96 protein-coding genes and 1 tRNA gene (2 of these 97 cut by a window edge) are annotated in these 115,343 nt (G+C 52.4%); 45 read left to right on the plus strand and 52 right to left on the minus strand.

Going from position 1 to position 115,343, the window contains the following annotated elements:
• The 3 genes in view from FH603_RS02695 to FH603_RS02705 are tightly spaced (at most 6 nt apart) and all read right to left on the minus strand, a layout consistent with a single transcriptional unit that may run on beyond the window.
• On the minus strand, positions 1-106 hold the beginning of the coding sequence (locus FH603_RS02695) for a DUF2304 domain-containing protein (RefSeq protein WP_186735823.1). Its footprint begins 296 nt before the window's first position; only the first 106 of its 402 coding nucleotides appear in the window; the start codon lies at positions 104-106; its stop codon lies off the left edge, out of view.
• Positions 72-839, minus strand: coding sequence for a glycosyltransferase family 2 protein (locus tag FH603_RS02700; RefSeq protein ID WP_186735825.1), 768 nt, complete (start codon positions 837-839; stop codon positions 72-74). The genes FH603_RS02695 and FH603_RS02700 overlap by 35 nt, the downstream gene beginning before the upstream one ends.
• A gap of 6 nt (positions 840-845) precedes the next feature.
• Positions 846-2,813, minus strand: a complete 1,968-nt coding sequence (locus FH603_RS02705; protein ID WP_317171180.1) for a DUF7657 domain-containing protein — start codon at positions 2,811-2,813, stop codon at positions 846-848.
• Positions 2,814-3,229: 416 nt separating this feature from the next.
• Between FH603_RS02705 and FH603_RS02710 the strand changes: the two genes are divergently transcribed.
• The gene (locus tag FH603_RS02710) at positions 3,230-4,225 is read left to right on the plus strand and encodes a lysylphosphatidylglycerol synthase transmembrane domain-containing protein (RefSeq protein ID WP_186735829.1); all 996 of its coding nucleotides are present in this window, start codon (positions 3,230-3,232) and stop codon (positions 4,223-4,225) included.
• Positions 4,226-4,334: 109 nt separating this feature from the next.
• Complete coding sequence (locus FH603_RS02715) at positions 4,335-5,930, plus strand: M28 family peptidase (RefSeq protein ID WP_186735831.1); 1,596 nt, start codon at positions 4,335-4,337, stop codon at positions 5,928-5,930.
• Positions 5,931-6,004: 74 nt separating this feature from the next.
• Here the strand turns inward: FH603_RS02715 and FH603_RS02720 are convergent, their stop codons facing one another.
• Positions 6,005-6,238 (minus strand): DUF433 domain-containing protein, encoded by a 234-nt coding sequence (locus FH603_RS02720; RefSeq protein WP_186735833.1) that lies wholly within the window; start codon positions 6,236-6,238, stop codon positions 6,005-6,007.
• 219 nt (positions 6,239-6,457) lie between these two features.
• Entirely contained in the window at positions 6,458-8,092 is a 1,635-nt protein-coding gene (locus FH603_RS02725; protein WP_186735841.1) for an amidohydrolase family protein, read from the minus strand.
• A gap of 84 nt (positions 8,093-8,176) precedes the next feature.
• On the opposite strand from FH603_RS02725, the gene FH603_RS02730 reads away from it, so the two are divergent.
• Positions 8,177-9,124: a hypothetical protein gene (locus FH603_RS02730; protein WP_186735843.1), complete on the plus strand. Its 948-nt coding sequence runs from the start codon at positions 8,177-8,179 to the stop codon at positions 9,122-9,124.
• Positions 9,125-9,164: 40 nt separating this feature from the next.
• Positions 9,165-9,929: a hypothetical protein gene (locus tag FH603_RS02735; protein WP_186735845.1), complete on the plus strand. Its 765-nt coding sequence runs from the start codon at positions 9,165-9,167 to the stop codon at positions 9,927-9,929.
• A gap of 9 nt (positions 9,930-9,938) precedes the next feature.
• On the opposite strand, the gene FH603_RS02740 is transcribed toward FH603_RS02735, so the two are convergent.
• The 4 genes from FH603_RS02740 to FH603_RS02755 are packed head-to-tail and all read right to left on the minus strand — an operon-like array spanning position 9,939 to position 13,498.
• On the minus strand, positions 9,939-10,793 hold the full coding sequence (locus FH603_RS02740; RefSeq protein ID WP_186735847.1) for a metallophosphoesterase family protein: 855 nt from the start codon (positions 10,791-10,793) through the stop codon (positions 9,939-9,941).
• A 49-nt stretch (positions 10,794-10,842) separates the two neighbouring features.
• Positions 10,843-11,478 carry a hypothetical protein gene (locus FH603_RS02745; RefSeq protein WP_186735849.1) on the minus strand — a complete coding sequence of 212 codons (636 nt, stop codon included), beginning with the start codon at positions 11,476-11,478 and terminating at the stop codon, positions 10,843-10,845.
• Between the two features lie 8 nt (positions 11,479-11,486).
• Positions 11,487-12,752, minus strand: coding sequence for a glycerophosphodiester phosphodiesterase (locus FH603_RS02750; RefSeq protein ID WP_186735851.1), 1,266 nt, complete (start codon positions 12,750-12,752; stop codon positions 11,487-11,489).
• Positions 12,749-13,498, minus strand: a complete 750-nt coding sequence (locus FH603_RS02755; RefSeq protein WP_235985229.1) for a hypothetical protein — start codon at positions 13,496-13,498, stop codon at positions 12,749-12,751. Before FH603_RS02755 ends, FH603_RS02750 begins: the two co-directional genes overlap by 4 nt.
• Positions 13,499-13,686: 188 nt before the next feature.
• On the opposite strand from FH603_RS02755, the gene FH603_RS02760 reads away from it, so the two are divergent.
• From FH603_RS02760 to FH603_RS02815, 12 genes are all read left to right on the plus strand, one after another.
• The gene (locus FH603_RS02760) at positions 13,687-14,244 is read left to right on the plus strand and encodes a YceD family protein (protein ID WP_186736099.1); all 558 of its coding nucleotides are present in this window, start codon (positions 13,687-13,689) and stop codon (positions 14,242-14,244) included.
• 90 nt (positions 14,245-14,334) lie between these two features.
• On the plus strand, positions 14,335-14,529 hold the full coding sequence (gene rpmF, locus FH603_RS02765) for a 50S ribosomal protein L32 (RefSeq protein WP_080237764.1): 195 nt from the start codon (positions 14,335-14,337) through the stop codon (positions 14,527-14,529).
• 143 nt (positions 14,530-14,672) lie between these two features.
• Positions 14,673-15,614, plus strand: a complete 942-nt coding sequence (gene plsX, locus FH603_RS02770; RefSeq protein ID WP_186735853.1) for a phosphate acyltransferase PlsX — start codon at positions 14,673-14,675, stop codon at positions 15,612-15,614.
• Between the two features lie 103 nt (positions 15,615-15,717).
• Entirely contained in the window at positions 15,718-16,701 is a 984-nt protein-coding gene (locus tag FH603_RS02775; RefSeq protein ID WP_186735855.1) for a beta-ketoacyl-ACP synthase III, read from the plus strand.
• A gap of 111 nt (positions 16,702-16,812) precedes the next feature.
• Entirely contained in the window at positions 16,813-17,376 is a 564-nt protein-coding gene (gene efp, locus FH603_RS02780; protein WP_186735857.1) for an elongation factor P, read from the plus strand.
• A gap of 106 nt (positions 17,377-17,482) precedes the next feature.
• On the plus strand, positions 17,483-17,953 hold the full coding sequence (accB, locus tag FH603_RS02785; protein ID WP_186735859.1) for an acetyl-CoA carboxylase biotin carboxyl carrier protein: 471 nt from the start codon (positions 17,483-17,485) through the stop codon (positions 17,951-17,953).
• A gap of 118 nt (positions 17,954-18,071) precedes the next feature.
• Complete coding sequence (accC, locus tag FH603_RS02790; RefSeq protein ID WP_186735861.1) at positions 18,072-19,415, plus strand: acetyl-CoA carboxylase biotin carboxylase subunit; 1,344 nt, start codon at positions 18,072-18,074, stop codon at positions 19,413-19,415.
• A 275-nt stretch (positions 19,416-19,690) separates the two neighbouring features.
• On the plus strand, positions 19,691-21,328 hold the full coding sequence (locus FH603_RS02795) for a sodium/sugar symporter (RefSeq protein WP_186735863.1): 1,638 nt from the start codon (positions 19,691-19,693) through the stop codon (positions 21,326-21,328).
• Between the two features lie 106 nt (positions 21,329-21,434).
• Complete coding sequence (locus FH603_RS02800; RefSeq protein WP_186735865.1) at positions 21,435-22,301, plus strand: inositol oxygenase family protein; 867 nt, start codon at positions 21,435-21,437, stop codon at positions 22,299-22,301.
• A 54-nt stretch (positions 22,302-22,355) separates the two neighbouring features.
• Positions 22,356-22,700, plus strand: coding sequence for a cell division protein ZapB (zapB, locus tag FH603_RS02805; protein WP_186735867.1), 345 nt, complete (start codon positions 22,356-22,358; stop codon positions 22,698-22,700).
• 94 nt (positions 22,701-22,794) lie between these two features.
• A complete protein-coding gene (locus FH603_RS02810) occupies positions 22,795-24,168 on the plus strand; it encodes a high affinity choline transporter 1 (protein WP_186735869.1) in 1,374 nt (457 codons plus the stop codon).
• 198 nt (positions 24,169-24,366) lie between these two features.
• Positions 24,367-24,795 (plus strand): 5-fold beta-flower protein, encoded by a 429-nt coding sequence (locus FH603_RS02815; RefSeq protein WP_186735871.1) that lies wholly within the window; start codon positions 24,367-24,369, stop codon positions 24,793-24,795.
• 24 nt (positions 24,796-24,819) lie between these two features.
• Here FH603_RS02815 and FH603_RS02820 read toward each other — a convergent pair whose 3' ends face one another.
• The 4 genes from FH603_RS02820 to FH603_RS02835 all read right to left on the minus strand — a co-directional run bounded on the left by FH603_RS02820 (position 24,820) and on the right by FH603_RS02835 (position 28,369).
• Positions 24,820-25,266 carry a DinB family protein gene (locus FH603_RS02820; protein WP_186735873.1) on the minus strand — a complete coding sequence of 149 codons (447 nt, stop codon included), beginning with the start codon at positions 25,264-25,266 and terminating at the stop codon, positions 24,820-24,822.
• A 62-nt stretch (positions 25,267-25,328) separates the two neighbouring features.
• On the minus strand, positions 25,329-25,781 hold the full coding sequence (locus FH603_RS02825; protein WP_186735875.1) for an NUDIX hydrolase: 453 nt from the start codon (positions 25,779-25,781) through the stop codon (positions 25,329-25,331).
• 51 nt (positions 25,782-25,832) lie between these two features.
• Positions 25,833-27,029 (minus strand): L-2-hydroxyglutarate oxidase, encoded by a 1,197-nt coding sequence (gene lhgO / locus FH603_RS02830; RefSeq protein WP_186735877.1) that lies wholly within the window; start codon positions 27,027-27,029, stop codon positions 25,833-25,835.
• Between the two features lie 53 nt (positions 27,030-27,082).
• Entirely contained in the window at positions 27,083-28,369 is a 1,287-nt protein-coding gene (locus tag FH603_RS02835) for an anthranilate phosphoribosyltransferase (protein WP_235985227.1), read from the minus strand.
• Between the two features lie 631 nt (positions 28,370-29,000).
• Here FH603_RS02835 and FH603_RS02840 point away from each other — a divergent pair.
• Genes FH603_RS02840 through FH603_RS02850 form a run of 3 tightly spaced genes read left to right on the plus strand, consistent with a single transcriptional unit; the run spans position 29,001 to position 33,244 of the window.
• Complete coding sequence (locus tag FH603_RS02840) at positions 29,001-30,533, plus strand: sensor histidine kinase (RefSeq protein ID WP_186735879.1); 1,533 nt, start codon at positions 29,001-29,003, stop codon at positions 30,531-30,533.
• A 55-nt stretch (positions 30,534-30,588) separates the two neighbouring features.
• A complete protein-coding gene (locus FH603_RS02845) occupies positions 30,589-31,389 on the plus strand; it encodes an SDR family NAD(P)-dependent oxidoreductase (RefSeq protein WP_186735881.1) in 801 nt (266 codons plus the stop codon).
• Between the two features lie 34 nt (positions 31,390-31,423).
• Positions 31,424-33,244, plus strand: coding sequence for an acyl-CoA dehydrogenase (locus FH603_RS02850; RefSeq protein WP_186735883.1), 1,821 nt, complete (start codon positions 31,424-31,426; stop codon positions 33,242-33,244).
• A gap of 30 nt (positions 33,245-33,274) precedes the next feature.
• Here the strand turns inward: FH603_RS02850 and ybeY are convergent, their stop codons facing one another.
• Complete coding sequence (gene ybeY / locus FH603_RS02855; RefSeq protein ID WP_186735891.1) at positions 33,275-33,697, minus strand: rRNA maturation RNase YbeY; 423 nt, start codon at positions 33,695-33,697, stop codon at positions 33,275-33,277.
• Positions 33,698-33,714: 17 nt separating this feature from the next.
• Here ybeY and FH603_RS02860 point away from each other — a divergent pair, with 17 nt between their 5' ends.
• From FH603_RS02860 to bioD, 3 genes are all read left to right on the plus strand, one after another.
• Positions 33,715-34,761, plus strand: a complete 1,047-nt coding sequence (locus FH603_RS02860; protein WP_186735893.1) for a quinone oxidoreductase family protein — start codon at positions 33,715-33,717, stop codon at positions 34,759-34,761.
• Between the two features lie 184 nt (positions 34,762-34,945).
• Positions 34,946-36,121, plus strand: a complete 1,176-nt coding sequence (locus tag FH603_RS02865; protein WP_186735895.1) for an aminotransferase class I/II-fold pyridoxal phosphate-dependent enzyme — start codon at positions 34,946-34,948, stop codon at positions 36,119-36,121.
• 88 nt (positions 36,122-36,209) lie between these two features.
• On the plus strand, positions 36,210-36,851 hold the full coding sequence (bioD, locus tag FH603_RS02870) for a dethiobiotin synthase (RefSeq protein ID WP_186735896.1): 642 nt from the start codon (positions 36,210-36,212) through the stop codon (positions 36,849-36,851).
• Here the strand turns inward: bioD and FH603_RS02875 are convergent.
• The 4 genes from FH603_RS02875 to FH603_RS02890 all read right to left on the minus strand — a co-directional run bounded on the left by FH603_RS02875 (position 36,826) and on the right by FH603_RS02890 (position 41,786).
• Positions 36,826-37,650 carry an aminotransferase class IV gene (locus FH603_RS02875; protein WP_186735898.1) on the minus strand — a complete coding sequence of 275 codons (825 nt, stop codon included), beginning with the start codon at positions 37,648-37,650 and terminating at the stop codon, positions 36,826-36,828. The two genes, bioD and FH603_RS02875, sit on opposite strands and share 26 nt — an antisense overlap.
• Positions 37,651-37,695: 45 nt before the next feature.
• A complete protein-coding gene (locus FH603_RS02880; protein ID WP_186735900.1) occupies positions 37,696-38,241 on the minus strand; it encodes a hypothetical protein in 546 nt (181 codons plus the stop codon).
• 58 nt (positions 38,242-38,299) lie between these two features.
• Complete coding sequence (locus FH603_RS02885) at positions 38,300-40,393, minus strand: ComEA family DNA-binding protein (RefSeq protein WP_186735902.1); 2,094 nt, start codon at positions 40,391-40,393, stop codon at positions 38,300-38,302.
• 136 nt (positions 40,394-40,529) lie between these two features.
• A complete protein-coding gene (locus FH603_RS02890) occupies positions 40,530-41,786 on the minus strand; it encodes a hypothetical protein (protein ID WP_186735904.1) in 1,257 nt (418 codons plus the stop codon).
• Positions 41,787-41,999: 213 nt separating this feature from the next.
• On the opposite strand from FH603_RS02890, the gene FH603_RS02895 reads away from it, so the two are divergent.
• The 4 genes from FH603_RS02895 to FH603_RS02910 are packed head-to-tail and all read left to right on the plus strand — an operon-like array spanning position 42,000 to position 46,931.
• Complete coding sequence (locus tag FH603_RS02895; protein ID WP_186735906.1) at positions 42,000-42,632, plus strand: thymidine kinase; 633 nt, start codon at positions 42,000-42,002, stop codon at positions 42,630-42,632.
• Positions 42,633-42,635: 3 nt separating this feature from the next.
• Positions 42,636-44,891, plus strand: coding sequence for a type IX secretion system anionic LPS delivery protein PorZ (gene porZ / locus FH603_RS02900; RefSeq protein WP_186735908.1), 2,256 nt, complete (start codon positions 42,636-42,638; stop codon positions 44,889-44,891).
• A gap of 59 nt (positions 44,892-44,950) precedes the next feature.
• Positions 44,951-45,949 carry a phosphotransferase gene (locus FH603_RS02905; protein ID WP_186735910.1) on the plus strand — a complete coding sequence of 333 codons (999 nt, stop codon included), beginning with the start codon at positions 44,951-44,953 and terminating at the stop codon, positions 45,947-45,949.
• A 34-nt stretch (positions 45,950-45,983) separates the two neighbouring features.
• Positions 45,984-46,931: a nucleoside hydrolase gene (locus FH603_RS02910; protein ID WP_186735912.1), complete on the plus strand. Its 948-nt coding sequence runs from the start codon at positions 45,984-45,986 to the stop codon at positions 46,929-46,931.
• Positions 46,932-46,945: 14 nt separating this feature from the next.
• Here FH603_RS02910 and FH603_RS02915 read toward each other — a convergent pair whose 3' ends face one another.
• Complete coding sequence (locus tag FH603_RS02915; protein ID WP_186735914.1) at positions 46,946-49,384, minus strand: TonB-dependent receptor; 2,439 nt, start codon at positions 49,382-49,384, stop codon at positions 46,946-46,948.
• Positions 49,385-49,797: 413 nt separating this feature from the next.
• Between FH603_RS02915 and FH603_RS02920 the strand changes: the two genes are divergently transcribed.
• Together FH603_RS02920 and FH603_RS02925 are read left to right on the plus strand one after the other, a co-directional pair.
• Positions 49,798-50,778: a pyruvate dehydrogenase complex E1 component subunit beta gene (locus FH603_RS02920; RefSeq protein WP_186735916.1), complete on the plus strand. Its 981-nt coding sequence runs from the start codon at positions 49,798-49,800 to the stop codon at positions 50,776-50,778.
• Between the two features lie 204 nt (positions 50,779-50,982).
• Positions 50,983-51,342, plus strand: a complete 360-nt coding sequence (locus tag FH603_RS02925) for a hypothetical protein (RefSeq protein WP_186735918.1) — start codon at positions 50,983-50,985, stop codon at positions 51,340-51,342.
• Between the two features lie 14 nt (positions 51,343-51,356).
• Here FH603_RS02925 and FH603_RS02930 read toward each other — a convergent pair whose 3' ends face one another.
• The 7 genes from FH603_RS02930 to FH603_RS02960 all read right to left on the minus strand — a co-directional run bounded on the left by FH603_RS02930 (position 51,357) and on the right by FH603_RS02960 (position 60,166).
• Positions 51,357-51,827: a DUF6691 family protein gene (locus FH603_RS02930; protein ID WP_186735920.1), complete on the minus strand. Its 471-nt coding sequence runs from the start codon at positions 51,825-51,827 to the stop codon at positions 51,357-51,359.
• 13 nt (positions 51,828-51,840) lie between these two features.
• Entirely contained in the window at positions 51,841-52,416 is a 576-nt protein-coding gene (locus tag FH603_RS02935) for a YeeE/YedE family protein (protein ID WP_186735922.1), read from the minus strand.
• A gap of 52 nt (positions 52,417-52,468) precedes the next feature.
• The gene (locus FH603_RS02940) at positions 52,469-53,869 is read right to left on the minus strand and encodes an MBL fold metallo-hydrolase (protein ID WP_186735924.1); all 1,401 of its coding nucleotides are present in this window, start codon (positions 53,867-53,869) and stop codon (positions 52,469-52,471) included.
• Positions 53,870-53,928: 59 nt separating this feature from the next.
• A complete protein-coding gene (locus FH603_RS02945) occupies positions 53,929-54,726 on the minus strand; it encodes a sulfite exporter TauE/SafE family protein (protein ID WP_186735926.1) in 798 nt (265 codons plus the stop codon).
• A gap of 160 nt (positions 54,727-54,886) precedes the next feature.
• Positions 54,887-56,398, minus strand: a complete 1,512-nt coding sequence (locus tag FH603_RS02950) for an APC family permease (protein WP_186735928.1) — start codon at positions 56,396-56,398, stop codon at positions 54,887-54,889.
• A 157-nt stretch (positions 56,399-56,555) separates the two neighbouring features.
• Positions 56,556-59,642 carry a protein translocase subunit SecDF gene (gene secDF / locus FH603_RS02955; RefSeq protein ID WP_186735930.1) on the minus strand — a complete coding sequence of 1,029 codons (3,087 nt, stop codon included), beginning with the start codon at positions 59,640-59,642 and terminating at the stop codon, positions 56,556-56,558.
• 128 nt (positions 59,643-59,770) lie between these two features.
• On the minus strand, positions 59,771-60,166 hold the full coding sequence (locus FH603_RS02960) for a hypothetical protein (RefSeq protein ID WP_186735932.1): 396 nt from the start codon (positions 60,164-60,166) through the stop codon (positions 59,771-59,773).
• Positions 60,167-60,373: 207 nt separating this feature from the next.
• On the opposite strand from FH603_RS02960, the gene nadC reads away from it, so the two are divergent.
• Positions 60,374-61,207, plus strand: a complete 834-nt coding sequence (gene nadC, locus FH603_RS02965) for a carboxylating nicotinate-nucleotide diphosphorylase (RefSeq protein ID WP_186735934.1) — start codon at positions 60,374-60,376, stop codon at positions 61,205-61,207.
• Positions 61,208-61,335: 128 nt separating this feature from the next.
• On the opposite strand, the gene FH603_RS02970 is transcribed toward nadC, so the two are convergent.
• The 7 genes from FH603_RS02970 to FH603_RS03000 all read right to left on the minus strand — a co-directional run bounded on the left by FH603_RS02970 (position 61,336) and on the right by FH603_RS03000 (position 69,224).
• Positions 61,336-62,625 carry a serine hydrolase gene (locus FH603_RS02970; RefSeq protein WP_186735936.1) on the minus strand — a complete coding sequence of 430 codons (1,290 nt, stop codon included), beginning with the start codon at positions 62,623-62,625 and terminating at the stop codon, positions 61,336-61,338.
• 15 nt (positions 62,626-62,640) lie between these two features.
• Positions 62,641-63,024, minus strand: a complete 384-nt coding sequence (locus FH603_RS02975) for a DUF3037 domain-containing protein (RefSeq protein ID WP_186736101.1) — start codon at positions 63,022-63,024, stop codon at positions 62,641-62,643.
• Complete coding sequence (locus FH603_RS02980) at positions 63,002-63,802, minus strand: HipA family kinase (RefSeq protein WP_186735938.1); 801 nt, start codon at positions 63,800-63,802, stop codon at positions 63,002-63,004. Before FH603_RS02980 ends, FH603_RS02975 begins: the two co-directional genes overlap by 23 nt.
• 158 nt (positions 63,803-63,960) lie before the next feature.
• Entirely contained in the window at positions 63,961-66,837 is a 2,877-nt protein-coding gene (locus FH603_RS02985; protein ID WP_186735940.1) for a M16 family metallopeptidase, read from the minus strand.
• Positions 66,838-66,927: 90 nt separating this feature from the next.
• Positions 66,928-67,323, minus strand: coding sequence for a hypothetical protein (locus FH603_RS02990; protein WP_186735942.1), 396 nt, complete (start codon positions 67,321-67,323; stop codon positions 66,928-66,930).
• Positions 67,320-68,369: an acyltransferase family protein gene (locus FH603_RS02995; RefSeq protein WP_186736102.1), complete on the minus strand. Its 1,050-nt coding sequence runs from the start codon at positions 68,367-68,369 to the stop codon at positions 67,320-67,322. Before FH603_RS02995 ends, FH603_RS02990 begins: the two co-directional genes overlap by 4 nt.
• Before the next feature lie 90 nt (positions 68,370-68,459).
• A complete protein-coding gene (locus FH603_RS03000) occupies positions 68,460-69,224 on the minus strand; it encodes a hypothetical protein (RefSeq protein WP_186735944.1) in 765 nt (254 codons plus the stop codon).
• A 236-nt stretch (positions 69,225-69,460) separates the two neighbouring features.
• Here FH603_RS03000 and FH603_RS03005 point away from each other — a divergent pair, with 236 nt between their 5' ends.
• Positions 69,461-70,183 carry a hypothetical protein gene (locus FH603_RS03005; RefSeq protein ID WP_186735946.1) on the plus strand — a complete coding sequence of 241 codons (723 nt, stop codon included), beginning with the start codon at positions 69,461-69,463 and terminating at the stop codon, positions 70,181-70,183.
• A 55-nt stretch (positions 70,184-70,238) separates the two neighbouring features.
• On the opposite strand, the gene FH603_RS03010 is transcribed toward FH603_RS03005, so the two are convergent.
• The 5 genes from FH603_RS03010 to FH603_RS03030 form a co-directional block, all read right to left on the minus strand.
• A complete protein-coding gene (locus FH603_RS03010) occupies positions 70,239-70,895 on the minus strand; it encodes a transposase (RefSeq protein WP_186735948.1) in 657 nt (218 codons plus the stop codon).
• 97 nt (positions 70,896-70,992) lie between these two features.
• Positions 70,993-72,981, minus strand: coding sequence for a glucosamine-6-phosphate deaminase (gene nagB, locus FH603_RS03015; protein WP_186735950.1), 1,989 nt, complete (start codon positions 72,979-72,981; stop codon positions 70,993-70,995).
• A gap of 144 nt (positions 72,982-73,125) precedes the next feature.
• Positions 73,126-74,268, minus strand: coding sequence for a Gfo/Idh/MocA family protein (locus FH603_RS03020; protein ID WP_186735953.1), 1,143 nt, complete (start codon positions 74,266-74,268; stop codon positions 73,126-73,128).
• Positions 74,269-74,370: 102 nt separating this feature from the next.
• Positions 74,371-74,964, minus strand: coding sequence for a GNAT family N-acetyltransferase (locus tag FH603_RS03025; protein WP_186735955.1), 594 nt, complete (start codon positions 74,962-74,964; stop codon positions 74,371-74,373).
• A 14-nt stretch (positions 74,965-74,978) separates the two neighbouring features.
• Positions 74,979-75,389, minus strand: coding sequence for a ketosteroid isomerase-related protein (locus FH603_RS03030; RefSeq protein ID WP_186735957.1), 411 nt, complete (start codon positions 75,387-75,389; stop codon positions 74,979-74,981).
• Positions 75,390-75,574: 185 nt separating this feature from the next.
• On the opposite strand from FH603_RS03030, the gene FH603_RS03035 reads away from it, so the two are divergent.
• The 8 genes from FH603_RS03035 (at position 75,575) to FH603_RS03070 (ending at position 83,858) form a co-directional block, all read left to right on the plus strand.
• Complete coding sequence (locus FH603_RS03035; RefSeq protein ID WP_186735959.1) at positions 75,575-76,081, plus strand: (2Fe-2S)-binding protein; 507 nt, start codon at positions 75,575-75,577, stop codon at positions 76,079-76,081.
• Positions 76,078-78,294, plus strand: a complete 2,217-nt coding sequence (locus FH603_RS03040; protein WP_186735961.1) for a xanthine dehydrogenase family protein molybdopterin-binding subunit — start codon at positions 76,078-76,080, stop codon at positions 78,292-78,294. The genes FH603_RS03035 and FH603_RS03040 overlap by 4 nt, the downstream gene beginning before the upstream one ends.
• A gap of 102 nt (positions 78,295-78,396) precedes the next feature.
• Positions 78,397-79,551: an XdhC family protein gene (locus FH603_RS03045; RefSeq protein ID WP_186735963.1), complete on the plus strand. Its 1,155-nt coding sequence runs from the start codon at positions 78,397-78,399 to the stop codon at positions 79,549-79,551.
• A 3-nt stretch (positions 79,552-79,554) separates the two neighbouring features.
• Positions 79,555-80,160, plus strand: coding sequence for a nucleotidyltransferase family protein (locus tag FH603_RS03050; RefSeq protein ID WP_186735965.1), 606 nt, complete (start codon positions 79,555-79,557; stop codon positions 80,158-80,160).
• Positions 80,161-80,234: 74 nt separating this feature from the next.
• Positions 80,235-80,660 (plus strand): Holliday junction resolvase RuvX, encoded by a 426-nt coding sequence (gene ruvX / locus FH603_RS03055; RefSeq protein WP_186735967.1) that lies wholly within the window; start codon positions 80,235-80,237, stop codon positions 80,658-80,660.
• Positions 80,661-80,723: 63 nt separating this feature from the next.
• A complete protein-coding gene (gene def, locus FH603_RS03060) occupies positions 80,724-81,296 on the plus strand; it encodes a peptide deformylase (protein ID WP_186735969.1) in 573 nt (190 codons plus the stop codon).
• 140 nt (positions 81,297-81,436) lie between these two features.
• Complete coding sequence (locus FH603_RS03065) at positions 81,437-82,240, plus strand: amidohydrolase (protein WP_186735971.1); 804 nt, start codon at positions 81,437-81,439, stop codon at positions 82,238-82,240.
• Positions 82,241-82,337: 97 nt separating this feature from the next.
• The gene (locus tag FH603_RS03070) at positions 82,338-83,858 is read left to right on the plus strand and encodes a DUF4301 family protein (RefSeq protein ID WP_186735973.1); all 1,521 of its coding nucleotides are present in this window, start codon (positions 82,338-82,340) and stop codon (positions 83,856-83,858) included.
• Positions 83,859-83,988: 130 nt separating this feature from the next.
• Here FH603_RS03070 and FH603_RS03075 read toward each other — a convergent pair whose 3' ends face one another.
• The 5 genes from FH603_RS03075 to FH603_RS03095 all read right to left on the minus strand — a co-directional run bounded on the left by FH603_RS03075 (position 83,989) and on the right by FH603_RS03095 (position 92,649).
• Positions 83,989-84,483: an RrF2 family transcriptional regulator gene (locus FH603_RS03075; protein WP_186735975.1), complete on the minus strand. Its 495-nt coding sequence runs from the start codon at positions 84,481-84,483 to the stop codon at positions 83,989-83,991.
• A 282-nt stretch (positions 84,484-84,765) separates the two neighbouring features.
• On the minus strand, positions 84,766-86,112 hold the full coding sequence (locus tag FH603_RS03080) for a flavin-containing monooxygenase (protein ID WP_186735977.1): 1,347 nt from the start codon (positions 86,110-86,112) through the stop codon (positions 84,766-84,768).
• Positions 86,113-86,385: 273 nt separating this feature from the next.
• Entirely contained in the window at positions 86,386-88,086 is a 1,701-nt protein-coding gene (locus tag FH603_RS03085) for an IPT/TIG domain-containing protein (protein WP_186735979.1), read from the minus strand.
• A gap of 58 nt (positions 88,087-88,144) precedes the next feature.
• Positions 88,145-91,024 carry a TonB-dependent receptor gene (locus tag FH603_RS03090; protein ID WP_186735981.1) on the minus strand — a complete coding sequence of 960 codons (2,880 nt, stop codon included), beginning with the start codon at positions 91,022-91,024 and terminating at the stop codon, positions 88,145-88,147.
• A 212-nt stretch (positions 91,025-91,236) separates the two neighbouring features.
• Complete coding sequence (locus tag FH603_RS03095) at positions 91,237-92,649, minus strand: M14 family zinc carboxypeptidase (protein WP_186735983.1); 1,413 nt, start codon at positions 92,647-92,649, stop codon at positions 91,237-91,239.
• A gap of 408 nt (positions 92,650-93,057) precedes the next feature.
• Here FH603_RS03095 and FH603_RS03100 point away from each other — a divergent pair, with 408 nt between their 5' ends.
• Positions 93,058-94,362, plus strand: coding sequence for an APC family permease (locus FH603_RS03100; protein WP_186735985.1), 1,305 nt, complete (start codon positions 93,058-93,060; stop codon positions 94,360-94,362).
• Positions 94,363-94,366: 4 nt separating this feature from the next.
• Here the strand turns inward: FH603_RS03100 and FH603_RS03105 are convergent, their stop codons facing one another.
• The 3 genes from FH603_RS03105 to msrB all read right to left on the minus strand — a co-directional run bounded on the left by FH603_RS03105 (position 94,367) and on the right by msrB (position 98,977).
• Entirely contained in the window at positions 94,367-95,650 is a 1,284-nt protein-coding gene (locus FH603_RS03105; RefSeq protein WP_186735987.1) for a D-alanyl-D-alanine carboxypeptidase, read from the minus strand.
• Positions 95,651-95,748: 98 nt separating this feature from the next.
• The gene (locus FH603_RS03110; RefSeq protein ID WP_235985226.1) at positions 95,749-98,451 is read right to left on the minus strand and encodes a T9SS type A sorting domain-containing protein; all 2,703 of its coding nucleotides are present in this window, start codon (positions 98,449-98,451) and stop codon (positions 95,749-95,751) included.
• Between the two features lie 118 nt (positions 98,452-98,569).
• On the minus strand, positions 98,570-98,977 hold the full coding sequence (gene msrB / locus FH603_RS03115) for a peptide-methionine (R)-S-oxide reductase MsrB (RefSeq protein ID WP_186735988.1): 408 nt from the start codon (positions 98,975-98,977) through the stop codon (positions 98,570-98,572).
• A 183-nt stretch (positions 98,978-99,160) separates the two neighbouring features.
• Here msrB and FH603_RS03120 point away from each other — a divergent pair, with 183 nt between their 5' ends.
• Positions 99,161-101,077 carry a RecQ family ATP-dependent DNA helicase gene (locus tag FH603_RS03120; RefSeq protein ID WP_186735990.1) on the plus strand — a complete coding sequence of 639 codons (1,917 nt, stop codon included), beginning with the start codon at positions 99,161-99,163 and terminating at the stop codon, positions 101,075-101,077.
• Positions 101,078-101,146: 69 nt separating this feature from the next.
• On the opposite strand, the gene FH603_RS03125 is transcribed toward FH603_RS03120, so the two are convergent.
• Positions 101,147-101,219: transfer RNA gene (locus tag FH603_RS03125), tRNA-Met, on the minus strand.
• A 144-nt stretch (positions 101,220-101,363) separates the two neighbouring features.
• Here FH603_RS03125 and era point away from each other — a divergent pair.
• From era to FH603_RS03145, 4 genes are all read left to right on the plus strand, one after another.
• Positions 101,364-102,284, plus strand: a complete 921-nt coding sequence (gene era / locus FH603_RS03130; protein ID WP_186735991.1) for a GTPase Era — start codon at positions 101,364-101,366, stop codon at positions 102,282-102,284.
• A 107-nt stretch (positions 102,285-102,391) separates the two neighbouring features.
• Positions 102,392-103,699 carry a ribosome biogenesis GTPase Der gene (gene der, locus FH603_RS03135; RefSeq protein ID WP_186735992.1) on the plus strand — a complete coding sequence of 436 codons (1,308 nt, stop codon included), beginning with the start codon at positions 102,392-102,394 and terminating at the stop codon, positions 103,697-103,699.
• Positions 103,700-103,773: 74 nt separating this feature from the next.
• On the plus strand, positions 103,774-104,712 hold the full coding sequence (locus tag FH603_RS03140) for a DMT family transporter (protein ID WP_186735993.1): 939 nt from the start codon (positions 103,774-103,776) through the stop codon (positions 104,710-104,712).
• A gap of 207 nt (positions 104,713-104,919) precedes the next feature.
• Positions 104,920-105,231, plus strand: coding sequence for an ArsR/SmtB family transcription factor (locus FH603_RS03145; RefSeq protein ID WP_186735994.1), 312 nt, complete (start codon positions 104,920-104,922; stop codon positions 105,229-105,231).
• A gap of 85 nt (positions 105,232-105,316) precedes the next feature.
• Here the strand turns inward: FH603_RS03145 and ruvB are convergent, their stop codons facing one another.
• Together ruvB and FH603_RS03155 are read right to left on the minus strand one after the other, a co-directional pair.
• Entirely contained in the window at positions 105,317-106,345 is a 1,029-nt protein-coding gene (gene ruvB / locus FH603_RS03150) for a Holliday junction branch migration DNA helicase RuvB (protein WP_186735995.1), read from the minus strand.
• Positions 106,346-106,445: 100 nt separating this feature from the next.
• Positions 106,446-110,120: a PKD domain-containing protein gene (locus FH603_RS03155; RefSeq protein ID WP_235985224.1), complete on the minus strand. Its 3,675-nt coding sequence runs from the start codon at positions 110,118-110,120 to the stop codon at positions 106,446-106,448.
• A gap of 232 nt (positions 110,121-110,352) precedes the next feature.
• Here FH603_RS03155 and FH603_RS03160 point away from each other — a divergent pair, with 232 nt between their 5' ends.
• Positions 110,353-111,384 carry a PorP/SprF family type IX secretion system membrane protein gene (locus FH603_RS03160; RefSeq protein ID WP_186735996.1) on the plus strand — a complete coding sequence of 344 codons (1,032 nt, stop codon included), beginning with the start codon at positions 110,353-110,355 and terminating at the stop codon, positions 111,382-111,384.
• Positions 111,385-111,483: 99 nt separating this feature from the next.
• Here FH603_RS03160 and FH603_RS03165 read toward each other — a convergent pair whose 3' ends face one another.
• From FH603_RS03165 to FH603_RS03175, 3 genes are all read right to left on the minus strand, one after another.
• Positions 111,484-112,734, minus strand: a complete 1,251-nt coding sequence (locus tag FH603_RS03165; RefSeq protein ID WP_186735997.1) for an aspartate kinase — start codon at positions 112,732-112,734, stop codon at positions 111,484-111,486.
• Between the two features lie 80 nt (positions 112,735-112,814).
• Positions 112,815-114,749 carry a 1-deoxy-D-xylulose-5-phosphate synthase gene (gene dxs, locus FH603_RS03170; protein WP_186735998.1) on the minus strand — a complete coding sequence of 645 codons (1,935 nt, stop codon included), beginning with the start codon at positions 114,747-114,749 and terminating at the stop codon, positions 112,815-112,817.
• Between the two features lie 245 nt (positions 114,750-114,994).
• Positions 114,995-115,343, minus strand: partial view of a rhomboid family intramembrane serine protease gene (locus tag FH603_RS03175; RefSeq protein WP_186735999.1) — the end only. It continues 575 nt past the right edge of the window; the window shows 349 of its 924 coding nt (coding positions 576-924); its start codon lies beyond the right edge, outside the window; it ends in the stop codon at positions 114,995-114,997.

The following is a 115,343-nucleotide window of genomic DNA, read 5'->3' on the forward strand; positions in this document are numbered from 1 at the left end:
ACTCCTCTCTCAGCTTCCCCTTAATGATAAGCCGGGCGATGAAGTACATGAACCCCAGCGCCCCACTCAGACTAAGTATCTGAATAACAATCGGTAACGACTCCATAGTTGCGTTGCTTGTTCTGTAAACGAATATACACGAATAATGTCCCCATTGTTACTTTAAACATGTAGTATATTGATTTTGCTAGTGTAATGGACGAGGTACCACCCTGACGTTCGCGCATGATGACCGGAACCTCAAGAATACGGAGTTTGTGCAGTCCAAACTGAACAATGGACTCCGGCTCCGGGTATTCGTCGGGGTAATACGCGTTGGTGATACAGATCGTGCGTCGGTTAAAGGCTCGAAATCCGGAGGTACTATCGTGAATGGCTTTACCAATAAGTGACTGGTTAAGCCACCGGAAATACGTGATGCCCAACCGTCGAACGTAGGTAGACTGAAAGCCCGTTCGTTCCAGAAACCGGGACCCAATCACGACATCGGCCCTACCCTCAAAAATAGGCTGTAGAACCTTGGGGAGTTCTTCAGCAGGGTGTTGCCCGTCGCCATCCATTTGAACCGCCACATCATACCCATACCGAAAAGCATATTTGTACCCGGCATGCATAGCCCCCCCAATGCCTAGATTAACGGGTAGGTTCAAATATAGGCAGTCCAGCTTCTGGATAACGGCCAGTGAATTATCGGTCGATTGATCGTTTACCACCAGTACATCCAGATTCAGTCCATACTGATGCTTTATGTAGTTTATCTCAGCCACGACGGTGGCAATAGCCTCTTCCTCATTGTAGCATGGCACCACGATCAACACACGGAAATCGGTTCCTCCCATTGGTTTTTAATCGTTAATGCGGTAAATCTGAATCGTTCCTAATGTGGTTACCAGCTTCATGCACCGCGTTTCAACGGGCTGAGGCTGTTTGTCAAACACGATGTATTTAACGTTAAGTTTTTTGAAGCGGGGCGAACAAGGGTCCATAGCCACCACGTAGGCATCTTCGTAGGTATTCTGAACGATTACAGAATCTTTCCCATCGATATACGAGTTGTAAACCGTATGGGCATACCGGTTGTAGGCCGAATCGCGCTTCATGGCCGGGTCAAGTACTTTAAAGGTGTTTCGGGGTGGAACGTACTTAACGCCACTGAGCAGGTCGACGCCGGTAGCAGTAACCATATAGGATACGAACTGACTGCCAAACACCGCCCATTTGGCCGCTGGCTCCTGATTATGAATATTCTGCACCGCCACATACAGAGCGTGTTCTGTAATGGGTGTCATTCCTTTCGATACAGGATTTAGCTTCAGATTGGGCAACTGAAACAGCAGGATACCTACCCCGAACAACACATTCCGATAGGCCGGTTGCCAGGTGAATAGCAGCAGCGAACCAAGTCCGGTAAAGAACAGGATCGGCATGAACAACTGGTTGAGTTTGAAAAAACCTGCCGAATCCTCAACATTCAGGTTAGCCGCATAAATCATGAAACCCAGCACGACCGCCAAACCAATACCCGTATAGAGTTTATTCGATTTTATCTCGATGGTGGTCAGGTAATGCAGGTACAGGATAGTAAGCAGGACATTACCAATCCCAAACGGAATTTGTGTCCGGCGGGTGGGGCTCATGTTCAGCAGCGTCATCTTGGCCAGCCATTCGGGAAATCCAACTTCGATCCAGACATAGCCGACAATGACAAAAACGCTTAGCAACAAAACGGTCCAGTCTATTTTTCGGTTGATGGCAAAAGCTGTAATGGCACAGGGGATAATAATTGGCGCAAACGTAACATAGTGCGATAACTCGCAGTGATTGAGCCAGCCGGACGGAAATCTGGTATCATCGACCTGCCAGCGGAAGTATTCCGAGAACCAGTTGGCAACGAAGCCCGTACCACCCAATTCACTCCGTTTACCAGGATACACGGTATTCATGATGGCATCGAGTGTGGGCTTTACGTCGATGTAAAATAGCCAGAAGGCAACACCCAGTATAACCAGCGACAGGATGCCTCCGCCCAGTTTCACGGGCCAATCGCTAAAGAGCCTTTTTACATCCCAGTTATTAATGAAATACCCGATCAACAGAAAGAGTAAGACATAGCCCAGCGGCACCTGATAGGGTGGATACAAAATCAGCGCATAGACCATTAACAGCCAGGCCAGCGCCAATGAAGCGCCCAGCACCTGTTTGGGGCTTTTACCGTAAAGCAAATAAACCGTAGCCACGAAGATAAGGCTGGTAGCGGCAATAAGCGGGGCCGGAATAAATGACCAGGAAACCGTGCCCGAGGAATAAAACAGCCAGATACTGCCTACTATGGACAGCCAGAAGTTGTTGCGAGTCAGCAGTAGAAGCATCAGAACTGCTCCCACAATAGACATGAACGCCCGAAGATTATACAGCCAGGCATAAGCCTGTTCGATGGGTAAGAAGAAAAATCCCCAATGGTCGGGCCGGAAAATTTCGCTGAAATGATGAGTCGGTGTAACGAGAATCGGTGTGTTTTCGCCCCCGATGGTTTCATTAATGGTTGGAAATCCTTTGTTAGCCTGCGAAAGAATCCAGGGTGTTCCAACGGCATAGTCGTCCATCCGAATCCGGCGGGGCTGGCCCGAAATAAGCCCCCGCTTAGGATTACTCCCGTCCGGAAGTAATTCATTCCACATCGCCAGCGAAATGGGGTGAATCTTGGCCAGCGTAACAATTAAAAACAAGCCAAAGCAAATACCGATAAACCACTTAAGTTTTTTATCGAAGTGGATGAGTTCAAAGCCGGATCTTGTTGGTAGTTTGGTGTTCACTTGGGTTGACGATGGCATTTCCTCTCGCCCGGTCAACCCCGGAATGGGCCGTTGGCTCTCAACGGGGGAAGTTCCGATTTTAGGCTTGGGGGGAAGCGGTACAGGTTTCTTTTTTGACGACTTCGACATGTCAAGAAGCTACATTTGGGTTTGGTAATGGGTCCGATGGAAGGCCCCCTCATTTACTGACGGTGCGTTACGCATCTTAACTAATATAACGACTAATATAACGGTTTACAGCCTAGCTACTAATCGATTATCCATTCGTTTTATTGTAGAAAACGAATGTTTCTAATAGCCTGAGGCCAGATTTGCCAGATAATATCAAAGGTAGCCGACGTTAACTTCCTTCCAAATAACATGCCATAAACTGTCAAGTGCTTTCTTTAACTTGCAACTCTTCGGGAGTAAGCTTCATGAGTCAATTTTTCGGGCGTGTTTTGCCATTTTTAGTGGCTGTTCTTTTACTGATCTATGTTAGTAAAGACATTCAATTTTATGCTATTCAGCAGCAATTCAGGCAGGCAGACTATCGCTGGATCTGTTTAGTTTTTCTCGTCAGTATAGGCAGTTTTTTTTGCCGTGGTATACGGTGGCAGCAGGCGTTGTTGGCGTTGGGGCATCATCCATCGATATTTAGGGCAACCGTTGCTCTGACGGCCGGTACCATTGCCAGCATGATTATTCCCGGCTCGGGCGAGGTGACCCGCTGCGCGACACTACAACGAACAGATCATGTACCTTTCTCTCACGGGGTTGGATCGGTAGTGGCCGAGCGGGTTCTCGACCTGTTTATGTTGGTCCTGGTACTCCTGCTTTCCTTTGCGCTGGAGTTAAGCCGGATGCAGACGTATCTGGCTGGTCTCTCGTTTACCGCCCCCAACAAATTACTTGGCCTGATCACCGGCCTAGTAGTACTTAGTATAGTCTTGCTGTATTGGCTATACCAGTTCCCTGTTATCAGAGAACATCCCTTCACAATCCGGATTATTGGTTTTAGTCGTGGGCTTTGGGAAGGGATCATCGCTATCCGCCGACTACCAAATCCGGGATTTTTTGTCTTTCTGACCCTACTCAATCAACTGCTGTCTCTATCGACAATCTATTTTCTACTATTATCCGTTTCATCCACCCATTCGCTGCCTCCCACGGCAACGCTAACGGTGCTGGCTGTGGCCTCACTGGGGGGGCTGGCGGTACCTACGCAGGGCGGTATTGGCACCTACCATTTTCTGGTCAGCCGGGCACTGGTGCTGTATGGGCTAAGTACTACAGAAGGGGCTTTGCTGGCCACCTTTATGCACGCCGTCGGGTTCGGATTCAACCTGTTATTCAGCAGCCTGAGCTTTTTGATCGTTCCCGTGCTGGTACAGCAACGCAAACAATTCGACCGGCCGGAACCGGATGCATGACCGTTGAGACAGCTAAAGAGAGATACCGATGATGCATCCTCGTTGCTTTATTTATTATTTTCACTACCGTATATTGTGGTTTGATTAGATTCCCAAACAAATACATTTCATGACATTTCAACAACTAATCCTGGCCGCCGGGTTAATGGCCCTGCCTTTTGCCAGTAGCGCGCAGGAAAATTTTGCCAATACCATTACGGCTGCCGATCTCGAAAAGCACCTGCGCGTGCTGGCTGCCGACGATATGGAAGGCCGCGAAACCGGAACTCGTGGTCAGCGGAAAGCGGCTGAATACATCGCCAGCCAGTTTGCCGCCGAAGGCCTGAAACCGCTTGTCAAGACTACCGATGGTAAGCTGGGCTACCAACAGCCCTACACGCTCTACAAAAAAGCCTGGGGTGATTTTTACGTTAAGGCCGGCGAAAAACGCTTCGAACTCCAGAAAGATTTTATCCCCAACGGTTTGCTGTATCTGCCCACCGAAACAACTTATGAAACCATATTCGCAGGATACGGCATCGGCGACGCAGCTTATGACGACTACGCCGGACGCGATGTGAAAGGGAAAGCGGTTGTGATTCTGGACGATGAGCCCAAAACGGCCGATGGCAAAACACGGGTAGGCGGCACAACGGAACCATCGAAATGGGGTGGGCCGAATGGCTGGCGGGCCAAGAGCCTGCTGGCTAAGGAAAAAGGAGCCGCTCAGTTGTTCATTGTCTCGGCCGAATCGGCCGAAGCGTTCAAGCAGCTACTTACCCAGCGTAGTGCTATGATGGGCCGTTTCAACCGGATGAGCCTGAAAGCAGGTACAGAAAACGTAAGCTCCGTCGGTGTCTTTCTGATCTCGACCGACATGGCGGCTACGTTGCTGCACACGCCTGTGGCTACCCTCAACCAGGCGATGAAGCAGGTGTCGCAATCAGAGAAACCGGGGACTACGGCCCTGGCTGGCAGCGTAGCCGTCAAAGCCGACCGGATCGATGAGAAAACAGAATCGTCGAACGTACTTGGTTTTATCGAAGGGACCGACAAAAAAGATGAAGTGCTGATCGTATCGTCTCATTACGACCATATCGGTATCAGCGCCGATGGCCAGATTAACAACGGTGCTAATGACGACGGTTCCGGTACGGTATCGGTGCTGGAGATTGCACAGGCATTTACCAAAGCAAAAGCAACTGGGAAAGGGCCACGTCGGTCTATTCTGTTCCTGACGGTATCAGGCGAAGAAAAAGGCCTGCTCGGCTCCGAATATTACGCCGATATGAGCCCGGTGATTCCACTCGACAAAACAGTTGCCGACCTGAACATCGACATGGTTGGCCGGGTCGATGATCTGCATCAGGGAAAATCAGAGAATTACATTTATGTGATTGGCTCCGATAAACTCTCGTCGGATTTGCACAAGATCAGCGAGGAAACGAACAAGAAGAACATCAACATGGAGCTGGATTACAAGTACAATGATCCGAAAGATGCCCAGCGCATCTACTACCGCTCCGATCATTACAACTTCGCCAAGCACCAGATCCCCATTATTTTCTACTTCAACGGGCTGCACGATGATTATCACAAGCCAACGGACGACGTTGAAAAAATAGATTTCAAACTAGCCGAAAAGTCGGCCCGGCTTGTCTTCTATACCGCCTGGGAAATCGCCAACCGCGACCAGCGCCTGGCCGTCGACAGCAACAAGCAGTAAATAAAGAAGCCCGGCTGGATAGGAGGTATCAGCCGGGCTTCTTCGTGTTTTTTCGTGTCTTGCAACAACTCCTGCTATAACCTCCTGACTGCCCGTAGATACCCGAATAGCTCACAAGCCCGCACATCCCCCTGCGTCAGGGAGGGGTAAGTCTGCCGGAGTGACTGCTCCCCTAAACCATTGGCCAGATGACGCAATACGTCCCAGACCTTTACGCCTACCTCTTGCAGGTACGCATCATCTTCCGGCAGCGCCACTATGCGGCTTTGTTTAACCTCCTGTTCCCAACTAGCTATTAACGTCTTCATGTGGATATGTTCTAGTACAATTAGTTAGTACCATACAATTCATAAAGACTCTTTAGACGGAAAAAGGGTTGCACAAGTAATTGACGATTGATTGAAAGGCCTAGGAAGCCTGGCTTACTACGCCTGGCACCGGCCCTATGCTCTATTTAAACAGCTATCTGTAAGGCAGCGATTTACAGGAACATACGCCCTGCGAGTACACGTTGGCACTGGGCTTTCTCAGTTCTTTCCTCCGCCAGATATTTTTCCCGCTTTAGCCGGAACCCCCGGTTGCGTAATCTCGAAGTTCTCTGTCTGCTTGGCCTCGGCAACCATCGTCCGAACGTCGGCCAGGAGTTTTTTAGCGTCGTAGACCACCCCATCTTTTACGGTGTAGGTAACACCCCCAACGCGTTCGACTTCGTTCCTGTCGTTCAAGTGAATGGCTCCTGTTCCGTAGAGAGTTTTCAGGTTGGCCAGCGGATTTTCCTTCGTAATAACAAAGTCGGCCAGTTTACCCACTTCAACCGAACCGATCTGGTCGGCCATACCCAGGGCTTCGGCTCCTTTGAGCGTAGCGGCCCGAATTACTTCGAGTGGGTGGAATCCAGCTTCGCGCAACAGTTCGAGTTCGCGGATGTAGGCGAATCCGTAGAGCTGATAGATAAAGCCCGAGTCGGAACCGGCCGTTACGCGCCCACCCCTGTTTTTGTACTCGTTAATGAACGCCATCCAGAGCTGGTAATTCTTTTTCCAGGCTACCTCCTGCTCCGTTCCCCAGTTATGCCAGTAGGACCCGTGCGAAATGCGACTAGGACCATAAAAACGCCATAAGCTCGGTAATGTATAATCATCGTGCCACTCAGAACGACGGGCCAGCATCAGCTCGCGGTTGGCTTCATAAATATTGAACGTCGGGTCGAGGGTGAAATCGAGCGCAATCAGTTCATCCATCACCTTGTTCCAGCGATCGGTGCCGGGTTTGGCAGCCTGTTGCCAGAGGTTACCCGCCTGCTCGAACCGGTTCTGTTCGTTATTGTAATTGTAGTCGGCGGGGTAGTCCTGAACCGTCTTGTCGTCGAAAAGGGCTTCGGGCAGTCCGTACCAGTGTTCCAGCGACGTCAGGCCGGCTTTGGCGGTGGCCAGCGCATTCATGCGGGCCACTTCCAGCTGCGCGTGGTGGCAGGCCGACCGCAGGCCAAGCTTTTTATTTTCTTCCAGAGCCGCCCGGAATATGGTGGGTTCGGCCCCGAAGAACTTGATCCCATCGGCTCCCCGTTTTGCGTTTTGCTGTACCCAGGCGCGGGCCTGCTCGGGCGTCGAGATGGGCTCTTTCGATCCTTGTCCAAACACGGTATAAGCCAGTATACGGGGGGCAACGATCTCGTTTTTGATACTTTTGGCGCGGTGTTCGAGCACCCAGTCGAGGCCATTGCCACAACTCGGATCACGGATGGTGGTGATACCATGACCGAGCCAGAGTTTGAACACGTACTCGGCATTGGCCCCCTGCGCCTGCCCACCAATATGGCCGTGCATGTCAACGAAGCCCGGCATCAGATACATCCCGTCGCAGTTCAGTTCTTTATCGCCCGCGTTGGCCACCGGCCGACTTTTAGGGTCGATGGCTACGCCGGGATAACCAACCTGCCGGATGGCTACGATTCTGTTCTTTTCAACAACGATATCGACGGGTCCATACGGGGGTGCGCCTGTGCTGTTGATGAGCGTAACTCCGCGGATGATGAGCCGGTTGTAGGGCCCGTCCCCTTCGCCCGCTTTGCGGCTGGGCGCTTTAGTGACCTGGGCAGTCAGCGAATAGGTAGTAAACAATAAACAGTGTGCAAGAAGGAGCAGGCGGGCGACGGCGGACATAGTAATCTGACAAATCGTTTTTGTAAAGAGTTGTAAGATAGCCGAAAGTGCCGGACTTTTGCCGTGTCGACTTCTGAAGCCTTTATGTTCATTCAAAAAAACTTTTTACTTATTGTCCTGGCCCTTGCTGTGGTTTTCGCGTTTGCGATGAAGGCTACAATTTTTCAGAATCCGGCAACGACAACAGCTCCTGCTACGCCCCCTTCGGCCAACTTTGCAGCTTACTGGTTTGCCGGCAAAGCAGAACTGAACAGCTATACGCTCCAACAGGCCCAATACGGGGTACTCAATCCCGGCGAAGCAGTACTGATCTTTGTGACTGAAGACTTCCGGACAGATAAGCAGGTGAAATCGGAAACGCCCGAAAGCCACGACAAATCCATACCAGTGCTGAAAACCAATCTATCGAAGAAGTTCGCGACGGGTGTTTATGATTACTCGCTGTTCACCTCGGTGTTTACACCCGTTTCCAACCCGTCATTCCCAAACACGCTCAAGGTCAGCACCTCAGCGCAGGAGTGGTGCGGCCATAGTTACCTACAGCTCAACTACGCCACTAATACCTACCATATCGACAGCAAATCTTATTTCGAGAACGAAGTAGCCGAAGAGTACGAGGTAGCGAAGACGATGCTCGAAGATGAACTCTGGAACCGTATCCGGCTCGCCCCGGACAAACTACCCGTTGGCCAAATCCAGCTGATTCCGGGCACCATAACGGCCCGGCTGCGCCACAAACGGCTTGAGCCGCTACCAGCCAATGCCAAACTAGCCAACTACGAAGGGGTACTGTTTCCGGGTAAGCTGCTCCAATCGTATACCGTCCAGTACCCCACCGACGACCGGACAGTGATGATCGTTTTCGAGTCGGCATTTCCGCATAAAATCGTGGGCTGGGAAGAAACCTACAAGAGCAAAGACAACCTTCTGACCTCCCGGGCCGTTCTTAAAAAGACAATACAATCTGACTACTGGAACCATAATGCCCCAGCCGACAGTACGTTACGTCGGGAGTTGCTTATCGGTCGATAAGCCGGGCTGGTTCGCTTACCCCTTGTGGTTTTACATACGTATGAAACGCATCCTCGCTTTTTACTTCTTGCTGACGGCTTTCGCCTGCTCCTCCGACGGCGACAAACCCAAGACCGCCACCAACGAGCCGACCTACACGCTGATTTTTCTGGACAAAACCCGTAGCGTAAACGCCGACAAATCGTTCGTTCGGCAAAAGTACCAGCAAGCCCTGGCCGATATCATCGAAGAAAATATCCGGCAGAAGGGAGACAGACTAGCCGTTTACTTTATTCACGAGAACACCGCCAAAGCCCGCGCGCTGAACGTAACGGCCCGCACTGAGATGGAGGATATGGTGGCAGCCAGCCCCACCGACCGCGAGGCCGCCGAAACAGAGTTCAGCCTGTTACTGAGCCGGGAGAAAGCCGTCATCCGGCAGCGTGTTTTACAACAGCTGGTTGCCCAGAATACAGGCTCGTCGAATCAGGAAACCGACATCTGGGCCAGCCTGCCCGTCATTGAGAAGGCCAACGAAACAGGGGCGACGGTCAAAGTATATTACCTGAGCGACATGGTCGAGAGCGTAAAAGGTGCCGACCGGCGGGACTTTCAGGTACGCCCGCCCAAAGGCGCAGCGCAGGCAGACGAATGGGCTAAGGCCGATGCCGGGAAGCTCAAACGCTATACCCTCGGCTCGCCCGATATCACCATGATCCTGCCCTTCGAGCCAAACGCATCGGTAAAAGAAAACAACCCCGCCGTGACCCAGTACTGGCAAACGCTATTTACTGAACTCGGCGTAGGGACGATAACGGAGGATTAGATACCAGCTTTAAACCGTGAACGTGTAGCCGATATCGAAGCCCGAAAAGTCCGCTTTCAGACAGTAGGACGTTAACACCAATCCATCGCCTTCGCGCCTGACAGCCAGGTAATGGAACATGGGCTTGTACTCAGTTGCCAGGTCAGGGAGCCGGCTGAGCGAGGTGTTGAGTGGCTGCCGTAGTCCGCCCCCCCCACCAATGACCAGAAACGTTTTGCCCTCAAATTCGTACCGTTCGAACGCATGCGAGTGACCGGTGATGAACAACCGTCCCTTCTGCGATTTCAGGTAATTGGGTACAAACCGCTGCTGTACCAGTTTCGACGATCCTACCAGCTTACTGTTTGAATAGGGCGCGTGGTGGCAGGTCACGATAACGACCCGAACAGCCGGATCAGCGTCCAGATCGGCCAGTGTTTGTTCGTACCAGGTCTGCTGTTTCACCAGGTCGGCTACGGAGAGCGTGCTGAAATTAGAGTTCAGCATGACCACCGCGATGTCGTCCGTTTTCTGAACATAACCCGTATGGACGTGCTCAGGAAAGCGCTGCTGGAAATTACGGGCTCCCTTTCTGGGGCGACCCATAACGTCGTGATTACCCATAATGGCGTAAACCGACGTTCCTGCCTGGCGGCACTTTTCCAGGAAGCGGTCAATGATGGGCCACTTATTATCCCGGAAACCAAGCGAGACAATATCACCCAACCAGTAGAGAACGGGGGGGCGAACGCGCAGAATTTGGGCAAAAATTGTTGTCGTCGCTTTTGTATTCTGATGTGTTCGTAGCACCAGCCGCTCCACGAACATGGGAGCCTGCGTATCACTCAAAAAAAGAATGTCAGCTTTTTCTTTATCGTCTGTCATATTAACCTTATTGCATTACACCAGATCACCGGTAGTACCGTAACGCTGTTTACCACGAAAAGGCCCGCCAAACCAACTGAAGTTGTAGCACAAAGGCCGCATCTTCGGTCGCGCTGGCATTGAACCACTTTAACTCGGTGGCCACCCGAAATTTTCGGCCAATGGGTTGTGTGTATGAACCACCCAGCATCCAGCCCACACTCGGTCGGCTGGAATTAACAACACCGGCATACTCTAAATGAGACCGGATCAGGTACGCGCCCGTTCCGCCAGAAACGGCCAGTCGCCGGGCCAGACTACGCTCGGTACCGCTCAACCAGGCCAGCGGCATCGAGAACACCAGCAATATCGGTATGGCCGACACCCGCACGCGTGCCCGGCTGGCAGGAGCATTTCCCTGATACGAATACATAGGAACCAGGCCCGTTTCCAACCCCAGACGCAGCCGATGGTCGGGGTGCCACATAACCCGTAGCGTAGCCGGAATACCAAACCGGCTTACCGTCGGCTGCTCCAGGGACGAGGGTACACCCAGGCGAGTCGAATAATACGAAAGACCGCCACCCACGCTAACAACCAAGGTATAAGGCCCTCGTTTAGTTTCTGACGAATCCGACTGAGCGCCAGCCGTTTCGCTCAGGCCAGCCAGCAAGACCGTCAGTACGACTATAAATAGGTTCTTCATGGATTACGTTATTGTCCGATGTAATGATAGTAGGCAACAACCGGCGAGTAATTCGATAGGATACCATCGAAACGGCCCTCCGTAATAAATTGCTCGATAAACTTCGGTTCGTCGAGGGTCCAGACAAATACCGTCCTGTTTTCTGATTTCATGGCGAGTACTTCTTCTGTTTGGGGCCCCAGTGTCCAGCGAGGAGCCCAGATACGGGCATTTAAACTACGGGTAATGGCCGTGTCCAGCTCACACAGAATAGGGGTGTTCTCTTTGTCCGGCAAGGCGTTGTAAGCATCTACCGCGCCTTGCGTTGGCAGGCCAATAACGATCCGCAAGTCACGCCGGGCCAGAATAGCCCGCTGCCGGAACTTCTGCTGAAGTGCCTGGACTTTGTCCATCGGTCCAATATATTTGGTGTCGAGCCAGACAAAATTGAGCGTCGTATTCGTGAGAATCGTTTCGAGCGCTTCTTCCAGCGTAGGGATACGTTCGCCATTGATCAGCCGTACGAATGTTTGCAACTGCTGATACGTGTATTTTTCGATAGCCCCGTCCAGCCCGTTCTTCTGAATGAGCCGCAGGTTGAGGCTGTTGTCGTGGTATAAAATGGGAACGCCGTCCTTGGTATACCGAACGTCAATTTCGATACCGGTGGCCCCCAGTCGTGAGGCCAGCCTGATGATTTCAATTGAATTTTCTGATACCGACAACAAATCCGACGTTCGACCACCACTCCGGTGCGCCAGAATAGAGAACGGCTTCTGATTAAGCGGACGCCGGTAGGTGAAGGTTAGCTTCTGGGTTGGTTCAGCCGTTCTATTCCCGTAAACGCCGTCCAGCACAAGTGTATCTCCCGCAGTCAACCCACCCGAGTAGCGCTGTAGCTGTCCATTACGCTTCACCCGTACCGCAAGCCGGGTACGGCCCGTTTCGGTATTGACCAATTTACGCCAGTAACCTGTCAGCGCCAGTATATCGGCCTGGGGTTCGACCTCCAGGTTAAAAAAGCACACATCGACACCCGTAAAGATCGACAGGAAATGGGTTGTGTCCGCCCCATCCAGCACATACGACCATTTTAAGGCTACCTGCTCCCCAAATTGGGCAGCGCCATCCGTCACTCCGTAGACGCCTTCTATTGACTGTCGAACAGGAGCGGTAAACCGTCCGGCACCTGGTGCATTGGCAAATTCATAGGGTACGGGCGCTTCGTACTGTTTCCGGCATCCCAGGAATACCAGAAACAGGAAACTGATTAGTACGTAAGGTATTACTCTCATAAGATAAAGCCAAAGATGACCTGAGGATAGAACAGATTGCGGTCGAATGTGTCATAGAGCGACCAGAACTGCCAGTTGAAGTTGGAATAGGCAGCCCGAAAGCCCAGCGACACATGCTGGTTGCCATAAAACGGCTGTTCCAGCACGAAGGAGACAGCGAATCCATTAACCTGCCACTTATTGTCGACAACGGCCAGCGTTCCTACTTTAGATCGATAGTACATGTCCAGAATGCCTTCTCCCCGAACAGTTAGCTGTAAATCCCTATTGAGCCGGTAACCCAGCGACAGGTTGGGGAAATTCTGGAGTCCATAGGCCTGGCTGTTGAAAACATCCTTGATCAGAAGCGCCCCAAACCAACCGGTCATATCGTCGCCAACCGACAAAAACAGTCGATCGCTCAGGGGTGTGGCCCAGCGTAGACCCAGCCCCAGGTTACTTTGCACAAACTGCGTTTGCAGACGCCCGGTGAGAAACAGCTTTTTAGAGAGTCCTTTTTGCAGGTTGAAATCAACCGCCGGAACGCTGACCCGTACTTCCTCGGTAAGCTCGGGAGGGGTTGTTGTAAAAATCAATCCTAGTGATTTACGCCATTCGCCGGGGCGGGGAGCCTGCGGGAAGTAAATTTCGGGTTGTCGTTCATCGGGTTGCTGGAACGGTTGCCGCCCTCCCTGAGCGGCAGCGAGCGACACAGATGCCGCCAGCAACGCACCGGACAGCCAGAGCCGTATAGGCTTGCTATGCATAATATACAAGATGTAGTAAAGTGAATGACGGAGTTTGAGAGGATAAACCGAGTAACCCCGGCATATGTTAGACCCACCCCCTGCTGATCGCTTTTGACGAATGATCAAAAACTCTTTTTCGTACACCACTTTCCTGATTGACAAACGTTTTGTACCTTTGCGGTCTTATTTTTGAGGAGGAGATATACGTGAATGCACTACGCGCATACGACATTAACATTGTCGGACTGGAAAATAAACGCTATGAGTACGACTTCATGTCGGACAATACGTTTTTTGCCGCGCTGGAGCAGGAGTTGATTCGAACAGGCAACGTTCAGACGCATGTAGTGCTTGACAAATCCGAAACGATGATCCGGCTGGATTTTCATATTGTCGGTTCTGTCGAGCAGATTTGCGACCGTAGTCTCGACGAATACGATGAGCCAGTTGATACCCGGCAGATGATGCTGCTTAAGTTCGGTGATCACAATGAAGAACTGAGCGACGAGATTGAACTCATTGAGCGTAACACAGCAACGGTCAACGTAGCGCGTTATATTTTTGAGTTCATAAGCCTGTCATTACCCATGAAACGGCTTCATCCCCGTTTCCGGGATGAAGAAGAGCAGGAGGACGATATAGATGAGTCGAACGTGAAACTGATTTACACGTCCGGCCCCGTCATTGATGAAGAGAGCGAAAACAAGGATCAACCCGCTACCGACCCACGGTGGGACGCGCTGCGAAAATTAAGTGATAATTAAACGACGTTTTTGCGTTGATGGCCGTGTTTCAAATCGACCTCCCATCAACTCGACAAACTGGAAACTGTATAATTTTATAACGCAAAGACAATGGCACACCCCAAACGACGCCACTCCAGCACCCGGCGCGACAAGCGCAGAACGCACTACAAGGCTACGGCCGTGACCCTCTCGACCGATGCGCAGACCGGCGAAGTTCATGAGCGCCACCATGCTCACGTTTTCGAGGGCAACCTGTTCTACAAGGGACAAATGATCGTTGAGAATTACGCAAAAACCGCTTAATTCCTGTCCGGTTACATAGAGTATTTCGTTGACGTCTTCCCGAAGATGAACGCGAAATACTTTTTTATTGCCCGCTACTTCCTATTTTTACGCGTACTTTTTGCAGTCCGGTGTAGTCGGAAGGTAATGAACAAATAGAGTCAATGAGAATTGCAGTGGACGCGATGGGTGGCGATTTTGCCCCCGATGCGATTGTAGAAGGCGTTTTGATGGCAGCTGCCGAAGTGCCGGAACAGGTAACTATTGTGCTGGTTGGTAAACAAGCGACGATACAGGCACTGCTCAACGCCCATGGCGCCGAATCAGTCGCTAATATTGAGCTTGTCAATGCCGATGACGTTATCGGCATGAGTGAACACCCCACGAAAGCCCTCTCCCAGAAGCCCAATTCCAGCATTGGAGTTGGGTTTAAACTTTTGAAAGAAAAAAACGTAAATGCCTTCTGTAGCGCAGGTAATACGGGTGCTATGCACGTAGGTGCCCTGTTCAGTATCAAATCTATTGAAGGTGTATTGCGTCCCTGTATAGCGGGATTTGTACCACAGATAACGGGTGGTTATGCCGTTATGCTCGATATTGGTGCCAACGCAGACTGTAAGCCCGAGATGATGGCTCAATTTGGTGAAATTGGCTCCATCTACGCACAATATACGTTTGGGATCGAACGACCCCGCGTTGTCCTGATGAATATTGGTTCGGAAGAACAGAAAGGATCCCTGGTTGCTCAGGCTGCCCACCAGCTTTTAAAAGACAACCGGCGGATTAACTTTGTAGGAAACATAGAAGGCGGTGATTTTTTTGCGGGTAAAGCCGATGTAATCGTAACCGATGGTTTTACCGGCAACACCATGTTTAAACTGGGCGAGTCATTTTACAGGATGGCTGAACAACGGGGTATTCATGACGATTTTTTAGACAAAACCAATTATGAGTCCGTGGGAGGCAGTCCAATCCTGGGCGTAAATGGTAATGTTATTATTGCCCATGGTATCTCATCGCCCCTGGCGATCAAAAATATGATTAGCCTGGCCGTTCGTCAGGTCGAATCGAATGCGTATACCAAAATTGCACAGGCCTTAAACTGACAGATATCGGCGATAAGTGAACGAGCAGCCCTTCTTGGTGCTGATCGCTGTAAACCGACTACTGTTTACTGAGTACACCACCGTTTCGCCGATCTGACCACCTATGAGTAAAGCTGCCATAACAGGAATCCACGGTTACGTTCCCGACTATGTACTGACCAATGCTGAACTGGAGCGGATGGTTGATACCAATGATGAATGGATTACGACCCGTACCGGGATCAAGGAGCGCCACATCCTGAAGGGTGAAGGTATGGGTTCCTCCCACATGGGGGCCAAAGCCGTGGCCGGATTATTAGAAAAAACGAATACAAAGCCGGAAGAAGTAGATCTGCTTATCTGTGCCACTACCACACCCGATTATATCTTTCCGTGTACTGCCAACCTCATCAGCGATATGGTTGGTATCCGTAATGTTGGCGGGTTTGACATTCAGGCAGCCTGCTCCGGATTTTTATATGCGCTCACGGTAGGCACCCAGTTTATCGAAAGTGGCAAGTACCGGAAGGTAGTTGTTGTCGGGGCCGATAAGATGTCAGCCATTACCGACTATACCGATCGGACAACCTGCGTTTTGTTCGGCGATGGCGCAGGAGCCGTGCTGCTGGAACCGAACGACGATGGCTATGGCGTTCTTGATTCCATCATTCGTTCCGATGGGTCAGGGCAGCAGCATCTTTTTCAGAAAGCAGGTGGTAGCCGATACCCGCCAAGCCATGAAACAGTAGAAAAACGCTGGCACTATGTCTATCAGGATGGTCCATCGGTGTTCAAATTCGCGGTAAAGAACATGGCTGATGTTTCGGCTGAGATCATGGAACGCAATCACCTTGCCGGTGATGATGTTGCATGGCTGGTTCCTCACCAGGCTAATAAACGCATTATCGACGCCACAGCGAATCGAATGGGCATAAACACCAATAAGGTGATGATGAACATTCATAAGTACGGCAATACGACAGCCGCAACTATACCACTTTGCTTATTCGACTACGAATCGCAGTTGAATAAAGGAGATAACCTGGTACTGGCTGCTTTTGGTGGTGGTTTTACCTGGGGAGCCGCTTACGTAAAGTGGGCCTATTAACTTTGTATAGGCAACAGGATGTATAACTTATGGTGTAGGCTGTAGGACAACCTGCCTACATCGTTCAACTTACAGACTGGCGCTTACCGCATACATTCTATATTTTTCAACATGGCAACGACCGCAGACATCCGTAACGGATTAGTCATCAACTTCAACAACGATCTATTTCAGGTCACTGAGTTCCAACACGTGAAACCGGGCAAAGGCGCGGCTTTCGTTCGTACGAAGATGAAAAGCCTGACATCGGGCAAAGTGCTGGATAATACATTCAACTCAGGTGTAGCTATCTTCCCGGTACGGGTTGAGCGCCGGAAATTCCAGTACCTCTACAAGGACGAAACAGGGTTTAACTTCATGGATCAGGAATCATTCGATCAGATAAACCTCAGCGAAAAACTCGTGGATGGTGCCGACCTGATGAAGGAAGGCCAGGAGGTTGAGATTCTAATCAACGCTGAAAGTGATTCGCCCCTCTCCTGCGAGCTGCCGCCTTTCGTTGAGCTGGAAGTTACCTATGCTGAACCAGGCATTAAAGGCGACACTGCCAACAGCCCTAAAAAACGAGTTGAAGTAGAATCCGGTGCCAAAATTATGGTGCCTCTCTTTATTGAGTCAGGTCAGAAAATTCGGGTCGATACCCGCACACGGGATTACGTTGAACGGGTGAAATAACGAGAGTCGTAGTCAATAAGTCGTAGTAGTCGTAGCCGTCTTCTGTGGCTGGTGCAACACTACCTTACGACTCGTACGACTGTTACGGCTTACAACTACTCTTATTATGGACACAAAAGACATACAACAACTCATTGACTTCATATCTCAGTCGGGACTGGATGAAGTAAACATTGAAACGAGCGAACTGAAGATCAGCGTTAAGCGATACGGTTCGGGTACGCCTACACTAGCTCCGGCCCCGCAGGCTGCTCTTGCCGCGCCAGCTCCCGTACACGTGCCGGCTCCGCAACCAGCCGCTGCACCAGTAGCCCCGCCCAGCGCCGATACGTCGAATTATATCACCATCAAGTCGCCGATGATTGGTACCTTCTACCGATCGGCCAGCCCCGATTCGCCCCTGTTCGCGGAAGTAGGTGACAGTATCAGCGAAGGTAAAGTGGTCTGCATTATCGAGGCAATGAAGTTGTTCAACGAAATTGAATCGGAAGTTTCCGGTCGTATCGTAAAAATACTCGTCGAAAATGCAACGCCGGTAGAATACGACCAGCCGCTATTTTTGGTAGAACCCATTTAAGAAGAGCCATAAGTCGTAAGTCGGTAAGTTGACCAATGGCCGACGCGGGAGTGCTGCTTTCGCGTCGGCCATTGGTCAACTTACCGACTTACGACTTGCTGACTATTACGACAATATTATGTTCAAAAAGATATTAATTGCTAACCGGGGGGAAATTGCCTTGCGGATTATCCGGACGTGCCGCGAGATGGGCATTCGGACGGTAGCCGTTTATTCGACCGCCGACCGCGATAGCCTGCACGTTCGTTTCGCCGACGAAGCTGTTTGCATTGGCCCGCCCCCAAGCCGACAATCCTACCTGAGCATTCCCAGCATTATATCGGCGGCCGAAGTAACTGGAGCCGATGCCATTCACCCTGGTTACGGCTTTTTATCGGAAAACGCCGAGTTCTCACAAATCTGCGCCGATTACGGCATCAAGTTTATTGGAGCCACAGCCGAACAGATCAACGGTATGGGCGACAAAGCAACGGCCAAAGCAACCATGAGGGCTGCTGGTGTACCTGTCATTCCCGGCTCCGAGGGACTACTGGAATCTGTTGAGCAAGGTAAGCGATTATCGGCCGAGATGGGTTATCCTGTTATCGTGAAAGCAACCGCTGGTGGTGGTGGCCGCGGTATGCGTATCGTTCGGGCCGAAGACGAGTTTGAAAAAGCCTGGAACGACGCCCGCACCGAAGCCGGAGCGGCCTTTGGCAATGATGGCCTGTACCTGGAAAAATTTGTGGAAGAGCCTCGCCACATCGAAATCCAGATTGTGGGCGACCAGTTTGGTAAAGTCTGCCACTTGTCGGAACGCGACTGCTCCATTCAGCGCCGACATCAGAAACTGATCGAAGAAACCCCATCGCCGATCGTATCCCCCGAACTCCGGGAAGAAATGGGCGAAGCAGCTATCAAAGGGGCTCAGGCTATTGGCTACGAAGGCGCGGGCACGGTAGAGTTTCTGGTGGATAAACACGGGAAGTTTTATTTCATGGAAATGAACACCCGGATTCAAGTCGAGCACCCGATCACGGAGGAGGTAACAGACTTCGACCTCATCAAAGAGCAAATTAAAGTAGCGGCCGGCGCTGAGATATCGGGGCGAAATTACACCCCAAAGCTCTTCGCCATGGAGTGCCGAATCAATGCCGAAGACCCATCCAATGGCTTTCGTCCATCGCCTGGCAAGATCACCGTACTTCATCTGCCCGGTGGTCATGGGGTCCGGATAGACAGCCATGTGTATGCTGGCTACACCATCCCGCCTAACTATGATTCCATGATCGCCAAGCTGATCGTATCGGGCCAGTCTCGTGAAGAAGTTATTACACGCATGAAGCGGGCGTTGCAGGAATTTGTAATCGAAGGCATTAAAACCACGATTCCGTTTCATATCCGGCTTATGGACGATCCAAAATTTAAGTCTGGTCAGTTCACGACGGCCTTTCTGGATACGTTCGATTTCTCTAATCTGTAGAAAAACGCAGGTTTCGCTCTAAATAATAAGTAGCCACTACCAGGGTCTACGACCACTGGCAGGACATCGAAGCCCTGCCAGTGGTCGTAGACCCTGGTAGTGGCTACTGTTTTTGTTTTACATTATAGACCTTGGTAGTAGCTACTGCTTTTGTTACACATTAATAAACCCTGGTAGTGGCTACTGTTCTCAGCACCATGTACCTCACGGCATTGTGGTAAAACCGGTCACCATCTTGCTTTGTAGATGAATACACCCAAACCCACCTGCTCCGTATGAACCACCTTGCTACTGCTGATTATGTTGTATTCGGAATTTACCTGGTTGTTGTAGTTGGGTATGGCTACTGGGTTTATCAACGAAAACGGGCGGTAGAAACAAATACCAATGAGTTTTTCCTGGCCGAAGGGTCGCTGACGTGGTGGGCCATTGGAGCCTCGCTGATCGCTTCAAATATTTCGGCAGAGCATTTTATTGGGATGGCTGGCTCAGGCTTTGCGATGGGACTGGCTATCTCGTCTTATGAGTGGATCGCTGCGGCAACGCTGGTGCTGGTAGCCGTTTTTTTCATTCCTATTTACCTTCGCAACCGTATCTATACCATGCCTCAGTTCCTGGCACAGCGGTACAGCGATACAGTGAGCACGATTCTGGCCGTTTTCTGGCTGGTAGTGTATGTGCTGGTAAACCTGACATCGATCCTGTATCTGGGCGCTATAGCTATCGAATCGCTGGCAGGTATTTCATTTACGGTATGCACCATTGGGTTAGCAGTCTTTGCCATTTTCATTACACTCGGTGGTATGAAAGTCATTGGCTATACCGATGTCATTCAGGTGGTGGTCCTCATCTTTGGTGGTTTGGTTGTAACGTATCTGGCGCTGCAACTGGTAGCTGAGCAATCTGGAACGGCGGGCGTCTGGAATGGTTTGCTAACGCTTCGTGAACAGGCCGACGACCATTTTCACCTCTATTTCAGCAAAGGTCACCCGCACTACGACGCCCTGCCGGGTATGTCGCTGGTACTGGGCGGCATGTGGCTCAATAACCTGTATTACTGGGGCTGCAACCAGTACATCGTCCAACGGACCTTGGGTGCCGATCTGAAGACCGCCCGAAGTGGTATCCTGTTTGCTGCCTTTCTGAAACTGATGATCCCGCTTATTGTGGTTATTCCCGGCATTGCTGCCTACGTACTCTACCAGAGTGGCCCATTCCGGGCCGCCATGACCGATGCCTCGGGCGTGGTCAAGCCGGACCAGGCTTACCCAGTGCTGATGAACTTATTACCCGTTGGTATGAAAGGACTGGCTTTTGCCGCACTCACAGCCGCCGTCGTGGCATCGCTGGCGGGTAAGTGTAACTCCATTTCGACCATCTTCACCCTCGACATCTACAAAAAATACATTAACAAAACGGCTTCTGAGCAGAAGCTGGTCAATGTAGGACGGTGGACAGTGCTTGTCTCGTTTGTAATTGCGGTGGCCATTGCCCCGATGCTGCGGTCACTCGACCAGGTCTACCAGTATATTCAGGAATACACCAACTTCATTACACCCGGTGTATTTGCCATTTTTTTGCTGGGTTTTTTCTGGAAACGAGCAACGAACCGGGCGGCTATGACAGTCGCCATTCTAACCATTCCGCTATCGATCCTGCTGAAGTTCTGGCCTGAAGTAACAGCATTGGTGACTATCGAATCAGACCCGATTCCTTTTCTGCACCGAACGACCTGGGTCTTCTGTATCGATGTAGCGCTGATGATCGTTGTGTCTTTGACCGACCCGACCCAGGCAGCCGCCGACAAAGGGGTGATCGTTGAGCGACAGATGTTCCGGGTATCCCGCTCTTTCGTGGCTGGATCAGTACTCATTTTTGGTTTGCTGGCGGTACTCTACTCCGTATTCTGGTAAACGGGCTGGATAATGATAGCCAGCATGACTCCATGACAAATGAAATTTTAATTCATTGACCGTTAATTTTTTAGCTAGGTTTACCATAGAAAACGTACGACACGATATGACTGCTTTCAATAACGCCGAAATCAGCCCTCTGACCAGCCTGGACCAGTGGGAAGATGACTTGCTGGTCCGCTACCCCGAAACGGAGACCAAGGCTAAGGAAGACTACCGCAATTATGATGACCCGGCCCGCGATACGGTCCGCGAGTTTTATCGGCTTAACCATACGTACCAAACCTACGACTTCGTTCGGGAGAAAGAGCGTGAGTTTCTGGCATTCGACAAGAAGGAGCTACCTGTTTGGGGGGCTATGGAGTTTCTTAATACACTGGTCGATGATTCGGACCCTGACACCGATCTCGATCAGTTACAGCATCTGCTCCAGACAGCGGAAGCCATCCGAGCCGACGGTCATCCGGACTGGTTCGTGCTAACGGGTTTTCTGCACGACATGGGCAAGGTGCTGTGTTTATTCGGCGAGCCGCAATGGGCCGTTGTGGGTGATACGTTTCCGGTCGGCTGCCAGCATTCAGACAAGATCGTTTATCCCGAATACTTCGCAAACAACCCTGATAGCAACGACGGACGTTATAACACGAAGTACGGTATTTACGAGCCTAACTGTGGATTGCGTAATGTACATATGTCGTGGGGCCACGATGAGTATCTGTATCAGTTGATGAAGGACTACATGCCCGAGCCAGCCTTGTATATGATGCGTTATCATTCATTCTATGCCCAGCACCGCGAAGAGGCTTATAATCACTTGATGGACGACCATGACCATGAAATGTTCAAGTGGGTACGGGCCTTCAACCCATATGATTTGTATTCTAAAAGCCCGAAGCCGCCTGTAGTAAGCGAACTCAAACCGTATTACCAGGAACTGATTGCGAAATACTTACCGGCTACGTTGCGCTTGTAAGTATAAATGGGTAAGCTTGCTTAAGAAAGAATACCCACCGAAAAACAGATTTATATGTATCTCGAAGAACGGATTGAGCAAGTTGAAAAACAGAATGAAACGACTGCCCGTGCAGTAGCCGAACTCACCATTGATGTACGGGCGATACGTCGGGACCAAAACGAAGGCTTCAAACAGGTGAATGCCCGACTTGACCGCCTGGAAACGGACGTAAGTGGCCTCAAGCAGGACGTAAGTGATCTCAAGCAGGACGTAAGCACGCTCAAACAGGATGTGAGTGATCTCAAACAGGATATGAGCACGCTCAAACAGGATGTGAGTGATCTCAAACAGGATATGAGCACAATAAAGCAAACATTACAATTCGTGCTTGCATACTTGCAGGAAAAACTTCCCTAGCCCAAATAACTCTTATTTTTAGTTACAGTACAGCAAGGCACCAGGTATACAAAAAACGATTGTATACCTGGTGCCTTGCTGTAGAAACCATTATATGCTTCTCCTCTTCATTAGCCTTTACCTGTTGTCGAATATCGCTGTTGGCATCTGGGCAGCCCGTCGCGTGACAACCTCGCAGGATTTTGTGCTGGCTGGCAGACGTTTGCCATTAGTACTGGCTGCTTCGGTTACTTTTGCAACCTGGTTCGGCTCCGAAACGATTATGGGCGCACCCGCCATGTTCGTGGAAGGCGGTATCCCGGCTGTAATCGAAGAACCCTTCGGTTCGGCTTTGTGCCTGTTTCTGGTGGGTGCTTTCTTCGCCCGCCCCCTTTATCGGCTACCTATTACTACGTTCTGCGATTACTTCCGCATCCGGTTCGGGCGGGCGGCCGAATTGCTGTCAGCGGTTATGACTATTCCATCCTATTTTGGTTGGATTGCAGCCCAGTTTATCGCTATTGGCATTGTTCTAAATGTAGTGACAGGCGTCTCCCGCGAGTATTGTATTCTTTTTAGCGCCACGGTAGTTATGATCTACACCCTGCTGGGTGGAATGTGGTCCATTTCAATCACCGACTTTTTCCATAATCTTATCATCATTGTAGCCCTTATCGTATTAGCCGTGTTGCTCTGGAAGGAAGTTGGGGGGTGGGAGCCCATCTACCAGCAAACACCAAAGGGTTTCTTCCGATTTCTACCGCAGGCTACGTTTAAAGATTGGGTCGTGTACATTGGGGCCTGGATGACTATTGGCCTTGGGTCTATTCCCCAGCAGGATATTTTTCAGCGGGTCATGGCGGCAAAAACAGAAAATACGTCGGTGCGGGCGTCGTATCTGGCATCCGGTATGTATCTGACAGTGGCAATGCTGCCACTGTTTATTGCGTTGAGCGCCCGTATCCTGCACCCGAATCTGGGAAAAGACAATCAACTTATCATTCCTAATATGGTCATGCAGTACGGGGGACTACCCTTACAGGTACTGTTCTTTGGGGCGGTCACGTCGGCCATACTCAGCGTATCGAGTGGGGCCATTCTGGCGCCAGCCGCTGTTTTCGGCGAGAATGTTGTAAAGTTTTTCGTGCCTGACCTCAGTGACAGGGACTTGCTAAAAACAATCCGCTGGGCCGTCGTCGTTATTACGCTCTGCTCGGTCTGGATGAGCACGGCGCGCAGCACGAACATCTTCGAGCTTGTTGGCGAGTCGTCAGCTTTCAGTCTTGTCTCACTGTTTGTGCCGCTTACGGCTGGTATTTACTGGAAACGTGCCAACCTAACAGGTTGCTTATGGTCGATGAGCCTTGGCCTTGTCAGCTGGCTACTATGCCTGTGGCTGAACACCAGTTATCCGCCCATGATGATAGGCCTGATGGTGAGTACCGTCGCTATGGTAGCCGGGAGTTTACTAGTCAAACGTTATCGATAAGGAGAGATAACAACCTATTTGGATAGAATTAGCCGCTGGCAGCTGATTATGCATAAAGTCAGGCCCTTTCCTGACAGTGATCAGGCTTTTCGTGTAGCCAACAACTGACCTTTGTGTACACCACGTTCGCCATGAGAGCTATCAACCCTTCAGGTAAGCTAGTGGGCACACTGCAAATTCATCCAAATATATATCGCAATGAAATCGACAGCATTTTTCACACTCATGTTACTGGGCTTCGGGCTTGCCTCTCTTTCATCATCAGCGCAAAATTATAAACACATTGGGGCTACTGGAGAAATAAAAGACGAGCGAGGCATAACGGTTGGTAGTGTTACGAAGGAACAAATCATTTTGGATAACAAAGGAAAAAAAATCGCATTTGTGGACAACCAAGGCAACTTAGTTGATGCGAAGACAAACAAAAAACTGGGGCGAATAGGCAAGGATGGCAAGAACTATTATGATGCCAACGGTGAGATTGAATACAAGGTTAAAGAGAACGGAGCTACCTGCGATGTTTACAATGCCAAGGGCGAGAAGGTAGGAAACATTCACAGTAGTATGAAGGGATCAGCTTGCGCGCTGGCTTGCTTTGAAGAAAAGCATCGAAAAAAAGTGAAGTAAGGCCACATCGGAGGTAATGCCTTATCAACTATCCAGTAGCCGTCGATGATAGTTGATCTGCCCTAAATGGTAGCCCAGGTGGGTTGACAGATGGACCAGAAAATAACCGGTCGACGTCTTTTTCTCAAAAACCAACATGGGGTATTCTTCCTCAAGTTGCGTACTGGTTACGGTGTCCAATGCGCTGTCGACAACGAGAATGGTATCGTCGATTCGGGCAAGCAATTCTGCCCGTGAAACGTTTTTCTGCGAAAACTCCAGTTCCCGGTTCCGTACATAGCCTGTTTGCCCAAGTTCTCCGCCAATGTAGGTATTCAGATTTCCAATTAAGTGCAGACACAGATTCCCGGCTGAGTTGGCAATACTCTTTTCAATATGCCACAGTATACGCTCATCCGTATACTGCTCCAGCTCGCGCTTTAACTGATTAAGATCGCGCCGGAACAGTATTTTCAGGGTTTGAATAAGCATAAGTACAGGTAAGTAAAGCTAGGTAAGCCACAAGTTAATTGCTGGTTAGCCTGCCGGCTAAGTCAGCCGAAATACTGCTGCTGAATCCGTCCAATGTACCCCAAATACGTGGCAGAACTGAACCAGGGCTGAATACGGGCACCCACGTTTGGATACAGATTCAGTTGATCGAGCCCCACCACAGGCACCCATATCAGTTCAAGTGCTGTCGTCTCGGCGGGGTTGAGGATTGGGTCGCCGGTAAGATTTCGGGCAGCAAAAACGACATGCAGGACATCGTCGTTTCGCTCGGAAAGCAACATTTCTCCCACCAGAATCATCTCGCCAATATCGACCGATACCCCCAACTCTTCCCGAAGTTCACGAATCACCGTTTCGGGCAGCGTCTCACCCCGGTCGCAGTTGCCACCGGGTAAGGCGAAAACATCCTGTCCGCCATAGCGGTAATGCATCAGCAAAACTTCAGTCTGTCCATTATTTTGCCGCCAGATAAGGGCAGAGGGTCGAACTTTCATAACCTGTCGTTAATTGATAGTTTTCGAATGATGTTTTCACCAGTCAGTCCATTAAAAGCGAGCCAGTACCTTCTCCGAAACGGTTTGCCCAATCGCCAGCGATGAAGTAGCAGCCGGCGATGGCGCGTTTACTACGTTGATGGCTTTATCGGTTTCGAGAATGGCAAAATCGTCCAGCAGGCCACCCGTACGGTCACAGGCCTGCGCCCGTACGCCCGCTCCCCCGCTTTCCAGGTCATTTTCCTGAACATCAGGAATCAGTTCCTGCAAGGCCCTGGTGAAAGCTGCTTTTGAAAACGAGCGGTACATTTCACCCAATCCCGTTTGCCAGTATTTGGCCGCTACTTTCTGGAAGCCCGGCCAGGATAGCGTTTCGAACAGTTCTTTCAGGTTTATGTCCGATTTTGTGTACCCTTCCCGCTGGAAGGCCAGCACAGCATTTGGGCCAGCCTCCACACCACCGTGGATCATCCGGGTGAAGTGAACACCAAGGAACGGGAAATTAGGATCAGGAACGGGGTAAATCAGGTTCTTGACCAGATACTCCTTTTCGGGCCGTATCTTGAAGTACTCGCCCCGGAACGGTATAATGCGCACATCAACTGCGTCGCGCTGCGTCAGTTGGGCAATTTTATCAGAGTACAAGCCGGCGCAGTTGACAACCAGCTTCGTTTCATACCGGTTTTTGTCGGTTACGACGATGCTGATGCTATTGCCCGGCGTCACCTGCTCGACCCGCTCGGCCAGTCGGATTTCGCCCCCCAGCGCCTGGAATTTTTCGGCGTACTTGTCGGATACCTCTTTGTAGTCGATGATACCGGTTTGCGGAACAAACATCCCGGCAACGCCATTGACATGCGGCTCGATCTCGCGCAGTTCGGCCAGCGACATCCGGCGCAAACCGCCCAAACCGTTTTGTTGACCCCGCGTGTGGAGCATGTCCAGCTGAGGTATCTCTTCCTGCTTGGTCGCAACGACAATTTTACCGCAGAGATCGTAGGCAATACCTTCTGCATTGCAGAAATCGAGCAGCAGCTGGTAGCCCCGGATGCAGTTAGTAGCTTTCAGACTGCCGGGTTTGTAATATAGACCCGAGTGGATAACGCCTGAGTTGTGGCCGGTCTGATGGCGAGCTACAGCCGGTTCTTTTTCGATAAGAACGATCGTTAGATCAGGCCGCTGTTGCTTGAGTTGCAGCGCGGTGGCCAACCCCACAATGCCCCCGCCAATAATGGTTACGTCTATCATGATAAAGTGGCAGATTGCCACCACAAAGGTAGGGCTTTCGCCGTAACCTCGCCCTACCGCAACTGCCCTTCTATCCAGTCGAGGCCGCGCCCGTAGAGGGCGTGGGCAAAACGAACCCGGTTGTCGAAGTCGGCGTCGGTAGTGTGTCCATCGGTCATAAACTGGCGGACAAGGCGGGCGTTATCGAGGGCTTGCGGCTGCTCATACTGGGTTTCTGTTTCGGTCCTGAATGAAGCGAAAGCAGGCGCATCGCCCTCGAACTGCTGAAAAAACAAGTGTCCCTGTGTCGTCCGGACAGCACATAACACCCCACAGGCGCGGCTCGTAGACGGCGACAGGCTTCCCTCCTGTCCTCTTTTAAGAACGATTACCCCATCGAACCCCGCCAGCATAGCCAGTTCAGCCATTTTCATCTGGTAAGTGATGTGAAACACCGACGTGACCAGAATCCGGGCATGGCAGGGGTTCAACACTTTTTCGAGTGTTGCCAGAAAGGGCCGTTTGATGATCGTTCGCCGACGGTCGACCCATTGGTTCAGCGACGTAGACAGGGCTTTCTGGTCAAGCACCCAGCCATAGTGCTCCAGTGGCGTGTCGAGTTCATGATTGCTTTGCAGGAACTGACACCCGATGTGCATGTACAGGTCAAGGGCGTTGAGCGTTGACTTTGGCCCTCCCGACCGACCAACCATCGACACGGCACCGTAGCCGCGTTTCTGAAAAAACTGCGCGAGTAAGGGCGTAATCAGGTAGCTGTTTTCAACGCCATCGAAGGGCTCGGCCAGCTGAATGAGGGGTCGATCGGCGCAACTCATTGGACCGAAGCCCGGCGAGTAGGTACTCTCTGCCGCCCGCATCAGGCCATGATACTCTTCGTTGGTTTCATGCCGAACCCGCATGATACTGGCCGCCAGCCCACGGAACGTTTCACAGTTCATCTCGGGAGGCAAGCCATCTCCAAACATATAATCGCCCAACTGGTGGGCCTCGCTAACCTGCAAGTGATGCCCCCGCACTAGTTTGGTTGCAATGGGATGCATACCAACAGGCAGTTCAGGGCATAATTTGTTGATAAAAAACGTTGGGTGCGAGAAAGCTCCTTTACCAATCACAGACTCCAGCGTCATCTCTTCGGCTGTGGGACCTTTGGCTAATAACGCACCCAGGAAAGCACCACGCTGGAGTGGATGAGTATCGGGATCGGTCAAGGCCTGCCTGCACGCTTCCAATAAATCGGGCGGCAGTGGTTTACTACCATACTTACCAATGCCAATATGTTTGATACCCCGGCCCAGGGGTGTATCGGCGGGGGCGTCTAAAGTCAGGCTGACAATTGACATAACAGAAAATAGAGAATGCGTATATAAGTAAAAGTAGGCAACGGATAACTACCTACTTATGGCCACTTTGGCCGAAATATCTTTCCAATAGCGGCCAGTTGTGATGAACTGCCTACTCGAAAACAGACAACTCAACCTATGACAACATTGGTAGAATTTGTTACTTGGCGGCTCCTGGCAGCTACCAGAAAGGCCCTCACCGGGACTAGTTCGTCAACAGGCCAGCCCCATCATGTTACAGAGAACCGGATAAGTAGAGCCGCCGGTTTTACACTTACTGGTCTTTTCCTGTGAACAGAATCAAACAAGGCGCGAATCTTATCAAAAATTTTGTCTTTTCTAAGAGAAATAAAATTTAATTAGGACATTAATCATTATTATATAATATAAATTTGAATTATAGTAAATTATCAGAATATAGTAGAAGTATTTTCTTCCTGATTCCAATACATAAAAGCGAAGCTCACTATGGTTATAGCTGTTCGCATCAATAGCTACATTCCTGCTTTGTTTTAAAGACTTCTATCGGGACTTTAGTAGAGAGTCCGAATGCTATTGGTTAGAGAATTGCGACACAAGTCATATGGATAAAAGATAGAATGCCGTATATTGGACTGTTAAAATTAAAATTATGATTATCCAGAGATTCACACAACAATATGTAATAGCTCTGTCGCTGGTGGCCGGACTAACTATTGTTGGACAGTTACTGGTACAACGGCAAATAAATAACCTGACTGGCGATTCCTATTTAGCCAGTTATGCCGGTAAGCAGCGCAGTAAAAGTCAGCAGATCGTTAAAGATGCACTGTTACTGACAAACTCAGATGGACTGACCACTAACCGAGATGTAGCACGCGATCTGCAAAAAGTCCTGATCAGTTGGGAACAGGATCATAGTGCGCTTAAAATAAAACAGTTGACGAAGTTTACTGCACCTATTCACAATACAGAATCACTCAATCTACTGTTCGCTAATCTCGAACCTGATTATCAGGCAATCAGCAGGGCCGCCAATCTATTGTTGGCCGAAACAGCACACCCTACAGGATTGTCGGCCGCAAAACGTCGGCATCTACAGGAAATTTTAAACCATGACATAGCCTTCCTGAATCAAATGGAAGCTATTGCCAGGCAATATGAGCGGGAAGCCGCAGCTAAACTGGAGCAGTTGTACAGCATCGCACAAACATTGACAACTATTATCCTGGTTGTTTTACTGCTGGCAGCGCTACTGATTTTTCAACCCGCCGTCCGTACTTTTCGCAAAACCGTCCGGCAGTTGACATTGTCTGAATACCAGACGCGGCTTATCAATGAAGACCTCCACAAGAGCCATCAATCGGTGAAGCAGGCCCAGACCCAGCTAATGCGTGAAGCCAATTTGCGGTACCAGCAGCGATTGAATGAACAGCGCATTCGTATGTCGTCGGTGGTTCAGGGACAGGAAGAAGAGCGGAAACGACTATCGCGCGACCTTCACGACGGTATTGGCCAGATGCTTACCGGCCTGAAATTACTGGCTGAAAATATTCGTTCAACCAGCCAACTCTCCGAAAAAGACCAGGTCACATTTAGTAATTTGAAGTCATTGCTCATACGTACTATTCAGGAAACACGAAACGTCTCAAACAACCTTATGCCGCCTGTACTAGGCGATTTTGGCTTGGTATCGGCTCTCAGGCAACTGATTGACCAGCAAGACAAACAGTCCAGTACATCCGTTACGCTACATACATCGCTGACCAATGAGCGGTTTGGTCAGCCTATAGAAATTGGACTGTACCGGATCGTTCAGGAAGCGGTCAATAATGCCATCAAGCATGCGGGGGCTACCGATATAGATGTGTCGCTGGAGCAGCGCCAGGACCGCCTTTTCCTGCGCATTACCAATGATGGGGTCATTAAAACCAGCCTTAAACGCTCTATGGCCCAGGGATTACATAACATGCGTGAGCGTACCCGGCTGCTCGATGGAAAGTTCCGGCTCACAACCCGACCCGACCGGCGATCGGTCAATGAACACCGCCCCGGCAATCTCCGCTACCGATTGATTCGGCTGGATTCGGCCAATTCGGTTCGGTCTGGTACACGCCTACTGGTTAGCATCCCAATTGTAGAGCAGCCGGTGTACAACGTCGCTACCCGAATGATAGCGGCTTAGCGCTCTAACCACCTAAGGGAAGAGCCCTTTCTACGGCAACGTTTAGACTTAATTTATGACAGGTTTTGCTACTCAGGTTGCCTTTGTAACAGGCGCGGGTTCGGGAATTGGTCGGGCCACAGCGCTTGCTTTTGCGCAGGCGGGTGCCGCCGTAGTTGTTTCCGATGTAAATGATACCAGTGGCCAGGAAACTGTCGATCAGGTGAAAGCCGCCGGGGGCGAGGCCACCTACGTCAGATGCAACGTGGCTGACCCCGACCAGATCGAAGCGGCTGTTCGGCAAACGGTAATCATCTACGGTCGGCTGGACATTGGTATCAACAATGCGGGCATTGGCGGCAAATTCGGACGGCTGCTGGATCAGACACCACACGATTTTGACCAGATAATGGCGATTAACGTTGGTGGGGTCTTTTACGGAATGCAGGCCCAGATCCGGCAAATGCTGGCCCAATCGGACAATCAGTCTGCCAACCATCCAGCCGGGGGCCATCCAGCCGGGGGCAAAATTGTGAATGTGTCCAGTATCGCGGGGATACGCGGTATGCCGATGGGCGGTCCATATAGCGCGTCCAAACATGCCGTGCTCGGCCTTACAAAAACAGCAGCGCTGGAGTATGTCCGGCAAAACATCCGCGTCAATGCCGTTTGCCCGGTTTATACGCACTCCGGTATGGTCGATGAGCTTATAAATACAGCCCCCGGTATGGAAGAACGGATGCGACGGGTTATCCCCATAGGTCGGTTTGGCCAGCCACAGGAAATTGCTCAGGCCATTCTCTGGCTTTGCTCCGACGAAAACGCCTTCTGCACGGGCCAGGCCATTCAGATGGATGGCGGATTAACGGCCGGTTGAGATCGCCTACACAGGCAGTAACACATTATGTTTAATGGCGAATCAATTTTACTCCCCCCGCGACCTGCGGTTTCACCTCTACGAGGTCCTCGACGCCGAACGCCTGACTCAGTTCGCTTATTTCCAGGACCACGACCGCGAATCCTTCGACTTGGTACTGGATGCGGCCGGTCAAATCAGCGAAACATTACTTAAACCGCTGTTGACGGCAATGGACCGCAACGAGCCAGAACTGGTAGACGGTACAATACGGGTACATCCCCTACTGAGGTCAATCATCCGCAGATTTGGTGAAGACGGATGGATCAATGCCCCGTTCGGGTATGAAGAAGGGGGTCAGCAGCTACCAGCCACCATTATGAACGCAGCTACGTTCGTGTTCGGTGCCGCCAATTATTCGGCCAGCGTATTTCCTTTTCTGACGACAGGGGCCGCCAATCTGCTGCGCTCGTTCGGGTCTCCGGAGCTGATCGAGCGGTTCACACCCCCTATGTACGCCGGTCGATGGCAGGGCACCATGGCCCTCACCGAACCCGACGCGGGTTCGTCGCTCTCTGACATTTCTACCTCAGCCGAGCCAGCCAGCGAACCGGATATGGATGCTACGGGTGCTTACCGGATTCGCGGTCAGAAAATTTACATCTCGGCCGGCGATCACGACGCGGTGGAAAATGTGGTGCATCTGATGCTGGCCAGGATCAAAGGCGGTCCGGCGGGAGCCAAAGGCATTTCCCTGTTCGCCGTACCCCGGCAACGGCCGGTTGGCGATACACTGATCGACAACGACGTGTTAACGGCGGGCGTCTACCATAAAATGGGATACAAGGGAGCGCCTATCGCCCACCTGATGGCTGGCTCCAACGATGGAACAATCGGCTACCTTGTTGGCGAACCGCATCAGGGTTTGCGTTACATGTTTCAGATGATGAACGAAGCCCGCGTTGGTGTAGGCATGAACGCCGTCTCGATTGGTACGGCCGCTTACTACGCATCCCTCGAATATGCGCGCGAACGGCCACAGGGACGCCATGTTGCCGATAAAAATCCGTCCTTGCCCCAAACACCGATCATCCGGCATGCCGACGTGAAACGGATGCTGCTGTTCCAGAAGGCCGTGCTTGAAGGGTCGCTGGGGCTATTACTTTTCTGTAGCTACCTCTCCGACGTGGCCCACGCGGCCGAAGGTGATCAAAAGGCAGATGCGGCCCTGTTGCTGGATTTGCTTACCCCTGTCGCCAAATCCTATCCGTCGGAAATGGGCACGTTAACAACAAGCGCAGCGGTGCAGATTCTGGGTGGAGCTGGTTACACAACCGACTTTCCAGTGGAGCAGTTTTACCGCGAAGCCCGCATACATCCCATCCATGAGGGTACCACAGGCATTCATGGACTGGATCTCCTGGGTCGAAAAGTTACCATGCAACAGGGCCGGGCCCTGCAATTGCTTAGGACCGAAATTCAGTCAACCCTTACCAGCGCCAGCCACTACCCGGAGTTGATGCCACTAGCCGATCAGCTCACCGCAGCCCTGGGTGTTCTGGACGACGTTACCAAACACCTCCTGGGGCTGTCCCCTACGGATACCGAAGCGTTTTTGTCAGATGCGACATTGTACCTCGAACTGTTTGGTATTGTTACTATTTCCTGGCAATGGCTTCGGCAGGCCATCGTGGCAACGGCTGCCAGCAACCAAAACGATTTACCCGGCGGTCGGGACGACGCTGCTTTTTATCAGGGTAAACGAATGGCGGCCCGGTATTTTTTCGAGTACGAACTGGTTAAAATTTACGGTTTGGCGAAGCGGCTCTGTTCGAACGACCGCGTAACGATAGCGATGCAAAGTGAGTGGTTTTAGCCCTGGTATCGATAGGCCATGTTCAGGAGTTTACACCCCCTGAAACGCGCTCATCCATTCTTCTTCTTTCGACCGCATCAGGCTTACTTCGTCGTCGGTTTTGTCGCCGTAGCCACACAGGTGGAGCAACCCGTGGGCCAATACCCGGCGCATCTCCTGATCAGCTGCAATAGCCAGTTGCGCTGCATTATCGGCAACACGGTCGACACTGATGAAGACATCGCCTTCGATCCGGTCCTCGTCCTCACTGGTATCGAACGTAATAATATCGGTGTAATAGTCGTGCTGCAAATGGTCGCGGTTGACCTGCAAAACGTATTCGTCCGAACAGAAGATAAAATTTAGCTCACCAACGGCGTAACCTTCCTGTTCAGCCTGCTGTTTGAGCCACTGGCGCGTCACCTGTTTTTGAGGAAGTTTATACGGTACATCCTCATTGAAAAATCGAATCATACCACAAATATACGCTTATGAGAGCCATCCTACTTTCCGAAACCCACCAGCCCGTTCAACTCGTCGATGCGCCTGCCCCTACTGCCGGGCCGGGTGAAGTAGTGGTAAACATTCGGGCAGCTGCGCTCAACCACCGGGACGTGTTCATCCAGAAAGGCCTGTATCCCGGCATCAAATTACCCGTTATTCTGGGGTCCGATGGGGCAGGCGTTGTAAGCAGCGTGGGCGAAGGCGTCGATCCGGTTTGGCGGGGTCAGGAAGTTATCATCAACTGCTCGCAGAACTGGGGACCCAATCCCAAATTTTACGGGCCGGATTTTAAGATCTTAGGGATGCCCGACAATGGGACCTTTGCTGAGTATATAGCGGTGCCGGCAACGTACATCCATCATAAACCGGCACACCTCACCTTCGAGCAGGCGGCCGCGCTGCCACTGGCAGGCCTTACGGCCTGGCGCGCCCTGATGACCCGGGCCGGACTACATACGAACGGAAATAATGAACCAGAGAAAGTTCTCCTGACCGGTATTGGCGGAGGGGCCGCTTTATTTGCCCTGCAATTTGCCGTGGGTGCCGGAGCAGACGTCTGGGTAACGTCCGGGTCCGACGAGAAAATTGAAAAAGCGATAGCAATGGGCGCAAAAGGGGGCGTCAATTACCGCGAACCTGACTGGGCCAAAACACTGATGGCGAAAACAGGCGGAGGCCGGACCGGTCATGCCCTCAAGGGTTACTTCGATGTCATCATCGACAGCGCCGGGGGGGCAGGTTTTGGTAAGCTGGTCGACGTAGCCGCCATGGGCGGACGCATCGCCATTTTCGGCGGCACCACCGGAAACCTGAGCGATATCGCGCCCTCAAAAGTCTTCTTTAAACAGCTGGTTATCGTTGGCTCCACGATGGGTACCGAACGCGAATTTGCGGATATGATTGCCTTCGTCAATGCGAAGAAAGTAGTACCAACCGTTGACGAAGTGTTTGCGCTATCGGACGTTGAAGCGGCCATGCGTCGGATGGATGAGGGGAAGCAGTTTGGAAAGATTGTGCTGAAGATTGACGAGTAACGGGATACGTATCGTGTGTGTTTATCGAATATCGGCCCGTTTAATCGTTTTTTTCGAAAAAAATCACATTATCAACCAGTTATCCACAATTAGACTGTGGATAACCACGGGCTTATGCACATTCTGGCCTAAACCCTTTTTTTAGTAACAAAATCTATTATAAAGCCGCCTTACTTTTGTGGCTATGCCCACGCTCACTCAACACGCACTCGATACCCTCGCCGATCGCCTGGCCAGCCGTCGGCAGGCGGGCCTGTTACGCTTGCTGCGGACAGCCGATAATCTGATCGATTTCTGCTCGAACGATTACCTGGGTATGGCCCGTTCGCCTGAACTCAGGGCTGCCATCCAGCAAGCCGATTATGAACTCCCCGCGCTCCGTACGGGTGCCACCGGCTCGCGGTTACTGGCAGGTCAAACGGCGCTGGCCAACGAGGTAGAGCAGGCCCTGGCTACCCAGTACCAAACAGAAGCAGCCCTGATTTTCAATTCAGGCTATGATGCCAATGTGGGCATGCTGGCCTGCCTGCCGCAAGCCGGCGACACACTACTAACCGATGAACTTATTCATGCCAGCATGATCGACGGGGCCCGGCTCAGTTATGCCAAACGACACCGGTTTCGGCATAATGATCTTGCCGATCTGGAGCAGCAACTTAGGTCGGTTACAGGGGCAGCGGCTTCTGGGCAGGTCTTTGTGGCCGTTGAATCGGTGTATTCGATGGACGGTGATATGGCTCCGTTACAGGCTCTGGTCGATTTATGTGATCGGTATGGTGCGGCCCTCCTGGTCGATGAAGCACATGCAACGGGTGTCTTTGGCCCCCGGGGAGAAGGACTGGTTGTAGCGCTGGGATTACAGGATCGGGTTCTGGCGCGGATTCATACGTTCGGCAAGGCACTGGGCGTTCATGGGGCGGCTGTCGTTGGCTCAGCCGTTCTGCGCGATTATCTCATCAATTTTGCCCGGCCCTTCATCTACTCCACAGCCCTGCCACCTCACAGTCTGTTAGCAATTCGATGTGCGCATTTGTTGCTGAGCACGCAGCCTGGACCCCGGCAGCAGCTCCATGATCGATTAACGTACTTTCAGGAGCAGGTGTCAGGCAAGTTGCCCGGCAGGACATGGACCAACAGCCAATCACCGATCCAGTGTCTGATCGTTCCGGGTAACCATAACGCCCGGCGGGTGGCTACCGTAGCCCAAAACGCGGGTTTCGATGTGCGGGCTATTTTAAGCCCCACGGTTCCCGTTGGCCAGGAACGGTTACGAATCTGCATCCATGCATTCAACACCGAACCGGAAATTGACCGGTTGGTCGAGAGCCTGTTTATGGCTGAAGACCCTGAACAGGCGTAACATACCGCCCACTTCCTTTTGAAAGCCATAGGTAAAACCGCGACCCGGCTTTTTGACCATTAACAGACTTACCCTAACACCCCCTCCAATGTCTATTCAACTTATCGTGGCTGGCATCGGCACCGAGATCGGAAAAACCGTTACGTCGGCGGTACTCGTCGAAGCCTTGCAAGCTGATTACTGGAAACCTATTCAATCTGGTGCGCTGGAAGACTCCGACACAGCGACGGTGCGCCGACTGGTCAGCAACGCGACCACGCGCTTCCATCCGGAAGCCTATCGCCTGACACAACCCTTATCACCCCATGCAGCCGCCGAACTCGACGGTATAGAGATTCACCTGGAGCACATCAACGTGCCCCAGACCAGTAATACGCTGATCATCGAACTGGCGGGGGGGTTACTGGTACCGCTCAACGACCGTGATCTGAGCATCGACTGGGTGACGCAGTCGGGTTTACCGGTTGTGCTGGTTTCCCGCAATTACCTGGGCAGCATCAACCACACCCTCCTGTCGGTGGAAGCCTGCCGCAGTCGACGTATCCCGTTGATGGGTCTTATCTTCAACGGCCCGACCGTTCCGGCGACGGAGCAGTTTATCCTGAACTACACCGGGTTACGCTGCCTTGGCCGGATCAGCCAGGAAACCGAGATTACAAGCGAGGTTGTACAATCATACGCCCGTCAGATTGATTCCGACTGGATTACCACGTTTCAATCACCTCATTGAACTGCGCCAGCAGGGATCTTGAAACAGGACCAACATGCCCGTCGCCAATGGTGAGTTCGCCAATTTGGGTGATAGGCAGTACTTTTTTGGTCGAGCTGGTCGTGAAGGCTTCGTCGGCGTCATACAGTTCGGAGAGTAGCACGGGGCGCTCCTCAACCTGAAAATCACGCTGGGCCAGCTGGATGACCGTCCGGCGGGTAATGCCGTGCAGGATATGCCGGTCGGGGGTAACGATCTGGTTGCCTTTCACCAGGAAGAAGTTGCTTCGGCTGAGTTCGCTGATCTCTCCCCCCTTCTGATACAGTAAATCCGATGCGCCGGCGGACCGAATCGCTTCGGCCATCAGAATAACCCGTTTGTAATCGGTACTTTTCACTTCAGCCATCTCCCGAACGTAATCATCGAGAATTACTTTAATCCCTTTTTCGTACTGAACCGCGGGAACGGGATGGATGGATTCGGCCAGGATAAGCAGGTTAGGCTGCTCAACGCTGATACTGTCGGCCGAGTAACCACCCGTCATCACAAATCGGAAGGCGGTATCGGTTGCGTCGCCCCGGTCCAGCAAATCCATCAGAATAGCGTACGTTCTGTCTTTACTGAGCGGCAGGGGCAGGTGCATCCGTGACGCCGAATTCTGAAACCGTTCCCAGTACCAGTCCCACTGGAACGGTCGTCCATTGTAGGTTAGAAAGTAATCGAACAGGCCATAGCCCCGAAGCAGGCCAAGATCAGTAATGCCGACAGCCAGTTGATCGACGGGGGCAATGGTGCTGTTAAAATAGCCATAATGAGCCATAGCGCTGTGGAGGGGGATAAATGCTGCCGTAAAGATAGTTTTTGCTTATAATCGAACGGCAATCGTTTCACTGGTAACAGCCGGGGTATCGGCCTGTTTTTTCAGAAACTCTTCACGCTTCTTCAAGTCAGCTTTCAACGCAGCAATCTCGTCGGTGATTCGGTTCCATTCGGCATCCTGCGTAAAATCATACGTGACACGCTTAGTGATCTGAACGCTGGCACTGGCATACTGAATCGTGTTCTGGCGTACCACTCCCTGCTGATCGGCATAGGCTTCATCGCCATCCAGGGGCGTAACGGCGGGCAGGTTAGCCATCGACTCCGTATCGGCAGGCACCTCCTGGCCGGGCAGTGGAGCGGGGCGTTGGTCTTCTTCACGCATGACCCGCGCCTGGTAGGTCGAGATCGTTTTAAGCTTGTTGATGATTGTCTTGATGTACAGTTCATACCGTTTCATCTCGACATACGTCTTGAGCAGGTCGTAATTACCGCCTTCGATGATCTGGCTGGCGTGGTTATTGGCCAGTTCGACGATGGCCGTTTTAGAGATCGTCCGGTCGAGGGTGCCAATTGGCTGGATAAGGCCCATGCGGTTGATAGATGTCGTGTGTTCCGTAAAGTTAATTATTTAAGAAGAACTGGCTGAGTCAAAAACGCCACCGTGCCTGCACCTTCACCTCTGACTTGTGGGGAGCATCGATCTGATCGAGGCCAGAACCCACGGTATCGACATTGGCATAATCGGTTCGGGCCCAACGCACCCATACGTCGAGGTGACGGTTCAGGCTGTACTGCCCCTGTAGGTAGTGCCGGACACCCCGACCGAAGTAAGCGGGGAACGAAAACGCATAGAGCACATCCCGCTCATACACGTACTGCCGACTGTCATAGTCGTCGGTACCGAACAGCGCCACACGGGCACTCAAACTGAATCGTCGCGCATCGATCGTTGCGTCCTGCACCACGGCGAATCCGCGCGAAGCAGGCTGACCTTCATAGGCGAAATCACTCCACTGCATCCTGGACCGCAGCGATAGCCACCGAACGGGTTTATAGTCGGCGTTGCAGGCTACCGTTCGGCGCGTGGTGCCAACAACGGTGGTGGTTTTGCTGGCCGAAGCCGGTAAATTCTTTTCTTTATGCTCTTCGTGGTAAACCGCGTACAAAGTCGTTTGCCGGGTAGGTGTGTAGCGAACCTGAAGCAGGTAGTCGAATCCGGCAGAGGGGGCATCGACTAAATATTTCCACCAGGGAAAACGGTATGTATCTATAAACCCGCCCAGCGTAATTTTTCGGTACAGCGTATACCGCAGTCCTATGTAGGCACCGGTTTCATTGCTGCTCCGGCTACCTTCGCTGAACCCATTGGCGTAGAAACTATGAAAATTCCGGTCGTAATGCCGCAGCACCACCGCTACGTCGACCAACCGGTTCAGACTCCCCAACGCCCCCGCGACCGCGCCTAAACCACCCGAACTGGTCTGGGAGCCCCCGCTCCGGGCCATCTCGCCGAAGAGATTCCAGTTTCGCCAAATGTAGCCGCCGTGCATTCCTATTACCAGATTACGGGTGCCGGTAAATTCATACTGGTTGTAGGGCAGATTTCGTTTGCGGTAATAGGCGTCGAATGTTGTCTGAAGGATTGTCAGGCCAAGTTGCCGCTGCTGCCGGGTATGATACAGCACATGGGCACCCAGGTTGGTTTCGCGCAAACTACCCTGATCGGCAATCTCCGCTGGCGTTCGGTGAAACCCCGACGTTTGCAGTGAAGTAGCCACAATACCCCCGGCGGCACTGTCGGCCAGGGTATTTGCGTCACGCCGGAGCCGCGATACCAGCCAGGTTATGTCGATATTCGGATGCGGGGCGTAGGTAGCCGTGGCACCCCGAAAGTAGCCATACTCCATCAGCGATGTATAGGGGCGAGCCCCCACTGTTGGCCGGCGAACAGCCTGAACAGTCTCCGCACTTTTACCCAGTACGAACCCCGCCGACAGGATCAGCCCCTGCCCAACCTGCATCTGGTAGTCGCCGAGCAGGATATTTCGCCATTTTTCCCGGTTTTGCACCTGCGCATGAAACGATACATAGTCGGCACCGTAACGTCGTTTTCCGGGTTGCCAGGCCAGTACCTCACCGGGGTCTTTCTGCAGCGTCAGCCCTATACTGAACGCACGCGGTCTACTATACCGATAGCGAGCGTACCACTGTCCAGGGTTGCCCGCGTAGCGCGTAGGCAGGTTACCTTTTTTGTCGGCAACAGCCGTAGAAAACCCTCTTTGCTCTTCCAGAATACGCTCATACCTGATGATCAGATAATTGTCGGTTGGGGTAGGCAGCGCGCCAAACAACCGCGCATCGCCCGAAACGGTTACGTACGGCTGCAACCGACGGATCGTGGCGGTGTCAAAATCGGGTATAGCCTGAAGTTCGTAGAAGGAAAGCAAGTCGCCGAAATCGGTACGGTAGGTAGCCAGACGATTCAGTTGCTGTTCTGTGAGCAGATACGTCGCCGACAGTTCATCGCGGGTAGCGCGGTTCAGGTCGAGCGGATTGGCGCGAAGCTGGGTGAGCGCATCGGCAATCGATTCATAATCGACACCCTCGGTTTGCACCGGAAACAAATCCTGAATGGACTGACTGATAGCATCGGCATTATGCCGCGAATCAGCCGGGTTCTGGGCGAAAGCGGGTAAGGCCGCCAGCCAGCCAGCTACCGCGAGCGTAGAAACGGTACGCACAGTTCTCTTCGATCAAGTTACGGAAATGCCGCCCACAAACCGGGGCATTTGTTCGGTCGAAAAGAAGAGTTTGTACGTGAGCAGGCTGACGCTACCGCCTACCGCCTTCAGTCTGGAAGGCGGTAGCGCCGATTAATTACACGAATCGTCGTTTCAGGATTTCTACCAGTTCACTCACTTCATCGCTGCTCATATCCCAGAGGTATTGTGAAGCGTAGCGGTAGGAAATCAGGTCAAGGGCCTGGCCATAGTTATCCAGGGTGTCAATTTCGGCAACGGCCTGGTTATAAGCACTTGAATTGCCGTTGAACAGCTGGTTGATAAACCGGAATTTCTGGTTCAGCGAGATACTCCGGCCAACACTTTCGATGGGTTTCCGCGAAAACGACTGGGCAACAGACACGGGCTCGGCAGAAGCAGATTCGCGCAATGTGTCGTTTAATGTTGGCACGTAGCCAGACTCGGACTCGGCGTTGGTCGTAACCGACGGCTGCGAAAGCGAGCCCGTCTGAAGCTGCGATGGCTGGGCAACGGGTGCCACGGGTTCCGGGCCTGATTCGTTACCTCTCAGGAACATAGGCCCGCCGGAACCAGATTCATCAGCCGTTATACCAGCCGGTACCGGGTCGAGTTGCGGAGGAGTGGCGGGCATTACGTCATTCGGCACAGCGTCGGCCGGGACTAAAGGGGCAGGTGGCGTAATCGGCTCCACGGCGGCATCGAAAAATGAGCGCGACGGTGAGTTTGGAATGACATCGGGTACGTGACTACGCAGCAACGCGGCCACATCCATTGGCAGTTTTTCGGATAGTTTAGCGACAAAATCATCATAATGCTCCAGTTCATGGGTCCGTTGCGTCAGCACTTCATCCAAATAACTAAGCGCCTGATTGACGTAAATAAACGGTTTACCACTCATCCGCTGGGCAATATGCAGGGGAATGAACTGGTTGATTTTGGTGTACCGTGACACTTGTTTCAGCACATCGGAGGTCAGCGTAAACTCGGGCTGGTCGCGCAGGATATCATCGAAGTAAGCACGGGGGTCAAATACCAGAATAATGGCCCGGCGGGTGGCTTCGGCCAGAAGCGGTTCGAGGTGTTCCCGCCGGACAGAGATGTGCTGCGAGACCACGTTCATGAAATTTTGGAGGGCTTCCTGTACCTCGGGATTCGTATAATCGAAATAAGCGCTACGAAACTTTTCGGCATCGGCCCGCCATTTATCCGATAAGCTACTAATGACGAACAGGTTAATCTGATTGATTGGTGTCAGCGTTAAAATCTGCTGACCGGTAATAGCAGAACGGTGCTGGTACACGTCGGCTGCGATCCGGCGGGCATATGACTTGCTGTATTCAGTAAGGGCGTTGGCGTTGAATTTGTTCGACATTAGGAAAAGCCTTTGTTTTGTAAAGATATACCTTTCGGCCACAAACCGGCCGGTATCCGCGAAGAAATCAAAGGCTGCGGTCTGCAGTCCATGATTCAGTCCCACTACCGATAAACCGTGTGGATAGATGTAACATTGTTCGCTCAGACTAATCATGATAGCGGCCTATTTGTTTGAGCTGTTTCTGCCTGCTGCTTTATCAACCGACATCCTATGTTTATTGAACCGACTCGACGACGTGAACCACCCCATCTCCGAACGGGCTGGATTGAAATTATTTGTGGATCGATGTTCTCCGGAAAAACCGAGGAGCTAATCCGCCGGCTGACCCGGGCCCGTATTGCCCGACTCAGCGTTCGTATTTTCAAACCAGCGCTGGACACCCGCTATCACGAAGAAAACATCGTATCGCACTCAGCGCTGACCATTCATTCCAAACCTGTACAGACGGCAGCCCAGATCCTTAATCTGGCAGACGGATGCGATGTGGTTGGTATCGATGAAGCCCAGTTCTTCGATCAGGAAATCGTTGAGGTCTGTAATACACTGGCCAATCAGGGGCAACGCGTTATCGTGGCGGGACTGGACATGGATTTTGCCGGTCAGCCATTTGGCTGTATGCCCCAGTTAATGGGTATTGCTGAGTTTATTACCAAGGTTCATGCCATTTGTGTCGTATGTGGTGATGTTGCCAGTTATTCATATCGACTGGTTCCCTCGCAGGAGCGCGTACTCCTGGGTGAAACAGACAGCTACGAAGCCCGTTGCCGGCGCTGCTTTCACCTCGGCGATGCGGCCAGCAGCAAGGAATGGGCCTATGAAGACGCGAAAAATGAGGATCACTGAGCAATGAACAAAACAAGTAACCGGAAACGCCGGATAGCATGGTTGCTGGTGCTGGTCACTTCGTTTATCATTCATCACGCGTCATTCTCCCAGATTGGCACCTGGGAGTCCCACCCCAGCTATCAATCTGGTAAATCAGTGGCACTTTTAGGTTACAAGATCTATGCCGCTACACAAAATGGCTTCTTCTGTTACGATAAAACAACCGGCGAGATCACAACCCTTGGTAAGCAGCAGGGGCTGAGCGACGTTGGTATCAGCCGTTTACTTTACCTGGCCGACCAGAATCGACTGCTTATTGCCTACCAGAACGGTAATCTTGATTTTGTGACGTTGTCCGCCACGGGCAATCTGGACGAAGTTAAAAATGTCAATACCCTTGTTGCTGCCCAGAACCAGTTCGGCCCCGCTACTATTCATCACCTTAACCGAATTGGCAATAACCTGTACATAAGTACAAGCCTGGGTATACTGGTGCTGGACATCAGCCGGGACGAGATCAGGGATACGTATTTCACGCAGCAGTCAGATGGATCGAGGTTACCGGTTTATATGACTGCCGCAGCCAATGACAGCCTCTATGCGCTGACCACTACCGGTAGCCTCTCGGCCAACACACGGGCGGTGAGAGCCATTCGCCTGTCGGCCACAGTGAACATTGCCGATCCTGCCAACTGGAAACCCATAGACGTTCCCAGCGTTCCGTTTTCGTCGCTGGTTTCGTACCAGACCCGCTTATATGGCTCCATACCCGGCATGGGTATTTACGTGCGGCAGCGTGGCACGTGGACGCTCAGCCAGCAACTGTTAAATCCCGTCATTCAGTTGTTTCCAGCGACGGACGGACTCATCGTTGCTACCGATCAGTCTATTACCGTTCCTGGTGCGGGGTCGTTTACCGGACCGCCACTGACCAACCCCCGCGACCTTGTACCCGACGGTAACCGGGTGTGGGTGGCCGACCAGCAAACCGGGTTGCTGGCAGGCGAAGCAGGTACGTTTCAGCGCATTGCCCCCGAAGGCCCGACGCAGGATCTGTTCAGCAGCCTGTATGCTTACCCGAACCGGCTTGTTGCTTTGCCCAACGCCCCGCAGGCTGCGACCCTGCCCGGCGCGAGTCAGATAGCCGCTGATCTTTTTGCGGTGTCAGACAGCCGCTGGCAACCAATTCAGGCTCCCGGCCTCGGTCGTGGCTTCAATGCTGCCGCTTACCTGGCAACCGACCAGCGGTTGTATCTGGGCAGCTACGGGGGAGGCTTATGGAACCAGGTCGACGGGCAGTCGCCCACCTCGGTAGCCTTGCCAACTACGGTTAGCCCCTTTATCACGAGTTTGACCACCGACAGGGACAGTAATCTGTGGATTACGACGAGTGGCCCCAACACGCGGCAAGCCTCGCTGCATGTCCGGCGGCCCGACGGCACATTTCAGTCGTTTACGACGCTGAACCAAGTTAATATCATACAGGCCGTGCCCGACGATAACGGCTTTTTGTGGCTTCGCCCAGCCGGGAGCGCCGGGCTGCTGGTGTTCGATCCGGCGACCAATCGCCTTGTTTCATTGACCACCCAGGCAGGGCGGGGTAATTTGTTGACCAACGCAGTCCGGACGCTGGTCAAAGACCGAAATGGAGCGATCTGGGTAGGTACCGACCTCGGTCCAACCGTGTTCGATAATCCCGCCGGGGCCTTCGATGGCAGTATTGATGCACAACCGCCCCTGCTCAACCGACGTCGGCTACTGGCCAATGAAGTCGTTACCAGTATAGCCGTAGATGGCGGCAATCGAAAGTGGATTGGTACGCAAACAGGCCTGTATCATGTATCCCCGGACGGGTCGCAGTTGCTCGATAGTTTCACGACCGATACCAGCCCATTACCAACCAATACCGTTCAGTCTCTAGCCATTGAACCCCTGAGCGGCCGCGTATTCATCCAGACCGGCCATGGGCTCCTGTCGTACCGGGGCCCGGCAACTGAGCCAGCGGCCCTGCTCAGTACGCTAACTATTTTCCCCAACCCGGTGCGCCCCGACTTCACCGGCACCGTAGGCATCAACGGCCTGACCGATAATGCAACCGTGAAATTGCTGGATGCAGGGGGGCAACTGGTCTACGAAACCCGGTCGCAGGGAGGTACCGCGACCTGGAATCTGCACGACTACCGAAACCGACCGGTACAAACGGGCGTATACCTGGTTGTCGTCGTCACCGCCGATGGTACAGAAGGACTGGCGGGGAAGCTGGCCGTCATACGCTGAAAACTGATTTACCTACGCGCGTTCCATCCAATTTTCGATACCTGAACCAGACCGATACCATGCATCTAGACGCCCAACAACCGCTCGTCCTCCAGGACTACCTTCACCGACGCGGCTGGCTCGACATCGAGGAAAATATCTCCCTGCTGGAGAAGCCCGGCGAAGGTAATATGAACTATACACTTCGGGTGGTTACCCCAAACCGGACGCTGATTGTGAAACAGTCGCGGCCTTATGTGGAAAAATACCCGACCATTGCCGCCCCCGCCGAGCGGGCCGTTATTGAAGGGCGATTTTACCAGAAAACGCAGGCCATCCCGATGCTGGCCGGACAGATGCCGCATTTGCTGGGTATCGATGAAGAAAATAACATGCTGATACTGGAAGACCTGGGCGAGTCCAGCGACTTCACCTTCCTGTATCAACCCTGCCGCCAGTTGAGCGAAGCCGATGCACGCGCCTTAACCGACTATCTCAGCGAGTTACACACCCACTTCTCGACCGAGAGGCCCGATCCGGCTTTTACAAACCGGGCCATGCGGGCGCTCAATTACGAACACATCATCAATTATCCGTTTCAGGAGGATAATGGCTTCGACCTGAACAGCATTCAACCGGGTTTACAGGAACTGGCACGGCCCTACAAACGCGATACTGACCTGAAGAAACGGGTGAAGGCGCTGGGAGATGTGTATGTGGGGAACACACCTACCGGCCAGCCCGGCACCTTACTTCACGGCGATTACTACCCCGGCAGCTGGCTACAAACAGCGGATGGCACAAAAATTATCGACCCTGAATTTTGTTTCTACGGCCCGGCCGAATTTGATCTGGGCGTTATGGTCGCTCACCTGATGATGGCCGAACAGCCACCAACGGTACTGCATACGGTGTTGACAACGTATCAGTCAGGTAGCGGTTTCGATGAGCAGCTACGGAAACAGTTTACGGGTATCGAAATCATGCGTCGGTTAATTGGACTGGCGCAGCTACCCCTGAGTTTATCGCTCGGGACAAAGCGCGACCTGCTCGACGAAGCGTATTCGCTGCTCTCCTAGCTCACTGGTCTTACCTCTTTTGTTTCTGTTGCTGATGATGTCGCCTACTATTGCCCAACACCCCATTAAACCCCGCCGGGTCTGGCTCGATACCGATATTATGATCGGGATGAAGGACGAGACGCCCCGCGAGGTAGACGATGCCATTGCGTTGATCATGGCGCTCGACCAGCCGGACAAGATCGAACTCGTTGGCATCAGCACCATTACCTACGCCAGCTATGCGTATGAGGTAACCCGGAAACTACTGACCTGGTATAACAAAACCGGGAAGGTAATTCCTGTCTATCGCGGCTCCGACACGGCGAACGACGCAGGTACCGAAAACGAGGCCACCCGTGCGCTGGCGAATGCCCTGCGCGCCGAAAAAATGCCGATTCTCGCCATTGGACCGGTCACTAACATCGCCACCGTCGTTAAAAATCACCCCGAACTGGTTTCGCAGATTGAAGAAGTCGTCGTCTGTGCCGGACGAACACCAGGGTTACCGTTCAAACCGGGCCTGGAAACGCTTTCGGTAGGTGACTATAATTTCGAGATGGACCCGGAATCATTCAGGATCCTCTTCGATGCGGGCCTTAACATAGTATTATCAGGTTATGAGTGCAGCATTTATACCTTTCTGGGCAAAACGGATGTTGATTTCCTGAACAACACGAACGAGTCCGACAAATGGCTGTATGACCAGCTTCGTCCCTGGCAGCAGTTCAACGAAAAGCTGTTCGGCGTCGATGGCTTCGTGCCGTGGGATACAACGCCCCTTGGGTACCTCACCCACCCGGACTATTTCAGGTACTACAACGACATCCCCGTCCGGATCAACGTTGGCCCAAACGACGCCGGACCAGGAAACAAACCCTACCTGGAAGTTTCCTACGATTATACAGACACCAACTGGCGGGCTACCTATGCCTACAAAACCCTGCCTGGTTTCGAAGAAATCGTGATCGATTCGATGAAACGGGCTTCGAAGTCGCAGTGATTGACCCTGATCGTTTACCGGCGGCTGTCGTCGTTCGTGATTTTCCGGCTCTGCTTACCTCCCGAGTTCATCTGCCCGAATTTATAGCTGAAGGTCAGCCGTGCTGACTGGTTCACAAACAGAGACGTTGACTGGGCCGTGAACGTTGGGGCGAACTGAGTGCCGGTTATCCGCACCGTACGGTTAAACGGGTTGTTCAGGTTGAGCGTCAGGCTGGCGTTCTTGTTCATAAATTCCTTCTTGGCCGAGATTCCGTAATAGTACCAGCCTGAGTTGCGGCTTTGGAGCGAAATCCAGCCTGACCCAACAAACCCGGTGGCCTGTAGAGTGAGGTCTTTGGGAAGTTTGTAGGACAGGTTGGGACTGAGATTCCAGACCCAGCCACTGGTTCGCTGATTGAGGGCTATACTCGTCAGGTCAACGTAGGTCAGTTCGGCACCGGTGCTGATCGTGAAATCCTTGTTCGGCTTGAGCGATATATTCAGGTTGGCGCCGTAGCTGGCATTCTGACCAATATTTTTCGGCGAGGTGAACGCCACCCCGTTGGCATCAACCGTTGAGAGCCATTCGATGGAGTTATTGGTTTGACGCCAGAACAGGGCGGCATTGAAGGACGCTCCTTCTTTCCCGAACGTACTGTACGACAGCTCCGTGGCGTGGGTTAGCTCAGGGTTGAGGTAAGGATTGCCGGTCTGGACATTTTTAGGATCGCTATAGTTCTGGAACGGATTCAGAAACCAGATCAGTGGTCGTGAAATCCGCTGGGTATAACTGGCCTTGACCGTATGTTTATCGCGAAATGTCTTGGACACCGTAGCACTTGGGATCAGGTTCTGGTACTGATTGCTGAACTGGCTTTGCGCCGTCATGAAATCACCCTGGATACGGGTATGCTCGAGCCGCGCACCCGCCGACAGATTCCATTTTCGTTTGGTATCCATCTTCAGCGAGGCATAGCCGGCCATTACCTGCTGGTTATAGGTGAACTCATTGGTGCGGGCGGGATCAATGGCATAATCGGCTTCGAGACCCGAAAGTGCCTGTTCAATTACAAACTCACTTCCAATATCACGCCGGATGACCTTAGCTCCCGTTTCCACCTTAAAGTTGAGCGTGTCGTGGGCCGTATGGGCCGTAAAGGGGTGCGTATAATCGGTCTGGAACGTATATTCGTTGTTTCGGCTGAGGTTCGTGCTGCGTTCGAGGTACGTTGGCGATTCCGACTGCATGGTCATCTGCCGAATGGTGTAGTAATAATTATCGGGCATCCGGGCATACTGGGTCAGCATTGAAAATTCCCGGCCCGGCTTTTTGAACGTTTTGGTCCAGCCGAGGTTGAACTCGGTGTTGCCGTAAGGATTCCGGTACTGAATATCCCGTCGGAAAGCCTGTAATACAGCCCCGGCCGGGTCGGTCAGGCGGCTGGTGATCTGGCTGTTCTGGGGGAAGTTACCACCCCATGCATTGGCCGAGAAATTGATGCGGTTGGTCGTATCCGGGTCATAATCGAGGCTCAACTCGCCGTAGCCACCCGTACCGGTATTGTCACGGCTGTTGGTCTGACGCAGAATGCTGGTCGGCTGACCATCGGCCAGGGCCGTCCGGACGTTCGTGTTTTCGCCAATGTTCCGGTACTGATAGCCGTTGAGCGAAAGCGCCAGACCAAGTTTTTTGCCTTTCACGTTGATATTTCCACCCAGCGACCGGTTCAGATTTCCTCCGGTGGCGTTGACGGTTCCATTGGTGCCCTTCAGTGCTTTCTTGGTGACGATATTAATAACACCGCCCGACCCTTCGGCATCGTATTTGGCACCGGGACTGGTGATGACCTCCACCGATTTGATAATGTTGGCGGGCATTTGTTTTAGGGCATCGGCCAGATTGCGGGCCATGATGCTCGATGGCTTCCCGTTAACCAGCACCTTGATGTTGCCGGTACCCCGCATCTTCAGGTTACCATCCAGATCGACCGTCAGCATAGGTACTTTGCGCAGCACATCAACGGCCGTTCCACCCGTGTTGGTCGCGTCCTGTTCAGCGTTGTACACCAGCCGGTCGCCCTTATCCTCAATGAGCGCTTTCTGACCGACGACGTTCACTTCTCCCAGCGTTTTACTATTGGCCGACAAAGTTACCGTCCCGACATCGACGGCTGGCTTTTCTGTTGTAATGACAACGCTACCAATGACTTTGGTCTGGTAGCCAACGAATGAAAAAGCAAGTTTGTAGGAACCAACGGGAATAGCAGCGAGTTGAAACCCGCCTTTATCATTGGTTACGGCACCGGTAATGAGCTTACCGTCGGTTGTCTGGAGGGCTACTGTTGCAAATGGAACGGGTTTATTTGTAGTGGAATCGGTAAGGATACCGGTAAGCGTTCCGGGTCCGGCAGGTTCCTGTGCATTAGCCGCAAAACAGCTGATGCACAACATAACGAAGAGTAAAAATTTCATACAAAGGGAATAGGTTGACGGTTGTGCGGATAAAAGTAGTGGTGGGCTATGTGCCCTGATACCCTGTTAAGATCATTTAACACTACCTACCCTGTTGGCTTACTACGAAAGCAAGCTTTTTCCCAATGATGCACTCTTTGTCATACAAGTTGCTTCGTTTCAATATTAAGTTTTGGGGGTTGGTCGCCGGCAGTCCACCACTTAAGTCGACCCCGCAGCCATCTGCTGCCGAAAGCGGGATTTTACCGGGCCATACTTGTCCAATAACTACAAGGATACCCGACGCTGTTATTTGATGAATCAGTCCATTTTACCTAATTTTGACAGCTTTTACGAGCCAACGACTTTAAGTCATGTATTCATTCGATAACCTAACGTCGTCGTCTGTGTACATCTAACCAAACGCATTCAGCATGAGAGAAATACAGTTCCGCGAAGCTCTGCGGGAGGCCATGAACGAAGAAATGCGCCGGGACCCGCTGGTCTATCTGATGGGCGAAGAGGTAGCCGAATACAACGGTGCTTACAAAGTCAGTCAGGGAATGTTAGATGAGTTCGGGCCGGAGCGCGTTATTGACACGCCCATTGCCGAACTCGGTTTTGCCGGTATCGGTGTTGGTTCGGCCATAAACGGGCTGCGACCAATCATCGAATTTATGACGTTCAACTTCTCGCTCGTCGCCATCGACCAGGTTATCAATTCGGCCGCTAAAGTGATGTCGATGTCGGGCGGTCAGTACTCCTGCCCTATCGTGTTCCGCGGGCCAACGGGTAATGCCGGGATGCTGTCGAGCCAGCACTCACAAAACTTTGAGAACTGGTTTGCCAACACGTCGGGGTTGAAAGTGGTAGTTCCATCGAATCCCTACGATGCCAAAGGTTTACTGAAATCCTGTATTCGAGATAATGACCCGGTCATTTTCATGGAGTCGGAGTTGATGTATGGCGACAAAGGCCAGGTTCCCGAAGAAGAATACCTGATTCCTATCGGCAAAGCCAATATCGTTCGCGAAGGCAATGACGTAACGATCGTTTCGTTCGGTAAGATCATGAAGGTTGCCATTGCCGCTGCCGAAGAATTAGCCAAAAATGGCATTTCGGCCGAGGTGATCGATCTACGCTCGGTTCGCCCGATCGATTATGCTACGGTGATCAACTCGGTGAAGAAAACGAACCGCTGTGTGGTTGTGGAAGAAGCCTGGCCGCTGGCCGCTATCTCGTCTGAGCTGACCTATAACATCCAGCGTCACGCCTTCGATTACCTGGATGCTCCGGTCGTGCGTGTCAACAGCATGGATCTGCCCCTGCCCTATGCCCCTACCCTCATCGAGGCTATCCTGCCAAACGTCAAACGGACGTTACAGGCAGTCGATGCGGTCATGTATAAGAAATAACAGATACGGGCTATGGCCTGTCTGCTGTAACAAGTTACCAAGCGTCAGTCCATCCAGACTGGCGCTTCTTTTTGAGGCACAAAAAAAGCCCGGTCAATGATGGCCGGGCTTTGTATCGATGCAAGTAATAGTAAAACCCCGGTCCTCGGCATTTAGTTTAGGCTTTGAAAAATAGTCGAATAATTTTTCGTATTATTACTATTTATGAATGAATTACCTGAAACGACCCTAAAAGCGCCTAAAATCAGGCTAACCGGGCGAATCATTTATGAAGTTACCGTCCAGCCGGTTGGATCGTTGAACGCCATCCGCCAACGGGAGTCAACCGTTATTTTTTTCTCGAACCTACGCAAGGCAGTCGACGCGATTACCGCCGAGCTGGCCTTGAACAACTGGCCCCAAAAAGTGAACTACACGGCGGTATATCGAGGGGTAAAACAACGCGGGTTTTACAGCTGTGATTTCGATGTGGCCGGCACGCGCGTATTCCGGATCAAAGTGGTACCACAGGTATTGAATCCCGCCCTTCCGCGACTCGGTATCGACGAAAATCCAACCAAGTGATGTAAGTTGTCCAGTTAATGAGGCAGTCGGTTTCGGATGGCTCCGTAAACCCATGTACCCGCTAGGGCGCTAAGCAGCGTAACCGTTACCACCGAATAGCCAGCACCGATCTGCGCGAATAGAGGCCCCGGACAAGCGCCCGTGATGGCCCAGCCAAAACCAAAAATAAGCCCGCCATAAATCTGACCTTTGCTATACTGCTTGGGAACAATAGTGATCGGATCGCCCTGCACGGTTTTGATATTCAGCCGTTTGATCAGTTGCAGCGAAATAAGGCCCACGACAACGGCCGTACCGATTACGCCATACATGTGGAACGAGTCGAAGCGGAACATCTCCTGTATCCGAAACCACGAAATGACCTCGGCTTTTACGAAGACAATCCCGAAGAATACACCCACCAGACCAAACTTCCAGTTACCCCGCCCCCGTCCCGAATCGGGCTTTGTGGCCGTGTTTTGCAAATCAATTTCCTGCGTTGTCATACCATAGGTGCCTTTAAAGTGTGATAAGCCGCATCAGGAACGGCAATCCAATATGCGTCATAGCAATGCCTCCGACCATAAAACAGATTGTAGCCACCAGGGAGGGCCACTGTAAATTCGACAGGCCCATAATCGCATGGCCCGATGTACAGCCACCGGCCCACCGCGTTCCGAAACCAACCAGAAACCCACCAATAACGAAAAACAACAAGCCCGTAGTGGTAACCAGATTACCCCAGTTGAAAATATCGGCAGGCATAAGCCCGGACGAAAAATCCCGTACACCCAGCTCCCGCAAGGCATGAACCGTGTTGGGCGCTATGACAAGCGGTTCCGGATTTTTCAGCAACGTACCGGCAATAAAGCCGCCCAGCGTAATACCGCCCACAAACCACAGATTCCAGGCTTCCTTGCGCCAGTCGTAGTTGAAGAAATCGATGTTACCGGGTAAACAGGCCGCGCATATGTGCCGCAGCGACGAGGATATACCAAAAGCTTTATTACCCAGAATGAGCAGTGTGGGCACTGTCAGGCCAATGAGCGCCCCGGCGACATACCAGGGCCAGGGTTGCGTTAAAACGTTGAGCATTCGTTAAGATCGACTCTTGAAAATAAGTTGAACAGTTCGATAAAAGGGTTCATCAATGCACATCAGTCGTCTGAACGACCGGCACACTGGTCTTTTTAATAGCGGCCATTCCCCCTTCGACATTCACGACATTCTGGAAACCGCGTGCTTTCAGGATTGAATTGGCAACCATCGACCGGTACCCCCCCGCACAATGCACGTAGATGGGTTCGTTGCGCTGAATCTCGTGCATGTGGTCGCTGATGGTATCCAACGGCATATTTTTGGCCCCCTCAACATGTTCGGGCTCATACTCGGCTGGCTTGCGAACGTCCACAACTGCCAGGGCCGGATTCGTTTCCCACCGATGGGCAAAGTCAGCAGCAGAAATTGTCTCGACGGTATCGACTTCTTTACCTGCCTGTTTCCAGGCGACAAAACCGCCTTCCAGAAAACCAATGCAGTGATCGTAACCAACGCGGGCCAGCCGCAGTACAGTCTCCGATTCCTGACCAGCGGGCGTAACGAGTGCAATTGGCTGCAACAGATCGGGAATGAGCGCCCCGACCCAGGGCGCAAACTGCCCGTTCAGGCCAATATTAATGGCGTTCGGAATAAATCCGTGGGCAAATTCGGCCGCATCCCGCACGTCGAGAACCAGCGCGCCGGTCTCGTTAACAGCGCCTTCAAAAGCTTCCGGTGCCAGCGCCTGGCTACCGCGCTTCATCACGGTATCGATGGGCTCATACCCCTCTTTATTGAGTCGGGCATTTTCAGCAAAATAAGCCGGAGCCGTACTCAATCCATCGAGCACCTTCTCAACAAAATCAGCCTTCGACGCAGCCCGAAGCGCATAATTGAAGCGTTTCTGGTTACCGAGGGAATCTGTCGTTTCCTTACTCATATTCTTTCCACAGGCCGACCCGGCACCGTGGGCCGGGTAAACGATTACCGCATCGGCCAGCGGCATGATCTTGGCTTGCAGGCTGTCGTAGAGCATTCCTGCCAGATCACGCTCATTGAGGTCTCCTTTGATCGCGAGATCAGGACGCCCCACATCACCGATAAACAATGTATCGCCTGTGAAGATGGCATGGTCACGGCCGCTTTCGTCGATAAGCAGGTAAGTCGTCGATTCGAGCGTATGGCCAGGCGTATGCAGCACTTTGATCGTTACATCACCCAGTTTAAACACATCACCATCTTTGGCATGAAGCGCTTCATAAGTCGTGTTGGCATTGGGTCCGTACACTATTGACGCGCCCGTTTTCTGAGCCAGATCCACATGGCCAGACACGAAATCGGCGTGAAAGTGCGTCTCAAACACATATTTGATGGTAGCTCCCGATTTCTCAGCCTTGCGGATGTAGGGCGATGTTTCGCGGAGGGGATCGATGATGGCCGCTTCGCCCGCGCTTTCTATGTAATAGGCCCCCTGCGCCAGGCAGCCGGTATACAGTTGTTCGATGATCATACGTAATGTGGACATCTCGTCCACTAGTTAGGCTATTGGGTACAGACAAGCGGTCTGCGTTACATTATTTCCCGAATAATCATGTAACTGGCCACGACCAGCACAAACCAGCCAAAACCCCGCTTGAGTTTATCCGGGGCCAGAAAACGCGCCAGATACATGCCGATGAAAATCCCGATAATGGATAAACCGGTGAAAGGCAACAGAAAATTCCAGTTCAGGCCCGTATGGTTGATATCGCCCAGGAAGCCCACAAACGAGTTGACGGCAATGATCAGTACAGACGTAGCAACGGCCCGTTGTATGGGAAGCCCGGCCAGCAGGACAAGCATAGGCACAATCAGAAACCCGCCCCCCGCTCCGATCGTGCCGGTTAGCAGGCCTACCGCCAATCCATCGAGCGCCAGAGAGCCATAGCGAGGTCGGCCATCGGCGGCTTCGCCCTGTGCGGGGTTATCACTCCGGATCATAGCCCGGGCAGCAATAATCATGACGACGGCAAAAAAGTACAGGATAGCATCGCTTTTGGGTAAAACAAATGCATTCAACCGAAACAGAGGATCGGGCAGGGCGGGCACCAGAAATCGCCGGCTCAGGTACACCGATATAAACGACGGCAGCGCAAACGCTACCGTTACCCGCAAATCGACACGCTTTTTTATGATGTGGTTGACTGAGCCCACCAGCGACGTTGACCCAACTACGAACAGGGAATAGGTAGTAGCCAGGACGGTAGGAATCCCGAACACATAAACGAAAATGGGTAGTGTCAGAATAGAGCCTCCGCCCCCGGCCAGACCAATAACCAGGCCGACGATAATAGCCGATGCATATCCAAATATTTCCTGTCCACTCATCAGGTAACAAAACTACAAGGCTGTATGAATAACTTTTGTGACAGATATCACACAGCCCTTTATTAAATCATTATCGCTCCCTCTCACCCGTTGGGTATATAAACGGAACGGCCCCCGACAAGTTGCCAGGGGCCGTTCCGTTAAAGCATAAGCACATGGCTTAGTCTTCTGTATTCTTGTTGTTCAGATGGCTGTGCCGACGGCTGTACAGGAAGTAGACGATAACGCCCAGGGTACACCAGATGACGAAGGAAATTTTCGTATCGGTACGCAGGTTGTACATCAGGTACAGGTTGGCCAGAATACCCAGCGTGGCCACTACAGGCAGCGCCGGTGTCCGGTAAGGACGCTCCAGGTTAGGCTCCCGAACGCGCAGCAGCCAGACGGCTCCGCAAATCATGGCGAAAGCCAGCAGCGTTCCCGACGAGCACAGCTCCGACACTTTGTCGATGGGCGTCAGGGCGGCAACGGTCGAGACGATGGCACCCACCAGAATCGTGCTTTTCCAGGGTGTTTTGAACGTTGGGTGAATGGACGCAAACAGGTTTTTCGGTAGTAAACCATCTTTCGCCATACCCAGAAAGATCCGGGTTTGGCCGAGCATCATCACCAGCATAACCGAGGTCAGACCTGCAATAGCCGCAATCGTAATCAGATACACCGCCCAGGTCAGCCCCTGATCGGCAAACGCCTGTGCTACCGGTGCTTTCAGGTCCAGCGCGTCGTATTTCACCATACCTGTCAGTACCAGCGAAACCAGGATATACAGGACTGTACAGATAATGAGCGATGCGATAATGGCGAAAGGAACGTCTTTCTTGGGGTTGATGGCCTCGCCCGCCTGGGTCGACACGGCATCGAAACCGATATAGGCGAAGAACACGATACCGGCAGCGGTTACAATCCCGTTAAACCCGTAGTGCTGCTGACCACCCTTGTCCAAAACGGGCTCCGGAATGAACGGGGTCCAGTTGGCGACATCGACGTAAAACGAACCGGCAATAATCACAAAAATAACCGTGGCTACCTTCAGGACAACGATGGCGTTGTTGGTGCTGGCGGCTTCCTTGATGCCTTTTACCAATACGTACGTTACGCACCACACGATCAGGAAGGCAGGCAGGTTAACGGCAAACGCGAAATCAGGAATATTTTCCCCGGCTGCCCGTAGCTTTTCAGCCTTTTCCTGAGCGGTAACCGGGTCGTTCATCAACCAGATAGGCAGATGGATATTCAGCAGATGAAGCAGTTTTTCGAAATACCCCGACCAGCTCACCGCCACGGTTGTGGCACCCATCATATATTCGAGAATTAGATTCCAGCCGATAAGCCAGGCAAAAATTTCGCCAACTGTACCGTAGGAGTAGGCATACGCCGATCCTTCCACAGGCAGGATGGAGGCAAACTCAGCATAACATAAGGCGGCAAAAGCACAGGCAACACCAGCCATGACAAATGCCAGAGCCAGGGCAGGACCGGCCCATTCGTTTGCCGCGATACCGGTGAGTACAAACACCCCGCCACCAATAACGGCTCCGATACCGAGCGATGTCAGTGACCAGCGCGTTAGCACTCGTTTCAACTCGCTCTTTTTCATGTCGGCTTCATAAGCCGCCAAAGGCTTTTTCCGCCATATGCTGGTTGTATCAACTGGTCTTAGTTTCGTTTCCATTCAGGGAAATAGAGTTTGGTGATTTAGTCTTTTGGAAAAAGATTGTTGGGCTAAACGCGGGGAAATATACGAAATATAAAGGGCGAAAGGGTGAAAGAGAAAACCTGACCAGTCGTTTTCTGCGCTCTTTCACTCTTTCGCCCTTTTACTCATCGTATTACGACTGCGAAGGCCGGATCAATGGCTTCTTGTCTTTCTTCTCTTTCTTGGCTGTGAACTCCTCAGGCGTGGCCGCAGCCGACGTGGTGAACTCCGTTGGAACAGCATCATACCCTACTTTCTTTTCCGTAACAACTGGCTTAAGGGGTTCTTCTTTCAGTTCATCACGGCTCAGCGAATCGACTACGATCGGCGTGGCAACGAACAGCGACGAATAGGTACCTACGATAACCCCGATCAGCATAGCAAACGAGAAACCACGGATGGTTTCACCGCCGAAGATGAACAGCACCAGCAGCACCAGAATCGTGGAGAAACCCGTAACAGCCGTACGGCTCAGTGTACTGTTCAGGGCGTTGTTGATAATCGTTGGGATGCTTTCTTTCTTGCCTTTATTCTCGGCCAGGTATTCCCGTACCCGGTCGAACACCACCACCGTATCGTTCATGGAATAACCCATGATCGTCAGCAGAGCACCAACGAAGGCCTGGTCAACGTCGAGCGAGAACGGTAGCAGCCCGTTGAAAATAGTGAAGATAGCCAGAATGATCAGCACATCGTGGAACATGGCCACCACCGCACCATAGCCAAACGCCAGCCGTTTGAACCGGATCAGGATATAGACGAATACAACGGCTACAGCCAGCAGTATCGACCACAGCGCCGACGTCAGAATATCGTAAGCGATGGTTGGTCCCACCTTCTGCGAACTTTGGATCTGGGCGGGGTTACCCTTGATGCTGCTCAGCCCTTTGTAGATCGTAGCTTCGGCTTTTTTATCGGCACCCTGCGAGTTGTCATCAACCAGGAAAGGCGTCGTTATTTTTACCTGGTTCGAGCCAATACCCGTACCACCGTAAGTTTTTACCTCCGGCGAAGCACCCAGTACCGTTTCCAGCGAGTTCCGTACGTCGTCGGTGCTGACAGCCTTTTCAAAGCGCACTACATAAGAACGACCGCCTTTGAAATCGACACCCAGACCAAAGCCTCTGAAAACAGCCGAAATGATACCCAACCCGATGATTACCGATGAAACGGTGTAATACAGCTTCCGGCGCGATACGAAGTCGAAGTTTGAATCGGCAAACAGATTCTTAGCCCATGCCGAGCTAAAGGTCAGCGTTTTGCCATTACGGATGTAGTATTCCAGAATCAGGCGGGTAATGAAGATAGCCGCAAACAACGAAGTCAGAATACCAATGATCAGGGTGGTAGCAAAACCCAGGATCAATCCCGTACCGAACATAAACAGGACAATACCCGTCAGGAAGGTCGTTACGTTGGAGTCGATGATCGACGACAGCGCGTTTTTGAATCCATCGCCAACGGCCTGCTTGAAGCCTTTCCCTTCGGCCAGTTCTTCTTTAATCCGCTCGAAAATAAGTACGTTGGCATCGACAGCCATACCAATCGACAATACGATACCGGCAATACCCGGCATAGTCAGTACGGCACCCAGCGAGGCCATCACACCCAGCAGGAAGAACAAGTTGATGATCAGCGCAAGGTCGGCAATCAGACCAGCCCGGTTGTAGTAGAATACCACAAACGCCAGCACCAGCAGAATGCCGATCACCGACGACAGCACACCCGCCTGTACGGCTTCCGAACCCAGCGTAGCACCCACGATGCTCTCTTCCACAATGTTGGTAGGAGCTGGTAGCTTACCGGCCTTCAGCACGTTCGACATGTCTTTGGTTTCTTCTACCGTGAAGTTACCCGAGATGCTCGAACGACCGTTTGGAATTTCGTTCTGTACGTTAGGAGCGGTATAAACCAGGTTGTCGAGCAAAATGGCTACCGGACGGCCTACGTTGGCGGCTGTCAGGTTCTTCCACTTGCGGGCCCCTTCGGCGTTCATGTTCATGGTCACTTCCGGACGGCCCCGATCGTCGTAATCGTTAGCGGCATCGGTAATCACGTCGCCTTCGAGCGGAGCGCGGCCAGCGGGCTTCTTGAGGAAGTACAATGGCAGAATTTCTTTGCCGTCAGTAGCTTTGAACGTCTTGCGATCCCAGGCGAAGAACGCATCGGCCGGGAATTGGCCCCGTACTTCCGGCGCATTCAGGACGGCATTAGCACGGGCGGTATCTTTCAGGTAAACACCTAGCTGATCCTGACCAACGGGCAGAAACAACTGAGTCAGGGCTGTACCCTGGGCTGATGCAGCCGCCGTATCTTTAGCTCCCGTCGAGTCTGTTTTGTTACCCTGTGCCAACTGCGATTCGAGGCTCGTTCCGGTAGCAGCCGTACCACCAGTCGGAGCGGTTGTTTTGCCAGCCGTACCGAGTGCGGCTTTACGGGCAGCCTCCTGCGAAACCAGATAAGCGCCCATACCTTCGAGGGCCGGGGCCAGTTCGTTCAGGCGATACACTTCCGTAAATTCCAGTTTGGCAGCACCAGTAAGCAGACGACGAACACGCTCGGGGTTATCGACACCCGGCAATTCGATCTGAATCCGACCCGAACCGGGCAGGCGCTGGATGTTTGGGTTAGCCACCCCGAATTTATCCACACGCGCCTGAATGATCTGGAAGGCGCGGGTAATGGCTCCGTTCACTTCGTCATTCAGCATCTTCCGGACTTCGGTGTCCGACGACTGGTAGTTGATCTTTCCCCGGTTGGCGCTGGTAGCGAAGATCGTAGCCAGTTTCGTATCGGGGGCCAGCTCTTTGAAGTTGCTAACGAACAGATCGACATAGCTGGTGTTGCTCGTCTTTTTGTCCTCGTTGGCTTGCTTCAGCGCCTGGGAGAACTTCGGATCGCGGTTGTTGCCCGACAGGCTGCGCAGCACATCGGCAGGCGACACTTCGAGCACAACGTGCATACCACCCTGGAGGTCAAGCCCCAGACCAAGCTCACGCTCACTTACTTCCTGTAGGGTACTACCCAGGAAAACAGGCTCTTTCCACAGGGAATCGAGGTATCGTTGTTTTTTGCTACGATCTACCTCGCCCGATTTGCTGGTAGCGAAGGCCTCGGCATCGGACTTGATGCTCCGCGAGACGAACGTAAACGACAGGAAATACAGGCATATAGCCGTGATGACACCCGTTAGAATTAGTATTCCGGTTCTGTTTTGCATTGAAAAATACAGGCTGTAGCCCGTTTTGGGAAATTGGTATTAAATCAGGTAAGCAGTACAAAACCCATGGAAATGGGTTTACAGGGATTCGGCGCAGACAACTGAGTCATTGACCCGTCTGCCGTGAATCAGGGAGCATTGGGCGCTATGGCATGCCCAAAAACGTGCTGGAGGTAAGAAAAGAAATAATGCGGGTAGGTGAAGTGCCGGAGCAGGGGAACGCTCAACAGCAACAGAATCATGAAGGTTGGCGTTGGCAGCAGAAAAGCCGTCTGGCTGCCACCACCCACGGTAGGCGCCGATATGACAACGGCTTCGAACTGAGCGGTGCTGAGCTGGGCGTCGGTCGACTGTGGCCCTTCTGCTTTCTTCGACTTTGCCTGACTGGCAGCCGCATCAGCTACTTTTTTCGTCTGCAAAGCCTGCTGTTGTACCAGCCCGTCATGCCCCCACACTGCCGTAAATAGCAGCAACGTAGCCAGTAACAGGCCAGAAAGACGTTGTATGACGCGGGGTTGCTTCATGTTTTCCTTTAACGGATTACAAATTTCGTACCATTTGAGGAGATGTGCAAGTGGTTTGGACAGGATTGCTGCGATGAACAGGATTTCATTTTGCCATTGCCGCTTTTATGCATACAAACGTACACGTCGCCGGGATGCCAAAAGGCTACAGGGTAGTAAAACGACGGCCGTAAGCCAGTCAAAAAAGAAATCCCGTACCTTGCGCCCATGAATCTGCACGAATTTATTCAGCTAGCCCTTGCCGAAGATGTTGGCGATGGCGACCATACCTCCCTGTCAACAATCCCGGCTGATGCCCAGAAACGCGCCCGACTCCTGGTTAAAGAAGCGGGTATACTGGCGGGTGTCGAGGTAGCACAAGCTATTTTTGCCGAAGTCGATCCTTCATTTACCGTCGAGGTGCTGATGCCGGACGGAGCCAGTATCAAACCCGGCGACATTGTCCTGACCGTTAGCGGCAACGCCCGTAATATCCTCACCGCCGAACGGCTGGTGCTTAACTGCATGCAGCGCATGAGCGGCATTGCTACCCATACCCGCGAACTGGTAAGCCTGCTGGACGGTACGCGGGCGCAGTTGCTGGACACCCGCAAAACCACGCCTAATTTCCGGATTTGCGAGAAAATGGCAACCAAGATCGGAGGAGCCGTTAACCACCGGTTCGGCTTATACGACATGATCCTGATCAAAGATAACCATGTCGATTATGCCGGTGGCATCGAAGCGGCCATTACCAAAGCCCTAGCGTACCTGGAAGAAACCGGCCGGACGCTACGCATCGAGGTGGAGACCCGCAACCGCGCCGAAGTGGAAGAGGTGCTGCGCGTCGGTCAGGTCGATGTGATCCTGCTCGACAATTTCCAGCCCGACGGCATCCGCGATATGGTACGACTTGTCAATGGCCGCTACACGACCGAAGCCTCGGGTGGTATCGACGAAACCAACCTGCGGGCTTATGCCGAAACAGGCGTGGACTTTATCTCGTCCGGGGCACTGACCCACCAGATCAAAAGTCTGGATCTGAGCCTGAAAGCATACTAACCGTACCGGTAAAACTGCCGGATTAATTAACGTGAACTATGGCTGATTTAAAAATTCAACTACTTAATTAGAAATTTTCCCATTAGCCACATCAATTAAAGACAATTCGTTTTCTGGCAACCAGCCCGTTAGTTATCGACGTTTTTGATGACTGGTCGATTGTCGTTCCTTCGTTTCTCGTAGGAAATGAGGAACGGGCTCAAGTCGGGAGTGTGAGTACGTTTCCGGGTCAGTTCGTGCTGGTAAATCGTCTGGCCCAACTGGTACATGAACGGGTGCCCTATGGATTCGTATTCGTATCTATCGTCATTCAAAATTCCATCCCGGTTGACATAAGCGGTGGCGGTGAGCATGTACTCTACCTTGTTCTCGAAATCGACCACATAGGAAGCATCGGTAAGAAATCCATACGCCCACCCTACCTTGTTGAATACCCGGACGCCCGCCGGCAGACTGTGGTGCAGGCTATCCATAAAAAAGAATTTCACGTAGCTGTCGTAATACTGGACAGCATCGTATTTGGGGTAGTTCGTTTCACCGGGATACTGCGACAGGTACTGACGGATAAACGCATAATCGTCTGGCTTGAGCGCAAACCGCTGCGTTTCGGGTACCGACGCCGGAAACATCACCGACTGCAGTATCTGCTGGAGCGTTTCGAGCGGTAGTTTATTGCGGCCGGTAAAGTCGAACGGTTGCCGCACCAGGCTGTCTTTCCCCACGATATACCCCCGCCCCAACGTGTCGATACGCCGGGCGTCGAACGGATCTTCATTGTAGGCTGCTGGCTGTGAATAGATCATTTGCCCATCTTCCCCAATAAACCGCACCGGGTTGGTATGGCGGTTCTGGTCGGGCGTCATCCTCACAAACCGGTGGGTGATGCGCGTGTCGGGGTACCCTTTCGCATGCAGCGACCGGTTAATTTCACCCTGGCCCACAAACTCATACATACGGCTATACGGGTCGTTCTCGCTCACCAGAAAAGCCTTCCGAATCAAATGGGCCACAGACGGATAGCCGTTCGGCGCGCTATTGTCCTGCCATTCTTTCGTTTGCCCGTTATAGGCACTGTCGAACTGCATGGCGGTAAACTTGTTCACCTGCGGCCTGTTCAGCCGATTCAGTTTCTCCAGGGAGAGAAGCGCCAGCGGCAGTTTCACCGTAGACGCCGGGTTGAAATACTCCGTACTGTCGACCCGAAAATAGTAGTTCGTACATGTGGGCCTGTTGGCTTTATCCCGGTTGATCTGGGTGTATATGATCTGTAGCCGGTACTGATCGGGGTGGCGAATCACCTCCTGGAAGATGGGATGCTGGTTCTTCTGAAACAACTTCGTCAGATAGGCATCCGTCCGGGCCTGACCGTAACTGGCCGATAAACACAACGATAGAAGGCAGGTAAAGTATGTTTTCATGGGAGAGGGCGGTAGCTACAAAACCAACTGATCGAACAGCCGGGCAAGCGTGTCAGCGGGATCGACGCACAGGCCGGGATGCACGGGCGATGTCTGAACGAGGGTACTCCGGGCTGCCGTAAGCCAGCGAAAACGCCCGGAAACCGGCAGCTGACCGATAATGCCACCTTCTTTTCGACCCGCGCAGATTCGTTCGAACGCCCGTAGTCGCTCATGTAACTCGGTCATGTCCAGCTCACACGGAAACACCCGCAGCCGCTCCTCAGGTAAGGTATATTTCGTTTGCAGAAAACCCTGTGCCGAACAATACAGGATGATGCCGACGTTCACAAACTCTTCACGTTCAACGCGGGGCACAACCCGGATTACGGCATACTCAAACAAGTACTTTTCTGGCATCATTCGCAGCGTTGACAAAGTGGTGTGAATTGGCCAGGCGGGTATCCAGAAACCGGGCATAGATCCGACGGCGTTCGTCGGGTGAGTCGCCCGATGGATCGTCGGTCACCAGCCACTCGTTGGGGATGAGCTGAACAACAGACTCGATGCGGTCAGGTGTCAGCCGTTGCCGGAAATCGGCGTCTACAGCGTCAAGTTCCGTAGCGCGGGGCAGCAGGACGTGGTCTTTGATGGGCGCGAATGGGCGCAGGGCCTGCTCCTCCCACGGCTGACCCGAGTGATGGAAATAAAGGGCAGCACCGTGGTCGATAAGCCAGAGTTCTTTATGCCAGATGAGCATGTTCGTGTTGCGGGCCGTTCGGTCTACGTTCGTTATCAGGCAGTCGAACCAGACGATCTCCGAGGCTAGCCGCGCATCGACCGTCGTGACCAGCGGGTCGAATGTGATGGCTCCCGAGAGGTAGTGTAAGCCCAGGTTCAACCCTTCGCTGGCCCGCAGCAAGTCCTGAATCTCCTCGTCGGGCTCGGTACGGCCAAAAGCGGCATCGAGCGTAACGAAGACGATTTCAGGAATTTTCAACCCCAGCATCCGCGCCAGCTCACCGGCAATCAGTTCGGCAATGAGGGCTTTCGATCCCTGCCCTGCTCCTCTGAATTTCAGGACATACAGAAAATCGTCGTCGGCTTCGACGATGGCGGGCAGGGAGCCTCCCTCACGCAGGGGCGTCACATAGCGCGTGACGTTGACGGTTCGGAGTTCAGGTTGGCGTTGGGGCACAGATTACTCAGATTGAAACGTTGACATTTGAACTACCCGCCGTATTCCCGGTAGAAAGGCGTCTGGATCGGGAAAATGTAGGGCTAATTTCCGAAAAACATACTAAAAGCCGGAACACAGGCCCCGGCTTTTAGTAAAGCATTAACGGCTCCTGGTTGCTACTGTTTTTTCTCCGGCATCAACACCAGCCGAATGTAGTTCTTGCCGAAGTAGGTGTTGGCAGCCTCTTTGGTACTTTCTACCGTCACCTTCCTGAGCAGATCAGCTTCGCGCAGGACTTCGGTTGGATCGTCGGCGTTGACGTATTGATTTTGCAGATAACCGAGCCAGAACTGGTTGTCTTTCAACTGGAGTTCCGTTTCGCGCTGGGTTTCGGCCTTGAATTTGGCAATATCGCCGGGCAAGGCCCCTTTCTGTTTCAGGTCATTGATAAGCTCCTGCGTTTTGGCAATGAGCTTCTCCACGTTTTCGGGGGCGCAGCCAAAGCTGATGCGGAACGTGTAGCGCGGTACCGGGTATTTGCTATACGCGCCACCGGCCGACACACCGTATACGCCACTTTCCTCTTCACGCAGCTTCTCGATAAGTTTGATTTCGAGCACCTCGGCCAGCGCGTCGATCTGCGTCGTCGTCTCCGGCGACCAGGTCAAATCGCCACTATACACCAGCTGAACCGACGATTTCGGGTCGAGCCCTTTGTAGACTGTCTTGCTGACCTCACCCTTTGGAGCCCGAATTCCGAGATCTACGAATTTCTCCTTCTTATCCGTTGCCGGTAAGCCACCCAGGTATTTCTCCACCAACGGCTTCAGGGTTGCTTCGGTGAAGTTGCCCACGAAGTAGAAAGTGAAATCACCGGCGTTGGCGAATCGTTCTTTGTAAATGGCCAGCGCCCGGTCGAGGTCGACTTTGTCCAGATCAGCCGGCTGAAGCGGCTGCCGGCGTGGATTGTTGTTGCCCAGTGTTACGGTCACCGTATCCTGAAATACGCGCTGGGGCGTTGGCGTATCGATCTGGTTCTGTAACGCACTTCGCTGGTTCGAGAGGAAACCGGCTACGACGTCGGCATCTTTCCTGGGCTGGGTAAAATAACTATAGAGCAGCTGAAGGGCCGTTTCGAGATCTTTAGGAGCCGCACTCCCGTTGATCCCTTCATTGAGCTCGCTTACGTAGGGGTAAACGTTCACCTGTTTGCCCGATAGAAATTTACCCAGCTGTACCTGGTTATACGCGCCCGTGCCGCCCAGTGACGCCAGCGTCGACGAGAACCGCGCCGACTGAAAATCCTTCAGGTCGTAAATCGACGTACCGCCGAAGCTGCTACCCCCAAAGAGGATCTGGTCGTTTTTGAAGTTTGTCGGTTTCAGCACCACCCGAACGCCGTTCCGGAGCGTCCACTCGGTAACACCAATTTCTTTGATCTCTTTCACGTTAGCCACCGGAGATGGAGTTGGTGGAGTCGGTACCAGTGGCGCATCGAGGGTCTTGTCTTCGTAGGCCGTTAACCCTTTTCCCGCATCGTCGACATAGCCAATGATCTGCTCAACAGTGGGTAATTTGGCTTGTCCCGGGCCGGCGTTCCGGTTTTCAGGTGCCATCACAATCACCGCCCGGTTCTCGTTGCGGATAAACTGATCGACAAGCGCGTTTACCTCAGCGAGCGTGATACCTGCCTGTTGTTTTTTCAGAAAATCGAAGTAGAAGTCGATGCTTGTATAAGGATCGTTATCCGTGAAATTCTGCACGTACTCATTAACGAAATTGGCAGATCGGGTTTTGTCCCGTTCGCTGTAAGACTGCTCCACGCCGGTATAAAACTCCTGTTTGGCCCGGGCCAGTTCAGTGGCCGTGAAGCCAAACTGTTTTACACGGGCATTCTCGTTCAACACCGCCCGAATGGCTTTTTCTACATTCCCTTCTTTGGCTACGGCAATGGACGTAAAGGCGTCGATGTTGCCCAGGAAGTCGCTGTAGTTGCTATAGCCTCCCAGAAACGGCGGGTTAGCCTGTTGGGTCAGCTCCTGAATCCGGTTGCCGAGCATGGTGTTGAACAAGCCCCGCTTGATACTTTCACGCAGGTCGTTCAGCGTCCGTTCTTTTATCTCGGGACGCTTGTAAATCACCTGAACCACCGTGTTGGGCTGCTCAGGATCGGTGACGATAATAACTTTCGTGTCTTTGTGGGCAGGAATGTCAAACTCTTTGCGGGGCTTCGGGTTAGCCACGGCCGGAATACGGCCAAACTTCTGCCGGATGATGCCTTCCACCTCGTTGACGTTGAAATCGCCCACGGCAATGACAGCCATCAGGTCGGGCCGGTACCAGTCTTTATAAAACTGACGAAGGGTTTCGGGCGTAAACGTTTTCAGCACCTCTTCGGTACCGATGGGCAGCCGGCGGGCATACGTAGAATTGTTGAGCAGGACGGGAAAGTAGGTATCGCGCATCCGCTGTCCGGCTCCGCGTCCCAGCCGACGTTCTTCCAGCACAACGCCCCGCTCCTTTTCGATCTCGGCCGGGTCGAGGGTGGCGTTGTGGGCCCAGTCTTCCAGAATTTGAAACGACCGCTCAAACAGCTTGGCCGAATCCGTTGGAACGGGCAATTGATACACCGTCTCGTCAAAACCGGTATACGCGTTCAGATCGGCACCGAAGCGTACCCCCGCCGATTGCAGGAAGTTGACCAGTTCATTTTTAGGGAAATTCTTGGTGCCGTTAAATTCCATGTGCTCCATAAAGTGAGCCAGGCCCTGCTGCGCGTCGGTTTCCAGTACCGAGCCCGCCCGGATTACCAACCGCAGCTCAGCCCGATTTTTGGGCTCGGCGTTCTTGCGGATATAGTACGTCAGGCCATTGGGCAACTTACCAACTTTCACGTCGGGGTCGAGCGGAATGGGACGGTTGAGGGTTGTGCCCGAGGCAGCCACCGGTTTAGGCGTACGTGCGGTTGGGCGTTTTGTCGTTGTGGCGGGTTGCTGCGCCAGTACCAGCGAAGCACTGAGCAGCAGGCTCAGCGCGAGAGGAAAACGTACCATTCGGTCGTTTGGGTTGTGATTTTATAACGTATTACTATAGCACTAACGCCGTGTAAAGCTGAAACGTTTACCCAATAACCGACATCTCCTCTACCGTTTCCAAACCAGCAGAATACCGATCAGTATCGACGCCAGCACCGACAGCCAGCAGATTATAATGACCCAGTTTATTGGGATTTCCCAGCCCGGCATGTGGGTAAGCTGGGTTTCATCGTCGGTATCGACAACACCGTAGGCATTTCGCCGACAAAAGTCGTTCCAGTCGTCATAGTCAGCAAAGCGAGCGAGCGCATTTAACAGGGCCGGAGATGCCGTCGCGGGCGAATGCCAGAACGTTTGCAGATCGCGGCCGTTCACGCGCTGTTTTGTACGAACCAGCACCAGCTCACTCAAAACCCCGAAATCCCGCAGCTGCCAGTGTTCCGACGGACCCCAGTTCAGGATGCGCTCGATCTGTTGTTTGATATCGTCCCGGTGCCGGGTCACACCTTGATGATCACGTTTTTCCGGTACATGAGCCAGAGGATCACGAACCAGATCAGCACGAACGTCAATGCCCCGGCCAGCGATGCATTTTTTGGATCGGCAAACGGGGGTGCAATGAATGTCTGATACAAATACTCTTTCAGACCCTGGGGCAAGCCGCCCGCGCCCGTCACTTTAATGAGACTCATCATCCGTGGAATCAGCCCCGACAGAAAAAATACGGTGATGGCATTGACACCAAAAGCCACGAACGGCAAAACGCCCCGTCGGTAGTGCTTCACGTCGATCAACCAGTAACTCAGGGCCAGGCCAAGCATGGCCAGTCCCCCCGCCAGCAGGACATACGAGGATGTCCACAGCGCTTTGTTGATCGGAAAGAAGCTATCCCAGACGATCCCGCCCAATGTCAGGCCGCTACCAGCGGCAAAAAGCCAGGCTGCTTTATCAGTAGCTGGCCGGTCACTCCGCAGCCATGTGCCGGTCAGCAGGCCCAGCATACCCGTTCCAACGGCGGGAAGCGTACTCAGCAGCCCTTCGGGGTCCCATACCTTCGTGGCTTTGTATACGTGCGCCGGGGTGATGATAACCCGGTCGAGCCAGGCCGCAAGGTTCGTTGTTGGTTCAAGGTTGGCATAACCGATGCCCGGCACCGGCACTACCGTCATCAGCAGCCAATACCCGATCAGGATACTTGCCAGGATATAAAGTTGCTGGCGGGGTGTTGTCTTCAGGTAGAGCAGTGAACAGACCAGGTAAACCAGCGCAATACGTTGCAGCACACCCGGAATACGCACCGTCATGATGTCGAATCGGGGAAAGAAATTAAGAAATAAACCCAGCAGAAACAGCGTCAGGCTTCGTTTCACGATTTTACCTACTGCCATCCGGTCCCCTTCTTTTCCGCTGAGCGCAAATGTTATCGAGACCCCTACGATGAACAGGAAAAATGGAAAGATTAGGTCAGTAGGTGTCCAGCCGTTCCAGGGTGCGTGTTCGAGCGGGGGGTAGATATGCGCCCAGTCGCCGGGATTATTGACCAGAATCATACCCGCCACAGTCAGGCCGCGAAAGGCATCGAGGGATAGGAGACGTTGTTGCTTCACGAACGGAAAAGGTGAGATGAGCGTAACAAACCGCTAAGTAAACACCTTCGCGAGTTTTTTCTCCAGATCAATCTCCAACTTCAACAACCCCTCCGCATTGGGCAGGTAGGTGAGCGCACGGTGGTGGCGCAGATCGAAGGGAATATCCCCTACCGATTGCGTAATCGGGATAACGAGTTTACCCAGCGTGTGGGCCACGCCGGTTTCGTAGAACACGTTTGGATTCCGGTCGGTAAAATCCGTGATGACAGCGCGGGATGTAAAAATCAGCTCAAACACGTCCTGGATCAGGATGCTGTTATCCCAGATGTCGTCGGCCCGTCGGCACTCAATCCTGAGTCTGGCACATACCGCGCGAATGGCCGCATAGGTTCCCGAAAACTTGCTCTCAAAAGGCATCATTACCGATAGCACGTTGGTTTCGACCGATCGTTCGGGAACCCGAAATACGTCCGGGGCAAACGTAATGACACGCTCGGGTATACGGGGCTGCACCGTCGAAATAAATTCGCGGATCGGCTTGACCGGATTTAACTTTTTCGCTTCGATAAAGCGCTCGATCTCCCCCAGATTGCTGTTGCTCTCGCTAATTAGTTTAGACAGCACCTGTAAGCTGTTTCCTTCATAATCGTCGTCGGCGAAATCCAGACTGCGTAACAAACGGGGATGGTCTTCGATCAATTCGAGGCTGTCGGTCAAATAGCCAATCTTGATCCAGTCGGATTTGGTAAAATGATCCCGGATAAATTCATGCAATAAGAACAGGCGCGCCGTTCGTATTTTTTCCTGTTTAGTCATAGGTCGATAAGGTGATTGCCGGATAAGCGTCTATTAGCTATATAATATAACTATTATATATCACTGCAATTATATCCATTTTTCATATTATATTAAATCAGACAGACGAAATTTAATGAATTGAGTTTCCGTAAACTTCATCCGTTCCAATGCCTCAATTGGCTAAATAGCCGTTTAAACATTACGGGTTACGAACGGTTTTCTCCGTGTAAACTCAACTCATCTACTCAACGAACATGGCACAGGCGAATCCGCAATCGATACTGCATAGCACCCTGCAGACAATGTCTCAACAGAATGTTGCTCCTGCTACCGGGGCTGACCTGATAAAATCATGGATTACGGCGTTGAAGAACGTAGACGATGCCCAACCGTTATCCGAGCAGCTGGGCGAGTTGTACGACGAGTTGATCAATCCCCAACCCGATGCCGCGCGAGTCACCCAACTGCTCAACAGTTTGGCTAATCATACACAAACGATTGCCCGTAAGTTTACCGGTACCAAGGCCGAAGAAATGATCCAGCTGGCCGATTCACTTCGCTCGTTTGCTACTGATCTCGGTGGTATTCAAAATAGCGATGAGGAGGACGGAAATCAGCCCGGCAACATGCCGCTGTACGATTTGCAAAATCCGGGCGACCGGGTGCAGATGCTCTTTAACGGTACGCTGGAAATGCTTGGCAATGGTGCTGTTGCTACCACGCCCCAGTCGGGCGCATCGCTGGTAGAAGATTGGATTACCGCCGTTCGTTTCGATCAGAATACGCAATGGATCGAAATTCCTCTGACGCAGCTTCGCGATGCGCTCCAGGCAAACGACATGCGTGCTACCGAGCGGGCAATGCGGGACCTGGCGGGTCTGGCGCAGGACTACGCCAACAATTATGAAGGACAGTTTAGCAAAGACCTGACCTATCTGGCTACCGCCCTGATCAGTTTTGCTCAACCCCTATCCTAACGTAACGTGGACTTCAGTCCGCCTTAAACAGCATGACAGCGGACTGAAGTCCGCGTTACGTTCGATACGCTGGACTCAGATAGGTGTGGGGCCACTCTTCCCAGGTTTCAACGAGACCCGCTTTCACCGGGTTTTGTAACGTGTAATTGATAATTCGCTGTAACTCGGCGCTATTCCGGACGTAGTGATCATAACTTTCGGGTTGCCAAAACGCGCCGGTTCGATCGAGCAGTTGATTTGCCACACGGGCGGATCCACCTTTGATGTGCTTCAACGTTACGTGAAGCTGTGTATAATTTGCCGATGTAATCGTGTCGTTGGTAGTCAGGCCATCCAACTGAACAGCCGTATCGACAACGATGTGCACATGATTGGCCATTATACAATGAGCCAGCAACTCGTAGTTAGCCGTATCGTATTGATGTAGTTTATTCTTGACGGATTCCGCAACAGATGGATTCTTCAGCCAATCAGGACCATACTGAAGCGTATCCAGGATATGATCGATACGAGCGAAGTGACGTTTGTGCTCTTTGTACAGTTCTTCCGTGTCGCCACCCGATCTTTTCAGGGCTAACAGGGCTACCTGCTTTTCTCCGGCAAGACGAGCGACAACCTCCGCCGGAATAGCTCCCCGCAGATTAAAGGTTATAAAAAAGACTGCCCCAACATAGTGTAGATGGGGCAGTCTCCGATAGTATTCCGTTTTCATCGTTGGTGGGATCTAGCGTACTGCGGACTTTAGTCCGCTTTAGTGTATACAATATACGAATCTGTACATACTAAAGCGGACTGAAATCCGCAGTACGTTAGAAGCGCCAGCGCACGAACGCTTCCATTGCTTCGTACTCGGCAAGGCCCAGCCGGTTATAAAGACCAGCCGTAGCGCGGTTGCGCTCTTCGGCCCGTTGCCAGAACTCCCGCGAATCGGTACCCTGGTAAACAACGCCGTCTTTCTGCGACTGGTGCTTGAAAATACCCAGGCGCTTTTTCATCACCTGATCGGGCGACATAGGTACGGCCATTTCTATTTCGTGAATGTCCCACTCGGCCCATGCACCGCGGTATAGCCATACCCAGCAATCTTTCATAAAGTTTTCCGGGGTCGCGTCCGACTGCTTTAAGCGCCGAACCGCTTCCAGAATGGCATCCAGACAAACTTTGTGTGTACCGTGTGGATCGGCAAGATCACCAGCCGCGTAGATTTGTTGCGGCTTAACTTCTTCGATCAACGCCATTGTAATTTGAATGTCGTCTTCGCTGAGTGGTTTTTTAGCGACCGTTCCTGTTTCGTAGAAGGGCATGTTCATAAAATGCGCCCGGTCGACCGGAACGCCTACGAACCGGCAGGTCGATTTCGCTTCACCCATACGGATAAGCCCTTTTACATAGCGCACCTCAGCAGTGTCCATCTCGGAATCTTTCTTCTCGCGAAGCGATGCAGCCGCATCCTGAAAAATCCGGGTGGCCTCAGGACTTTTGATGCCGAATTTCGAGTTGAAATCGACCACATAATCGGCGAAACGAAGCGCTTCATCATCAGCAACGGCAATGTTACCCGATGTTTGGTAACCAACATGCACCTCGTGGCCCTGGTCGACGAGCCGCTGGAACGTACCACCCATCGAGATAATATCATCGTCGGGGTGGGGGCTGAAAATCAGGCAGCGTTTTTTGGCTGGTGAGGCACGCTCGGGGCGGTTGGTATCGTCAGCATTGGGTTTGCCGCCCGGCCAGCCGGTAATGGTATGCTGAAGCTGGTTGAATACGTCGATGTTGATATCGTAGGCCTGACCATACTGGGCCAGCAGATCACTCATACCATTGTCGTTGTAGTCGCGATCGGTTAGTTTCAAAACCGGTTTGCTCAACGCCAGCGACAGGTAGGTGACCGCCTTCTTTTTCATCTTGTTATCCCACTCGACCGAATCCACCAGCCAGGGTGTTTTCATGCGGGTCAGCTCCGAGGCAGCCGCTTCGTCGATGACAAAGAGCGCGTTGGGGTGGGTTTGCAGGTAAGACGCGGGGTTCAACTCCGTTACCAGACCTTCTACAGCTCCGCGAATTACGGGTGCTTTGCGTTCGCCCCAGGCCAGCAACACTACGCGCCGGGCACCCAGAATGCTCGAAACGCCCATCGTAATGGCTTTACGCGGGGTTTTCGGCAACCCGCCAAAATCGACCGATGCAGCAGCCCGCGTCGAGTTGTCGAGCATCATCAGGCGGGTGTGTGAGTTGATCAGCGATCCCGGTTCGTTGAACCCGATATGGCCATTTCCGCCAATACCCAGCAACTGAAAATCCAGTCCGCCAGCCGCTTCGATTTCGGCTTCGTACTGCCGGGCAAACTCACCAACTTTATCGACTCCGACGGTACCGTCGGGCAGGTGGTAGTTTCCCGCTGGCATGTCGACATGGTCGAATAGCTGCTCTTTCATGAACCTGACGTAACTCTGCAACGAGTCTGGTTCCATCGGGTAGTATTCGTCCAGATTGAACGAAACGACGTTTCGAAAGCTAAGCCCTTCTTCGCGGTGCATCCGAATCAGCTCGGCATATACCGTTTTTGGCGATGAGCCTGTAGCCAGGCCCAGTATACAAGGTTTGTCTTCGCTCTGTTTCTGCCGGATCAGGTCGGCAATTTCATGAGCGACGGCCCGCGATGCATCTTTTGCGTCCGCATAAATATGCGTTGGGATCTTTTCGTAGGTGATAGCCGACTGAATTGGACCACCGTTGGGCGACGTGCCCGGCAATTGCCCTTCAGGGCTGTCGAGTAAAGGAGACTCCGTAATCATGCGCTATGCGGAGAGAATTGGTAAGACAACGCAAATGTCGCAAAAAATAAAGGAGTTATTGCCTGTAAGCGACGGCGTTTACGTTTGTTATTAATTTTTTTTATTAATTCAGTCCACCTTCTGACGCTGTTTCATAAACGTTGCCTACCCTCTTGCCATCCGATCGGCTTCGGCTGCCGTTTCGAGCGAGCGTAATCCGTTCTCCTCCGTAATAATCCGGTGCGTCTCGGGATATTTGAGCCCGCTCACCTGATCACGGAACATCAGCCGCAGCAACTCGCTGTACAAATGCTGTTTCTCCTGCTCGAAACCGAACTTCATTTCCAGCTGCTGATACGCATCGAATGCTTTATGCCGGCCATGCAAAGGCAGGTCTTTACCGGATATGTTGGCGGTAACGTTCAGCTGGGCTCCCGGAAAAAGCAGCATCAACTCGCGGGTTGTCGCTTCATCGGCCACGCAACGAAGAATCATACGCGTTGGAACCCATTCATGGAGCGTAATGTCGCCCCGTTCAAACACGAGTCGCATTTCCTGCCGGTCCATACGGCCCGTCTGGGTAAAGCCATGGTAGAAGTTTACCAGTTTACGACCGGTTTCATCGTCGCCATACTCCACCGTAGCCTGCACCTGATCTTCGATATCAGCACTGTTGGGGCGTTTGATGACCTGCGCGGCCTTTACGGTACCCGCACCAAACCAGCCGGCAAACATATCGAAGAAGTGAACCCCATGCTCGATGAAGATACCCCCGCTTTTTTCACGATCCCAGAACCAGTGTTCGGGCGAAAGACCTTCGTCACCGGCGTAGTTTTCGAAATAGCCATGTAAAAAGTCGCCCAGCAGCCCTTTATCGATGAGTTGCCTGACCCGGGCAAACATGGGGTTGTAGCGTTGCATCAGGTTCGTTACCATCAGCAACCCTTTTTCTCTGGCCAGGGCCAGCATTTCGGCTCCCTGCTCGGGATTCATAGCCAGCGGCTTTTCGCAGATAACGTTTTTACCCGCCTTCAATGCGAGCATCCCCTGCTCATAGTGCATAAACGGGGGCGTAGCAATGTACACGATGTCAATATCGGGATGGTTTACCAGCTCGTCCAGACTGCCCAGCTGCTCGGCTCCGAACCGTTGAGCCGTTCGGATGGCTTCTTCCCGCTTCGAGCCGGCAATAGCCACCAGACGAACCCCCGGTTGCTGAACAAACTGCTGAACGGCAAACAGCCCGAAGCCGCCCATTCCAATGACCCCTATCCCAAGCTCACGCTCTGCTGCTGCGGTTGACTCCATCTTTACGTATGTGTAGTGTTCAATGAAACAACTGCCCGATAAGTGTTTATGTTAAGGAATGAAGCTTCTCATGCAAAACGACCGGGTAGCCAACAGTTGCATTCACAGCGGCCGGGTCCAGTAGGTCATCGCTTTGGGGGTCGATTCAGTTTCGCCCCGGTCGGGCCAGTCGAACGTGGTGTTCAGGTCGGGACGGCAGGTATAGCCCCGTTTGATCCAGAAGGCATCGAGGGGTTTGTAGTCTTTGGGGCGAAGGGGATGGTCGGCGGGACGTTGAACGGCGCAAAAACAGGCTGTGGTGTAGGTCCCGAACTGACGGGCGTGGGCTTCGCGCTCATCGAAGAAACGGTTTCCAAGCCCTGATCCCCGATAGGCGGGCAATAAAATGCTCTCGCCAAAATAAACGATACGACTAAGGTCATAACCAGCCCGCCGGAACGGAGCCTGGACCTCGGCCGTCTCATCGAGCAGCGGCAGCGCCGTTGTAGCCCCTACCAGCTGGTCCCCGTCCCGAACGGCAAACAGTAACGACCGCTCGGAGCGGATATAGGTTTCCAGGTAGGCCCGCTCATAGGCGATATCCCCCTGGTAGAGATAAGGAAAATTACGAAAGACGGTCATACGCAGTGCCGCTAACTGGTCACGAACAGCTTCGATCGCTTGGCCCTGCGCCTTCATAAACGTTAAGTCAGGCATTGTAGTCAACGTACTTAGTTACTTTCTCCCAGCACCAGCGACTCCCAAAGCGGCAGGTTATAATACGTGGTGATCCGCGTGATCAGCCCATTGGCGATAGCCAGAAACGACCCGGCGGGCAGCGAATAGGTTTGTCCGGCTGCTTCGGGCAGATCACCATCGGTTTTTTTGTAGATACCATTGACGGTAAACTCACAGGCCACCCGGGTGTTGGTCGGCTCAGCCATCACGACTATATCGGTCAGGGTTTCGTCGTAGCAGTTGTCCATGTGTTTCAGAAACTGGGTAAACATGTCTTTACCAAAGCGTGTCGGCCCCTGGTTGCTATCGTGCTGGACGTCGGTATCGACAAGGGCGAGCATTCCCGCCCAGTCTTTTTGATTAAACGCGTCGTAGTAGGCAGTAGCTATCTCGTGTGCACTCATCAGAAATGATTCATTTGTTGATACAAAGGTACATGAAACGTCTATTTGCCCGCTCTACAATCCAGATTGTCTGATCGCAATGCAGCTATGATTTTTCCGTTTATCCGGCTAACTTTCGATTCATTATCCAGCAACTGATTCAGGTTTTTGCAACCTGACGTTACCCATTTAACCCTCCATTCCTAATGGCTACGGTAAAACTTACCATCAATAATCGGCCTCATACCCTGGACGTAGACCCCGACATGCCGCTCTTGTGGGCCATTCGTGACGTCGTAGGCCTTACAGGTACTAAATTCGGCTGCGGCATTGCCCAGTGTGGCGCCTGTACTGTCCACCTCGACGGCAGCCCAACGCGCTCCTGTAGCGTTCCGGTTTCGGCAGCGGCAGGCCAGAAAATCACGACCATTGAAGGGCTTTCCAAAAATGCCGACCACCCCGTTCAGAAAGCCTGGATCGAACACCAGGTACCCCAGTGCGGCTACTGCCAGTCGGGCCAGATCATGTCGGCGGCTGCGTTGCTGAAACAAACGCCCAAACCTACCGACGCCGACATTGACGCAGCCATGCAGGGAAACATCTGCCGCTGTGGCACCTACGGCCGAATCCGGAAAGCCATTCATTCGGCCTCAGCCGAGATGGCCTCTGCCCCAAAAATGCCAAAGTCCACGCCTAAAATCGGAAAACGATGAACACGAACGCCAACAAAACCGGAACGAGCCGCCGTGGTTTTCTGAAAGCAACCAGTTTAACTGGTGTCGCCTTTGCCCTGGGCTTTTCCTCGACCGACGCTTTTGCCAGCCCGGTGCTGAACCTGAGTACAAAACCCGGACTGGCGCTTCCGGAAGCCGCCGAACTCACGCCTTACGTTATTATCGAGAAATCGGGGCGGATCATCATCATGAATCCCCGGCCAGAAATTGGGCAGGGCACCTATCAGTCTGTTCCGGCGCTCATTGCCGAGGAACTGGAAGTATCGCTGGATAAGGTCACCATCCGGCAAACCGGGGGCGAACCCAAGTATGGCGAACTCTGGTCGCAGGCGGTGGGTGGCAGCGGCTCCATCCGGGGTGGTTACACCCAGATGCGCAAAGTAGGCGCGTCGGCCCGCGAAATGCTTATCCAGGCCGCCAGCCAGCAATGGAACGTGCCCCTGTCCGAGTGTTTCGCAGAAAAGGGTTCTATCGTGCACAAGCCCACCGGCAAACGGCTTCCTTACGGCCAGCTGGCCGAAACCGCAGCTAAACTTCCGGTTCCTAAAGAGCCGGTGCTGAAAGATCCCAAACAGTTTACGATGCTGGGCAAGTCGATGCCCCGGCCCGACGTTCCGCTGAAAGTAACGGGGCAGGCTATGTTTGGTATCGATGCCAGCGTACCAGCGGGTATGCTGTATGCGTCTATCGAACGGTGCCCGGTGTTTGGCAGTACGCTGGTCGGTTTCGATGCCGCGCAGGCTCTGAACGTGAAGGGCGTTCGGAAGGCCGTAAAAGTGGAGCGCGTCGTGGGCAAGAACCGCTACGAAGGCGTAGCCATTGTCGCCGACAATTACTGGGCGGCCATGCAGGGCCGGAAAGCCCTGAAGGTGACCTGGAAGCATAACGGCCATGACACCTTCAACTCGGCCGATTTCGAGAATAAGCTGCGCGAGTTAGCCAAAACGGATGGCGTACAGGGGCATAATGTTGGTGATTTCGACAAATCCTTTGCGGATTCGGCCAGCCAGGTGGAAGCGTTTTACGAAACACCCATCGTAAGCCATTCAACGATGGAGCCGATGAATGCCCTGGCCCATTACAAGCCGGGTGTGGATGCCGCCGGCGACAAAGTGGAGCTTTGGGTATCGTCGCAGGGCGGTGACCTGGTTCGGGACGAGGTGGCCAAAGTGCTCAACGTCCCGGCCGATAATATAACCGTTCATGTCCTGTTCAACGGGGGCGGTTTTGGCCGGAGACTGACTCAGGATTTTGCCACAGAAGCAGCCCTGCTATCGAAAGCGATCGGGAAGCCCGTTAAAGTGGTCTGGACGCGGGAAGACGATACCCAGCTCGGACCATTCCGGCCAATGACCTTCTCGGCCATGCGCGGAGCCTTATCTGCCGACGGGAAAGCAGTAGCCCTTCAGCATAAAGTGATTGCGCCATCCATCGACGCCACGATGAATGCGACCTACGACAAAACGAAGCCCGATGCTACGATGCTCGAAGCAACCAACGAGCAGAAGTACGAAATTCCGAATCTGAACACGCGCTATGTACATGCCGACGTTCACGTTCCGCTCACCTACTGGCGGTCGGTAACAAGCTCTACGCTGGCCTTTGCGCACGAATGCTTCATCGACGAAATGGCCCACAAAGCCGGTCAGGACCCACTGGCCTTCCGGCTGGCGATGCTAACGAAAGACAGCGATGCCAAACGGGTGCTGATGAAGCTGAAAGAGGTTTCGGGCTGGGACCAGCCACTGCCTGAAGGCAAAGGACGCGGGATAGCCCAATGGGAGTTTTTTGCCGGACTGGCCGGGCAGGTGGTCGAAGTATCCAAAGATAAGGATGGCGGGGTAAAGGTCGATAAAGTATACTGCGTTATCGACCTTGGTACGGTTGTCAACCCAGATACCGTGCAGGCACAGGTGGAAGGATCGGTTGCGATGGCCCTTACTGCGGCTACCAAAGCCGGCATCACGTTTGAAGGCGGTCAGGCCGTTCAGAAAAACTTCGATACCAACCAAATGGTGCGCATCAATGAAATGCCGCCCGTTGAGGTGCATATCCTGGCCGAGGGTGGCCCTGTTATCAAGGGCGTTGGTGAACCGGGACTGCCACCGCTGGCCCCCGCGCTGGCCAACGCCGTATTTGCTGCTACCGGCAAACGCATTCGAAAACTCCCGTTCGATCTGGGCAGCGTATAGCGAGTTGCATACAGGTTTGATTTTACGGAACAGATTTTTTTTACCCGTGTTAATAGGATGGGTACTTTGCCAGAGCACCCATCCTACTAACGAGTTTTGTTCATGAAAGAAATTACACGCATCCTGGAGGTTTATGAGCAAGTTGACTTTACCGAGCGCAAAGCCGCTCTGGCAACGGTCGTTTGGGTTGAGGGATCGTCGTATCGGCGGCCGGGTGCCCGCATGCTCATCACCGACGATGGACGCTGGGAAGGGGCTATCAGTGGTGGCTGCCTGGAAGGTGATGCCCTGCGCAAAGCCCGGCAGGTCATGCGCGATCGATCGCCCATTGTGGTCACCTACGACACGATGGACGACGGTGCCAACAGTTTTGGCGTGGGCCTGGGCTGTAACGGTATCATCGACGTACTGATTGAACCTATCGATCCAGCCGACGGGCAGAATCCGGTTGAAGTACTGCGCGAGTTTGTTCAGAAGCGCGACGTGCGGGCGCTGGCTACGGTGCTGAAAGCTGATGCATCGACCAGTCTGGCACCTGGTATGCGTTTCATGATGACCGAACAGGATACCCAGGTTCCGGCCTGGTTACAGCCTGCCATGCAGGACGTCTTCGAGACCGGCAAGCCAATGACAAAGCCGTTTCTGATGGAATCTGGCACGGTCGAGGTGTTTATCGAACGCATCGATCCCGGTATCGAGCTCATCATATTCGGCGCTGGTTACGATGTTGTTCCGGTGGCTAAACTGGCCCGTGAACTGGGCTGGCAGGTGACGGTAACCGACGATTGTGTGGCTCATCTGTCTCCCAAACGCTTCCCGGTAGCCACCTGCGTATTATTTGCCGACCGCGCTGCCGTGATCGATCAGTTAACCATTACGGAGCGAACGGCGGCTGTCCTGATGTCACATAATTTTAACTACGACCGGTCGGTGCTGGAAGCCCTGCTCACCACTGATGTACCTTATATTGGTATGCTCGGGCCACGCAAGCGCTTTGACAAGATGCAGGTCGAGTTCGAGAAAAGCGGTCATTTTTTCGTTGAAAACGAATTGAACCGCGTTCATGCCCCTATTGGCCTGGATCTCGGTGCCGAGACGCCCGACGAAATTGCCCTGTCGATCATTGCTGAAGTGAAAACGTTCTTCACCAAACGGTCTGGTGGCTTTTTGAAAGACAAGTCCGGCCCTATTCACGACCGGCTCGTCAACCAGCGCAGTGCCTATCCCGCATCCGACGCAGTAGACACCGACGCCTAGCCTATGCGTGTAGCCACGATTATCCTAGCTGCCGGCAGTTCGACCCGGCTGGGGGGGCAGCCTAAACAACTGCTCCGCCAGTATGGTACAACACTGGTACGGACCATGGCCGACATGGCCTTGCTGCTGGATGCCGGACCTGTCGTTGTCGTACTGGGCGCTAACGCGGAGAAAATCGGGCTGGAGTTAAACGGCTTGCCATTGGTGCAGGTCGTTAATACCAACTGGGCCGAAGGGCTGGCGGCTTCGCTTCGGGTTGGCCTTACGGCCCTTTCCAACGAACCTATCGATGCGTTTCTGGTCCTGCTGACCGACCAGCCCTACGTAACCACAGAGCTGCTTCGGCAGCTGATTCGCGAACGGGCTGAAACGGGCCGGGGTATCATTGCCAGTCGTTATGCTGAACCGGCTCACCTTGGCGTACCAGCTCTTTTCGATATTCGCTACAAACCGGAATTTTTATCGTTCACCGGCGATGTGGGTGCCCGGAAATTGATTCGCCAGTACCCGGACGATTGTGCCGACGTTCCCTTTCCCCTGGGCGCTATCGATCTGGACACCCCGCAGGACGTAGCCACCTGGCAGTCTATGGCCATCCGTCAGCAGTAGCCAACGCATTGGTAAGGCTCCCGGATAGCTGTTTGCAGACAACTGTTCAATGATATCCGTACCTTTGTCATACTATGGGCAGACTGTTAGCCATTGATTACGGAGCGAAGCGCACGGGTGTCGCCGTCACCGATCCGCTTCAGCTGATCGCAACGGCGCTGGAAATGGTACCGTCGCATGAGATGCTGAAATTTCTCAGGACGTATGTAGCCAAAGAACCGGTCGATGCATTTATCGTGGGCTTGCCGAAAGGACTGGATGGAAACGATACCGACAATACCCCCCGCGTCCGCAAGTTCGTGACTCATTTACAGAACGCTTTACCCGATATTCCCGTTTACTGGCATGACGAACGGTTTACGTCTGTCATGGCGTTGCAAGCCATGATTGCAAATGGAAGTACAAAGAAAGACCGGCGGGTAAAGGGCAACATCGACAAAGTCAGTGCAGCCATTATTCTACAGTCGTATATGGAAAGTAAAAAGAATGACGAACGATGAACGCTGAATGCGGGTCTTTTATAGCCATTCATCGCTCATCAGTTATCATTCACTAGTAAAGATATGATTCTCCCAATAATTGCCTACGGCGACCCGGTTCTGCGGAAGCGGGCCAAAGAGATTGAACCCGGCAGCATCGACGTAAAAGCGTTGAGCGAAAACATGTATGAGACGATGTATGCCGCATCGGGTGTAGGGCTGGCCGCTCCGCAAATCGGTCAGAGTATTCGTATGTTCGTCGTGGACGGTGAGCCACTGAACGAAGATGAAGACGAAGAAGACGTAGATCAGGGGCTGGTAGGCTTCAAGAAGGTATTTATCAATCCCGAGATCATCGAAGAAGCCGGCGACGACTGGGGCTTCGAAGAGGGATGTTTGAGCATCCCCGGTATACGGGGCGAGGTTATCCGGCCTGAGATCATCGTTATTCGCTATTTCGATACGGACTGGGTTGAACACGAAGAAGAGTATGAAGGGATGGCGGCCCGCATCATTCAGCACGAGTACGACCACCTCGACGGAAAGCTCTTTACCGATTATCTGCCCACGCTCCGCCGTCAGCTCATAAAAAAGAAACTATCCGATATCACCAAGGGTAAAACCGATGCCGAGTACCGGATGAAGTTTCATAAATAAGTAGAGGGGAAGGAAGGGAGGAAGGAGGAAAGGGAGGAAGGAATCGCGCTAGTACAATCCCTTCCTTCGTCCCTTTCCTCCATCCCCCCTTCCTCCATCCCCCCCTTCCTCCCTCCTCCCTTTCCTCCCTCCTCCCCACTATGAACATCACCCTCCTTCAAACCGATCTGTACTGGCATGACCCTGTGGCGAACCGGGCTATGCTGGAGGAGCGTATTTTCAACCTGCCCGAGCAAACGGATTTGATCGTGCTGCCCGAAATGTTCACGACAGGGTTTACGATGGACGCCCGCGCCGTAGCCGAGCCGATGAACCTGACAACCTTCCGGTGGTTGAAACAAATGGCCGTTCAAACGGGGGCCGTTGTTACGGGTAGTTATGTCGTTCGTGAGGGCAACAGCTTTTACAACCGGCTAATCTGGATGCAGCCCAACGGCGAATTCGACGTGTACGACAAACGTCATCTGTTCCGGATGGCGGGCGAAGATGGCATTTACACCGCCGGAACGCGCCGAATTGTGAAAGAATGGAAAGGCTGGCGCATCTGCCCGCTTGTTTGCTACGACCTCCGGTTCCCCGTCTGGAGCCGTAATACCAACCCTGACCCCTCATCACCGGCAGCGACCGACACGTCTTTTGCCTATGATCTCCTGCTTTACGTTGCCAACTGGCCCGCGCCCCGGCGTAACGCCTGGAACGTCCTGTTACAGGCCCGTGCGGTTGAGAACCTGTGTTACGTAGCGGGCGTGAACCGGGTGGGTGTTGATGGTAATCAGAACCAGTATACAGGCGATTCAGCACTGATCGACTTCAAAGGGGAGGTTCTCTTCCGCCAGACAGACTCCGAAGTAGTATACCAGCAAACGGTATCGCTGGATGAGCTGCGTGCCTTCCGGGATCGGTTCCCCGCCAATCTGGACGCCGACAGCTTCACGATCCTGTAGCGGGCCGTCCCGATACCTATAATAATTTCATTTGCGTCACATTGCCTAAATCCGCAATTTGCCGCTCACATTCCTAACGATTTACTCCGTTTTCCCTATGCAGTTTACTGAGCAGGACCAGGACCAGATTCTGGCGCAGGGCATTTCTCCCGAAACGATCGACCAGCAGATACATCATTTCGTACAAGGCTTCCCCTACCTCAATGTCATTAAAGCGGCTACTATCGGCGATGGTATCGTGCGCATTTCCGACGATCAGCTAGCCAATTACATTCACCGGTTCGATCAGGCGGCTCACGAACGGGATCTGGTGAAATTCGTACCGGCATCCGGAGCAGCCACCCGCATGTTCAAGTCGCTGTTTGCCGCGCTCGATGGCAAACAGGACAAGAGTACCGATGAGGTATTCACCCGCCTGACCGACTTCGCGTTTTACGGGGATCTGAAAGCGGCCATGGCTGCGAAAGGAGCCGATCTCGACGCAGCCGTTGCTGCTAACGACCGGACGGCTGTCCTGCGGTTTCTGCTTACCGATGAAGGATTGGACTATGGCAGTCTGCCGAAAGGACTGCTTAAATTTCACCGGTATCTCGACGGCCCCCGAACACCCGTTGAAGAACACCTGGTAGAAGGCGCGGCCTACGCTAACTCCGACGGAACGGTGCGTATCCACTTTACAGTATCGCCCGAGCACCGCAGCCGGTTCGAAGCATTGATCGAGCACGAAAAAGGCGACTACGAAGCCTGGCTCGGCGTCAATTTTGATATCAGCTTTTCGGAGCAGAAAAAGTCTACCGATACCATTTCGGTAGATATGACCAACGAACCGTTCCGAAACACGGATGGAACGTTACTGTTCCGGCCAGCGGGGCATGGAGCCCTGATCGAAAACCTGAACGACATCGATGCCGATCTGGTCTTTATCAAGAACATCGACAATGTTGTACCTGATGCCATCAAGGAAACGACTGTTACCTACAAGAAAGTACTGGCAACGGTACTACTCGATGCACAACAGCAAATAGCACGGCTACAAAGCTTGCTGGAGGGGTCAGACGAGGTGAGCGATGGTTATCTATCCGAAGCTGACGAGCTGCTGCGCCGGACACTGTTTACCTTGCCACCCGATGGCTTCGAGACGCTGGCAAAGGCAGAAAAGCTGGCGTATTTCCGGCAGAAATTAAATCGGCCTGTGCGGGCCTGCGGTATGGTGCAGAATGTTGGTGAACCGGGCGGTGGGCCCTTCTGGGCCAGAAATCAGGATGGGTCGGTATCCCTTCAGGTGGTAGAGTCGGCACAAATTGACTTGACAAACCCGGCACAGAAAGCCATTTTCGATGAGGCTACACACTTTAATCCGGTGGACCTGGTTTGTGGTCTGAAAGATCACCACGGCCGTAAATATGACCTGCCCGCTTTTCGGGACCCCCAGACCGGGTTTATTACGGCAAAATCGAAAGATGGTAAAGACCTGAAAGCACAGGAGTTACCGGGTCTCTGGAATGGTGCGATGGCCGACTGGAACACTATTTTTGTTGAAGTTCCGCTAATAACATTCAATCCCGTCAAGACGGTGAACGATCTACTCCGGAAGGAGCATCAGCCGGAGGAAGAGTAGCTGAAAAAGTCGAAAAAGTCGTAGAAGTCATAAGTGGCTGACGCAGGATTGTAACAACCTGCGTCAGCCACTTATGACTTCTACGACTTATGACTTTTGCGACTTCTACGTCTTACGACTTTTACGATGCTTACGCTGTCATCCGGTTTTCTACCGAATCCACTAGTTCGGCAATGGGAGAACCGATGGCAATCTCTTTCGTTTCCAGTAAAGACGGGTTCTGGAAGGCCAGCAACGTAGTATTTTCATAAACACCGAGGTTGGCATCCCTGACGCGCTCCATGATAGGCTTCAACGCGCAGGCTACTTCGTCATTGCAATCGTCGCATTTCACGTAGAAATTGAACGATACGCAGGGAGTTGGTGCAATAGGTCCATCGATAACGCGTAAAACCTGCGCCAGATTGACTCTACCCGGTTCTACCCGTAATAGATAACCGCCACCTTTTCCTTTCTGGCTTTGTAGAATTCCGTGGTTACGAAGCTCCAGCAGGATCGCTTCCAGAAATTTTTTGGGAATGTTTTCTTTTGCTGAAATGTAAGAAATCAGGACGGGACCTTTTCCATACTCTTCGGTCAAAACCTTGAGGGCTTTGATAGCATACTTGGCTTTTTTAGATATCATAGTTACGGTGTATTAAAGGTGTTTCTGTTTAGTGAATGCTATACGAGCAGGTGGTGTACTAATAAAATGGCCAAATTACTAAGTTCCTAACAATCAGCCAAAAACTTGCTTGTATTACGATAATACGTTGCCGTTTAAGCCTGATTGATCCTTGAGTTTTAGATTACCGAAGAGGTTTAGTGTCGAACGCCTACAGGTAAGCTAAAAGTTCATGGACTTAGTTGAGTGTTAGACGCACTGTACAGAAGTAAGTAACGCTTTATCTTTATTCAGTCATAACATTCATCTTTTTTCCATTACCGCCCGTTGCTTCATCCTTCGTAGCTCACGCTCAATGCATTGCTTGTACGGATGAAAATCGACCTGTAGTGTATGTCGGGCTGAAGCGTTGTAGCGCTGCGTATTTTTCGTGGCCTCTTCCCTGATCGAACGAAGCATCTGATCACGGCCGGGAAGCCGACAGGTGCCTGCAATCAGGCTGGTCAACCACATCGCCTGGATTTCGGCTAGCGGCATGATTGCACCCAACGGCTGCAGGAGGCCCAGGAAGTACAACCCGGTAAAATCAGGGTGAACAACGCGGTGATACAATTGCAGATCGTTGGTTTGTTCGACATTAAAGAAGCCAGCCTTGAAAAACGGGAACGTTACTTTGTACCCGGTCGCATAAATAATCATGTCGAACCGGTCGCGGCTACCATCATCGAAAACAACCTCACGGCCCTCGAATCGTGTAATATTTGGTTTGAACTTCACCAGTCCCCGGCCAGCCAGATTGAGCAGGTCCTGAGAGATGGTAGGATGTTCGCTCAACAAAGGCCGTTTGGGGGTTGGCACGCCGTAATTTTCCTGACGCCCCCGTGCCAGCCACAACGACATACCCAGCAGCCTCCGCTGAAGGGATAGCGGCAACTGGCTCGTGATGGAATTGGCCAGGGAGTCAAATGGCTTGCTTATCAGCCAGTTTGGTACAATGTAAGCACCGCTACGGGTCGAGATCGTGACGATTTCTCCGTACTGCCGGGCCGCTTCGCAGGCAATATCAACCGCCGAATTACCAATTCCAACGATCAGCACCTTTCGGCCCTGAATCTGTTCCGGGGTTTTATAGTCATGCGAGTGAATCGTTTCACCTGTGAACGTGCCGGGAAAGGCCGGATCAGGATAACGTGGATTCCAATGATGACCATTCGCCACAATCAGGTGTTTGTAGCTTCGATGCTGTCCCGTACTGGTTGTAACCTGATATGACCCTACACCTCCGGCAGGGTCAGCAACATGGCAGACGTCCTCCACCGATGTACTGAACTGAATTTTATCGCGAAATCCGAAATGATCAACGTAGCTATCGAAGTACCGGATGATCTGGCTATGGTGCGGAAACATGGGATAGTCTGTCGGCATGGGATAATCCGAATAGGCCATAGCGTTCCGGTTCGTATTGATATGCAGCGACCGATAGGCCGACGACATGCCGTTATCATTACCATACCGCCAGTTTCCGCCAATACCGGAGCCTTTCTCAAAACAGTCGAATGGAACCCCTGCCTGGTATAATGTTTTGGCAGCCACTATTCCCGATGACCCGGCCCCTATGATACAAACCTTCTGTAGCCTGTCAGCAGCCATCTATGTTGTACTATCTTTATATACTTTTTAACTTATTTTAGTTTGCTAAGTTAAGCAAATTTACTCATACCTTTTGTAAAGGCCCATAAACTATCTCTCTGGAACTCATAGATTTACGCAGTAAGCTTAGCTATAAACCCTTAGGCGGTTGGTTATCCAACTTTATGATGGGATTCATTGCCGACGAAAAAGAAAAAAGCCAGAGCAAAGCTCCGGCCTTTTCGTGCGACACCAATATGAAATTTAATTTTTACTGCATTACCTTATTAATGACTAGCGTTCGTAGTTCGTGTTCTGGGGATCGAAATTGGTCCAGCCAGCCAGCCAGTTTTCTGTATTGAATGCGCCCCGGTAAGGAGCTGCGGTGAAGAACGTGTCAGCCAGTTTACCACCCGTAGCAGCATTTCCAGCTACCAACAGGGGCGAACCGGCTTGTGGCAGAAAGCTAGGGGCTGTCAGATTGAAGTTCTGTGCGTTCAACAGCAAAGCTGTAATGTCCGTACCGATGATCTGATTTTTTCTGGTGGCGGTGTTAAAGTAAGCCTGGGCAGCAGCGTTAGTAATGTCACCAACACCCCGAACCACAGTGGTTGAATTTGGTATCTCGGAGTTGCCAAGTACAATTCCCTGTAAATCCAGACTACTATCATTGACGTTAGCTAATGTACCAGCCGTTGTACCCTCTAACCGCAAGCCTTCCGGGAAGCCCGTGAGCACTGAGTTATAAATGCTGATTTTCGTATTCCGGCGTAAGTGCATGGCCGCCCGGTATGCTCCGGAGCCACCTGGCGTATTGGCAATACTAGGCACTCCCGGGTTGAAGGCAAAAGCACTCATGTTAGCAAATACAGGTGCTGTTTGTGGCAACCCAGCCGTAATCGGTACACCCGGATCGAAATTGTCTGACTCAAATGCTTCCGAACCTGACTGATCGGCAACGTTCGGATCGCGCAGGGCCACACCGAACTGAACTTTACCCGTAAAGCCATAGTCGGTATCGAAGTCGTCGTCGAAGGTGCGAAGAGCAACCAGATATTTTGCATTAACCGTACCACCGAACCACTCAAAGGCATCGTCACCGCTGTAAGAAACCTGAATATGGTCAAGGGTTGTACCTGAACCAACCTGATACAGCGTCAGGCCGTTGATCTCACTATTTGGGGTAGATGATAAAGCAACACCCGGAAATTCGATCCGAACATATTGGAGCGTGCCTGAATTGTCAGCGGGCGTGTTCAGTGTAGCATCGAACGTTCCTCGTATACCACCTTCAAACGCCCGGGAAGTTCCCTGATTGGATGGTGCACGGCCAATCAGAACAACACCGCCCCAATCACCATATTTGCGGGCACCAGCCGCCTGAGACGATGTAAATACGATGGGAGCCGCAGCTGTACCTTTTGCTTCCAAACGGGCACCCCGGTCAATGATCAACGTACCTGAGTGGTTCTGTGCTTCCGGATCCTGACTTGCGTTATATCCCCGAATAACGGTACCGGCCTCAATTGTTAATACTGCGTTATTGGTTACGTATACGTAGCCCTTTAAAGCATATATTGTATTAGCCGACAGTGTTCGACTGGCGGTAATTGAATTGGGCAACGTTTCTACCGGCCGGTTGGCTAACGTGAAGTTTGCCGTTGACGGGCTCTGAACGGTAGTGCCGCCTGAAGTAATTGAAATAGGGCCATTTTGAGCCGTGGCCGGAACAACGACGGTCAACGATGTTGTCGATGCGCCTGTCACCTGAGCCGCTGCATTGCCACTGAAGACGACAGTATTGCTGGCGGGCGTCGTGTTAAAACTGGTTCCCGTGATAACAATCGAAGCGCCTACCGGTGCCTGGGTAGGGTTGATGCTGGTAATCGAGAGTGGATCGATTGTTGGCTCATCATCATTCTTACAAGCTGAGATGGCTACCGTCATCCCTATTGCCAGAAGGAGAAGAGACTGAAAACGTTTTGTAAAAAGCATAAATGGGATCAGTTTATATTAATTATGATTGTTGTTGAGACTGCTTGTGTACATTATATTAAGGCATTACAATTCGTCGGCCCAGGGTGTAAACACCGGTCAGTGTGACATACTGTCCACGGCGGTAGTTGATGTAATTCTGGTCGGCAGTTGCGTTTCGGGAAGTTATGTCGCGGCCAATTTTACGATCGCCGTTGAAATCCTGAGCGAAACGGAAAGGTGCGTTGAAGATGTCCTGTATACCCAGGCGCAGTTCGATTTGCTTGTTGAATGTCTTGCTGATATTGAAATCCACTACATGCCGCGGCATTTCGTAGGTAGTAGGATCTTCAATGTTACCCACCAGGAAGATTCGTGGACCGGCTACATTGTAAAGCACATTATACTGCCATCCCGATGTTGGATTAGCGTAGTATAGACCGAGGTTGATCAAATAAGGTGACTGGTTCGCTAATGCCCTGTTGCGGTCAGTACTGTTGCCGAAACGCTCTATGATACCACTCGGTCCCGGAGCTTCAATGACATCGCCTGTTGTTACCCGGCTGTTTATATAAGACGCATTCCCTACAACCTGTAAGTTCTGCAAGAACCCACTGCTCGAATTGGCAAACCCTTTCCGGAATTCAAGTTCAATACCGTAGTTACGAGCCGACAGCGCATTGGTGAAGGTAAACGTAAAAGCACCTGGAATAGGAATCAGGAACGATTCGATCGGATTGGTAAAATCTTTGTAAAAGCCTGTTATCGAAATCAGCTCATTCGGTGTAGGGTAAAATTCATACTTCGCGTCAAAGTTCTGAATGGTCGCCGTTTTCAACCCTGTATTACCCTGAACTTCAATCTGCCGGGCAAAATCATAATACCGAAAGGGAGCTAGTTCCCGTAATTCGGGGCGGTTGACCGTAGACGAGTAAGCAAACCGGAGACTATGCCGATCCGTTAGTTTATATGTAAAGTTTACGGAAGGCAGTGGGCTGAAAATGTTGTTGTCGACCAAAGGCGTTCCGGCTGGCGCATTGGCTAAACGCAGGGTCTGGTTGTAAAACTCGCCCCGGAAACCAAGGGTTAAGTTCGCCCGTGTGCCAAAATTGAAATCGCCCGACACGTACCCGGCGGCATAGCTGGTTTTACCGTTGTATGAATCGTTATCAACGGTACCATCCAGCAGGCTGAAGCTTCCTTCACGGCCAGTGACGTTTTCCGGCGCAAACGCCTGTCCAATGCCCAGGCCACTGATGTTATTGATCAGGCCTACCCTTTCGTAGCCGTAGAAGCGGGCTGCGAAATCCCGGTTGCGGTGCTCACCGTAGATACCGGCACGAAGGCGATTGGGCTCACGATCGCTCGGATTACCAAATGTGTGTTCGTAGTTGCCAATCAACGACCCAACCTGTTCATTCAATTTAGAGTAGAAACGACCAACGTTAAGCGGATTGGGCTGAACCGGGACATTAAGACGAAAGGGTTCAGCTGCGCCTTCAGCGCCCGTAGCCCCCTGGGTACGGGTATACTGAGCCCGTTTCCAGTCTGGTTCCCAACGACCGGAGTAGCCATAACTGGCAATCCAGTTTATTTTGGTTAACTGGCTAAGTGTATGTTCTCCCGAAACCTGCGAATTAAGAATACTACGGTTCTCAAAGCGTTCCGAATAGCTCTGTACGTCAACACCGTCGATAACGAAGCTACCGTTTCTGACAACCGTTTCCGTTGAGCCTAACTGATTGAACAGCGTCTTCCATTCCAATGTGAAGTTGGGCGAGAAACGAAATGTCCAGTTATGTAAAATACCTAACCGGGTAGACTTGGCGTACGTTGCATCATTGTATTCCTGCTGAACGTCATTAGCTGTCGTGTTCTCGTACAGTCTAAGGTTTACATCGGTGGATTGATTGGTGAGCGCGTAGTTAATGCTGGTCAGATTGCTGACCCGTACATTACCCCACTCATACCGCCGTCCTGTATTGACAGCCAGTCGTACATCGGGAGCAACCTTTACACTGTTCAATGCCCAGTTATTTGGCAGCAGACGGGCGTAGGAAGCCCGGCGTATGGTGCTTAGGCTGTTGAATTCGCTGGAGCGGGCAGGAAAACTTGTTGGTATTTGCTGTTTGGCATCCCATAAACCAAGGAAGCTTAACCCACCCCGTTCATGCGACTGGGCACTTTGAAACGTGGTATTGGCCCGATAGCCAACAGTGAGGCCAACGTCAGTGAAGTTTTGCTCTGGCCGACGCTTTGTATATATCTTTATAATACCGCCGGCAAAATCGCCTGGCAGTTCAGCAGAACCGGATTTGTAGACGATCATCCGATCGAGAATGTTACTGGGAACAATATCGAACGAGAAAGAGCGGGATTCTACTTCGGTAGATGGAGCGATGACGTCGTTGATCAGTACGTTGTTATAGCGGGTGCCGAGGCCCCGGATCAGAACAAAGCGGTTATCAACTAGACTCACACCCGGCACCCGGCGAATGGCCGCTGCGGCATCGCGGTCCTGCGATTTCTGGATCTGCTGGGCCGAAATACCAACTGCAAGCGCTTTTAACTGCTTGATCTCGGTGATTACGGCAATTTCGGTGTTGGTAGCGCGGTTGGCCCGCACCACTACTTCCTGTAATGATTTGCCTTCTTCGTCCAGTTCGGTTTCAATAGCCGTCGTGTTGCCCGACTCGACCCGGACGTCCGGAATCTCTTTGGTCTTGTAAGAGATGTAGGAGATGACAACCTTTTGCGTACCGGTGGGTACGTTGGTCAGTGTGAAGGCACCGTCCACATCGGTGGTGGTACCTAGTTGTGTACCGCTGATCTGTACGGTACATCCAATCAGTGACTCCTTGGTTTTACCGTCTTTGATTGTACCTCTGACGGTACCGGTCTGCGCCAGAATGGCGAGGGGGATTAGTGAAAAAAGGATAAGTAGTACGTTCCGTTTCATATTGGTTTTCTTGGTATCGCTTTCGCACCGCAAAACTACCAGCCCAATATTACGCCCACGTTACCCCAATGTTACGCTTGGATTATCTTTAGACAACCCACAAATAGCCTATAAATCAATATGTTAACACAGAAATCCTGAAACAGATAATAATTTCGCCCCCAATCAAAATGGGTAGCTTTACTATGGCATAACCTGTAGATAAAGCTATTTTATTCGGCCACTCCGTTCACCTTACCGGCTCCGTTCATGGGGCTGTCGAGCCAGAAACCATTAACGATATTGTACTGAACTTGGTTGTCGCGCTTCAACAGGAAGGTTGGAACCTGCCCGAGCAGCAGTGGCCGGGCGGGTAATTTCCCTTCGTGAAGCAGATGTACCGGCTGCGGGGGGAAATTATCTTTCTTGCTTCTCCGCACCCTGAATACCGTGATGCCTTCGCGTTGCAGCGCCACCAGATCGAGCCGGCGAAGGTCGGCTACGGAGTCAATCACATCGGTGTGTACCCGGGCAGGCAACAGGGTCATGCCGTTCGCATCGATTTCTTCCAGACCGGCAAACGTGGATAGATCGCCAATGTCCTCAACAACACTTTTATAGTTGAACGTCCGGGCCGAGTCGGCATTGACCTCCAGCCGGTTGATACCGATATCCATCGTTACGGGTTTGCCATTACGGACGACCGTCGCGTTACGAATCAGCAGATCGAACAGACCACGACCATTTTCCGGAATAGCCTGATAATCGGCAATACGTTCCTGCTTATATGACCCATCGGCAATGGCAGTCAGGGCGGTCAGGATGGCGACGAAGTTGAGTCGGCGTATCGTCATTTTTTCTGCATCGCCCGCATAACCACCCGATTCGATCAGGATGAGGGTGGTACCCCACTTTTGAATATTATCCCCGAAAGCGCGTGGCTCAAATTCATCGTCGTAACGGGCAATCTGCCCCGGAACAAACTGCTGTAGCACGCGATTCATGCCGACAATAAGCTGCATGGATCGCTGGCGTACATCGTTTACATTGCGGGCAGGGTCGTAAGCCGTAGCCAGAAACGAAACTACGGCCTGCTTGCCTGTCTTTCCTACACTGTAGCGCGGGTTCTGATCGTGTAAGTTAAACCCCACAAGTGGCTTCAGTGTCTGCTGGAGCTTTTTGAGCAGTCGGCCCTCGGGCGTCTGAAGCCGCAGGGCATCGCGGTTCATGTCGATATCGGTGGCGGTTCGGCGCTGAAACCGTTCGGCTCCGTCGGGATTGAGCATCGGTACCGCGTAAAGTGTTGTGCTGCTCAAAATAGCCTGACGGAGGCTGTCGAAGCCATCGTTTTCGGCTTTCAGAAAATTGAACAGATCGAAGAGCGCCATGGTCGCTGTGGCTTCGTCGCCGTGCATCTGGCTCCAGAGCAGAATTTTATTAGGTCCCGTTCCAGCCGTCACCTGATAAATAGCCCGCTTTTCCAGCGACTCTCCCACCTGGCTTATCGCCAGCGGGCCCTTTCCGTTGAGGCTATCCAGGACAGGAATAATGTCCCGGTGCTTGAACCGGCGGTGGGTAAACGTTTGCTCTTTGTACGTATCGTGTGCATCGTGCAGCCGACGCGCCATGTCCTGTGCCTCAGTCATCGAAAAAAATAGGAACACCAGCAACAGGGAAGCAATTGCGCGACTAAACGGAGACGCCGAGCCAGTTCGCTGGCCAAATCCCGCAGTACACTTCTTCACCCCTCCAGTCAATGCACCCATTTGCTTAGTAAATGATCAAATTTGAATGGCTCGCAACGCCAGCGCATCCGCCTTTCTGCCAACAAACTTACGAAAAAGACGCTATTACGCCTGTAGCCAGGTTTTTTGGGACCTCGATACCGTCTTTTTCGCTATCATTGTTCGTTAAGGCAACCCTGCCAGTGGTCAAAGACCCCGGTAGTGGTTTTAGATACTACTTCCCAACCATTACCAGATACTGAAGACCATTGCCAGATGCTGAAGACCGCTACCAGGGTCTGCAACCACTGGCAGGGTCGAATCGTACTTATGGCTCAAAATCAACTTAAGAAATTACTCGGCGTCGGTTTCGGCGTAGCGGTCACGATCGGTGGTACCATCGGCACCGGCATTTTACGCAAGCCCGGGCCTATCGCGCAGGATATTGGCAATCCTACCCTCATCATTGCAGTTTGGCTGATCGTGGGGCTGTATGCGCTGGTTGGCTCGCTGTCGGTGATGGAGTTGGGAACCATGCTGCCCAAAGCAGGCGGGTGGTACGTCTATTCCCGCCGGGCTTTCGGCAACTATGCCGGATTTATTATCGGCATCAGCAGCTGGCTCGGCAGCGTATCGGCCATGGCGTTCGGAGCCGCGGTTATGAGCGAGTACATCGGTTTACTGGCCCCCTCGCTGATTGATTCACAAAAAATCATTGCCATCGGTATTCTCCTGGCCTTTGTTGGGTTTCACTGGATCGGTGTTCGTTTGGCCAGCCGGGCGCAGGAAGTGATGAGCGTACTGAAAGCGGTGGGGCTACTGGCTTTTGTGATCGTTTGCTTTACCGCATCGCCCGAAAAATCGGCGCTGGTTTCAACCAGCAACATTCGACCACTAGCCGAGGGTGGGTTATGGGTAGGTATTCTGGCAGCTCTCCAGTCTGTATTTTACACCTACGATGGCTGGCATACGGCTGCTTACTTCACTGAAGAAGATGTTGATCCGAGCCGCAACCTGCCCCGTTCCATGATCAGTGGTGTGTCGCTCATTATCGGCATTTATATTCTGGTCAATCTGGCGCTATTGTATGTGCTGCCCCTGCAAACACTGGCCGGTTCTGCGCTTCCGGCCGCCGACGCGGTCCAGTTACTGTTCGGGCCGCGCGGGGCGCAAATCGTAACGTTCCTGCTGATGATCTCGATCATGGGTATTATCAATGCCCAGATCATGTTCAACCCGCGGGTTATCTTCGCCATGGGACGCGATGGGTTATTTTTCCGTTTCGTCACTGAAGTCAACAATGGCGGCACCCCGGCCTACGCGACCCTGCTGACGGCCCTGGCCTCTATCGGCATGATCCTGACGAACACGTACAGCAAACTCTCCGACATTGCCACCTTTTTCTTCGTCCTCTGTTACGCAGCGAGTTTTGCTGCCTTGATCCGGCTGCGAAAAGCAGAGCCGGATCTTCCCCGGCCGGTACGCGCCTGGGGCTATCCTTTTACGACCTGGACATTATTGATCGCATCGCTGGCTTTCCTGGCCGGTGTGATCATCGGCGACTTTTCGAGCAGTCTCTACGCCGTTGGGTTCATTGCGGTGAGTTACCCGGTCTATCTGTTAATCAGGAAGTAAGGAATCAGAACCGGTCGTGAACCTGTTTCAGCAGCGTTGCCGTTTGTCGGCGCACGGTGGCAACCGAACCGGTAAAGTTGTTATTCATCGCGCTGAAATAAAGAACTTTTCCCCGCTGGGTAAGTATGTATCCGCTCAGGTTATAGACGCCACTCATAGAGCCGGATTTAGCAAAAATGTACGGTTTCTGCGCCACATTCATTTCCTGTAACGTGCCCGACTGCCCGGCGGCCGGAAGGAGCGCAAACAAACGCGGCTGAGGCACAAGCGCAGCAATTTTTGTCAGCAGATCGATCATCACGTTGGGCGTAAACAGGTTGTACCGTGACAAACCGGAGCCATCTACCCATTTTGCCTTCACGGACGGGTAACGCAGCACCGAATCGGCTACCCGGCGTAACTCGGCTACCGGATGGAGCCGGGCCGAGCCAGGCGATACCAGCCCACGTTCTGCCGATATCATAAACAGCACCTGCTCGGCAAACTGGTTATCACTGACCTGTAGCATTCGTTTATAGAGCGAGTCTGTCGACGAACCGCGCAACACCCGGATTGCGGTGGGCATAGCCTGCTTGACGACTTCTACGGGCCGGTGTAATGTGTCGGCCAGCAACTGAGCCGCCAGCCCCGCCGACCAGCGGAACGGGACATCCTGCCGGGTAAGTTTGCCGGGGCCAGAGCGCGTAAACTGGTTGCTGAATTCAGCCCGCCGGACGCCTTTCACTGGCCTGGCATCGGGCGTTATCTGTAAACTGTCAGTAAACCGGCGGGGGCTGCTCTGTCCTTCTTCGAACCGGGCAACATTACCATAGATCGGGAGTGACGCCAACTCCGGCGAGTAATCGTCATTGTAATCATCCCAGGCCCAGCCCGGCCCAAACCGTGGACCATCGTAATTGGCGGGCGAAAAAAACAGACGCTCCGGTCGGGTGCGCAGAAAAGACAGCGCTGTCGTATCAGGAAGGTCGGGATGAAGCAACAGCGGATTGCCGGTTCCCCAGAAGATCAATGAATCAGGCCGGACAGCATACAGCAGAACCGGCAACGAATCGGGCAGAGTCAGCAGCCCGGCATAGAATGTGAACAGTTTCGTGTTCGATGCGGGCGCAAAGGGCTGGTCGGCATTGTGCTGTATGAGCTGTTTACCCGTGGCCGGATCGAAGAGCGCAAAGCCCATCATACGGTCTGCATATACTGGGTCCTTACGCAATTCCCGCGCTAGCTGTCGGGCAGGAGAACAACCAATCAACGCAACACCGATAAAAACGAGAAGGAAGGCGTATTTCATAGACCGATGGAGTTCGTGGCTGTTCTTAACAAAAATACGGATGCTACTACCCGAAGTAATGGCATCCGTATTCTCGTTAACTAAACAAGCAATGGCTATTACCGCGCAATAATAACCTTTTGCGTCAGCACTACATCACCGGCCTTAAGCCGAACAATGTACAAGCCGGTAGGCAATGATGTCAGGTCGAGTTGATGGCTGAGGGTGGTGCCGCCCACTTTTAGTATCGACTGGCGTAACGCCTGGCCCGTAGGACCGGTAACGGTCAGGCCCGCTTCGGCTACGGCGGTGTTCAGTTCAGCTTCTATCCGGATCAGGCCCGTGGTAACCGGGTTGGGATAAACCGTAAAGCGGCCAGCGGTTACGGGCTCTGTTGCCAGCACCGGCGGAGGGGGCGGTACCTGAATCTGCAGATTATCGACGGCCCACCCCCAGCCATGCGCCAGCTGATCGGCAAAAAGTCTAAATCGAATCAAAATCGTTTGCCCCGCCCTGAAGTTGCCCGTGGCCAGCAATGGAATCTGGCGTCGTTTGAAAAGCGCCGGCGTCCCTATGGTGGCCGAGTTTTGCTCCCCAGGGGCACCCTCAACAGGGTTACTGTTGTAGGCTACCAGCCAGTCTGTCTGATCATTGGAATCATACCCGTTGACTAATGGCCGCCAGTTTCTCCCGTTATCGCTGGAGCCTTCGACAATGACATAATCGTAGAAATTGTCGCCACCAAACGTGCTCCCCTGATCGCCGGGCTCTACCAGTACCACCTCATCGTAGCGCATGACCGCACTGTCGGGGTTGGCCTTTAGTGTGATGGGAGCCAGCAGCACGTATTCGTAATTGGACTGAAACTGATAATCGCTGCCGTTGCGGTACGGATGTTCAGAGTGAATGGCCGGATTGGTGAAACTGGCCGGGGTGGTTATGCTGAAGCCGTAGCCAACAAAATCGGTAGCCGCCGTAGCATTCTGAAATGTATTCTCGTACCGGTCACGCGCGGCTTGCGGACTCACGACGGTCAGTTGGTAAAAGCCCGTTGCGGGATTGATGGATTGATTTCTGGTCCGCGACGAATCCCGCGCTACGATTCGGTACGTGATCTTGTCGCCCGCCGTTAACGAGTTTGCCGGAAAGTTGATCTGATTGACATACAGACTATCGTACACAAACCCATTGACCGCTGCCCGATTGTAGCGCAATGGTAGCGCAGGCCGCGCCTGACCATTGACCTGGTATTCGACATAGGCCGTGTCTACTCCCGTTGGCCGATCGTCGGAAATGGTGACGAAGAGCGGCAGACTGTCGGCAAGGGCAGTAGTAAAGATGAAGTTTTTAGCGGGGCTATACCGGATGGTAGGCGGCACATTGTCTGGTCCAATCTGTACACGGTGCAGTGCCTGTTCTCCGGCGGGCCGTTTGCCGGGGCTGGTAAACGTGCGGCCCGAGGCATCCTGTGCCTGAAAATAATACCAGATATCGCCCTGCGCCTGAGCAGCCGGGAGGGTATAGCGGTATTCATCGGTCGTGCCGACGCGGGTGGGTGTAATAGCGATAAAGGTCGAATCCGTTCTGGTAGTGGGACCTCTGCGATAGAAAAGCCGCACCGACCCGGCTGTTAGCACCGTATCGCTGATAACGCGGGCGCTGAACACCAGATCCCGGATATCCTCACTGCTCACCAGAGGATCATGCAATATCGATGTCGTTTTCCACTCCATGTCCGACATGATATTCAGCACCAGCGGCCCCGGCGCATGAATCGCTTCGGCATTTCCCAACTGGGGCGTCATCAGCGAATTAGGGTTTCGGGCCGGGTAGGTGCTTTCGTCAAGGTGATACAGACTCGACCCACGGTCGAAGGTGGCGGGGGCGTAGATCTTGGCGCGCTGACCGGTATTTTGCCGAAGCAGTTGACCGTTCAGAAAGAGGTTGTTGCCCGTCAGCTGGCGAAACAGCGCGTTCGAGTTATCGGGATAAAGATCCGTGGCGGCAACCAGGTGCTGCCCCTGCGCATTTTCGATAAAATGGTCGTATACGCCCGGAAATCCGCTCGATAGATACTGGCCCACATTCCCGTTTTCGGGAACGCCGAAATACCCGATGAATCCCAGGCCATGGCATATTTCGTGCAGCACGACCGAAACCAGATCGGTTTGCCCCGCAGGCGGATTGGCGTCGATACCATAATACCAGTTGTTGTTACGGTTGAACGAAGCAACGATATCAGCCGAGTCCGGATTGTTGAGTTGACGGCGCGCAATTTTTTCCGCCAGCGCAATGGCATAAATACCGTTTGCTTTCTGTGTCCCCTGAGAACCCACCCGCACATCGGTTGGACCGGCAGAGCCCAGCACACCCCGGTCCTGCTGCACCCAGTTGGCCTGAATACGAATAGGTACCGACGATACGAGGATGGTAGACCAGATGTCGACCGCGTACTGAAAAGCCCGCTGCGCTTCGGGAGTGAAACCGGTATAGGAAACGATGAACTGAGACGTAGCCGCCAGCCGACCGTTAGGATTCTGCCGGGCTTTCAAAAAAGCGGCCGGGGGCAGAATTTTCGTGAACTCGTTACGATCGATCTTATAGCAGATGGTTTTAGGAACCGGCAGGCTATGCAGCTGCCGCACAAACTGATCATAAGCCGGGGAGGCTGGACCCGCCCGCTTGACCGCTTTCGTAGCCGTTTCGGCCCTGGTTATCGGTTGTACCTGCCCCCAAACCGGAAGCGCAAGGCCCGCCATGATACTCCACATCAACGCAAGCGCAGCCTGGACAGGCCGGGCCGAAAAATTCCGATAAAACATGCAGGTTTGTAAACTTAGGTCAATAGGTTGATACGTTCGTTTCGCGCATGGCGTTGCAGGCGACCGGATTATAACGAATAGTTTTACGTCCGATTGCCCGCAACTCACGCAGACTAGCCTATTTTGATTCTTCAGCCTGTTTCAGCACCAGCGATACCGAATTCAGGCAATAGCGCATGCCTGTAGGTTTAGGACCGTCGTTAAAAACATGGCCCAGGTGGGCATCACACACATGGCACAACACCTCGATACGAACCATACCGTGGCTGTAATCTCTTTCCAGCCGAACGCGCTCTTCGGCAATAGGTTCGGTAAAGCTTGGCCAGCCGGTACCCGACTCGAACTTGGTCGTCGATTCGAAGAGTTCGGTGCCGCAGCATACACAGGCATACAGGCCGGGCTCGTGTGCTTCGCAGTATTCACCCGAAAAAGCACGCTCAGTACCTTTGCCACGGGCTACCCGGTACTGCTCCGGCGTTAATTGCTGCCGCCACTCCTCGTCGGTCTTGATAACTTTCTGGATCATAGTCATTCATCCTGTTGATTGGATAACAGGTATAAACCTAAACCACATTGTCGCCCGATTTGTCTTTTCAGGATTGTAAATTTGCACATAGGTTGGACGGCCACGTCCGACAGCCTGTTGGCTACTTCCTGATCAGCAACTTAGCCGGACGGCTATCGGACGTGGCCGTCCACTACACATGAAATGACCACGCGGCAGATATTACAGCAGTTTTGGGGATATGACACGTTTCGGCCTATGCAGGAAGACGTGGTCAACACCGTTCTGAACCGGCAGGATGCACTCGTGCTGATGCCCACCGGCGGGGGCAAATCCATCTGCTTTCAGGTACCTACGCTGGCCATGAAAGGCGTATGTATCGTCGTTACGCCCCTCATAGCGCTCATGAAAGATCAGGTCGAGCAGCTGCGTCGGCGGGGGATTCCGGCAGCGGCTATCTACGCGGGCATGAACTACCGCGAAATTGACACCATACTCGACAACTGCATCTACGGCAACACGAAATTCCTGTACCTCTCTCCCGAGCGGCTACGCACCGAAATGGTGATCGAGCGGACCAAGCTGATGACGGTCTGCCTGCTGGCCATCGACGAAGCGCACTGCGTCTCAGCCTGGGGTTACGACTTCCGCCCACCCTATCTGCAAATTGCTGAATTCCGGGCGCTGATCCCCGACACGCCCGTCATTGCCCTGACGGCCTCAGCCACCCCCGATGTGCAGACCGACATCCTGGATAAGCTGGCCATGCGCTCGCCGGAAATATTTAAGCAAACGTTTGCCCGGCCAAATCTATCGTACTCAGTCATGCTGGAGGAGAACAAGGAAAACCGCCTGCTGCGTATTCTGGAACGGGTGTCGGGTTCAGCCATCGTTTATGTCCGCAGTCGTAAACAAACACAGCAGGTAGCTCAACTCCTGGACCGGCAGAACATTTCTGCCGACTTCTACCACGCTGGCCTGACAAACGAGCAGCGGTCGACCAAACAGGATGCCTGGATTCAAAACCGGACCCGGGTCATGGTGGCGACCAATGCCTTTGGCATGGGTATCGACAAGCCCGACGTTCGCGTGGTTGTTCACCTCGATGTACCCGACTCGCTCGAAGCCTATTACCAGGAAGCAGGCCGGGCCGGGCGCGATGGGCAAAAAGCCTATGCCGTTATGCTCTACACAACCGGCGACCTTGAAAGCCTGACCTTCCGGACAGAGCAGTTGTATCAGCCAGTGGCCATGTTACGCCGGGTGTATCAGGCCATTGCCAATTACACCGCCGTTCCGCTCGGCGGGGGCGAATTCAACAGCTACGATTTCGACCTGAGCGCCTTTACCACGACGTTCAATCTGCCTCCGCAGGAAACGCATTACGCCCTGAAACAGCTTCAGCTGGAGGGCTTCATTCAACTGAGCGAGAATTATTACCGGCCATCCAAGCTAACCCTGACGATGGACAACCGGCAACTGTACGAGTTTCAGGTCCTGAACCCGCGCTTCGACTCGTTCCTGAAACTGATTCTGCGCATGTATGGTGGCGAGGTGTTCACGGAGTTTATTACCATTTCGGAAACGGCGCTGGCACTGGCTTATAAGATCAACCAGAGCGAGGTGGTTACGCTCCTGGAACAGTTGCATCAGCGCAATGTGATCATCTACGAGAAACAGAAGGACAAACCCCAGCTCACGTTCCTGACGCCCCGCTACGATGCCCCATCGCTGCCTATCAACTTCACCGAACTGAACCGGCGGAAGGAGCTGGCTATGCGTAAAGTTCAGTCGGCTATTCTTTATACCGAGCACCCCACTCAGTGTCGGACCCGCCTGTTGCAGGCTTATTTTGGCGAAAAACCCGGTGAGCGGTGCGGCATCTGCGACAATTGCATCAAGAAGAAAAAGTCTTCGGAAACGTCAGCTCCTTCGCCGGTAGTACGGGAACAGGTGCGCGATTATGTGGCGCTGGCTAACGGCCCCGGTGTATCTCCGAAGCAATTATCTCATTATTTCGCCCAGACTGACGCCGATGCACTGGCGCAGACGGTGAAACAAATGCTGGCAGAGGAGGAGATTAAATACAATAAGAACGGGAACCTCACCCTGAATCAATAAGGGATCAGCAAAGTCAGAAAGGGCTAAACATGAAGAAGGCCACTGAAATTCAGTGGCCTTCTTACTTAGTAGCGGGAGCTGGACTCGAACCAGCGACCTTTGGGTTATGAGCCCAACGAGCTACCAACTGCTCCATCCCGCGGTGTTTGGTCTGCAAAAGTACGGAGACTTTTCGAAAATACAAGTACCTTTGTAAAAAAAGTTTTAGTGGCCACCGGAAACGTTTTCTCCGGCGAGCCGGTTGTTTCGAAAGCCACTGGTAATCAGCCAGCGGGATCACCTACGTATGAACACAAACGGAATCATCGAATTTCCGGCCGATCATAAGGCCGGCTTCGTCAGTATTGTCGGCAAACCAAATGTTGGCAAATCTACCCTGATGAATCAGCTCGTGGGCGAGCGGCTGTCTATTATCACAGCTAAAGCCCAAACTACCCGCCACCGCATCATGGGTATCCTCAACGGAACCCACAACGGCCAGGAATTCCAACTCGTTTACTCCGACACGCCCGGCATTATCAAGCCGCTTTACAAACTCCATGAGTCCATGATGAGTTTTGTGCGGGGGTCTATCGAAGACGCCGACGTAGTCCTGTTCGTTACGGATATTTTTGAGCAGCACGACGAAAACGACGTGATCGAGCGGCTGCAAAAATCAGAAGTACCCGTGCTGCTACTGATCAACAAGATCGATCAGGCCACGCAGGAGCAGGTCGAAGAAAAGATGGCTTACTGGAAGGAGCGTTTCAATGCGCAGGAGATCATACCCATCTCGGCATTGAACGGCTTCAATATGGACCGTGTCTTCGAGGAACTCATTAGCCGGCTGCCACAGCACCCACCCTACTTTCCCAAGGATGAACTGACCGATAAACCTGAACGGTTCTTTGCGTCCGAGATCATTCGGGAGAAGATATTTCTGAACTACAAAGCAGAAGTACCCTACAGCAGCGAAGTTGTCGTAACCGGCTTCAAGGAAAAAGACGACATCATTGTTGTCCAGGCCGAGATTCTGGTTGAGCGGGCAACGCAGCGGGCAATCCTCCTGGGCGAAGGTGGCCGGATGATCAAGAAAACGGGCATTATGGCTCGTGAAGAACTCGAACGCTTCTTCGGCAAAAAAGTATATCTCGAACAATTTGTTAAAGTCGAACCCGATTGGCGGCAGAAAGAGCGGATGCTCAAGCGCCTGGGATACGATGAATAACAGGTAAGCAAAGTGCGTCGTAAGTCGTAAAGTCGTAGCAGTCAACTATATGGCTGGCGACAAACACTTACGACATCGTTGACTTACGACTTTTATGACTTTATAAAATGGCAAACATAGTTGCAATCGTTGGCCGCCCGAATGTGGGCAAATCCACGCTGTTTAACCGGTTAACGGAACAGCGACAGGCCATCATGGATAACCAGTCCGGCGTCACACGCGACCGGCATTACGGCACAGCTGAATGGAACACCCACTACTTTACGGTCATCGACACGGGCGGCTACGTCGTTGGGTCGGAGGATGTATTTGAAGAATCGATCCGGGATCAGGTAGAGATTGCTATTCAGGAATCGAGTGTACTGCTGTTTTTGGTCGATACCCAAACCGGCATTACGGGGCTGGACGAAGACTTCGCCAATGTCCTGCGCCGGTCGAAAAAGCCAGTGTTGGTCGTAGCGAACAAAGCTGAAACGGCCGATCGGGCGCACAGTGCGGCCGAGTTCTACGGTCTTGGTTTGGGCGAACCTTACCCGATCTCGTCCATGACAGGTACCGGTACGGGCGACTTGCTGGATGAAGTTATCAAGCATTTTCCGAGCGAAGGCATTGAAAACCCGGATGAGGGTATTCCCAAAATCGCTATTCTGGGTCGGCCAAACGTGGGTAAGTCATCTTACCTGAACGTACTAACGGGCCAGGAGCGTAGTATCGTCACCAACATTGCGGGTACTACCCGCGATGCCATCAATACACGCTACAAAGCCTATGGCAAAGACTTCATCCTGACCGACACAGCGGGTATCCGTCGCAAAGCCCGTATCGATTCAAACATCGAGTTCTACTCGACGTTACGGGCTCTGAAAGCTATGGAAGATTCGGATGTGTGTATCATTATGCTCGATGCTACGCGTGGTATGGAGGCTCAGGACATGAACATCATTGGTCAGGCGATAAAAGCCAAGAAAGGTGTTGTTATCATGGTGAATAAGTGGGATGCTGTAGAAAAAGACCAGCGTACTGCCGATGTGCTTCGAAAGGAGATGATTCAGCGATTGATGCCTATCGATTACCTCCCGATCATTTTTGCCTCGGTACACGAGAAGCAACGCATTTTTCAGGTAATGGAAAAAGCGATGCAGGTTTACGAGAACAAGAGCAAGAAGATAACCACGTCGAAGCTTAACGAAGCCATGCAGCCGGAGATTGAGAAATATCCACCGCCATCGCTGAAGGGTAAGTTCGTCAAGATCAAATACATGCTACAGGTGCCGACCCCATCGCCAACGTTTGTATTTTTCTGTAATCTGCCCCAGTACGTACCGGAGGCCTATCAGCGCTTTTTAGAGAACAAACTCCGTGAGCACTTCGACTTTGACGGCGTGCCCATTACTGTGTTCTTCCGCCAGAAATAAGCCCTCGGCCTTGCCATAGTTAAACCCTGCCCGCAGCATTCGACTGCGGGCAGGGTTTTTATTTCGTTCCGCTTATGCCTATGCCACTTTCCTCATCCCGTACCCGCTACTGGCTGGGTGCTTTTCTGGTGTTTCTGGCGGCTTTCTGCTTTGCCAGTAAGGGTATCCTGATCAAGCTTGCCTACCAGTATCCCATCGATTCGATTTCGCTGCTCACGCTACGCATGTTGTTTGCGCTGCCATTTTATATAGCCCTGGCAATACGACTCTCCCGGCAGGGCCCGCCCATGCGGTTGACAATCCGGCAGTGGGCGACGTTATTTTTTCTGGGCATCACCGGTTACTACGCAGCCAGCTTCTTTAATTTTCTGGGCCTTGTTTACATTACGGCCAGCCTGGAGCGTATTCTTCTTTTTACTTACCCAACATTCGTGCTGCTGCTAAATGCTGTTGGTTTTGGTCGGCAGGTTACGCGATTGCAACTACTGGCCCTCGCCCTGACCTACGCGGGAATTTTGCTGGCCTTTGTTGGAAACATCGATACTACTGTTCAGAAAGACGTGATGCTGGGCGCTTTCTGGGTTATTTTGAGCGGACTTGTCTACGCTGTCTACCTGGTTGGCAGTGATCGGGTGATTGCCCGCGTTGGGTCGCAACGGTTTACGTGCTACGCCATGATGGCGGCTACGGTTCCAACGGTGCTGCATTGTGCTTTTGAAAACGGATTACAGCTGAGCGGCTACCCCGCGTCCGTTTATATACTCGGTTTGAGCATGGGTATTTTTGTGACCGTTATTCCCACACTTATGATTGCCGAAGGCATCAAGCGCATTGGATCTGGCAATGCTTCGATCATTGGTAGCGTTGGCCCCGTATTTACCCTTGTCTTATCGACTACCATTTTGAACGAATTGATCAGCTGGCAACAGATTGCCGGAACATTTCTGGTTTTGGCAGGCGTTTTCTTAATTGGATGGCGCGGTAGCAGTCAAATGAAGCTTGAATCCGAATAATAAACTTACGTTACACATTCATTACTAACTATATAGAAAGAATTAGTCACATATATGAATGTTTTCAACTATAAATGACCTTTCATTTTATTATTAGATTTCAATCAACCTTTAAATAAATTATATCTCACATTAGATCATGTAGGCAGCTATTTCTGTCTTAATTAATATAATTTTATTGATAACATGCCTGATAACTAAACTATTATGACTACGGACAAAGTTATGAACGACGATAAGCGCGTTGAAAAAGCGGCTTATGTATTAAAAGCGGTTGCGCATCCGCTTAGAATTAAGATCATTCAGATGCTGAATGAAAATAAAGAATTGAACGTATCTACGATCTACAAAAATCTACATGCTGAGCAATCTCTTATCTCTCATCATTTGATCAACATGCGTGATAAAGGTATCCTAGATATACGGCGTAGTGGTAAAAACATCTATTATTTTTTGGTAGACACCACGGTATCGGAGATCATTGAATGTATCTATAAAAGTAAAATCCTGAACGGATAATCGACTACAACAGCGCACAAAAAACTGCCTGCAAGACTCGTAGAGAGAAGTTTGCAGGCAGTTTTTTGTGCGCTGTTGTAGTCGATTATCCGAATAATTCACCCGCTTTGAAGTGCGGAACGATACCGAGGTGTATATACGCTTTCTCTGTAGCCTCGCGGCCGCGTGATGTACGTTTAAGAAAGCCTTCCTTAATCAGAAATGGCTCATACACTTCTTCGATCGTTTCCGCTTCTTCACCACAGGCGGTAGAAATAGTAGTCAGGCCCACGGGTCCTCCTTTAAACTTCTCGATAATGGTCGTTAAAATTCGGTTGTCCATATCGTCCAGCCCGTTCTGGTCAACTTCAAGGGCGCTGAGTGCAATCTCAGCAATGTCGACGTTTATATAACCATTACCTTTCACCTGAGCAAAGTCGCGCGTACGACGCAGCAGGTTATTGGCAATACGCGGAGTACCCCGACTTCGGCGGGCGATCTCGTAAGCACCCGTTTCGTCGATAGCTGTACCCAGAATAGCCGAAGACCGCTGTACGATACCGGTCAATAGTTCGGCATCGTAGTATTCCAGCCGACAGCTGATTCCAAACCGGGCCCGCAGCGGAGCTGTCAGCATACCCGCCCGGGTAGTAGCGCCAATGAGCGTAAACGGGTTCAGCTTGATCTGAACCGTACGGGCATTGGGGCCGGAATCGAGCATGATATCGATCTTGTAATCTTCCATAGCCGAGTACAGGTACTCCTCCACGATGGGGTTGAGCCGGTGGATCTCGTCGATGAACAACACGTCATTAGGCTGAAGGTTGGTCAGTAGGCCAGCCAGATCACTAGGCTTATCCAGGACCGGCCCGGACGTCATTTTGATACTGGCATTGAGCTCGTTGGCAACGATGTGTGACAGCGTCGTTTTCCCCAAACCAGGGGGGCCGTGAAGCAGCACGTGGTCCAGTGCGTCGCCCCGCTGCATGGCCGCCCGAACGAATACTTCGAGGTTATCGAGTACTTTGGCCTGACCCGTAAAATTGGCGAACGAAAGTGGTCTGAGCGCCCGTTCGATCTCCTTATCGGTCGTCGTCATTCCTTCGCCGGAGCCTTTCAATAAGTCGTTTCGCATGAGTTGTGGTTGATGCAAAACCCTGTCTGACGCCCCGGAAAAACGGGTGATCTGACAAAGTCGTTTACGTCAAATTTACGAAAAAAACCGCAGAAAAGCATCACCGGATCAGCAGAACTGACCCCTGTTTTATAACCCGTTTCCGGTCTGGAAATGACTCACTTTTATAGCTGATTACGTACGGATACAGCATGGATGGGTAGGCCTCTCCGCGATACATACCGTCCCATTTCTGTTCGGGATTGGTGCTTACAAAGATCACTTCACCCCAGCGGTTATAGATCCGGAATTCGTAGTCCGACACGTAAGCGGTAAACACCTGCAGGTCGTCGTTCAATCCATCGTTGTTGGGCGTAAAGGCGTCGGGGATGTTGACCCGTGGCTCACATAGATCCAATACCCGGGCGACACCCGTGGCCGTACACCCTTGCGGATCAGTTACCCGAATACCGTATTGACCGGCCTGGCTAACGGTAATGGATTGGGTCGTATCGTTACGGGGTAACCACAGGTAGCGCAATCCCGAGCCGCCACTGGCCGAGAGTTGTACGCGGCCCTGGTCGCCTTCGCAAACAGAAGCTTCCCTGGTGAAGGCGAACGTCGGCACCGGTCGATCCGCTACCTGTACCGTGCTGCGCCCCACACAACCGGTTTGCGTGTTGCGCACGACAAGATTATACGTCCCTGTCTGCGCCACATAGATCGTTGGCGTTGTCGCATTGGTATTCCACAGGTAAACATTACCGGGCTGATCTCCATCGAGCGTAGCGAGCAAAACGGAATCGCCGACGCATTTCAGTTGATCGGGCCCAAGCCGGGCAAACCCGGTGCTGTCCAGCCCCACCCGAATGCTATCGAGTAAGGCTTTGCATCCTCTGGCGTCGGTAATCTGCACAGTATACAATCCCGGCGCGGCTCTGTCGAAGACGGGTGTTGTGGCAATCGGGTTGTTATTCTGATCGAGCCAGGTATACCCGGTTGCCGTACCTCCCGATACGTTCAGGCTGATTGTACCGCTGTTGGGTATACTACAGAGGGCATCTTTCACCTGTGGCGTCAATGCAAGCGTATTCTGCGGTGATCGTAACGCAAACGAGGTATCGGCCTTACAGCCATACACACTATCGGTAGCGCTGATTCTGTACGCGCCTTCGGGCAGGTTGGACTGCCGGTTGGTGTTGGAAGGTAAGATGGCACCGTCGCCCTGGGTCCAGGTATAGAGATAGATTCCCGCCGGGGTAGGTGTCAATTCAATCACTCCATCGGACGATGTGCACGCGGTGGGTGGCGTCAAGGCAGCCCGCAGAACAACCTTTGGTAACTCACGAACCCGGATGGTGTCGGAGTTTTCGCATCCCGAGGAATTAGTCGCGGTAACGCTATATGTACCCGCTACAGATACACTCGTCGTGCGCTCGGTACCACCGTTGCTCCAGGCAAACTGATTCCAGGTCTGTTGCGGCACCCTCAGCGTGACCGACGATCGATAGCAGAACAGCGTATCCGGGCCCAAATCGAGTGATGGGACCGGTTTGATCTGCACTTCAATGGTATCACTCTTGAAACAGCCGCCGTTAGCCGCCAGACCAACTACGAGGTAATAGCCCGGCCGGTCCAGTTTCAGAGTCTTTTCGCGGCTGACTACCCGCCCCCCAATCAGCCACACATATACTGTTGCCTCGACTTTCAGATCGAGCGTTATGCCTCTTTTGTTGCAGATTGCGGTATCGGCCCCCAGATTTATGTCAGGGGGCGTTTCAACGATATTAAGGGTATCGAAGATGGTCGTGTCTTTACAGATACCCCGCCCGTTGCTCAGCTGGGTAACGATACGCAGACTGATTAGGTATTCTCCCTTCTGTGTGTACGTATGCGTAATTGGCTGAAGCGCCGTTGTTGAAACAGGGCGGCTGCCATCGCCAAACGTAAGCGTATAGGTTTCTTTGAGTTTTGGACAGTTCGGGCTGATCTGAAATACCGTCGGCTGGTTAGCGCAAGTATCGCCGTACGCAATACCCGGTCCACTGGAGTTGTCATTGAAGTTGGCAACCAGGTTGGGCAGGCCTAACTGGCTGTTTTTTCCGCCCAGCGATTGCCCGTTCGGGTTAAAGATCAAACTATCCAGTAACCCGCCATTCGGATTCTCGATAGTCCCCAGCGATGAACTACCCTGAATAGCGACGTAGAGCCGCCCGTCGGGACCAATCTGTACAGAACCGTACTGACGCGTGGTGCTGCTATCAACCACCGTTCGGGAACTGGCCAGCAGCGAATCCCGCTGATTCAGGTCATACTTCACAATGTATGAGGCTCCTTTCTGGCTTCCGTCTGCATTGGTGTCAGCCAGCATCGTCACATACAGGCTTTCGCCATCGGGCGAGAACTCGACTCCGTAGGCTTTAGGGGGTGCAGGCCCCAGCTGAAGCGTTCGATTAAACGTCATCTTGCCTGTAGAGTCATTGAACGTATACAGATCGACCGAGTTCTGGGGCGGGCCGGGAATAACGACCGCCATTGGCCGATTGCCTTCATTACCGCCGGTCGTGTCGGCTGGACCAATTTTTATATACCCTTCCGCCTGTGATAATGAGTCGATTTTTTGACCGCCTTCATAAGTTGTCAGCGTAGGTGTTTCGCTGCTGGTGAGGTGGCGAATTTCAAATCTGTTCGTACCAAAAACGCGGGTGATTACCCAGTAGGTGGAGTCCCGATCATTCCGTACCGAAGCCGACTGTTCAGTGCCCTGACTCGACACCGGAACGTTTTTCTCAACAATGGCACCTTTGCCCCCGTTCTGGCGCATATCGACGACGCTATAGGTCAGTCTCTTCTGCCCGCGAATTTCAGCCGTTGTGTACACGTAATATAGATACTCACAGCCACGGCAGGTAGGCTTGGGCACGATGAGCGCCGATTGGGTAGAGTTTTTATTACCGCCGAGTGGCGTTTGAACGGTAGCCGTATCACCCGGTACCAGTGATTTTAGTGGCGTGCCATCCTTATCGAATATAGTTACGCCATCGGTATAGAACAGCAGAATTCCTTTTGTGTTGGCAATGGATGATGAGCCTTCAATGGTGCTCAAATTTCCATCGGTGATTGGCGCAGGCGTCCCTCCCCCACTGAAATCCAGCCCCGCGTTTTGACCAAAATACCATTTTACGCCCTGCGACTCTTTTTTCTCACCGCATACGTCTACGTTGATACGGTCCTGGTACGTACATCCGTTGGGATCGATGGCTTCGACAGAATAACAGCCAGAGCTATCAACCTGAATCGTTTGCGTTGTATCGCCCTTTGGGTACCACAAAAACCGAAGACCCGACTGGGGCGGGCCACTTGCATAGGGATTAAGCGTTATGGCTTCTCCGGTACAAATGGTCGTATCCGTCTTCCAGTTTATGAATGGCTGAGGACGTGGGTAGATTGTAACACTAACAGGTTCGGTAACTGGTTGAGTTATCCCACCAATAGTACGAGTTAGCCTGATTTCATAACTACCTTGTTGCTGATAGACGTGCCGGGCTATCGCGTTTCCCTGAGTTGTGACCGTACTGCCGTCACCAAAGTCCCAAAGCCGGGTTGTAACCCCGGTCAATGAACTGTCGGTAAACGTAATAGAATCGGCTTTGCATTCCTGATCAGGGACACAGGTTTTGCCACTGATTTGAAACGAAGGTACGGGTGCCTGCGAATAGGCTTCAGACAAGCCTGCCAGCATGAACAGCATCGCCCAAATCCCGATGAAATATGTATGACTTCTAGAAGTTAACATGAAGAAACGTTGACTATGCCCATCCACTCAATTTCATCCCTCAACATAACAGACGACAGGGGCATTACGTTAGTATAAACGAAACCTCCGCGTTAAAATTTTATCGCTTCACAACCGAGAAACGCCTATAAACCATCTAATTTTATGGATAGATTAAGCCTGCTGGTATGTCCGTTTCGTTTATGTTACTATACCGGACAAGTTGGCCTAATCTTTGCCATAGTTTGCACTTATGAGTAAGCACTATTTACTGACGTTTGTGGCCATTTTTCTGAGTCGGTTGGTCATGGCCCAGGACCCGCAGTTCACGCAGTTCTACGCAGCCCCCCAGTACCTCAACCCAGCCTTTGCCGGCTCGGCGCTGGCTCCGCGCATTACCGCCAACTACCGGAATCAATGGCCCGCCATTACCAATTACGTCACAACGATGGTTGGCGTTGATCATTACATAGAAAAATTTAATAGTGGGGTCGGTTTACTGATCATGAATGATAACCAGGGACAGGGAAACATTCAGTCGACAGAGATTGGCCTGCAATATGCTTACCAGTTTCAGGTTAGTGAGTCGTCCTTTGTTCGCTTAGGCCTCCAGGGCTCTTATGTGAACCGGAATATCAACTACTTCGGCTTAACCTTTGGCGATCAATATACCGATCGGGGCTTTATTCAGAATAGTGTCAGTGGCGATGCCGGCTTGCTCGGTGGCTCGCCCCGTAACAAATACCTGGACTTCTCGACAGGCGGCCTGTTTTATTCCGATTGGTTCTGGATTGGTGCATCGGCTCATCACCTTAACCGGCCAAGTCAGGATTTTGTCGTGTCGTCCAGCGGTCGGTTACCCATGAAAGGGAGTATCCATGCCGGACTGCGTATTCCACTGGCCGGTTATACGGGCCTGGTCGATGAGATGGACCGCGAGATCAGCTTCTCGCCGGTTATTATGTATAAATTTCAAGGGAAATACGACCAGTTGGATCTGGGTGCCTACCTAACCTATTCGCCCATTACGATTGGTGCTTATTACCGCGGCATTCCCTTCAAGAAATACAATCAGACCATCAACAATCACGATGCGGTGGCCCTGCTGGCCGGTTATAGGGTCGATAAATTTTCGATTGGCTACAGCTACGACGCTACTATTTCGACGCTCGGCAACAGTGGAGGCTCTCACGAACTGTCGCTATCCTATATTTTTGAGAAGCCCGAAGGCCGTCGGGGTGGCCCTAAAAAGCGTAACCGCGCCCTGCCCTGCCCGAAGTTCTAACGTAACGCGGACTTTAGTTCGCCGGCAACCTCCCAATCTAAACGGGCAGACGTCTCTGTTCGCTTTGATTAGGAGGTTGCCGGCGGACTAAAGTCCGCGTTACATCAGGTCTTTCGCTACCAGCTGCACGGTATTTCGGCTTTTTTGCTCCAGCAACAGTTTCTTATTTACCAGCACCCGGTCAATAGTCGCCTGGTCGTAATACCGTATGGTAACGAGTTCGAGCCCGTCGTTGTAGCTCACCCGGAAATCCTGTTTCAACTGGTCCAGCAAAGCAGGCACCCGATCGGTATTGTCGACAACCACTGAGAAACTGATCGCCGTATTCTGCATGAGGTTGATTTTGACGCCTATCTGTGCTAACCGGCCAAAAATGCGGCTCAGGTTATCTTCGGCGATAAACGAAAAATCGTTCGGGTGCAGCGAAATCAGTACCTGATCGACTTTGAAGATGAAAGACGGAACAGACACGTTCTTCTCAAAGTTGCCAATAACCGTTCCCGGCGCGTCAGGTTTCAGGAATGACCGGACATAAAGCGGAATATTTTTATTCTGAAGCGGCTTGATCGTTTTTGGGTGAATGACCGTAGCACCATAGTAAGCCAGTTCGATGGCATCCTGATAAGTCAGTTTTTCCAGCAATACTGTATCATCGAACCATTTCGGATCGGCGTTCAACACGCCGGGCACGTCTTTCCAGATCGTGACGCTTTCGGCATCCAGGCAGTAGGCAAAAATAGCGGCCGTATAGTCAGACCCTTCCCGCCCCAGGGTTGTAGTACGGGCTGGTGCTCCCAATGTCACGGTCTGGCCAATAAACCCCTGCGTTATGGTAACCACATCTGTTGAGATAGTTTCCGTTATCAGCCGGCTCGTCTCGTCCCAATCGACACGTCCTTCCCGAAACGTAGCATCGGTCCGAATGAGCAGACGCGCATCGACCCAGCGGGTGGAGATCCCGGCCTGGGTCAGATAAGCCGCTACAATCTGGGTGGAAATGATCTCTCCCAGTGAAACGATCTGATCGTAGGTTTCATCGTATAAGTTCGTAGATGGCGCTGACAGGTAATTCGCCAGCCCGTCGATCGTTTGACCAACGGCCGAAAAATCGCCCTCCAGTTCGCCCATAATCCCCGTATGGTATGTTCGCAGCTGATCCAGCTCGCGGGAAACGACGTCGGTTTGCCCGTCTGTATAAGCCCGAACGATGCGTTCCAGCGCGTTCGTTGTCTTGCCCATAGCTGATATGACTACAACGGCCGGTTGACCCTGTGTTCTGACAATTTCGGCCAGATTACGAACGCCGGGCGCATCTTTCACGGATGCGCCCCCAAATTTGAAAACTTTCATACAGGTAAAAAAAGACAGGATTAACGGGATCAGCAGGTGGTCAGCCTGCCAATCCCGTTAATCCTGTCGAAATAAAATAACTAGACCGCTACCGTCCGTCCGGTAAACAGCAACTCCCGAACAGCATCAGCAATCCCCTGTGGGTCGAAACCACACTCGTGATGCAATTCAATCTGTTCACCATGCTCGATCACAGCGTCGGGAATACCGAGTCGTTTCACGCGGGCCATGTATCCGTTATCGGTCATAAATTCCAGTACAGCGCTCCCGAAACCGCCCATTACGCAGCCATCCTCGACGGTTACTACCCGACTGAAACGGCTGAATATCTGATGCAGTAAGGCGGTATCCAGCGGTTTTACATACCGCATATCAAAATGCGCCGGGCGAATTCCTTCTTTAGCCAGCATTCTGGTGGCTTCGACCGCATAGTTACCAATATGCCCAATGGTCAGTATAGCTACCTCTTCGCCATCGCTCACCAGACGACCTTTGCCAATCACCTGCTGTTCGAGCGGGGTCTTCCAGTTAGGCATTACGCCTTCTCCACGTGGGTAACGGATGGTGAAGGCCTGCTTTCCCTGCTGTACCTCGGCAGACTGGGCCGTGAACATCATGTTCCGCAGTTCCTGCTCGTTCATGGGGGCCGCCACAATCATGTTGGGAATGCAACGCATGTAAGCCAGATCATAAGCGCCATGGTGCGTTGGTCCATCGGCCCCGGCAAATCCAGCGCGGTCGAGGCAGAAAATAACGGGTAGTTCCTGAATACAAACGTCATGGATGACCTGGTCATAGGCCCGCTGCATGAACGTCGAATAGATATTGCAGAACACAACTTCGCCCTGCGTAGCCATACCCGCCGAGAACGTCACAGCATGCTGCTCAGCAATGCCTACATCGAAAGCGCGGGTCGGCATCGCTTTCATCATGATATTCATCGACGAACCCGATGGCATGGCAGGTGTAACACCCACGATACGCCCATTTTTCTCGGCCAGTTCGACGAGCGTATTTCCAAAAACGTCCTGGTATTTGGGGGGTTGTGGTGTGTCGTAAATTTTCTTCTTTATCTCTCCCGTCACCTTGTCGAACAGACCGGGGGCATGCCACTTGGTCTGGTCTTTCTCGGCGAGCGCATATCCTTTCCCTTTTACGGTCAGTACATGCAACAATTTGGGGCCGGGAATATTTTTGAGGTCATCCAGCACACTCACCAGATGATCGATATCGTGTCCATCGATCGGGCCGAAGTACCGTAGATGAAGCGACTCGAATAAATTACTTTGCTCCAGCAACGAACTCTTGATACCCGACTGCACCTGCGATACCAGTTCCTGAGCCGTTTTACCAAGTTTATCCATTTTACCCAACAGATTCCACACTTCGTCCTTCACCCGGTTGTAGGTCTGCGAAGTTGTAATATCGGTCAGGTATTCGCGCAGGGCACCCACGTTAGGGTCGATGCTCATGCAGTTGTCGTTGAGTACGATCAGCAGATTACTGTCTGTAGCCCCGGCATGGTTCATTCCTTCGAAGGCTTCACCAGCGGTCAGGGCTCCGTCGCCAATGACGGCAATGTGGTTCCGGGTAGTATTGCCCTGAAGCTGCGAGGCTACGGCCATACCTAAGGCCGCCGAAATAGAGGTGGATGAGTGGCCTACGCCAAAGGAGTCATAGTCACTCTCTTTCCGTTTCGGGAATCCTGATAGCCCTTTGTAAAACCGGTTGGTATGAAAGCGGTCGCGCCGGCCGGTCAGTATTTTGTGCCCATATGCCTGGTGGCCCACATCCCAGACCAACTGATCGTCGGGCGTGTTAAAAACATAGTGAAGCGCTACTGTTAGCTCGACGACACCAAGACTGGCACCGAAGTGTCCGCCATAAACTGATACGTCATCGATGATGAATTGACGAAGTTCATCGGCAACCTGAGGTAGTCGGGATTTGTCGAGTCTGCGAAGATCGTCGGGCGTGTTGATGGTGGCCAGTAAGTTACCGGGGGTAATCAGCATGTTGATAACAGGTATGCGTCTGTCTTACAACAACAAACGTACAGAATACAATGTTTCTTTCGGCAATTGGCCTGGGCAATTCTACTACGAAAGTACTTTATTTTTTGGCACAATTATAAAAAAACGAAGCCCACCACTGTCTGAATCAATTCAAAAGCAATGGGGGCTACTATTTTTGCAGGAATTTATTTGCTTACCCGGTATGGCTCTACGTCCGAATAAGTAGCAATACCTGATTTAAACGCTTAATTCCGCTGGCTTGCCCGGAACAGCTTTTGCTTTTCTTCCCGGGTCAGGCTTTCATAACCAGAGCGCGAAATTTTATCTAAAATCATATCGACTTCATCCTGATCGGGTGTCGACAGGGTAGAAGGTTGTCCACCTGCGGCTGCATATGAAGTAGCCTGTGTGCTAGCGCTGCTTCGTTGGCGATAGGATACCTTCACGGCTGGCTTCGGGCGAAGGATGTTGCTCCAGCCTTCCATTACCCAGTAGATGGGACGTCCCAGATCGGTACCGTTCTGAAGCAGTTTCACATACATGAAACCCATGAGCGCCCCGCCAAGATGGGCCAGATTTCCACCAGCATTAGCC

The sequence above is a fragment of the Spirosoma utsteinense genome (assembly GCF_014282275.1).
Classification (GTDB): domain Bacteria; phylum Bacteroidota; class Bacteroidia; order Cytophagales; family Spirosomataceae; genus Spirosoma; species Spirosoma utsteinense.

Bases quoted from the DNA above. Each gene is read 5' to 3' on its own strand.
- FH603_RS02700 (WP_186735825.1), bottom strand. From the start codon at position 839: ATGGGAGGAACCGATTTCCGTGTGTTGATCGTGGTGCCATGCTACAAT.
- FH603_RS02710 (WP_186735829.1), top strand. From the start codon at position 3,230: ATGAGTCAATTTTTCGGGCGTGTTTTGCCATTTTTAGTGGCTGTTCTT.
- FH603_RS02715 (WP_186735831.1), top strand. From the start codon at position 4,335: ATGACATTTCAACAACTAATCCTGGCCGCCGGGTTAATGGCCCTGCCT.
- FH603_RS02720 (WP_186735833.1), bottom strand. From the start codon at position 6,238: ATGAAGACGTTAATAGCTAGTTGGGAACAGGAGGTTAAACAAAGCCGC.
- FH603_RS02725 (WP_186735841.1), bottom strand. From the start codon at position 8,092: ATGTCCGCCGTCGCCCGCCTGCTCCTTCTTGCACACTGTTTATTGTTT.
- FH603_RS02730 (WP_186735843.1), top strand. From the start codon at position 8,177: ATGTTCATTCAAAAAAACTTTTTACTTATTGTCCTGGCCCTTGCTGTG.
- FH603_RS02735 (WP_186735845.1), top strand. From the start codon at position 9,165: ATGAAACGCATCCTCGCTTTTTACTTCTTGCTGACGGCTTTCGCCTGC.
- FH603_RS02740 (WP_186735847.1), bottom strand. From the start codon at position 10,793: ATGACAGACGATAAAGAAAAAGCTGACATTCTTTTTTTGAGTGATACG.
- FH603_RS02745 (WP_186735849.1), bottom strand. From the start codon at position 11,478: ATGAAGAACCTATTTATAGTCGTACTGACGGTCTTGCTGGCTGGCCTG.
- FH603_RS02750 (WP_186735851.1), bottom strand. From the start codon at position 12,752: ATGAGAGTAATACCTTACGTACTAATCAGTTTCCTGTTTCTGGTATTC.
- FH603_RS02755 (WP_235985229.1), bottom strand. From the start codon at position 13,498: ATGCATAGCAAGCCTATACGGCTCTGGCTGTCCGGTGCGTTGCTGGCG.
- rpmF (WP_080237764.1), top strand. From the start codon at position 14,335: ATGGCACACCCCAAACGACGCCACTCCAGCACCCGGCGCGACAAGCGC.
- plsX (WP_186735853.1), top strand. From the start codon at position 14,673: ATGAGAATTGCAGTGGACGCGATGGGTGGCGATTTTGCCCCCGATGCG.
- FH603_RS02775 (WP_186735855.1), top strand. From the start codon at position 15,718: ATGAGTAAAGCTGCCATAACAGGAATCCACGGTTACGTTCCCGACTAT.
- efp (WP_186735857.1), top strand. From the start codon at position 16,813: ATGGCAACGACCGCAGACATCCGTAACGGATTAGTCATCAACTTCAAC.
- accB (WP_186735859.1), top strand. From the start codon at position 17,483: ATGGACACAAAAGACATACAACAACTCATTGACTTCATATCTCAGTCG.
- accC (WP_186735861.1), top strand. From the start codon at position 18,072: ATGTTCAAAAAGATATTAATTGCTAACCGGGGGGAAATTGCCTTGCGG.
- FH603_RS02795 (WP_186735863.1), top strand. From the start codon at position 19,691: ATGAACCACCTTGCTACTGCTGATTATGTTGTATTCGGAATTTACCTG.
- FH603_RS02800 (WP_186735865.1), top strand. From the start codon at position 21,435: ATGACTGCTTTCAATAACGCCGAAATCAGCCCTCTGACCAGCCTGGAC.
- zapB (WP_186735867.1), top strand. From the start codon at position 22,356: ATGTATCTCGAAGAACGGATTGAGCAAGTTGAAAAACAGAATGAAACG.
- FH603_RS02810 (WP_186735869.1), top strand. From the start codon at position 22,795: ATGCTTCTCCTCTTCATTAGCCTTTACCTGTTGTCGAATATCGCTGTT.
- FH603_RS02815 (WP_186735871.1), top strand. From the start codon at position 24,367: ATGAAATCGACAGCATTTTTCACACTCATGTTACTGGGCTTCGGGCTT.
- FH603_RS02820 (WP_186735873.1), bottom strand. From the start codon at position 25,266: ATGCTTATTCAAACCCTGAAAATACTGTTCCGGCGCGATCTTAATCAG.
- FH603_RS02825 (WP_186735875.1), bottom strand. From the start codon at position 25,781: ATGAAAGTTCGACCCTCTGCCCTTATCTGGCGGCAAAATAATGGACAG.
- lhgO (WP_186735877.1), bottom strand. From the start codon at position 27,029: ATGATAGACGTAACCATTATTGGCGGGGGCATTGTGGGGTTGGCCACC.
- FH603_RS02835 (WP_235985227.1), bottom strand. From the start codon at position 28,369: ATGTCAATTGTCAGCCTGACTTTAGACGCCCCCGCCGATACACCCCTG.
- FH603_RS02840 (WP_186735879.1), top strand. From the start codon at position 29,001: ATGATTATCCAGAGATTCACACAACAATATGTAATAGCTCTGTCGCTG.
- FH603_RS02845 (WP_186735881.1), top strand. From the start codon at position 30,589: ATGACAGGTTTTGCTACTCAGGTTGCCTTTGTAACAGGCGCGGGTTCG.
- FH603_RS02850 (WP_186735883.1), top strand. From the start codon at position 31,424: ATGGCGAATCAATTTTACTCCCCCCGCGACCTGCGGTTTCACCTCTAC.
- ybeY (WP_186735891.1), bottom strand. From the start codon at position 33,697: ATGATTCGATTTTTCAATGAGGATGTACCGTATAAACTTCCTCAAAAA.
- FH603_RS02860 (WP_186735893.1), top strand. From the start codon at position 33,715: ATGAGAGCCATCCTACTTTCCGAAACCCACCAGCCCGTTCAACTCGTC.
- FH603_RS02865 (WP_186735895.1), top strand. From the start codon at position 34,946: ATGCCCACGCTCACTCAACACGCACTCGATACCCTCGCCGATCGCCTG.
- bioD (WP_186735896.1), top strand. From the start codon at position 36,210: ATGTCTATTCAACTTATCGTGGCTGGCATCGGCACCGAGATCGGAAAA.
- FH603_RS02875 (WP_186735898.1), bottom strand. From the start codon at position 37,650: ATGGCTCATTATGGCTATTTTAACAGCACCATTGCCCCCGTCGATCAA.
- FH603_RS02880 (WP_186735900.1), bottom strand. From the start codon at position 38,241: ATGGGCCTTATCCAGCCAATTGGCACCCTCGACCGGACGATCTCTAAA.
- FH603_RS02890 (WP_186735904.1), bottom strand. From the start codon at position 41,786: ATGTCGAACAAATTCAACGCCAACGCCCTTACTGAATACAGCAAGTCA.
- FH603_RS02895 (WP_186735906.1), top strand. From the start codon at position 42,000: ATGTTTATTGAACCGACTCGACGACGTGAACCACCCCATCTCCGAACG.
- porZ (WP_186735908.1), top strand. From the start codon at position 42,636: ATGAACAAAACAAGTAACCGGAAACGCCGGATAGCATGGTTGCTGGTG.
- FH603_RS02905 (WP_186735910.1), top strand. From the start codon at position 44,951: ATGCATCTAGACGCCCAACAACCGCTCGTCCTCCAGGACTACCTTCAC.
- FH603_RS02910 (WP_186735912.1), top strand. From the start codon at position 45,984: ATGATGTCGCCTACTATTGCCCAACACCCCATTAAACCCCGCCGGGTC.
- FH603_RS02915 (WP_186735914.1), bottom strand. From the start codon at position 49,384: ATGAAATTTTTACTCTTCGTTATGTTGTGCATCAGCTGTTTTGCGGCT.
- FH603_RS02920 (WP_186735916.1), top strand. From the start codon at position 49,798: ATGAGAGAAATACAGTTCCGCGAAGCTCTGCGGGAGGCCATGAACGAA.
- FH603_RS02925 (WP_186735918.1), top strand. From the start codon at position 50,983: ATGAATGAATTACCTGAAACGACCCTAAAAGCGCCTAAAATCAGGCTA.
- FH603_RS02930 (WP_186735920.1), bottom strand. From the start codon at position 51,827: ATGACAACGCAGGAAATTGATTTGCAAAACACGGCCACAAAGCCCGAT.
- FH603_RS02935 (WP_186735922.1), bottom strand. From the start codon at position 52,416: ATGCTCAACGTTTTAACGCAACCCTGGCCCTGGTATGTCGCCGGGGCG.
- FH603_RS02940 (WP_186735924.1), bottom strand. From the start codon at position 53,869: ATGATCATCGAACAACTGTATACCGGCTGCCTGGCGCAGGGGGCCTAT.
- FH603_RS02945 (WP_186735926.1), bottom strand. From the start codon at position 54,726: ATGAGTGGACAGGAAATATTTGGATATGCATCGGCTATTATCGTCGGC.
- FH603_RS02950 (WP_186735928.1), bottom strand. From the start codon at position 56,398: ATGGAAACGAAACTAAGACCAGTTGATACAACCAGCATATGGCGGAAA.
- secDF (WP_186735930.1), bottom strand. From the start codon at position 59,642: ATGCAAAACAGAACCGGAATACTAATTCTAACGGGTGTCATCACGGCT.
- FH603_RS02960 (WP_186735932.1), bottom strand. From the start codon at position 60,166: ATGAAGCAACCCCGCGTCATACAACGTCTTTCTGGCCTGTTACTGGCT.
- nadC (WP_186735934.1), top strand. From the start codon at position 60,374: ATGAATCTGCACGAATTTATTCAGCTAGCCCTTGCCGAAGATGTTGGC.
- FH603_RS02970 (WP_186735936.1), bottom strand. From the start codon at position 62,625: ATGAAAACATACTTTACCTGCCTTCTATCGTTGTGTTTATCGGCCAGT.
- FH603_RS02975 (WP_186736101.1), bottom strand. From the start codon at position 63,024: ATGCCAGAAAAGTACTTGTTTGAGTATGCCGTAATCCGGGTTGTGCCC.
- FH603_RS02985 (WP_186735940.1), bottom strand. From the start codon at position 66,837: ATGGTACGTTTTCCTCTCGCGCTGAGCCTGCTGCTCAGTGCTTCGCTG.
- FH603_RS02995 (WP_186736102.1), bottom strand. From the start codon at position 68,369: ATGATTCTGGTCAATAATCCCGGCGACTGGGCGCATATCTACCCCCCG.
- FH603_RS03000 (WP_186735944.1), bottom strand. From the start codon at position 69,224: ATGACTAAACAGGAAAAAATACGAACGGCGCGCCTGTTCTTATTGCAT.
- FH603_RS03005 (WP_186735946.1), top strand. From the start codon at position 69,461: ATGGCACAGGCGAATCCGCAATCGATACTGCATAGCACCCTGCAGACA.
- FH603_RS03010 (WP_186735948.1), bottom strand. From the start codon at position 70,895: ATGAAAACGGAATACTATCGGAGACTGCCCCATCTACACTATGTTGGG.
- nagB (WP_186735950.1), bottom strand. From the start codon at position 72,981: ATGATTACGGAGTCTCCTTTACTCGACAGCCCTGAAGGGCAATTGCCG.
- FH603_RS03020 (WP_186735953.1), bottom strand. From the start codon at position 74,268: ATGGAGTCAACCGCAGCAGCAGAGCGTGAGCTTGGGATAGGGGTCATT.
- FH603_RS03025 (WP_186735955.1), bottom strand. From the start codon at position 74,964: ATGCCTGACTTAACGTTTATGAAGGCGCAGGGCCAAGCGATCGAAGCT.
- FH603_RS03030 (WP_186735957.1), bottom strand. From the start codon at position 75,389: ATGAGTGCACACGAGATAGCTACTGCCTACTACGACGCGTTTAATCAA.
- FH603_RS03035 (WP_186735959.1), top strand. From the start codon at position 75,575: ATGGCTACGGTAAAACTTACCATCAATAATCGGCCTCATACCCTGGAC.
- FH603_RS03040 (WP_186735961.1), top strand. From the start codon at position 76,078: ATGAACACGAACGCCAACAAAACCGGAACGAGCCGCCGTGGTTTTCTG.
- FH603_RS03045 (WP_186735963.1), top strand. From the start codon at position 78,397: ATGAAAGAAATTACACGCATCCTGGAGGTTTATGAGCAAGTTGACTTT.
- FH603_RS03050 (WP_186735965.1), top strand. From the start codon at position 79,555: ATGCGTGTAGCCACGATTATCCTAGCTGCCGGCAGTTCGACCCGGCTG.
- ruvX (WP_186735967.1), top strand. From the start codon at position 80,235: ATGGGCAGACTGTTAGCCATTGATTACGGAGCGAAGCGCACGGGTGTC.
- def (WP_186735969.1), top strand. From the start codon at position 80,724: ATGATTCTCCCAATAATTGCCTACGGCGACCCGGTTCTGCGGAAGCGG.
- FH603_RS03065 (WP_186735971.1), top strand. From the start codon at position 81,437: ATGAACATCACCCTCCTTCAAACCGATCTGTACTGGCATGACCCTGTG.
- FH603_RS03070 (WP_186735973.1), top strand. From the start codon at position 82,338: ATGCAGTTTACTGAGCAGGACCAGGACCAGATTCTGGCGCAGGGCATT.
- FH603_RS03075 (WP_186735975.1), bottom strand. From the start codon at position 84,483: ATGATATCTAAAAAAGCCAAGTATGCTATCAAAGCCCTCAAGGTTTTG.
- FH603_RS03080 (WP_186735977.1), bottom strand. From the start codon at position 86,112: ATGGCTGCTGACAGGCTACAGAAGGTTTGTATCATAGGGGCCGGGTCA.
- FH603_RS03085 (WP_186735979.1), bottom strand. From the start codon at position 88,086: ATGCTTTTTACAAAACGTTTTCAGTCTCTTCTCCTTCTGGCAATAGGG.
- FH603_RS03090 (WP_186735981.1), bottom strand. From the start codon at position 91,024: ATGAAACGGAACGTACTACTTATCCTTTTTTCACTAATCCCCCTCGCC.
- FH603_RS03095 (WP_186735983.1), bottom strand. From the start codon at position 92,649: ATGACTGAGGCACAGGACATGGCGCGTCGGCTGCACGATGCACACGAT.
- FH603_RS03100 (WP_186735985.1), top strand. From the start codon at position 93,058: ATGGCTCAAAATCAACTTAAGAAATTACTCGGCGTCGGTTTCGGCGTA.
- FH603_RS03105 (WP_186735987.1), bottom strand. From the start codon at position 95,650: ATGAAATACGCCTTCCTTCTCGTTTTTATCGGTGTTGCGTTGATTGGT.
- FH603_RS03110 (WP_235985226.1), bottom strand. From the start codon at position 98,451: ATGTTTTATCGGAATTTTTCGGCCCGGCCTGTCCAGGCTGCGCTTGCG.
- msrB (WP_186735988.1), bottom strand. From the start codon at position 98,977: ATGATCCAGAAAGTTATCAAGACCGACGAGGAGTGGCGGCAGCAATTA.
- FH603_RS03120 (WP_186735990.1), top strand. From the start codon at position 99,161: ATGACCACGCGGCAGATATTACAGCAGTTTTGGGGATATGACACGTTT.
- era (WP_186735991.1), top strand. From the start codon at position 101,364: ATGAACACAAACGGAATCATCGAATTTCCGGCCGATCATAAGGCCGGC.
- der (WP_186735992.1), top strand. From the start codon at position 102,392: ATGGCAAACATAGTTGCAATCGTTGGCCGCCCGAATGTGGGCAAATCC.
- FH603_RS03140 (WP_186735993.1), top strand. From the start codon at position 103,774: ATGCCTATGCCACTTTCCTCATCCCGTACCCGCTACTGGCTGGGTGCT.
- FH603_RS03145 (WP_186735994.1), top strand. From the start codon at position 104,920: ATGACTACGGACAAAGTTATGAACGACGATAAGCGCGTTGAAAAAGCG.
- ruvB (WP_186735995.1), bottom strand. From the start codon at position 106,345: ATGCGAAACGACTTATTGAAAGGCTCCGGCGAAGGAATGACGACGACC.
- FH603_RS03155 (WP_235985224.1), bottom strand. From the start codon at position 110,120: ATGTTAACTTCTAGAAGTCATACATATTTCATCGGGATTTGGGCGATG.
- FH603_RS03160 (WP_186735996.1), top strand. From the start codon at position 110,353: ATGAGTAAGCACTATTTACTGACGTTTGTGGCCATTTTTCTGAGTCGG.
- FH603_RS03165 (WP_186735997.1), bottom strand. From the start codon at position 112,734: ATGAAAGTTTTCAAATTTGGGGGCGCATCCGTGAAAGATGCGCCCGGC.
- dxs (WP_186735998.1), bottom strand. From the start codon at position 114,749: ATGCTGATTACCCCCGGTAACTTACTGGCCACCATCAACACGCCCGAC.